At 45.7% G+C, this 115,343-nt stretch carries 72 protein-coding genes and 1 pseudogene (1 of these 73 running past the window's edge); 16 read left to right on the top strand and 57 right to left on the bottom strand.

Annotated elements, in window-relative coordinates; translation table 11 throughout:
- Together AC1DYT_RS02980 and AC1DYT_RS02975 are read left to right on the top strand one after the other, a co-directional pair.
- Positions 1 to 1,227, top strand: partial view of a RagB/SusD family nutrient uptake outer membrane protein gene (locus AC1DYT_RS02980; RefSeq protein ID WP_477468167.1) — the 3' portion only. The gene continues 582 nt to the left of window position 1, outside the view; 1,227 of the gene's 1,809 nt are visible here — the last part of the coding sequence; the start codon falls outside the window, past its left edge; its stop codon occupies positions 1,225 to 1,227.
- A gap of 254 nt (positions 1,228 to 1,481) precedes the next feature.
- Positions 1,482 to 2,987: a glycosyl hydrolase family 28 protein gene (locus AC1DYT_RS02975; RefSeq protein ID WP_477468166.1), complete on the top strand. Its 1,506-nt coding sequence runs from the start codon at positions 1,482 to 1,484 to the stop codon at positions 2,985 to 2,987.
- Between the two features lie 126 nt (positions 2,988 to 3,113).
- Here the strand turns inward: AC1DYT_RS02975 and AC1DYT_RS02970 are convergent, their stop codons facing one another.
- The 8 genes from AC1DYT_RS02970 to AC1DYT_RS02935 form a co-directional block, all read right to left on the bottom strand.
- The gene (locus tag AC1DYT_RS02970) at positions 3,114 to 5,285 is read right to left on the bottom strand and encodes an outer membrane protein assembly factor BamB family protein (RefSeq protein WP_477468165.1); all 2,172 of its coding nucleotides are present in this window, start codon (positions 5,283 to 5,285) and stop codon (positions 3,114 to 3,116) included.
- 4 nt (positions 5,286 to 5,289) lie between these two features.
- Entirely contained in the window at positions 5,290 to 7,239 is a 1,950-nt protein-coding gene (locus tag AC1DYT_RS02965; RefSeq protein ID WP_477468164.1) for a sialate O-acetylesterase, read from the bottom strand.
- An 8-nt stretch (positions 7,240 to 7,247) separates the two neighbouring features.
- Positions 7,248 to 8,468, bottom strand: coding sequence for a glycoside hydrolase family 27 protein (locus tag AC1DYT_RS02960; RefSeq protein WP_477468163.1), 1,221 nt, complete (start codon positions 8,466 to 8,468; stop codon positions 7,248 to 7,250).
- 126 nt (positions 8,469 to 8,594) lie between these two features.
- Positions 8,595 to 10,268, bottom strand: coding sequence for a sodium:solute symporter family protein (locus AC1DYT_RS02955; protein ID WP_477468162.1), 1,674 nt, complete (start codon positions 10,266 to 10,268; stop codon positions 8,595 to 8,597).
- Positions 10,269 to 10,284: 16 nt separating this feature from the next.
- Complete coding sequence (locus AC1DYT_RS02950) at positions 10,285 to 12,513, bottom strand: FAD-dependent oxidoreductase (RefSeq protein WP_477468161.1); 2,229 nt, start codon at positions 12,511 to 12,513, stop codon at positions 10,285 to 10,287.
- Between the two features lie 110 nt (positions 12,514 to 12,623).
- Positions 12,624 to 15,290, bottom strand: coding sequence for a sialate O-acetylesterase (locus AC1DYT_RS02945; RefSeq protein WP_477468160.1), 2,667 nt, complete (start codon positions 15,288 to 15,290; stop codon positions 12,624 to 12,626).
- A 71-nt stretch (positions 15,291 to 15,361) separates the two neighbouring features.
- Positions 15,362 to 17,020, bottom strand: a complete 1,659-nt coding sequence (locus tag AC1DYT_RS02940) for a RagB/SusD family nutrient uptake outer membrane protein (protein WP_477468159.1) — start codon at positions 17,018 to 17,020, stop codon at positions 15,362 to 15,364.
- Positions 17,021 to 17,031: 11 nt separating this feature from the next.
- Positions 17,032 to 20,040 carry a SusC/RagA family TonB-linked outer membrane protein gene (locus AC1DYT_RS02935; protein ID WP_477468158.1) on the bottom strand — a complete coding sequence of 1,003 codons (3,009 nt, stop codon included), beginning with the start codon at positions 20,038 to 20,040 and terminating at the stop codon, positions 17,032 to 17,034.
- Between the two features lie 369 nt (positions 20,041 to 20,409).
- On the opposite strand from AC1DYT_RS02935, the gene AC1DYT_RS02930 reads away from it, so the two are divergent.
- Positions 20,410 to 21,423, top strand: coding sequence for a LacI family DNA-binding transcriptional regulator (locus AC1DYT_RS02930; RefSeq protein WP_477468157.1), 1,014 nt, complete (start codon positions 20,410 to 20,412; stop codon positions 21,421 to 21,423).
- 60 nt (positions 21,424 to 21,483) lie between these two features.
- Here AC1DYT_RS02930 and AC1DYT_RS02925 read toward each other — a convergent pair whose 3' ends face one another.
- Positions 21,484 to 24,360, bottom strand: a complete 2,877-nt coding sequence (locus AC1DYT_RS02925) for a glycoside hydrolase family 2 protein (RefSeq protein WP_477468156.1) — start codon at positions 24,358 to 24,360, stop codon at positions 21,484 to 21,486.
- Between the two features lie 247 nt (positions 24,361 to 24,607).
- Here AC1DYT_RS02925 and AC1DYT_RS02920 point away from each other — a divergent pair, with 247 nt between their 5' ends.
- Both AC1DYT_RS02920 and AC1DYT_RS02915 read left to right on the top strand, forming a co-directional pair.
- Positions 24,608 to 24,958, top strand: coding sequence for a hypothetical protein (locus AC1DYT_RS02920; protein ID WP_477468155.1), 351 nt, complete (start codon positions 24,608 to 24,610; stop codon positions 24,956 to 24,958).
- A complete protein-coding gene (locus AC1DYT_RS02915) occupies positions 24,958 to 25,584 on the top strand; it encodes a family 43 glycosylhydrolase (protein WP_477468154.1) in 627 nt (208 codons plus the stop codon). Before AC1DYT_RS02920 ends, AC1DYT_RS02915 begins: the two co-directional genes overlap by 1 nt.
- A gap of 675 nt (positions 25,585 to 26,259) precedes the next feature.
- On the opposite strand, the gene AC1DYT_RS02910 is transcribed toward AC1DYT_RS02915, so the two are convergent.
- The 17 genes from AC1DYT_RS02910 to AC1DYT_RS02830 all read right to left on the bottom strand — a co-directional run bounded on the left by AC1DYT_RS02910 (position 26,260) and on the right by AC1DYT_RS02830 (position 48,487).
- Entirely contained in the window at positions 26,260 to 27,165 is a 906-nt protein-coding gene (locus AC1DYT_RS02910; RefSeq protein WP_477468153.1) for a glycerophosphodiester phosphodiesterase family protein, read from the bottom strand.
- Complete coding sequence (locus tag AC1DYT_RS02905; protein ID WP_477468152.1) at positions 27,155 to 28,570, bottom strand: calcineurin-like phosphoesterase C-terminal domain-containing protein; 1,416 nt, start codon at positions 28,568 to 28,570, stop codon at positions 27,155 to 27,157. Before AC1DYT_RS02905 ends, AC1DYT_RS02910 begins: the two co-directional genes overlap by 11 nt.
- A 48-nt stretch (positions 28,571 to 28,618) precedes the next feature.
- Entirely contained in the window at positions 28,619 to 30,118 is a 1,500-nt protein-coding gene (locus AC1DYT_RS02900) for a DUF5689 domain-containing protein (RefSeq protein ID WP_477468151.1), read from the bottom strand.
- A gap of 30 nt (positions 30,119 to 30,148) precedes the next feature.
- Positions 30,149 to 31,639 (bottom strand): SusD/RagB family nutrient-binding outer membrane lipoprotein, encoded by a 1,491-nt coding sequence (locus AC1DYT_RS02895; protein WP_477468150.1) that lies wholly within the window; start codon positions 31,637 to 31,639, stop codon positions 30,149 to 30,151.
- 11 nt (positions 31,640 to 31,650) lie between these two features.
- On the bottom strand, positions 31,651 to 35,106 hold the full coding sequence (locus AC1DYT_RS02890) for a SusC/RagA family TonB-linked outer membrane protein (RefSeq protein ID WP_477468149.1): 3,456 nt from the start codon (positions 35,104 to 35,106) through the stop codon (positions 31,651 to 31,653).
- 102 nt (positions 35,107 to 35,208) lie between these two features.
- Complete coding sequence (locus tag AC1DYT_RS02885; RefSeq protein ID WP_477468148.1) at positions 35,209 to 36,231, bottom strand: FecR family protein; 1,023 nt, start codon at positions 36,229 to 36,231, stop codon at positions 35,209 to 35,211.
- A gap of 79 nt (positions 36,232 to 36,310) precedes the next feature.
- Positions 36,311 to 36,880, bottom strand: a complete 570-nt coding sequence (locus tag AC1DYT_RS02880) for an RNA polymerase sigma factor (protein ID WP_477468147.1) — start codon at positions 36,878 to 36,880, stop codon at positions 36,311 to 36,313.
- Between the two features lie 283 nt (positions 36,881 to 37,163).
- Entirely contained in the window at positions 37,164 to 37,604 is a 441-nt protein-coding gene (locus tag AC1DYT_RS02875; RefSeq protein ID WP_477468146.1) for a DUF2147 domain-containing protein, read from the bottom strand.
- A 42-nt stretch (positions 37,605 to 37,646) separates the two neighbouring features.
- Complete coding sequence (locus tag AC1DYT_RS02870) at positions 37,647 to 38,648, bottom strand: NADP-dependent oxidoreductase (RefSeq protein ID WP_477468145.1); 1,002 nt, start codon at positions 38,646 to 38,648, stop codon at positions 37,647 to 37,649.
- A 27-nt stretch (positions 38,649 to 38,675) separates the two neighbouring features.
- Entirely contained in the window at positions 38,676 to 39,443 is a 768-nt protein-coding gene (locus AC1DYT_RS02865) for an SDR family oxidoreductase (protein ID WP_477468144.1), read from the bottom strand.
- A gap of 16 nt (positions 39,444 to 39,459) precedes the next feature.
- Entirely contained in the window at positions 39,460 to 40,263 is an 804-nt protein-coding gene (locus AC1DYT_RS02860) for an SDR family NAD(P)-dependent oxidoreductase (protein WP_477468143.1), read from the bottom strand.
- 28 nt (positions 40,264 to 40,291) lie between these two features.
- Positions 40,292 to 41,392, bottom strand: a complete 1,101-nt coding sequence (locus AC1DYT_RS02855; protein ID WP_477468142.1) for an alkene reductase — start codon at positions 41,390 to 41,392, stop codon at positions 40,292 to 40,294.
- A 221-nt stretch (positions 41,393 to 41,613) separates the two neighbouring features.
- Complete coding sequence (locus tag AC1DYT_RS02850; RefSeq protein ID WP_477468141.1) at positions 41,614 to 42,204, bottom strand: TetR/AcrR family transcriptional regulator; 591 nt, start codon at positions 42,202 to 42,204, stop codon at positions 41,614 to 41,616.
- A 177-nt stretch (positions 42,205 to 42,381) separates the two neighbouring features.
- Positions 42,382 to 42,960: a TetR/AcrR family transcriptional regulator gene (locus AC1DYT_RS02845; protein ID WP_477468140.1), complete on the bottom strand. Its 579-nt coding sequence runs from the start codon at positions 42,958 to 42,960 to the stop codon at positions 42,382 to 42,384.
- Positions 42,961 to 43,003: 43 nt separating this feature from the next.
- Complete coding sequence (locus AC1DYT_RS02840; protein WP_477468139.1) at positions 43,004 to 44,296, bottom strand: TolC family protein; 1,293 nt, start codon at positions 44,294 to 44,296, stop codon at positions 43,004 to 43,006.
- Between the two features lie 12 nt (positions 44,297 to 44,308).
- On the bottom strand, positions 44,309 to 47,416 hold the full coding sequence (locus AC1DYT_RS02835) for an efflux RND transporter permease subunit (protein WP_477468138.1): 3,108 nt from the start codon (positions 47,414 to 47,416) through the stop codon (positions 44,309 to 44,311).
- Between the two features lie 9 nt (positions 47,417 to 47,425).
- Positions 47,426 to 48,487 (bottom strand): efflux RND transporter periplasmic adaptor subunit, encoded by a 1,062-nt coding sequence (locus AC1DYT_RS02830; protein WP_477468137.1) that lies wholly within the window; start codon positions 48,485 to 48,487, stop codon positions 47,426 to 47,428.
- 256 nt (positions 48,488 to 48,743) lie between these two features.
- Here AC1DYT_RS02830 and AC1DYT_RS02825 point away from each other — a divergent pair, with 256 nt between their 5' ends.
- The 3 genes from AC1DYT_RS02825 (at position 48,744) to AC1DYT_RS02815 (ending at position 53,450) form a co-directional block, all read left to right on the top strand.
- Positions 48,744 to 49,334, top strand: coding sequence for a TetR/AcrR family transcriptional regulator (locus AC1DYT_RS02825; protein WP_477468136.1), 591 nt, complete (start codon positions 48,744 to 48,746; stop codon positions 49,332 to 49,334).
- Positions 49,335 to 49,790: 456 nt separating this feature from the next.
- Positions 49,791 to 52,241 carry a TonB-dependent siderophore receptor gene (locus AC1DYT_RS02820; RefSeq protein ID WP_477468135.1) on the top strand — a complete coding sequence of 817 codons (2,451 nt, stop codon included), beginning with the start codon at positions 49,791 to 49,793 and terminating at the stop codon, positions 52,239 to 52,241.
- Between the two features lie 6 nt (positions 52,242 to 52,247).
- Positions 52,248 to 53,450 carry a PepSY-associated TM helix domain-containing protein gene (locus AC1DYT_RS02815; protein ID WP_477468134.1) on the top strand — a complete coding sequence of 401 codons (1,203 nt, stop codon included), beginning with the start codon at positions 52,248 to 52,250 and terminating at the stop codon, positions 53,448 to 53,450.
- A 66-nt stretch (positions 53,451 to 53,516) separates the two neighbouring features.
- On the opposite strand, the gene AC1DYT_RS02810 is transcribed toward AC1DYT_RS02815, so the two are convergent.
- From AC1DYT_RS02810 to AC1DYT_RS02790, 5 genes are all read right to left on the bottom strand, one after another.
- Complete coding sequence (locus AC1DYT_RS02810) at positions 53,517 to 56,579, bottom strand: efflux RND transporter permease subunit (protein WP_477468133.1); 3,063 nt, start codon at positions 56,577 to 56,579, stop codon at positions 53,517 to 53,519.
- Positions 56,580 to 56,583: 4 nt separating this feature from the next.
- Entirely contained in the window at positions 56,584 to 57,636 is a 1,053-nt protein-coding gene (locus tag AC1DYT_RS02805) for an efflux RND transporter periplasmic adaptor subunit (RefSeq protein ID WP_477468132.1), read from the bottom strand.
- A 141-nt stretch (positions 57,637 to 57,777) separates the two neighbouring features.
- Positions 57,778 to 59,139 (bottom strand): TolC family protein, encoded by a 1,362-nt coding sequence (locus AC1DYT_RS02800; protein WP_477468131.1) that lies wholly within the window; start codon positions 59,137 to 59,139, stop codon positions 57,778 to 57,780.
- 53 nt (positions 59,140 to 59,192) lie between these two features.
- Positions 59,193 to 59,801, bottom strand: a complete 609-nt coding sequence (locus AC1DYT_RS02795) for a TetR/AcrR family transcriptional regulator (RefSeq protein WP_477468130.1) — start codon at positions 59,799 to 59,801, stop codon at positions 59,193 to 59,195.
- A gap of 65 nt (positions 59,802 to 59,866) precedes the next feature.
- Positions 59,867 to 60,628: an SDR family NAD(P)-dependent oxidoreductase gene (locus AC1DYT_RS02790; protein ID WP_477468129.1), complete on the bottom strand. Its 762-nt coding sequence runs from the start codon at positions 60,626 to 60,628 to the stop codon at positions 59,867 to 59,869.
- 110 nt (positions 60,629 to 60,738) lie between these two features.
- Between AC1DYT_RS02790 and AC1DYT_RS02785 the strand changes: the two are divergent.
- Positions 60,739 to 61,077, top strand: a pseudogene (locus AC1DYT_RS02785) (NADPH-dependent F420 reductase); the annotation flags it as partial.
- A 27-nt stretch (positions 61,078 to 61,104) separates the two neighbouring features.
- Positions 61,105 to 61,410 carry a hypothetical protein gene (locus AC1DYT_RS02780; protein WP_477468128.1) on the top strand — a complete coding sequence of 102 codons (306 nt, stop codon included), beginning with the start codon at positions 61,105 to 61,107 and terminating at the stop codon, positions 61,408 to 61,410.
- 183 nt (positions 61,411 to 61,593) lie between these two features.
- Here AC1DYT_RS02780 and AC1DYT_RS02775 read toward each other — a convergent pair whose 3' ends face one another.
- The 8 genes from AC1DYT_RS02775 to AC1DYT_RS02740 all read right to left on the bottom strand — a co-directional run bounded on the left by AC1DYT_RS02775 (position 61,594) and on the right by AC1DYT_RS02740 (position 75,331).
- Positions 61,594 to 63,108, bottom strand: a complete 1,515-nt coding sequence (locus AC1DYT_RS02775; protein ID WP_477468127.1) for a glycoside hydrolase family 32 protein — start codon at positions 63,106 to 63,108, stop codon at positions 61,594 to 61,596.
- 20 nt (positions 63,109 to 63,128) lie between these two features.
- Entirely contained in the window at positions 63,129 to 65,084 is a 1,956-nt protein-coding gene (locus tag AC1DYT_RS02770; RefSeq protein WP_477468126.1) for a glycoside hydrolase family 32 protein, read from the bottom strand.
- Between the two features lie 10 nt (positions 65,085 to 65,094).
- Positions 65,095 to 66,657 carry a glycoside hydrolase domain-containing protein gene (locus tag AC1DYT_RS02765; RefSeq protein WP_477468125.1) on the bottom strand — a complete coding sequence of 521 codons (1,563 nt, stop codon included), beginning with the start codon at positions 66,655 to 66,657 and terminating at the stop codon, positions 65,095 to 65,097.
- A 35-nt stretch (positions 66,658 to 66,692) separates the two neighbouring features.
- Positions 66,693 to 68,075, bottom strand: coding sequence for a DUF4960 domain-containing protein (locus AC1DYT_RS02760; RefSeq protein WP_477468124.1), 1,383 nt, complete (start codon positions 68,073 to 68,075; stop codon positions 66,693 to 66,695).
- Positions 68,076 to 68,097: 22 nt separating this feature from the next.
- Positions 68,098 to 69,798 (bottom strand): RagB/SusD family nutrient uptake outer membrane protein, encoded by a 1,701-nt coding sequence (locus AC1DYT_RS02755; RefSeq protein ID WP_477468123.1) that lies wholly within the window; start codon positions 69,796 to 69,798, stop codon positions 68,098 to 68,100.
- Positions 69,799 to 69,810: 12 nt separating this feature from the next.
- Entirely contained in the window at positions 69,811 to 72,888 is a 3,078-nt protein-coding gene (locus AC1DYT_RS02750) for a SusC/RagA family TonB-linked outer membrane protein (protein ID WP_477468122.1), read from the bottom strand.
- 158 nt (positions 72,889 to 73,046) lie between these two features.
- Positions 73,047 to 73,994: a carbohydrate kinase family protein gene (locus AC1DYT_RS02745; RefSeq protein WP_477468121.1), complete on the bottom strand. Its 948-nt coding sequence runs from the start codon at positions 73,992 to 73,994 to the stop codon at positions 73,047 to 73,049.
- Positions 73,995 to 74,005: 11 nt separating this feature from the next.
- Positions 74,006 to 75,331 (bottom strand): sugar porter family MFS transporter, encoded by a 1,326-nt coding sequence (locus AC1DYT_RS02740; protein ID WP_477468120.1) that lies wholly within the window; start codon positions 75,329 to 75,331, stop codon positions 74,006 to 74,008.
- Between the two features lie 343 nt (positions 75,332 to 75,674).
- Here AC1DYT_RS02740 and AC1DYT_RS02735 point away from each other — a divergent pair, with 343 nt between their 5' ends.
- The gene (locus AC1DYT_RS02735) at positions 75,675 to 78,434 is read left to right on the top strand and encodes a substrate-binding domain-containing protein (protein ID WP_477468119.1); all 2,760 of its coding nucleotides are present in this window, start codon (positions 75,675 to 75,677) and stop codon (positions 78,432 to 78,434) included.
- 80 nt (positions 78,435 to 78,514) lie between these two features.
- On the opposite strand, the gene AC1DYT_RS02730 is transcribed toward AC1DYT_RS02735, so the two are convergent.
- The 6 genes from AC1DYT_RS02730 to AC1DYT_RS02705 form a co-directional block, all read right to left on the bottom strand.
- Complete coding sequence (locus tag AC1DYT_RS02730) at positions 78,515 to 80,956, bottom strand: glycoside hydrolase family 2 TIM barrel-domain containing protein (RefSeq protein ID WP_477468118.1); 2,442 nt, start codon at positions 80,954 to 80,956, stop codon at positions 78,515 to 78,517.
- Positions 80,957 to 81,071: 115 nt separating this feature from the next.
- Positions 81,072 to 83,438, bottom strand: coding sequence for a right-handed parallel beta-helix repeat-containing protein (locus tag AC1DYT_RS02725; protein ID WP_477468117.1), 2,367 nt, complete (start codon positions 83,436 to 83,438; stop codon positions 81,072 to 81,074).
- A gap of 9 nt (positions 83,439 to 83,447) precedes the next feature.
- Complete coding sequence (locus tag AC1DYT_RS02720) at positions 83,448 to 83,681, bottom strand: beta-galactosidase (protein WP_477468116.1); 234 nt, start codon at positions 83,679 to 83,681, stop codon at positions 83,448 to 83,450.
- Positions 83,682 to 83,702: 21 nt separating this feature from the next.
- Positions 83,703 to 85,262, bottom strand: a complete 1,560-nt coding sequence (locus tag AC1DYT_RS02715) for a GH39 family glycosyl hydrolase (RefSeq protein ID WP_477468115.1) — start codon at positions 85,260 to 85,262, stop codon at positions 83,703 to 83,705.
- A 24-nt stretch (positions 85,263 to 85,286) separates the two neighbouring features.
- The gene (locus AC1DYT_RS02710) at positions 85,287 to 87,278 is read right to left on the bottom strand and encodes a beta-galactosidase (protein ID WP_477468114.1); all 1,992 of its coding nucleotides are present in this window, start codon (positions 87,276 to 87,278) and stop codon (positions 85,287 to 85,289) included.
- Positions 87,279 to 88,161: 883 nt separating this feature from the next.
- Positions 88,162 to 90,381 carry a glycoside hydrolase family 31 protein gene (locus AC1DYT_RS02705; protein WP_477468469.1) on the bottom strand — a complete coding sequence of 740 codons (2,220 nt, stop codon included), beginning with the start codon at positions 90,379 to 90,381 and terminating at the stop codon, positions 88,162 to 88,164.
- A gap of 36 nt (positions 90,382 to 90,417) precedes the next feature.
- Between AC1DYT_RS02705 and AC1DYT_RS02700 the strand changes: the two genes are divergently transcribed.
- On the top strand, positions 90,418 to 90,549 hold the full coding sequence (locus tag AC1DYT_RS02700) for a tetratricopeptide repeat protein (RefSeq protein WP_477468468.1): 132 nt from the start codon (positions 90,418 to 90,420) through the stop codon (positions 90,547 to 90,549).
- Positions 90,550 to 91,011: 462 nt separating this feature from the next.
- Here the strand turns inward: AC1DYT_RS02700 and AC1DYT_RS02695 are convergent, their stop codons facing one another.
- The 12 genes from AC1DYT_RS02695 to AC1DYT_RS02640 all read right to left on the bottom strand — a co-directional run bounded on the left by AC1DYT_RS02695 (position 91,012) and on the right by AC1DYT_RS02640 (position 108,982).
- Positions 91,012 to 92,544 (bottom strand): RagB/SusD family nutrient uptake outer membrane protein, encoded by a 1,533-nt coding sequence (locus AC1DYT_RS02695; protein ID WP_477468113.1) that lies wholly within the window; start codon positions 92,542 to 92,544, stop codon positions 91,012 to 91,014.
- A 98-nt stretch (positions 92,545 to 92,642) separates the two neighbouring features.
- Complete coding sequence (locus AC1DYT_RS02690) at positions 92,643 to 95,768, bottom strand: SusC/RagA family TonB-linked outer membrane protein (RefSeq protein WP_477468112.1); 3,126 nt, start codon at positions 95,766 to 95,768, stop codon at positions 92,643 to 92,645.
- Between the two features lie 776 nt (positions 95,769 to 96,544).
- Positions 96,545 to 96,697, bottom strand: coding sequence for a hypothetical protein (locus AC1DYT_RS02685; RefSeq protein ID WP_477468111.1), 153 nt, complete (start codon positions 96,695 to 96,697; stop codon positions 96,545 to 96,547).
- A 70-nt stretch (positions 96,698 to 96,767) separates the two neighbouring features.
- Entirely contained in the window at positions 96,768 to 97,865 is a 1,098-nt protein-coding gene (locus AC1DYT_RS02680; protein WP_477468110.1) for a bile acid:sodium symporter family protein, read from the bottom strand.
- Positions 97,866 to 97,901: 36 nt separating this feature from the next.
- Positions 97,902 to 98,828 carry an RraA family protein gene (locus AC1DYT_RS02675; protein WP_477468109.1) on the bottom strand — a complete coding sequence of 309 codons (927 nt, stop codon included), beginning with the start codon at positions 98,826 to 98,828 and terminating at the stop codon, positions 97,902 to 97,904.
- Between the two features lie 51 nt (positions 98,829 to 98,879).
- A complete protein-coding gene (locus tag AC1DYT_RS02670; protein WP_477468108.1) occupies positions 98,880 to 100,136 on the bottom strand; it encodes an amidohydrolase/deacetylase family metallohydrolase in 1,257 nt (418 codons plus the stop codon).
- Between the two features lie 113 nt (positions 100,137 to 100,249).
- Positions 100,250 to 101,470, bottom strand: a complete 1,221-nt coding sequence (locus AC1DYT_RS02665; RefSeq protein ID WP_477468107.1) for an aminotransferase class V-fold PLP-dependent enzyme — start codon at positions 101,468 to 101,470, stop codon at positions 100,250 to 100,252.
- A gap of 27 nt (positions 101,471 to 101,497) precedes the next feature.
- Positions 101,498 to 101,953 carry a RidA family protein gene (locus AC1DYT_RS02660; protein WP_477468106.1) on the bottom strand — a complete coding sequence of 152 codons (456 nt, stop codon included), beginning with the start codon at positions 101,951 to 101,953 and terminating at the stop codon, positions 101,498 to 101,500.
- Between the two features lie 119 nt (positions 101,954 to 102,072).
- On the bottom strand, positions 102,073 to 103,599 hold the full coding sequence (locus AC1DYT_RS02655; protein WP_477468105.1) for a SusD/RagB family nutrient-binding outer membrane lipoprotein: 1,527 nt from the start codon (positions 103,597 to 103,599) through the stop codon (positions 102,073 to 102,075).
- A gap of 42 nt (positions 103,600 to 103,641) precedes the next feature.
- Entirely contained in the window at positions 103,642 to 107,043 is a 3,402-nt protein-coding gene (locus tag AC1DYT_RS02650; RefSeq protein WP_477468104.1) for a SusC/RagA family TonB-linked outer membrane protein, read from the bottom strand.
- Positions 107,044 to 107,208: 165 nt separating this feature from the next.
- Positions 107,209 to 108,186, bottom strand: coding sequence for a FecR family protein (locus AC1DYT_RS02645; RefSeq protein WP_477468103.1), 978 nt, complete (start codon positions 108,184 to 108,186; stop codon positions 107,209 to 107,211).
- A gap of 223 nt (positions 108,187 to 108,409) precedes the next feature.
- A complete protein-coding gene (locus AC1DYT_RS02640) occupies positions 108,410 to 108,982 on the bottom strand; it encodes a sigma-70 family RNA polymerase sigma factor (protein ID WP_477468102.1) in 573 nt (190 codons plus the stop codon).
- Positions 108,983 to 109,271: 289 nt separating this feature from the next.
- On the opposite strand from AC1DYT_RS02640, the gene AC1DYT_RS02635 reads away from it, so the two are divergent.
- The 4 genes from AC1DYT_RS02635 (at position 109,272) to AC1DYT_RS02620 (ending at position 115,164) form a co-directional block, all read left to right on the top strand.
- On the top strand, positions 109,272 to 110,468 hold the full coding sequence (locus tag AC1DYT_RS02635; protein ID WP_477468101.1) for an acetate/propionate family kinase: 1,197 nt from the start codon (positions 109,272 to 109,274) through the stop codon (positions 110,466 to 110,468).
- Between the two features lie 7 nt (positions 110,469 to 110,475).
- Positions 110,476 to 112,878 carry a phosphoketolase family protein gene (locus AC1DYT_RS02630; protein ID WP_477468100.1) on the top strand — a complete coding sequence of 801 codons (2,403 nt, stop codon included), beginning with the start codon at positions 110,476 to 110,478 and terminating at the stop codon, positions 112,876 to 112,878.
- A gap of 6 nt (positions 112,879 to 112,884) precedes the next feature.
- The gene (locus AC1DYT_RS02625) at positions 112,885 to 114,486 is read left to right on the top strand and encodes a L,D-transpeptidase family protein (RefSeq protein WP_477468099.1); all 1,602 of its coding nucleotides are present in this window, start codon (positions 112,885 to 112,887) and stop codon (positions 114,484 to 114,486) included.
- Between the two features lie 222 nt (positions 114,487 to 114,708).
- On the top strand, positions 114,709 to 115,164 hold the full coding sequence (locus tag AC1DYT_RS02620; protein ID WP_477468098.1) for a universal stress protein: 456 nt from the start codon (positions 114,709 to 114,711) through the stop codon (positions 115,162 to 115,164).
- The last annotated feature ends 179 nt before the right edge of the window (positions 115,165 to 115,343 follow it).

Here is a 115,343-nt window from a genome sequence, read left to right as displayed (position 1 = left end):
AATTTGGCCGACTTCGGTCGCGTGAGCCGTCCTGCGGCTCAGGCTTTTTTAGGTCGGGTGGCCCTTTATGAAGGAACCTGGCTTAAATTCCGCAACGGTGATGCAACCCGATTTAATATGCTGTTAGATAAGTCGTCAGCTTCTTCAAATGCAGCAATAACCAGTAATCAATTTGCTTTATTCGGTACTCCGGCATCTAACGGCTTAGGCGGTAATAGCACTGTTTTAGGCGATTCTGCCCAAAAATATCTTTTTATTTTAGAAAATCCGAAATCGAACCCGGCTGGCGTAACCAAATCTGCCAACCACGAATATCTCCTGGCCTATCGCTATGACGATATCAGTAAAGTTATAAACATCAATATCAGCCGTCAAGGTACTCAAATTGGCCCCCAGCATAAGTTTATAAATGCTTTTTTGTGTCAAGACGGACTACCGATAGAAAAATCGCCCCTTTTTCAGGGTTTTCAAACGTATGGTTCTGAATTTGTTAATAGAGACAACCGTTTAAAATACACTATCCGAGTGAATAACATGTATTATTGGTATGGTAACGCCAACTATCGCGTTACCTGGTTAAACGACCTGGCTGATATTGCTACATCGTTAGGCAAAACGGTACAAATTGGTGGGTATACCAATCAAAAATGGGTAACCGAACGCAATTGTCCGGATAAACTTGAATCAGAGGATTACCCTAATATTCGTTATGCTGAAGTTTTGTTAAACTATGCTGAAGCTGTTTACGAACGAAATAGCAACATTTCTGACGCTGATCTGAACAAGTCTATCAATCTGGTGCGTTTACGTGCAAATAAAAACATGCCTCCCCTATCTAATGCTTTCGTTTCCGCAAATGGTTTGGATTTCCGTACCGAAATCAGACGCGAACGATTTATTGAATTGTATTATGAAGGTTTTCGTTTTGACGATATCAAGCGCTGGCACAGTGCTGGCACTGATTTAGGGACCAACGTAGGTGGATCTGCCTACGGTAATGTAGCTGAATTTGTAAGTGCCTGGCCAGTTGGCATTAAATACACCGGAACACAAGCACAAATTGGACCGAATCCTCTTTCGCCCGCTCCTACTAACGCTCGCGACGGCAATGGTCAACTGATTTTAGATAATACGGCTCGTAACTTTACTGAGAAAAATTATTTATATCCAATTCCAACCACGCAAATAACATTGAATCCCGCTCTAACTCAGAATCCGGGCTGGTAATATGAAGAACGAAGTGCTGCGCTACCATGCAGCAGTTCGTTCGTTTTAAACTGGCGTTGGTCCTCTTACTATCTACGAAACCGAGAACGCTAGCAACAAAATCAATCGTTGTAAATAGTTTCCGCAACAAGGACTGTGACCGTTTTTGAACCAACATCTGCTATAATTCATCCACTTTCTTTTTTGAATATTGAGTATTAAACCCGGAAATATCTGTCTATAAATAAGAGTTTATAAAACTATTTATACCGTCTATGATTTTTAAATACAAATTTTTGTGCCTCGTCACCTTCCTGTTAATTAGCCAATTATCATTTGCTGAAATCATTACTTATAAAGCTCCGAAATGTGACCTCGTGAGTACTGCATACAGCTTAAAAATAAGGGAACATAATAATTCCTGGTTACCTTTAGACGTTTACCAGGCACGTGTAACCAATGTGATTAAAACGAAGACAATTCGAGAGCAAACTTCTTTTGCTTACTTTGATTGTGATGGAATAGTTGAAGTAGAATTAACCATCCCTGCGGGTGGAATTAAAGATATTAAAATCAGGCCTCTGGCTTATGGAATAGCACCTATAATTAAAGGTAAGAAAGTTACTTTTTCAATTAATGTTAATCAGTATGTTTCTATTGAAATTAACGGAGATATTTTTCATAATCTACAACTTTTTGCAAACGAAATTGAACGATCTAAACCCACAATTAAAGACACCAACATATTATTCTACGGGCCCGGTATACATCGCATAGGGAAAGTAAACTTACCATCCAACAAAACGGTTTACATAGCCGGCGGTGCAATTGTTGTTGGTAGCTTTTTAATGGACCATGCTAAAAATGTAAACATTACCGGCCACGGTATATTGACCCAAACTGAACCAGATTTAAACGCCACCAAACCCTTTGCTACCGACGCAAGCAAAGTTAAACAAGGCCGCGGCGATTTGTTGACAATTAATTATTCTGAAAACGTTAATATTGAAGGATTGATAGTGCTTCCTTACCATTATTCAATCATGATCGGACAGTCTTCAGACGTGAAAGTAAAGCATTTTAAATCCTTTAGTTCTGAAGGGAATGCTGACGGCATTGACATTTTCTGCAGCTCCGATGTCATCCTGGACCATATCTTCATGCGAAACTCGGATGACTGTATTGCAATTTATGGGCACCGCTGGAACTATTTTGGAAATACCAGAAACATTACCGTAAAGGACGCTATACTTTGGGCCGATGTAGCCCATCCTATACTGATCGGCACTCATGGTGATTCTCAAAATCCTGATACCCTTGAAAATATCACGTTCAACAATATTCAAATCCTGGATCAACATGAAAATCAAATTGATTATCAGGGATGTATGGCGCTTAATTCTGGTGACAGTAATCTTATTCGCAATGTAACATTTCAGGACGTAACTATTGAAAATATCAGGAAAGGTCAGTTAGTGAACTTACGAGTGATGTATAATGCAAAATATAATACCTCTCCCGGGGCCGGAATCGAAAATGTATTGTTTAAAAACATCTTTTATAAGGGTGAAAATGCGACATTATCCATTATCACTGGTTATGATGACAAAAGAAAGATCAAACACGTCGTTTTTGACAACCTAAATATCAATGGAAAATGCATCACAGATAACATGGCAGAAAAGCCTGGCTTTTATAAAACGGGTGATATGGCCAACTTCTTTATTGGTGAACACACAGAAGATGTTAAATTTATTAATAGTCACTCTGATCATAATTGAAAGTTTTCTTGTTGTTTAAATCTAATTGAAAAGTGGTGAGTAATTCGGTGAGTAAGAATTTCAATCCACGTAAGATATTGAATTTAAAGATCCAGCAAGGCTCTATACGGATGCCGAATACAATTCCTATAATGAAAACGCCACATATTCATCACCCGACTTACTGCCTATTTTGCCGCCGCCGCAGGCTATTACAATATATTGCCTGCCGTTTATTTGGTAACAAGCCGGTGTAGCGTATCCGGCTGCTGGTAAGCTGGCCTGCCAAACAACTTTACCAGTCTTCTTATCAAAGGCGCGTATTTTTTCGTCTTTGGTGGCGGCTATGAAAACCAGTCCGCCTTTGGTTACCAGTGGCCCGCCGTAGTTTTCCGTTCCGGTTATGGGGATGCCTTTTTTCGTCAGTTCAGCATATTCTCCCAAAGGCACCTTCCATAGCAACTTACCCGTTTGCAGGCTTACAGCGTTAAGTGTTCCCCATGGTGGTTTAATGCCCGGATAGCCGTCTTTATCTAAAAAGCGGGTGTAACCAGCCATGGTGTATGGTGCGCTTTTGAAGTTGTTTGGGCCCATAGTTTTAGCTGTTAAGGTTGGCTCCCCGGCTTCCTTTTCCGGAATTTTAAGCAAGAATGCCAGTATCGCTTTTTTCTCGCCTTCGGGGATGGCTTTAAAAGATGGCATCATGTTACGCCCGTTCTCCACAACGCTGCGGGCGGTATTCTCGTTATACTTTTTATTCAAATTTGTTAACGCAGGTATGGTAGAGCCATTGCCCTGCAATTTTTCTCCGTGGCAACTAATACAATAACGGTTATACAATGCCTGGCCGGTACCTTGTAACGAATGGTCGGCAGCGCTTGCTTGCGGCACATCAATCATCAGTTGTATCCAGGGCAATTCGGTGGCGTTTATATACATTATTTTAGTCTCCTGGTCTACAGCCGCACCGCCCCACTCGCCGCCGCCATCAAAGCCAGGGAATATCCAGCCGCCCTCTTTTGCCGGGGGAGAAAACATGGCGCGGTATTTTACTTTTCTATATTTCTCCAGCATGTCCTTGTTGGTTTGCGGCGAAAGGTTGGTTACATCTTCCGGGTTAAATACCTGCCGTGAAAAGGGCTGCGGCAAGGTGGGGATAGGTTGCGTTGGCCAGGGCTGCTCGCCGGGTAACGCCGCCTGCGGCACCTGTTTTTCTACGATTGGGAATATAGGCCGGCCTGTGGCCCTGTTAAAAACAAAAATATAGCCATGCTTTGTTATTTGGGCAACAGCATCTATGGCTCTGCCATTGTGATAGAGGGTAACAAGGTTGGGGTTGGCGGGCAGGTCGCGGTCCCATAGATCGTGGTGCACCACCTGGTAATGCCATATATACTTACCGTTTGCCGCATTGAGTGCAATAAGCGAGTTGGCATACAGGTTTTGCCCTTTACGATTGCCGCCATAAAAATCGCCACCAATAGAGCCGGTGGGGATATACACGATCCCCGTTTTTTCGTCAAGCGACATGCCCGCCCAGTTGTTGGCAGCGCCTAATCGTTTCCATGCTTGTTTATCGTCCCAGGTATCGTAACCTTTTTCGCCCGGATGCGGAATGGTGTTAAAGCTCCACCGTAGCTTTCCCGTAAGGGCGTCGTAAGCGCGGATAGGTGCAGGCGAAGCTTCCTCCCCTTCAGACACCCGCATGCCCATTATCAGCATATCTTTATAAATTATGCCAGGTGTGGTCGCCGCTATAAAAGAATGGCTAACACCACCTAACTTTTCAGTCAGGTCGATATACCCATCTTTTCCGAAGGCGGTTACCCTTTGCCCATTCGCGGCATCTACAGCAAACACCCTGCTGCCTACGTTGTAAAATATACGTGCATTGTCGCCATAAGCATTGCTTTGCCAGTACACCACGCCCCTGTTCACTTTATAGTATGCTTTCGGGTCGGTGTTTTTTGCAAAATCTGCAGAAGCTGGGTCGAATATCCACTTCTGTTGCCCTGTTGCCGCATTCAACGCGAACAGCTTTAAGGCTGGCGTAGAACCGTATATGGTTTCGCCAATTATGATGGGGTTACACTGGTTTTGTGTTTGGTTGCCTGCATCTTTATCATGCGAGCTATACGTCCAGGCAATCTTTAAGCCCGCCACGTTTTTAAGCGTTATTTGTTCTGCGGCAGAATACCTTGCGCCGTCTTTTGTGCCGGCGTAGTTTGTCCATCCCTCGTAACCAATTGCGGGATAGTTTATGGGCCGCGGCTGGCACGATACCAGCGCAAACAAGCACAAGTACATTAAATTCTTCATGGAGTTAATATATATTAGGGTCCCAATCATCCGTACGAAAGGGGAATGCGGGCATCATGTTATTACTATACAAGCTCGCATCAGCCGGATTATTTGCCCAGCCATACCGCACGTTCAGCGGGGCTTTCACCTCATCGCTCCATACCACTACCATATTGCCGGTAATTTTGGCTTTGGCCCAAACAAATTTTTTATCAGCACCCGCAATAGCAAAACCGGTAACATAGCCGTATTTATCTTTTGCTATCAGTTTTGAGGCCGTAGTATTAAAAGTGACTTTAACCGAATCGCCGATGATTTGCATCGATCGATAGACTGGCCCGACATCTGTTTCAGCTTTATTGAAAACGAGTTTTTGCACCGCCAGCGCCACTCTTTTGCCCACATCCTGTTTATTACGGGGGTGAATATCATCCGCGTCGCCCAGATCCAGTGTATTTACCAGGGCAGTATGAGGAAGTTGGAGCACACGGGACTGCGATTCGCGCAGCACCCCCCAATTACTCGGCGAAGGCATTTGTACCGCCTTATTAAAGTTGGGTAATTGCACAACCACAAATGGTAGGGCTGCATTGCAGAATTGCACGCGCCAGTCTTTAACGAGGGATTGCAATTGCTCCCGGTACTTAAAAGCAGTTGGTACATCGGGAGCGTTTTGTTCGCCCTGGTACCAAAGCACACCGCCTACAGTAAAATTTGTAAGCGGCGAAACCATCCCATTATATAACCCAACCGGTGTAGTAAGAGGTTGGCTTTGCGCACGGTAAGCAAAATTGCCAATCCGGTATTTCCAGCTGCCGGCCAGCGATAGTTGAAAAAAATCAGCATTTATTTTCATGCTTTCTTTATCGCCATATACGCCTCCTGTAGCATCAAGATTAGTAACCTGCAGGGTGATGGTATTTTTACCCGCCTGTAAATATTTTACGGGCACAAGATACCTGCGCACTTTGCCAGATCGGTCGTTAGCCGAATCTATCAGGTGCCCATTCATCCAAACCCTTGCGCAATCATCAAAGTAACCCAGCGATAGGGCAATGTGCGAAGCGGCTACATCCGCAGGCAAATCAAAAGATTTACGCATCCATAATACGCCGCCAAAAAACTCCAGCCCGTTTCCCCACCACCAGCCCGGTACATTCCATTCCTTCCATTTGGTATCATCATAATCTGTGGCTATCCAAACAGGCTTGCCATCTTCTATACCGGCATCATTTTGGGTAGGCAGCCAGTCGTTTTTTGCCTTCAGGAGGTTAATACGGCGTACGCGCTCATCTTCATGATACTTCTGCAGATCAGCCAAACCCTTCCAACCAAACCCCGTATTGCTTAACCAGGCCTCGATGCGGGAGCCGCCCCAGCTGGCATTAATGAGGCCGATAGGTACATCAGGATGCGCCTTACGCATTTCGCGCGCAAAGAAATAACCTACGGCAGTAAACTCTGCCGTAGTGGCCGGCGAACTGCTTTTCCACTCGCCGCCGCTTAGTAAGCTTGCCGGGACATCGGCATTTGCTTTGGGTACTTTAAACTGCCTGATACCGCTATCCGTTGCAGCAGCAAGTTCTTTAGCAGCATTAAACACGCCCGAAACCGCAAATTCCATATTAGATTGCCCGGAACAAACCCAAACATCGCCCACCAGCAGGTTATTAATTTTAAGCATTTCATCCCGCCCTTTTATAGTGAGCATATAAGGGCCACCGGCTTCTGCCGGGGCAAGCATAATAAGCCATGCGCCATCTTTTGAGCAATGGGTTTGGTAGCGGCGGCCCTTAAACTCTATCGTAATTTTTTCCTGCGGATTAGCTGTACCCCAAATGCGTGCGCTTATCCCCCGCTGCAAAACCATATTGTTACTTATAAGCCGCGAAACAATAATTTTCGCCTCACTGTTTGGGCAGCAAAACAGCAATAGCAAACCCGTAAACAGGTATATATTTTTTTTCATCATGCTGATTTTTATTGATTGGCATCCGGTTGTTTTTCGAGCCTGAGCATGATCACATCGTGCGGCGCTACCTTCGACCTGAAGGGCTTATCGGTTAGCCCTACATACTTGCCAGTCCAAAGGTTTTTTAGTTTAAACCTGCTATTTATCGCGTTCAACTGCAATTTCGATAAGGTGTCGGTAATAACCTCTTGCTTCCAGTTAAAATCAACTGAAATAGCGCTGCGGCTGCGGTTTAAAAAACAAACTGCCCAATCGCCACCCTTCAATGGCTTGAGCCAGGTTTCCAGACTATCTTTAACACTGTAGCGGTACCCCTGTATGCCCAGGCTATCCTGATCAACTGCAATAACCGCTTTGTTGGTTAATATTGATGCGCTTTCTTTGCTCATATTCCGCACATCGTTACCTGCCATTAAGGGTGCACTCATCATGCTCCACAACGAGAAATGAGCCCTGTCTTCCCCTGCAGACATGCCATTGCCAACCTCCAGCATATCAGGGTCGTTCCAATGCCCGGGGCCTGCATAAGCTCTTAGTGCTTCTTGTTTATCAGTTATGGCCATAACGCCTAATGCCGTAAAATCGCCCATATCTTTTATACAGTCAAAACAGCTGTAAATATCGCCTGTGGTGCGCCACAGGTGCCCGGCGCCTGCTCCCCAAAGCCAGGGCGTGTTACCGCCCCATTCGCAAATACTGAAGACCATGGGGCGGGCGGCAGTTTTCAGCGCTTTGCCCATGGTGGTGTAAGCCTCTTTAGCATTCAGGCCATCAGCAAAACACCAGTCAAATTTCAAATAATCTACTCCCCAGGAAGCATATAGGCGTGCGTCCTGATATTCGTGGCCGCGTGTGCCGGGATATTTAGCACAGGTTAGCGTGCCGGCACAATTGTAAATACCAAACTTAAGCCCTTTACCGTGCACATAGTCGGCTATAAATTTCATACCGTGCGGAAACTTTTCCGGGTCGGCAAGCAGGTTGCCATCCTTATCCCGTTCTTTGGCCAACCAACCATCATCAAGCACTAAATAAACATAACCCGCCGCCGCCATACCCGATGATACCATTTTATCGGCCATGCTCATTACCAGCGTTTCATCAAGCCCGGTTTTAAATGTATTCCAACTATTCCAACCCATTGGCGGAGTAAGGGCAAGCCCTTCAAACTTTTGTGCGGCGGCATTCATGCTTATCAAAAGCGCCACGGCTATCAGCAAATTTTTCATCGTTATTTGAGGTTTTTTTTTATTGAAAAGGCACAGCTATCGCTACTCATAGCACTTCTTGTGAAAAAAACACGAACAAGAAAGCGCTATCAGGAAATGATCAGAATTTAAAATTGACACGTTCGCTTAGGTAGCGGCTGTGGGGTTTGGTTTTATTTTCCACCAGATAAAGCCAGCCATTATTAAAATAAAAAGCCCTACCCCTATTACAACCTGCGAAAAGCTGGTTGCCAATATGCCCAGCGTTATAATGCCCAACCCTATTACCGCCATTGATATGGCAATTACCTTTACGCCAAAAACATTTTGCTGTTGCGATGCGGCATGCTCCTCAATGGTTTGGGCGTTGGCTGTTTCAGGGGCAGCTACCATATAATCCGGGCCTTGTAAACTGTTGAGTTTGTAATAAAACTCCAATGCCAGCAGTAGCAAAACAGGCAGCCCAACACCAACAATGGTTTCAATAGTGCGGTTAAACTTCAGATGAAATAAGGACGGGGTTATTACTTTGAAAAACAGGCTTACCAGTAGCGATATGACCGAAACGGTAACCAACGAAAACGCCGTTTGCCGCCTGGTAAATAATGACCAGATGATTGGGCCGAACAATGCCCCACCGGCAATTGAAGCCGTACTTAGCACCACCTCTACCACACCACCCGCCAGTGGGATGAGTATAGCTACAATGATAGTTAGGGCCCCGAACAGCAGCGTGAACAAGCGTGCCATCAGGATAAGCTCTTTTTCGGAGGATTTAGGGCGGATAAGCGTTTTATAAATATCATTGGCAAAAACGGTTGCAACCAGGTTAATAGTGGTGTTTGCCTTGCTGGATGTGGCCGATATCATGCCGGCCAGCACCAGGCCTATTAAACCAGCGGGGAGTACCTTCTGGCATATCATCATGTAGGCACCTTCTGGTTCCAGTCCCTGCAGGTTAGGGTTTATAATACGGTAGATCATGGGCGGCAGCATCCAGATAACCGGACTGATAAGATATAAAGCCGTAAATAAGTAAGCTACCTTTTTTGATTCTCTAACGGTAGCCACACTGGTATAGCGCTGCACGTAGGCCCAGTTACCGCCGATATAAAACAACTGGTACACAATAAAGGCCAGCATAAACTCAAAGGTATAATCGGCATTAAAGGGTTTAAAAAAACCAGGAGGTGCTTTGGAAAAAAACTGCGATACGCCGCCTATTTCGCTAAATGCTATTGGGATAACAATAAACACCGATGCCGAGAGTATAACAAACTGCACAACATCGGTAACCAGCACAGCCCAAAGGCCACCTGCTGCGGTGTACAGTACAATAATCAGCCCGATAACGATGATGCAAGTATTGAGCGGGAACAACGTAGCCACATGCACCATTTTGCCTACGGGGTAAAGCACCGCCGCTGTAGAAAACAAACTGAGCAACAAGATCAAATACGTATAAAACTGCTGCGTTTTTACGCCAAAGCGCCTGCCCAGGTAATCAGCCGCCGTCATGGCGCCGGTTTTTTTCCATTTACCGGCAATAAAACGCGCTACCAGTAAGCCGCTGATGGCCATAGTAAGTTGTATAACATTGGATACCAGGCCGCTTTTATAAGCGATAGATCCCCATACCACAAACGTACCTGCCGAGAAGTAACTGATAAACAGCGACAAGCCGTTTATCCACCAGGGGGTTGCGCCGCCGGCTTCAAAAAATGCCTGTCCGTTTTTACTACCCGCCTTGGTAAAGGTTAAGCCTATTGCAAATATTAGTAAGGCGAAGATCGCCATTACGTAAAAGTCTATTTGTACCATATTTTATAAAAAGCATTTAAGCATAACACCTTACCGCAAATAAAGTGGCGGGCACCAAAGCCGATGGATGTTGAATATTGATGATCAGTTTTTTTGTTGTTACCGGTGTTGCAAGTGTAATAATATTACGGCTTTGGTAATTGCCACTTTTTTGATAGATAAGGGTACCGTCTTCGCTCTGTATGCTGTAGTTCCGTACGCAAAACGGCATTACCGATTCGGGGTGGTGGATAAGCACCGTTTCCATCGGGTGATCGTAATCAGTATCAAAAACCAGATGGATGCTGCTTATGCTTTTTTCTTCATCCCATTCCACCGTCAGTTTTGGGCTCGCATCATCATACGCCGCAATCCAGGCATTGGGCTGCAGCGCCGGCCTATCGGTACCGTTGCAGATGTTCTCTGCCTTAAAAACATCAAGCCCCGGCGTAAAGTTAAGGGCTATATTTAACCCGTTTGGCCGACGCTGCGGGCACCAGAACTCAAACTCGTCTACGCCGATATCTTCCGTGGGCGTTTGCCTGCCGTAGTTGGACACATTCTTATTCACCAGGTTAAAAACCGAGAGCATCCCCGTTATCCGCTGCTCTGTAAACTGCAGCTTCACCTTGGGGTTTTTGCCGAACATCAGGAATACATAGGCCGCCGTTGATTGCGTGTGCTCGAAGTTTATTGTAAGGCTATTACTGCCTTTTTTGACATCGAAGATGGTACTTGCTATGTTATTATCCGGCGTAAAATTGCCCGGTTTCAAGCTGCTGCGCAGTTCTACTTTTAACTGGGTGTCTTCCTCCGCTTCTGCATTAAAGAGTATTGCTGGAAAATCACCCACGGACAACGGCACAAGCTGCGCAGCTGCTATATCCAAGGGCAGGTACTGCGTATCAACATCCATTGCGTTAATGAGCAGTTCGCTGGAGGCTTGTATTTTTGCCGTTTTTACCAGATCCGCGTCATCCTCTAATGCCACCCCGGGGATATACTGACCCGATCTCTGCAATTCTTTTTGCAGGGTGGCAAAGCTGTGATCTTTAAGAATATCGGCAGGATATACCGATTTTTCCTTACAAACTTTTGCCGCCATACCAACCGCCTGTGCCACATAGGCACTGGTTGCCATAACCCGGGTAGAAGCAAAGGCTACGTGACTGGCGCTGATGATACGCCCCGCCAAAAAGAGATTTTTTATGTTTTTGCTGTACAGGCACCTGTAGGGTATCTGATAAATGCCTTTGCTGTGCCATTGGTTACAGCCCGGCTTTTCGCTGAATATGCCATCGGCGGGATGCAGGTCTATCGACCATCCGCCGTAGGCTACGGCATCAAAATGCGTATTTTGTTCCACCACATCCTTTTGATGCAGCATGTAATCGCCTTCAAAACGCCTGCTCTCGCGCTTGCCGGGGATAGTACCCACCCATTCGAGTGTAAGGTTCTCCGCCTCGGGGAAGTTACCCGAATTTTTAATGTAGTTCCAGGTGCCGTAAACTACCTTCCACAGCTCCCATTTTATTTGCTCAGTATCGTGCACGGTATCCAGCCGGCCGCCATACTCTATCCACCACAGCTTACAGCCAAACTCCTGGGCATTAAAACTTTTAAACCGTGGAATTTTTGTGATATCGGCCAGGGCAAAATCCGGTGCTACATACTTAACCGGTTTGCCGGTATCCTTTGAGTAAAAATAGAGTGAATGCCCCAGCAGTTCGCCGTAAGCATCAGTGGGCGCAAATTTTTCATCGAACTCTTCCTTTGCTTCTGCTCCCATACGGAAGGCTGCGCCCGAAAGAAAGCCAACAACACCATCGCCGGAACAATCGCAAAAAAGCGGTGCCTTAAGTACATATTGGGTTGAGTTTTGGCTGCAAAACGCCGTGAGGGACGAAATAACATCCGCAGATGATTTCTCAACCTCGTAAACCGCCGTGTTTAACAGCAGCTGGATATTCTTTTCGGCAACTACCTTATCCAGTAAAATGGTATCAAATATCAGCGGATTACCTTCGGGGTTGCGATACATGTTCTCTACCATTATCTCGTCTACCAGGCCACCTTCGCGGGCCCACCTGTTGTTGTTGCCCATATGCGATGTTGCACCCAAGATCCACAACCTCACCTCGCTCGAGGAGTTACCGCCAAGCACCGGCCTGTCCTGCACAAGTATTACATGTATCCCGGCCCTCGCCGCCGTTATGGCCGCGCAAACACCCGATAGGCCGCCGCCTGTTATTATCAGGTCTGCCAATCGCTCCTCTAATTTTAATCCCCTTCGCGTTACATACTCCGCTGTTAACATATTCCTATTATTTATATGTGTTTATTTGTTAGTTTTTGCCTGTTATGTGGCAAAGGCCCCTATGGCGCCCATGTATCTGTACGGAATGGCACCGCTGGTAAACCCGCCCGGTTAAAAAGGGTAACAGCAGGGTCGGCTTCCCATGCGTACCTTACCGCTATAGGATGCTTTACCGAAGGCGAACCGACCAGCAGCACATCGCCTTGTTGCGTTACTTTTGCGGGGTGAAAAACATGGTCGTTGCCTGCAATAACAAATCCGCTGCCGGCACCATTATTCTTGAGTACCAGCCCACTTTCCGATCTTTTAAAGCTGATGTGGATAACGCTATCGGCTACCACCGCCGAACTGTAAACCGGCCCCTCGGATATCCCTTTATCACCATAAACTATATGCAGTGCCTGCAAGGCCAGCCGCTCGCCAATAAGTTGTTTGTTATGCGGATGCAGATCGTACCTGTCGCCGGCGTCGATAGCTACGGCCATGCTCGTATTAGGATAGCTTAACGAGGCAGCCTGCGCCTCGCGCATCCATGGCCATGGAGAGGCGCCCTGCAAATTGGGTAGCTGCACAAACAAAAAAGGCATGCCCGAATTACCCCAGCGTTTGCGCCAATCGGTAAACAATAAGGGTTGCAAGGATTTGTACGATGCGTAATTAGCTGCGTTGGATTCGCCCTGGTACCACAGGATACCCTTTATACCATATGGGATTAATGGATTGATCATACCATTGAACAGTGCCGCAGGGTTATTTTGATAGCCGCCACCCAGTACCAGTTTGGGTTCAAGGGTATAGTCGTACTTCCAACTGCCGGTAAGCGGGATAGTTAGGCTGCCATCCATGCTTTTTAGGGATGGTTGGTCAACAGGTGTCCCTATCTGGCCGTTGCCCCATTGCGATACCAGGCGGATGGCAATAACGTTTTTCCCCGCCCTGATGACCCCTTTTGGCAGCGTGTAAACCGTGCTGTCGAGCTGTTTGCTCCGACCAACTTCTGTACCGTTAACGTAGGTAATATCAGATTCCAGCAACTTACCAAAATTGAGCCGGAAACTTTGATTAATGTTACCTGTAGCTGGTACGTCGATAGTTTTACGGAGCCATACAATGCTATATGCAGGTGCGCCAAGGCCGGAGGTGTAGATGGGGTAATTGCGCCCGCCCCAGTTGCGGTCATCAAAATTCATTTCATGTACGCCCAATTTTTGGCCGTTGCCCGCTGTTTGGATAACCCGGTCTTTCTCACGGTTTATGCTATCGGTTATTGCTTGCATGGCGCCCCAGTCGGTTTTATCCAACAGCATTTTGGGGAGCTTCTCTTTGTAATCCGGATGGGTCAAAAGCGCTTCGTAGCTTGTCCAGGCCTCTATTGTGGTACCGCCATACGAAGTATGGATAATACCGATGGCTACCTTCTTTTTTAAATACAGCTTGCGCGCAAAAAAATAAGCCACCGCCGAAAATTGGGCCGCGTTATTGCTATTGCAAACCAGCCACTCGCCGCCCTTTACTTCGGCAAGCGGGTTCCTGCTCACCTGCCGGGTTACATTAAATTCGCGGATCAGGGGGTAATTGGCTGCGGCCACAACTTTTTCCATATGGGCAATGGGGCGGCCGATCTCGAAATTCATGTTAGATTGCCCGGAAGCCAGCCACACCTCGCCTACCATTACGTTTTTGTAGCTGATGCTGTGTTGGTTTGTTTTCACCAGCAATACATACGGGCCACCGTATTGTTGTGCGGGCAGGGTTGCCAGCCAGTGGCCGCCCGCGTCCGTTTTAACGGTTACTGCCTTTAAGTTAAGCTTAACCGTCACCGCTGTGCCCGCCATAGCATACCCCCATATTTTAATGGGGATGCCCTGCTGCAGCACCATATTATTGCCAAATATTTTTGCGGTATTTACATGCGGGGCAAGCTGATAAAGGGTATCGGCAATGGCTTTGCCCATCTCGTTTAGCGCGCCCTGGTTGTAATGAATTTCGTCCTTCAGCCTGTTTTGCGCCATAAACTTAGCCGTTTTGTACACCAGGAACACATGAGGTACTGTTGCGGCAATACGCCGTTGCACCTCCTGAACAGAATCGAACCCTCCTTTAGGATGGTTTTTGTAGTACCCGGTTTCAATGATATAAAAAGGCACCTGCGCACCCAAACGCTGCCTGAACCGAGTGATAAGCTTTCTTAAGCTTGCCTCGTATTCTGCGGCAGTTATATCGCCGGCGTTTATGGCGTTGGCATCGCGTTCGCCCTGTACCCAGATGATACCGTTTAGTGGGCGGCCAATTTTTTTGACGGCCTGCAGCGTTTTAAGTATGGCGTTTTTAAAAAGCACGCCTGTTGTATCCCAGGTGCCGTAACTGCCCTGCTCGGCTTTGTAGTTGCACGAACTGCCGTTACGGGCGGCGGGGATAATGAAGATATTTTTTTGCGAAAGCTGATGCAATTGAGCGGCGAAAGCTGGCCAGGCGCTACCGGTAGCAGCGCGCTCGAAACCGAGTTCATTAGCGCCAACAGGATCTGCCAGCGGGTGAAGCCCATTACCCGTGTACCTGTACTCAAAAGCCTTATCCAGCCCCGCTTTTACCGCCAGGCCCGAATCTCCCTGCCCAACAGCGTTGCTTTGCCCTGCAACCAGGAACAATAATTTCTCCTGCGCAAAACAATTGCTGCCAAACAGTCCGCAAAACCATACTAAAATTACTGTTCTTAATAAATTCATTAACTGTATTTTATCTACAAAGTATCGCAAAAAACAATCACTGCATATAGGCTATGCAGTGATTGCCATACTTACCACCCCGGGTTTTGCCCTAATTCGCTGTTCAAAGCCAGTTCGTTATAGGGTACCGGCCATAAATAATACTTAGGGTCGAAAACGCGCTTATCTATAACTGTCAGCTTTGATGCAAAGGCTTCGTACGACGGGATATCATCCTCATCGAATACCGGTGTGCCCGGGTATGGGTAATCTGCCTTGTTGATGGGTATACCGTACACCGGTTTGCTGAAAACTTTATCTATCAATTTCCAGCGCAGTAAATCGAGGTAGCGCCTGCCTTCAAAGGCCAGTTCTATACGGCGTTCGCGGCGCATTATCTTCCGCAAATCAGCCTGTGCGGTGGTGGTTATCGCCGGGTACGAGCCTGTTGCCCCAAGCGCAACACCATATCCTCTCGCCCTAACGGTATTAATGGCATCCAAAACCGATTGGTCTATCTGGTTAAGCTCTATTTTAGCTTCGGCGTAAATCAACAGTATCTCCGCGTAACGCAGCACTATCTGGTCAAGGTCAACCTTGTTTATATTGGCCAACTGGCTATCATCTATACCCTTTTTCCACAGGTAGCCGGTGAAACTGGCAAATGGGTTGGCCGAGCCTTTATTATCTTTATTAGCAACCTTTTTATTATCCTTAGTGCTGAAAACCAAGGTACTATCGGGGTGGTTTTGGAAGACATAACCTAAAAAGGTATCGCCGGGGGTAACGATGGTAGCATTCAGGCGCGGATCGCGGTTGGCGAAAGGCTTGCTCACATCATATAGCGGCGATTTATCAATGGTTTTACCATCGGTACACTCGTAGCTGTCTATCATCTCGTGCGATGGGATGCTTGATGCAAAACCGCCTGAGAGCCTTGATATGGTGTATTGTATATCGTACGTGTTCAGGTAAGTTACCGACCGCGGAAAGGATAAGATCACCTCCGAACTATGCTGGCCCGCCCTGAGGAAAAGGTTACGGTATGATGGGTATAGGCTGTACACCTTCAAATCCATGATCTGTTTAGCGGCATCGGCAGCTGTAGCCCAATCGTTAAAGGAGATGGCCATGCGGGCTTTCATACCCAGCACAACGCCTTTGGTAAAATACTGCAGGCCCGATGTGTAGCTTACCGGCAATACCGATGCGGCAAAATCGAACTCGCTGTTGATGAAGGCTTTAATTTCGGCAACCGGCGTCCTTTTGATTTTGTATGAATCGGCAAGTGAAAGCGTGGTCTTGATCAACGGTACATCGCCAAAGTGGACAATGAGCAAGGAATACTCATAGGCGCGGGCAAACCTCGCCTGCGCCTCAACTTGCTTGCGGTAGGCATCAGTTACACCGGTTGCTTTATTGATGTTGTCTAAGATGCCATTCGCCCTGGCTATACCTTTGTAGCAGGTTAACCAGGTGTTGGAAAAGTTGAATGATTGTATGGTTGCTGTGCTGTGGATAATCTCGTTACCGATGGTTGTTCTGTTCCAAAAATTATCAGACCATTCTTCCCAATCCTGCGGGTATATGCCACTGTTGTACAGTGCACTCACGGCCAGGTCCAGCTCCGTTTTATTGGAGTAAAAGGTGGAAGTGCTTGGGCTATCTAAAGGGAACCGGTCCAGTTTACGGCAACCAGCCATGGTTAGTAAGGTTAGCAGCAATATTTTGTATGCGTGTGTATTTTTCATGATGCGTTGAATTAAAAAGTAACACTTAAGCCAGAATAATAGGTTACCACCAGCGGGTTGTTGCCTTGCGTACCCTCCGGGTCCCATCCTTTCGGATAATGGCTCGAGGTGAATAAATCGGTAGCGCTTACAAATATTCTCGCATTTTTTACGCCGAAACGTTTAAGCAAGCCGGGGCTGAATGTATAGCCGAAGGTTACATCCTTTAAGCGGATGTAGGAGCCATTGAAGAACCAAAAATCTGAGCTCTGATCGTAATTTACGTTCTTGTTATTGTAGCTCAGTCTGGGGTATTTGGCATTCGGGCGATCGGGCGTCCAGTAGTTATTAAGGTAATAGGTGTTTACGTTGCCAAAGTTGCTGTCGAACGGCTGTACCATAAACCCGCTTAAGCGGCTAAGCTGTTTGCCAATACCCTGGAACGAGAAACCCAAATCGAAATTCTTGTACTTTACGTTACCATTACCGCCAAATAAATAGCGGGGCAGCGAATTGCCTAAAGGCACCTGGTCTTTATCAGCAGTTATTTTACCGTCGCCGTTCAGGTCGGCGTATTTAAGGTCGCCCGGTTTTTCGGCACCGGTTAATTTGGCCGATGCTGTTACATCTGCGGCATCCTTAAAGTAGCCCAGGTTGCGGTATCCGTACCAAACGTTATATGGCTGCCCTTCCAGTAGGGCGTATGAGCCAAGCGTTGAGGTGCCTTTCAGATCGGCAATTTTATTTTTGTAATCGGACAGGTTTACCGAGAAGCTGTACTTCCAGTCTTTGCCGACCCGGTCGTTCCAACCTATCTGCAGCTCCCAGCCTTTGTTCAGCATTTTGCCGCCATTTTGCGGGGTTGCCAGCAAGCCGGTATTCAAAGGGATAGGTAAATTCAACAGAATATCGTAGGTGGTTTTGTTGAAATAATCGGCCGTTATAGACAGTCGATCTTTAAAAAACGCTACGTCCACGCCAATATCAAAATCCTGCTTGGTTTCCCAGGTGATATCCTGAACCGCGTAATTCAACTGGTTGCCCGCAGTAGCCGGTACAATTTGCCCTGCCGAATTGTAAAACAACACGGTATTGAGGTTAATTAGCGATTGATAGCTGTAGTTGCCTATCTGCTGGTTACCGTTGCGGCCCCATGACCCCCTCACCTTCAGGAAAGAAAAGGGCATTTTGCCTTTAAAGATCTCTTCTTCAGACACTACCCATCCACCCGATACTGCCGGAAAAAAACCCCAGCGGTTTTCCGGCGCAAAGCGCGATGAGCCGTCGTAACGGGCATTTACCTGCAACAGGTATTTACCTTTGTAGCTGTAGTTTATCCGCCCAAAAAACGACCGCAGGGCACTCTCGGATGCGTTGCCGGAGTTGGTTGCGTTCAGCTTTGCGCCGGCATCAATTACCTGGTAAGCAGGCAAAACATAACCATCGCGAAAGGCGCTCGAGTTCTCGTCTCGGAAATCGTTGCTCTCATAGCCCAGCAATACCGCAATAGAATGATCGCGTGCTACAGTTACCTGGTAGTTGGCCAAAAACTGTGCGTTCAATGCCTGGTTATACGAGCTTGATTGCGTTAAGGCGTTGGTATTGTTAAACCTGTTCAAAACAATCGAAGGATCGGGCAAGGATGTGTACGATACAATTTGCGAGAAGGCGCTTGAATTGAGAAAACCCAACTGCGGAGCAAATATGCCGCTCAGCCTTAAACCTTTTACCGGGGCATAATTCAATTGCATGCGGGCGCTAAACTGGTTGTTACGCACATTTGTACGTCCACCCATCATGTTGTTTGCTATGGGGTTGGCGCCGTCTTTACCCGGTGCGTAGCGGCCATCGGTGTAATAATCATCATAAATGGCGGGGAGTTGCCTTACCAGGTTAATATCTGATGTGGTGGCAGATAGCGATTGCGCCCTGTAGTAAGAGAAATCTACGTTAGCATTCAGCTTATCGTTGAAACGCAGATCGTTATTCACACGGAACGAGTAGCGGTTAAAAGAACGGTTGGGTTCCAGCCCGTCCTGGTTGATGTAGCCGGCTATTACCTTTGTACGCACATTTTTGTTGCCGATGGTGAAATTCAGGTCGTGCCTGTGCTGAAAAGCGCTCTTTTTAAAGTAGCCCGCCTGCCAGTTGGTATTGGGGTATTTATCGGGCTCGGCGGCGCTTAAAGCGGCGTAATCTCTAATTATTGCGGGGTCGTAAATAGGCGTGGCGCCATCATTAACCTTCAGCTCGTTAAACAATGCCATATAGGTTTGTGCATCAACAAAGGTTGGCATAGTGATAGGTTTCTGCAAGCCAAAATCCACGTTGTAGGTTAGGTCGGCCTGTCCATCTTTGGCACGTTTGGTGGTTACCAGAATTACGCCCGCCGCTGCACGCGAACCGTAGATAGCAGAAGATGCTGCATCCTTAAGCACCGATATACTCTCCACGTTATCGGGGTTCAGGTTATCAAGGCTTCCGGGTACACCATCAATGATCACCAACGGGTCGTTTACGCCTAAAGTGGTAATACCACGTATCAGGATACTGCCGCTAGCGCCCGGCGTACCGGCGTTGCGCGATACCTGCACGCCGGGTATAGCGCCCTGCAGGGCCTGGCTTATGCGGGTTGTTTTACGCTCGGTTATCAGGTCGCCGCTGAGCGTACCTACAGAGCCGGTAAGGTCTTTTTTTATGGCCGTGCCGTAACCAACCACAATTACCTCGTTAAGGTTGTTGCCATCGTTTAGCAGGGTAATGGTGCTGCCATTCTTAAACGAAGCCAGGTCCAGTTCCTGCGTTTTGTAGCCCACAAATGTTACGCGGAGCTTATTCTCCGGATTGTTAGAGGCAATACTAAAATCGCCTTTGACATCAGCCGCTGCAGCCTTCCCTTCTACCGTTAGGTAAACAGTAGCGCCAACCAGTGGCAAGCCGTTGCCATCAACTATCTTACCTTTTATAATTTGGGTGCTTTGCGCAGCCAGCAAATTATATGATAAGATCAGCATGATTAAAAAAGTAAGTTTTTTCATCATCAGGTTAATTTTTAGGTGTTGATAAATAGTTTAATTGCGCAACGTGGCAGCAAAAGCGCTTTCCTTTACCTGCCGTTGCATTTGGGCTGTTTAACCCGTTGATTTTATAGTTCATGATAATTAGGATTTAATGGCACCCGCCGCGTTGAAGCGTAAAGCCGCCTGTAATAATTGGTTGACCGAAAGTATTGCGGAAACAGCCTGTTTAAATGTCGGAAAGACAAAAAACACGAATGGGAACGCTCCCAAATTTGGGACTGCTCCCATTAAGGTAGTAGATAAGGTTTGCCGAAAATAAAACAACCGGTTAAAAATAAATGCTTTACCTTGGGAACGCTCCCAAATTTGGGATTGCTTATATTTTATCAAGTGAAGAAACATCAAACTACCATATTTGATATCGCTAAAGAATTAGGTATATCAAAATCTACCGTATCGAGAGCCCTGACCGGGCATCCCAGCGTACACGAGCAAACGCGCGACAAGGTGTTAAAGCTGGCCAATCAGCTGGAGTATCAGCGCAATATGTTCTCTATAGGTTTAATGAAAAAAGCAAGCCACACGTTGGGTATCATCGTACCAGAATTCTCTCGCTCGTTTTTTCCGCAACTGATCATCGGGGCTCAGGAAAGGGCCAAAGAGGCAGGCTACAACCTCATCATCAGCCAAAGCGACGAGAGCTACGAAACAGAGGTATCAAACGCGCAAGTAATGCTGGCCCACCAGGTTGATGGTTTGCTGATATCTATTACCCGCGAAACCAACAATTTTGAGCATCTCAAGCTTTTTCAGCGCAAGGGTATCCCCATTGTTTTTTTTAACCGGGTATGCGATGAGATGATCGTACCCAAGGTGATCGTAGAGGATCAGGAAGGCGCCTTCGCCGCCGTTGAACATTTGATAGTCCGCGGCAAACGCCGGATAGCCCACCTGTCGGGCCCCGAATCGTTGAGTATATGCAAGCGGAGAAAGGCCGGGTACATGGCCGCGCTGGCTAAACACCAGATAGCATTCGACGATGACCTGCTGGTTCATTATGACCTGGCGATTAACAAGGTAAAAATCTACATCAACTATTTTCTTAACCTGAAGGAACGGCCTGATGCCATTTTTTGCATTAACGACCCTACGGCTATAGAGGCCATCCGGCTTATCAAAGAAACCGGCCTGCACATCCCCAGGGATATCGCTATCATCGGCTTTAGTAATGATTTTGTTTCCTCGCTTATCGAGCCCTCGCTAACCACCGTGGAGCAGCCCATAAAAGAAATGGGCAGAACCGCCACCCAGCTACTGCTGGACCAGATAGATCGCGACCTGGCCGATTGGAAAGCTCCCACAGTTGTCCTAAAAACGCAGCTGATCGTACGCAATTCAAGTTGATCGCTATAAAATATTACGGCCCCATAAGGAGCCATAACATCAATTGTGCAGGTATAAAAACTATTTAGTGGCTATATACTCGGCGTAAGCCGATTGCCCGTACAGGTTACGCGCAGCCAGCTTAACCTGTATAGTTTTCGGGCTGCCTTTTACCCTGAACCGGTACTGGTCTACCTGGCTGGCGGTGATGATTTCGGTATGCCAGGTGTTTTCTAATGGCAGTTTATATTGCAGGCTGTACCCAATCGATTTTTTAATTGGCACAAAGCATATAATGGCATCGCTGTTGTTTAAAATAACCCCCTGTATAAAGGGTTTCGCCGGTATAATACCTCCATCAGGCATCACCGCAATCTCTGCCGACCAGCTATCGTTTTGCGCACTGCGTTTCATGCGGTAGTAATATTGTTTGCCATTAGTAAGGCCCTCTACATGTATTACGCCTTTGGTGGTGGCCGTTATTTGTTTGGCATTGGCATAATTGCCGGCTTTATTAGTTACCTGTACAACAAACTCCTTATCATCGGGCAAGGTTGAAAAACCGATAAAGAAGCCGCCATCCGCAGGCTCAGTGTATTGGATAAAAGGGCGCAAAACGGCATCGGTTACTTTAACAGGCGGCAAACTGGTTACCGTTTCGCCCATATTGTTCATGCTGATAAGACTCAGTTCTACCGTTTGCTGCCTGCTTAGCCCGGGTACGGTTATATAATTTATGGTGGATACCGGGGTTTCCCGTTCCGCGCCGCCATCTACCGTGTACCTCAACTTATATGCCGTAGCCGTGTTGCTTTTTTCATATAACACTTTTAGCAGGCAGTTTTGGTCTGCTGTTTTGCTGTAAGGGTCTAAGGCGCTGTAGGCTGCTATTACTTTTGTTGCCTGCGGCTTTTTAAAATACATAGTGGTATCGTACAGCGTATAATTCAACGGCGAAACAATGCTTACGTTGGCCATCAGCGGTTCGCGGCGGGTTACTTTACCAGCGAGGGATAAATCGAAGGCTGCATCGCCGGGGATAACATCCTGCAAGGCTTTGCTGCCGGCGGCGGTTATCAGCTGCTTAGCGTCAAGCAGTTTCCAAACTACGCGGTAATTATGCAGGGGGTAAGCCGGCATATCTAAAACACCGTGCGGCTTTAAAGATAATTTAGCGGTAAACTGCTTATTGCCTTCGGCGAGGGCAGCGTTGCTCAACGCAATATCCGCAAACGGCATATTGGCCTTTTTATAAGAATAAAATGCGTTCTTTTTCTGGCGGAAAACATCCACTATACCCCATGGGCGGTTCTGCGAAAATTCTTTGGTACCGGTGTAATTGCTGCGATAATCGTTAAACGTCCACAACGAGGCGCCGATAAGGTGGGGCTTCTGGGATATATCATTCATCAGCGCCTTAATGGTAAAATCTGCCGACAGATCTTCATTCAGTTGGTTATAGCCAAATTCGGAGTAAAAAAGCGTTTTGTTCGGGTGCAGTTTGTGTACTTTATCAGCATAACTGCCGCTTGCACCGTATCGGTTTATAAAACCAAGATCCGAAAATATTAAGGGGTCTTGCTCCCGGTCGGCGGTGTGGCTTATCATTACATGCATACGGGTGGTATCCAGGGGCCTGGTATAAATAATGCTGCTTTCTACATAATCCATTACATCGGCGTTGCGGCCAATCTCGTTGCCAACACTCCAACCGAATATGCAGGCGTGGTTAAAGTGATCGCCAATCATGCGCTTCATCCAGGCATTGGTAATCTCGTTGTCTTTTTTTACCAAATCCGTTTCGCCCCATACCGGTATCTCTTCTATAATTAAAATGCCCTTTTCATCTAAATAATCAAGCAATTCTTTGTGATACGGCACATGCGACATCCGGGCCATACCCACGCCAAGGCCCTTCATCAGGTCGATATCCTCCTTTACGCGCCAAAGCGGCAATACGTTGCCGTTGGTGCGATCGTCGGGCACCAGGTTAAAGCCAATGGGCCGCAGCACTTCGCCGTTTAGTTTAAGCTGAAATTTTACGTTATCCAGCTCAACCCTACGTAAGCCAAACCTATCCTCCTGTTCGTCTATAGTAACGTTGTTTTTTACAAGCACCACTTTGCAGGTATACAGCTGCGGATCATCGAGGCTCCAAAGCTTTATATCGCCGGCAAGCAACTGCGTTTTAAGGTTTATCGCCTGCAGGCTGCCGGCCGCAATAATGGCACCGAAGGGAATTGCTTCAACGAGCTTTTTTTGCTGATAAACCAACACGCTCCCGCTTACTTTTTGGGCAGATGTTTCCTTATTGAAAACACTCACCGAAAAATCGATAACAGCAGTTTTATAATCCGGACTAACCTTTGGGGTAATACGGTTCTGCTTTATATACACCGTATTGTTTACCAACAGCTTAACCGGCCTGCGGATTCCGCCCCAGTTCCACAAGGCACCTACCTTAAAACTGTTATCGGCACTAACAGTAATGGTGTTGCCTGCGCCATAGTTTAAAAATCCGGATATATCCTTTTCAAATTCGAGGTAACCTAAATTATTGGCGATAACAAATTTGCCGTTTACCCAAACCTTAACATCGCTGCTCACGCCTTCGAAATAGATCCGGATGAGTTTGCCCTTTAGTTCAGCCGGTATGTTGAATGTTCTTTTATACCAGGCCTTGCCGGTATAATTTGCGTACTCATTTTTGGTATCCCAGTTGCCCGGTACGGTTAAAGCGTCTGGAAATATTATTTTATCGTTGGCAAACCATTCTTGTTTCTCGCCTTCGTTGGCCGGGTCGGTTTTAAACAACCATTTCCCGTCCAGCGAAATCTCGCTACCGGTAATCGCGACCACCTTAGTTGGCAGCACGCCGTGCTTTAAATTATGTTCGTTTGAGAACGCAACGGTATGTATTATGCACAGTAAAATAATGGATGCTAAAAACTTCTGCATAATGGTATCTGATAATGTTGTAGTTGGTTTCCAAATCTATTCAGTTATCATCAGCAAAGAACAGCTTTTAATTATTAACCCAACATGGGAACGCTCCCATTTTTGGGATGCATCCCATAGGTATTATCCCAAGAAAATCTGCGGCTAAATCCGGCTATATTCTGCATTTTTAAACTCGCTTATTTCATCCATAATTGTACGCGTTTATGCTCAACATAATGTGCTTTAAAATAAAAGGCAATTAATTATGAAATATACATTCACCATCGTTTACTTCTTGTGCTCAATTACCGCAGCATTTGCTCAAAAAACTTTCATAGCACCCGGGCAGACCCGGCCCGACCAGAACGGGAACCACGTACAAGCGCATGGCGGCGGAATTATTAAAATAAAAAACACCTATTACTGGTATGGCGAAGAACGCCGGCAGGGCCTCGACCCAAACCTGCGTTACGTAAGCTGCTACTCTTCAAAAGACCTGATGACCTGGACTTTCCAGAAAGACGTGGTTCAGATGGCTGACCCCGAAAACCTTGGCGCAGGCTGGATACTGGAACGGCCAAAGGTTTACTACCAGGCTAAGGGGGAAAATACGTAATGTATTTCCATTTGGATAATAAGGCCTACTCTTATGCTCGTGTTGGTATTGCTGTTAGCGACAGCGCCAACGGGAATTTTAAGTTTGTGAAAAGTTTTAGGCCGCTGGGCCGCCAAAGCCGTGACCTAGGCCAGTTTATTGATGACGACGGGACGGCTTACCTCATTTTTGAAGACCGGGAACTTGGCTTCCACATCGTGAAACTCTCGGCCGACCTGATGAGCGTGGAGAAAGAAATGAGCCTTGTAAAAGCGCCTCTTGAAGGTGGCGCAATTGTACATTACAAAGGGCTTTATTATGCCATAGGCTCTGCCTTAACCGGCTGGAACCCCAACCCCAACATATATGCTACGGCAACATCGCTGGAAGGGCCATGGAGTGATTTTAAGGATATTGCCCCGCCCGAAACCAATACCTACCAATCCCAATCAACCATGATGCTTAAGGTAACCGGCACCAAAACAACCACGGTAATATTTATGGCAGACGAGTGGAATCCCAAAGCACAATGGGATTCGCGGTACCTATGGATGCCACTGGAAATAGTCGACGGAAAGTTGTGGCTACCTAAACCACAGCCATGGTCACTTGATATTAAAACCGGGATGGCTAAAATTCTGCAATAAACAGGTTTCAGTTTTGAATCTTTTGTCTTTTATTACATTAACGATAATATTTGTTTTATAAGGATTAGCGATAATTGATTGTTTTGGAGGGCGACATATTCGGTGACCTGCCTAAACTTGACTATATAAAAAATTGATTTAGAGCGCACTGACCATTTGTGTCTGTTCCCTCCCTCTCCTTGAGTTGCATATCAAAGTATTTGAGTATTCTTTGACATAAATCTAATAAAGGGGTTTTGATTTTGCAGTTCCTCCAAAACGTTCAATAAACCACATTATATCGGTGACTTTTTCGAGGCTTTCAATATATCCCTGTAATTGGGGCGGTCGCCAATAAGTCTAAAAGTTCGCTTCCACTTCGATTAATTCAATATACCAACCTCAATTTTTTGATAAAGAACACTAAATGCTTATGATTATATCACATTGGCATCGCGTTTGAAACCTGGTGAGCAATGCGGTTAGTGTGAAACGAAAGCCCTGTAAAGCATTGATTATAAGACCGCTAAAAGAATACAAATATTCCCCTACCACTCCTGTGCGCCAGTTGATTGTAAGCAATTCAAAAAGTTCCTGTATACCAATCGTTCAAACACAGCTCATTTATCTTTAAGAACCATTGTTCCTCGTGCTCATGAGTTATCGAATCACTTAATATGCAAAACAACATGGGGCTTAGTTAGTTGATGTAAGCAGATGAGGATAATCGGATATTACACCATCTACTTTTAAACTTTTCAACTGTTCTATTTCCGCCTTGGTGTTCACCGTCCAGGGTAATACTTTAATTTTTTGTTCGTGGCAGTTCTTCACAAAATCAGCATCCACTATTTTGTAAGCCGGGCTGATAATAAAGGGGATAAAGCCAAGCTCTTTAATATAGTCTTCCGCAGTATGTTTATCCTGCACCAGGTAAGAGGTGCGCACCGCCGGATACTTTTTGTGTATGATCTGTATCGTCCGTTTATCAAAAGATTGTATTACCACGTAAGTTGTTATTTTCTTTTTCTCAATAACATCCATCAGTAGTTTTACAAATTCATCGGGGCCGGGGTTGTAGATGCCATCTCCCTCTGGCGAGCATTTGGTTTCGATGTTGTAAAACACCTGCGGTTTATGCTTGGCCTTAATATACGTTTGTACCGAATCTATCAGTTCGGCAAGGAGCGGCATGTAGGTTTTAATTTTCTTTTGCCGCGCGAATTTGCGGTAATATTTGCTACCCACATCGTATCGTTTCAGCTCGGTATAGGGCATTTTATAGAGGATAAGCTGTTTGGCTTCTTCCACACTTATTTCCTTGCCCTCAGGTGTTAGGCTAAACAAAGGGTTAATATATTCGTCGTGCGAAAGCACAACCTGCCCGTCGGCACTGATGTGGGTATCCATCTCCAGCGTAGTAACGCCCAGGTCAATAGCACTCTTCATGGCCGGGATGGTGTTCTCGGGCATCAGCCCACGGCCGCCACGGTGCGCTTCGGTACTGAATGCCGGGTAAGGTACTTCAGTCATTTTAAAAAAGGTAAAGCCCGATGATACCACCAGGCTTACCCCTAACGCAATTAATAGTTTATTTTGCATCTACTTCACTAGAATATTTATTACCGAACCTATCGGTCACTTCTACTTTTACCTTCTTTACCGATGGGTCGAAATGGGTAACAAACAGGTGGTCGGTTTGTGTGGGTTCTACAAAATGCCTGCCTGCGGGTAGCTGATCTCCCTTGTAGAGGGTTACCGCCAGCGGGTCGTAGCCAATTTCTTTGGGCAATGTGCCCATAGGCTTATCATCCAGCAGGTATTCTACCTTCCATTCGGGGTCGTAATTCCAAACATTGGCTATCAGGCGCATCTGGTTGGTTAGCTTCTCCACATACAAACTTAGCTGATTTTCTACAGGCAGCCCTGTAGATTTATAATACCATTTTATTACCGTACCGTTAACTTCATAAACAGCGTAACCGCGCGGCGTGCCGTCGCCACAGATAGGGCCCGTCCACCAGCCACCGCAAACGGTGCCATGGTTGTGTTCAAAAATACTGTTGGTGATGTTGGTAGCGTTGTAATGCGTATGGCCCGACATGATGTGCACGTTATTAAAGCCTTTTAACAAAGCATAAAATTCCTTATTATTTTTCACCTGGTTGTACACCGGTATGTGCAGGTTAATGACAAGCAGAGCTCCTTTATCTACATATTGCAGATCCTTTGCCAGCCAGGCCAGCTGATCTTCGTTGATATAGCCATCGTACTCGCGTTCTGTGCCCATGTAGCGTACATCATCGAGTACCACATAGTGTGCCTTGCCGCGATTAAAGGAGTAGTAGGTAGGCCCATAAACCTTTTTAAAGGTAACATCAGATGTTTCATCGCCTCCCATGCGGTAATCCATATCGTGGTTGCCCAGCGCCTGGAAGAACGGGATGCCCATCTGCGCCACCGCCGCATTGTAATCCGGAAACAGCTCGTGGTTATCCCACACGATATCGCCCACACAAATGCCGTGTACCAGCGCATCTTTTCCAAGGGATTTAATAGTTTCGATGGTATCAGGCACCGAAGTATCCATCATCTGCTTCACATCCTTTTTATTTTTAACCTGCGGGTCTGCCCAGATAATGAAATGGTGACTATCGTCATTTCGTTTCAGCGGTTGCAGCTTAAAATCGAAGGTGTTTTTATCGCCGATGTTTTCGTAATGGCGGGCAACGTTGTAATCAGTTTTAAACTCGTAGCCTGCGGGGGTGCTCATGAATATGCTGGTTGCCTTAACGTTTGGCGTGAGGGAATAATTCCCCCTCGCATCGGTTAGCACTACGGAGAAGCCGTCAGAAATAGCTACGTTTTTAACGCCTTTTTTGCCATCGGTAACCTTGCCGGTAATAGTTTCTGCAATGCCGAACGCTGATAGTGCATTTGCTTTAAGCGCGATAAAGGCGCTGCCGGTTATAACACCAATGCTTTGTATAAATTTTCTTCTGTCCATTTGTTTTTCAAATAAAAGCAAGCCGATTTTTACGCCGGCTTGCGGTTTTTAGTTTTGAATTGTTGTGAAACCCGTTCCGGTTTCAATAGTACTTAACGGCGATGTTAACGTTAGCGGCACACTGGTTACCGTACGCCCTGTTGTCCATCTACCCGTAACGGCATCGTAAACGCCACCCAGCTGACTAAAGTTGCCTGTTGCAGGCAGCGTTAGTTTAGATTTATTGGTGCCACCGCCGTAAAACGCCTGGTTTTGGCGGGTTACGGGGTTAATGGTGCTGTAATAATCGGTATTGGTAATACGGTAGCCAATCTCCGGAGGGCCGGCAGCATAAACGGTACCGTTACCACCGTACATAATTATATCAAGAGGTACGCTGTTGGCATCAACTGTTGTGCCGGCAAATACAGATATACCTGCCACGTTACCGCTGTTGGCCAGCAAGTTTGCAGTGGCGATACCAAAGTCGGCGCCGTTTACGGTAGAGTATTGCGTGCTACTGATCCAGTTGGCCTCGCTGATATCGGTTGAGCCCAGGCCCCAGATGTTTTTATTGCCACCCACGTAAAAGAACTCCCCTTTTTTAACCGTACCCGACGTAAGGTTTATTTTATAACTGCGTGCCCCGCCAATTGCCCAGCCGGTTGCCGGTGCCGGGTTGGTGCCCGCGTTGTTACAGGTTACAATGGCAAAGTTGGTCACCGCGAAATCGATGTCGCGGGTGGCCATCAGCTGAATGTACTCCTGGTTGGCATCGCCGCCGGTTGGGTCGGTAAGGTAACCGGCAATTATTACCGGCGATGGCTTGATAACCGCCAGTGCGAACATATCATCAATAGTACGCGGCCATACCTGTATGGTGGTGTCAGCAGCGGTGATGTTGGCAAAAGGGATCCCCGTAAAATTAGCGCTAACCGGCAATGCCGCGGCCGAAAAATTTGCTGCAGCTTCGGTATGGAGCGTTACCCTGCCAAAACCATCGTTAATGGTTTTATCGCCGGCATAGGTTTCGCCGGCCTGTGGCTCGGGTTCGGTAATAGCCGAACTAATGGTTACCAGGGTGCTTTCGTAAACATCCGGCGAGGCAATAATACGGCCAGATGGTACCGCTTGTACTGCAATAGCTTTGTTTGATGCCACTTTGGTGATCGCAGCTTCGGTAAGCCCTTTCAGGCGCATGCTGCCACTTATTTTGGTGAGTGTAGCGCCGGTTACCTGTACCATTACCGAATCGCCGGGAACGTAGTTAGATGCCGCAGCTCCAATATCAATGGCAATACCACGGATGGCATTGCGGCGGTTGTTTTGCACTACCAGTATGCCCGCCGGGCTGTTGCCGCTTGCTGCGTTGGAAATTACCACGCCTGCTATCTCCTTTGCACCGCTCATGTTGTCGGTAGTAAGGGTTACGTCGGCACCTTTATATAGCGCCTTCATATCAACTACCGCTATAATAGGGCTAAGCGTGCCTTCGGCATAATCGTGTTTTTTACAGCCGGCCACGGCCATAGTGCCGAGTGCTGCCAGGTATAAATATATCTTTTTCATTGTTTGTATCTTTCTGAAGGTTTGGTACAATTATGGTTTTTGCCACCACACGTTAGTGTTTATTTCATCCGGCCCCTGCGCGGCAACAGCTGCCGTATAGTTAGTGGGATTAGCGCTTTGCACGTACACCGGGTAGGTTAGCCTTGCCGGCATTATGCCGTTGTTACGCAACCCGTTGCCCTTTGGTAAAACAGGGTGCCCGGTGCGACGGTACTCAAACCACTGCTCAAAATCTGTCCAAAACATGGAGTAGTATTTTTGCAGGTGGATCTGTTCCATCTTATCATCCAGGCTGCCTGCTTCGTTCCAGGCTATGTCACCAGTGGCTAAGTAGGTATCTATCGGGGTAGCAAATGTTGGGATCCAAAAGGTGATGCCGTTTTGTACGCCTGCTTTGTAATATGCCTCTGCCGAGCCAGAGATCCAGCCTTTTGCGGCTGCCTCTGCCAAAATAAACTGCAGCTCGCTGTAGTTCATAATGTTGCCCATCAGCGGGTCGTTCATTAAAGTGGTGGTTGATGTGGTAGACAGGAAGTACGATTTATGGTCCACTCCTTCGCCCGGCGCGTAACCGCTTGGCGCACCTACGTACCCGCCCTGGTAGGTAGCTATCGACCAGCGAAGGGTAGTTAACCTGGGATCGGCCCAGCGGTTAAGGTTATTGATAAAGAACTCGGCAATGCTGGGTTGCCGCCAATCCTGCTCGCGCACGCCGCCAATAAAGGGGGAGGTTAAAGCACCTACACCATTCCAGCGTAATACGGCGGCATCATCGTTGCTGGCCATCAGCGGGTAAAGTGTTGGGTTGGTATCTACCATGTCCTTAATTTTGGCAATCACATTCGCGCTTACCTCTGCCTTGCCCGATACACGAAGCAATAAACGCAGGTACAGGGTGTTACCAAACTTGCGCCATTTGGAAGCATTGCCATTAAACACCGGGTCGCTGCCGCCGTTTACATTGGCCACACCGTTCAACAGGGTATCTGCCTGTTCCAGCTTCTTAAAAATATCCAGGTAAATATCTTTTTGTTTGTCAAACGCTGGGGTAAAGTTGCCGTCCTTACCTTTATTCGAATCAAAATATGGTACATCGCCGTAGGTATCGGTCAGCAAGGAATAGATCCATGATTGGCAGATAAGCGAGATGCCCATATAGGTTTTGTTGTAAGTAAGCGGCTGGCTGGCAATATTGTAGATATCCTTAAAATTGGTAAGCTGCGTGTACCAGCCGTTCCAGGTATAATCTGCCCAGGTGCGCTTCACATCGTACCTAAAAACCTTGCCTTCCGAATCGCCGGGATCAACTGTTACCTGCATCAGTTCGTTATTAAGGTTGCGAGCACGCAGCATGTTTATGCTTACGGTATTTACCAGCGCCGGTGCAAGCAGTTGCTGCGGCAGGGCGTTGGGTGTGCCGTTGGGGTCAGTATTCAAGTCGATAAAACCCTTTTTACACCCTGCCATGGTAAAGGCAAGCAGTATAATTAGGGGCATAATTTGATATAGATTCCTTTTCATGATTAATAGTATTAAAGGCCAATAATGAGGTTAAAGCCAAATGTGCGGGTAGATGGGAATTGCGCTATCTCAAAGCCCTGCACAATATCGCTGCCCGAAAGCGTTCCAAATTCCGGGTCGAATACCGGCCAGTTGCTCCAGATAACCAGGTCGCGACCGTATACACCTACCGATGCACGTTGCAAACCCAGCCGTTTCACAAAGCCCGGGTTTAAGGTATAATCAAATCTTGCCTCGCGGAATTTGATAAAATTGGTAGAGAAAGTGTTTCCTTCAGCATTATCAATACCGTAGTGCGAGCGGTAGTAACCGTCGATATCCGAAGCAATCACATCGTTAGCGCGGTACGTGCCATCGGGATTGCGGATAACACCCTTACCAATGATGCCGTTGTAGCGGCCCGGTAAAGTAAGCGTGGTTTTACCCTGCTCGGCCAGTTTGTAGTTGGAGAGCGAGTAAGCCACGCCGCCCACCTGCGCATCAAACAATACATTGAGGTGGAACTGCCTGTACTTAAAATCGTGCCCCATGCTGGCTTTGTATTTAGGCATAGTGTTGCCCAGGTAAACCAAATCGTCCGACAGTCTTGCGAAACCGGTAGCTGCATCATAAACAATTTGTCCATCCGGCGAACGCAGGTAGCCACGGCCATACATATCGCCCATGCTGCCGCCAACGCGTGCCACAATTTGCCCGCCGCCTGTTGGGCCGGTGCGCAATACAACCGCGCTATCGGCCAGTTGCTTAATAGTGTTTTTGTTTGATGTAAAGGTGGTGTTGATGGTCCACTCGAACCAGCCGCGCTGGCGGACAGGGCTGCCATACAGTGATAGCTCCACGCCACGGTTGCTTACCTTACCTACGTTGATAACCGCCTGCGAAAAGCCGGACGATTGATCAACTGTTCTGTTCAATATCTGGTTCCTGGTGTTACCGGTGTAAAGCGCCAGGTCGAAGCCTAAGCGGTTGCCGAAGAAGCGCATCTCGGTACCAACCTCAAGCGTGGTGGTACGTAAGGGCTTCAGATCCGGATTGGCCAGGGTACGCGGGTTTTGCAAGCCGCCGTTGTAAGTGCTGCCCGCCGTAGTATAATTAAAAGTAGTTTGGTATGGTGTTGTAGTACCACTACCTACGCCCGCAAGCGATGCGCGGAATTTCATATAATCTATACCCTGTGGCATTTTAAACGCCTCCGATGCCAGAAAGCTTAAGCTTGCCGATGGGTAGAAGAAGCCTACCTGGTCGGTACGGTTGGCGGTGGCCAGCGTGCTCACCCAGTCTTGCCGGGCAGTCATATCGAGGTATAAATAATCTTTAAAGCTGGTTGATAGCAGGCCGTAAAAACTGTTAATGGCATAGGTAGAACGGAACGGTGATGTAACCAGCGGACCAGCATTATTGGCCAGCGAATACGCGCCCGGATACACCAACGAGTCGGCACGTACCTCATCGCGGTTGTAGGTGTTGCGCAGCATACTACCACCGGCGGTGGCAGTAACGTTAAAGTCTTTGTTTACCTTTTTGTTGTATTTCAGCAGGAAGTCACCACCGGCCTCCTGCGAGTAAATGTTTTGGGTACGGTAACTCCCTTTTGGGAATTTGGTGCCGGCATCGTATGGGCGCTGCTGCGAGCGTTGCTCGTAACCCATATCCATTGTGGCGCGCAATTGCAGGCTAAGTGCCTTGGTGATGCTGTAAGCTGCCTGCACGTTACCCGTAACCGAGTTACGGCTGGATTTGTTAATGAATTCGTACGATACCGCGTAAGGGTTCTCCGGGAAAGAACTGAAAGGATAAAAGATCTGCTTATCAGTTTGCCCAATACGCCAGTAATTTTTCAGTGCATTCAGATCGGCATTGGGTTGCCAAAATATGAACCAGTACATCAGCGACTGGTTACCATACCCCGCGCCGGGTAAATTATCGCTGTGTTTGTTATTATAGTTAACGTTAGAGCTGATCGTAAGCTTATCATTAATTTTTGAATTGACAGACAACGATAAACTGTTGCGTCCGTAACCCGTATTTGGTGTGATCCATTTATTGGTAACGTTTGTTGCCGAAAAACGTGCGGAAGTTTTATCGGTGCCGCCATCAATGCTTACGGAATTAGTTTTGGTTACCCCGGTTTGGAAAAACTCGCGGATCTGGTTTTTGTAGGGTACCCAGGGTGTACGCGTTTTGCCTTGCGCCTGTGTTGTGGGGTCTAACTGGTAAAAGTTCTGCCCATCAAATTTTGGGCCGTAGGCCGAACTTGTTGCGCTGGTGCTTGCACCATCGGGCCCTGTACCAAACGAATAGTAGTTACTTCCCGCAGTTCCCTGCCCGTATTCGTATTGCAGATCGGGCCAGCGGTTAACGTCCTCCATAGAGGTATTAGAGTTAAACGTGATACCCAAACCGCTATGCTTTGCACCCGATTTGGTGGTGATGATGATAGCTCCGTTGGCACCACGTTGCCCGTAAAGCGCAGCAGCGCCGGGGCCTTTTAGTACAGTAACGTTCTCAATATCATTTGGGTTAAGGTCGTTTAAGTTGCTGCCGTAATCGGCAGGCATAATATCGCTGCTTACGCCGTAGGCGGTTTCGCCTGCATTGGCGGTACGTCTGCCGCTACCCTGGTTTATTACCACTCCATCTACCACGATCAGGGCTTCGTTATCACCGGTGAGGTTATTCTCGCCACGCAGGATGATCTTGTTGGAACCTGCAGGGCCGCTGTTAGAGCGGATAAGATTTAAACCCGCCACCTTGCCCGAAAGCGCATCTGTCCAATTCCCGGAGATGGCGTTGGTAAGCTGCTCGCCTTTTACCGACGTTGTGGCATAACCCAAAGCTTTCTCCTCGCGTTTGATCCCGAGTGCTGTTACCACTACCTCGGTAAGCGCTGACGATGATGGTTTAAGGGCTATGTTTACTACAACCTTTCCGTTTGCAGGCACAGTGATGTTTTGTTTCACTGCCTTTTCGAATGATACAAACGTTACCTCAACGGTATAAGTACCGGCATCTACGCTCAGTGAAAAGCTGCCATCTACCAGTGCTACCGCAGATACGCCTGCTGCCGGCACCCTGATGGATGCACCCGGCAAGGGTTCGCCTTTTTCGTCTACTACCTTACCTTCTATTCTGCCTTTTCCCAGGCTGCGGGAAACAATCAGGATACTGTTATCGCCCGATTGGCGGAACGTGAAATTTGTACCTCTTAATAGCAGTTCCAAAGTTTCCTGTACCGTACGCTCGGCTTTGCTTAGCCTAACGGTACGCTTATCATCTAATGTGCTGTTATTATAACTGATAGACAGCCCGCTCAATTTCTCAAGCTGATGAAAGGCATCTTTAAGCGCAATGCCATCGGCACCAAAAATTACTTTTTTGTTTATTGCCGTTTGCGCGCAGGCTATTGTTGTGCCTAAAAAAGGCATCAGCAATAGCGACAGTATGGTTATTAGCCATAACTTTTTCATATATTTACTTAATTTATACTTGTTAATCGTGAGTTTAAATTCATAACAGTGGCCCGGGTTGTGTCCAGCAATTCGGGCCTGTTTTTCATCAGCGGCGTAAGTTTATTTCATTATCCTTCCTCCCTTTTCGTTGGTGTTTGATATAAATAGGTGTTTCCCGTTTTGCGTATAAGCCAGGCCCGATAAGGCTGTAAGATTATCCATCGCCTGCTCGAGCGGCAGGTTCATTAGCCTGGTGGTAAGGCGTACGCTGCTTAGTTCCGGTTCTGTAAAATCAATCTTCACGCCGTACTGGCGCTCCATCACGGAAGCAATGTCCTTTAATGAAGTGTTATAAAAAATAAGGTTGTTACTGATCCAGGCGCTTATATCGGCCGCCTTTGTTTTGTTGAAAGCAAACAGCCCCGTTTGGGTGTTGATGTTGATCTGCTCATCCGGTGTTAAATATTTCACCAACTGGTTTTTGCCGCTCACATTAGCCATTACCCCCACTTTGCCGGTGTTTACGGTTACAATAACCCTATCGTCGGCACCATAGGCCTTTACGTTGAAGGATGTGCCCAGCACAACCGTGCTGATCTCCCCGCTTTTTACTACGAAGGGTTTATCTGCCCTGTGCACCACATCAAAAAACGCCTCGCCATTCAGGTTTAGTTCGCGTTTATCGCTGCCAAAGTTTTTTGCATATTTAAGTGTGCTGCCACCGGCTAAGTATGCGATCGAGCCATCGGGCAAAGTAAGTTTGCTGCGTTTGCCATTAGGGTTGCTCACCACAGCAAAGGCATCGGCAGTAGTTTTATGAAAAATGTTTTTGTAACCAAACCAACCCGCCGCGCATACTACTAAAACGCTGGCAGCATAAGCCAGCCACTTTCTTTTTATCGGGCGAACTACTGCTGGTGTTTGCGATTGCGTGATATGCGTATTTATTTTAGCCCAGGTTTCCCCTGCGCTATCGGGCCGTTTAAGGCTCGCCTTTGCAGCCTCCAGTATGTGGATTGTATCGCTAAACTGCGTGAGGTTATCGGGATGTTCTTCTATCCAATCCTGCAAAGCAGTTAGGCCTTCATCGCTGATGGTTTTCTCGAAATATGCTATAATTAACCGGTGGTAACGTTCTTCCATGATCTGCTTCTGATAACAAAGACAGATTATGGCGGCCCGCTTACGTAGCGTAGTTGGTTAACATTACATTAAGAAATGATTAAGCGCCCGTGGTAAAATTGGTAGAGCCCTTAAGCAATTCGCGGAGTTTTTTGATGGATTGATAAAGTGTGGTTTCTACCGTACGTACGGTGATGCCCAAAATGCCGGCAACTTCCTGCTTGCACATCCCGTCTACCCTGCTCATGAGTAGCACCTGGCGTTGTGCGGGAGGCAGTGTATTGATAAGGGAGAGCATTTTATTGTATGATTCGCGGGAGGAAAGGATCTTGAAAGGTGTATTGTTATCCTGCAGCAATTGCTGTTGAACCGGCGTATCCTCAATAGCGTATACCGGCTCCTTCTTTTTTTGAATGTGATTGAGCGATAAGTTTTTAGCAGCCGTAAACAAATAGTTCTTCACATTAATCACCCGCGTTTCGCAGCGGTTATCCCAAACCTTCATAAACAGGTTGGCGATGATCTCCTCGGCAATTGCGCTATCCTTAATATAGACAGCACAAAACTGGCAAAGTGATCTGTAGTAGCGGTTAAAAAGAGCCTCAAGCGCCTGCGGATCGTTTTGGCGCAACAGATCCATCAGTTCTTCATCAGTAAGGGATAGATGCATACCAAATTTCGTTTCGGGCAAAACTAAGCATGCAATATTAGCGTAACGTTAAATTAATTATTGAAATAAAAACGTTGCAAATAATATATTTACTCAGATTTTTATATTTAAAAAATGCGTGAATTTAGATAGCAGATTTATATTCGTGATTAACTACAAATACGTCTCATACTTAAGACAAATTTATTAGTTAATTAAAGTTAGTTACATTTTCCTTATAAGCGCAAGCGATAATTGAGCTGTTTTTTAGATTAGGTTAATAGGCTTCGACTTACCGCCAATCTTACCTTAACCTTTCCCAAACACTTGTCCTCCCGAATAGCGATACTCCGATATATCCCCTGATATAAAGCTTTTTGTCCTTTAGTTTTAAAGTGCAGCTATAGGTTTTGCCACTATAGGGGTCATAGATTTGCCCACCGTCCCATGCACTATCGTGATAGGTAAAATCGTAAAGCATGACCAGGTCTTTAAGGCTGCGTGAGGTTAACTTTTCGTCCTTGTTTTTCACATCTTTCCGGGAAGTAGTACCATCCGGTTCGTACATTGTTTTGCCCCAGATCAGTTTGCCGAAATATTTGCCGTTAGCTTTATAAATATCAATTTTGCCTGTTTTATCTTCGCTCAGCCATACGCCTAAAATCTTATCGGCTTCCGGTGTTTGTGCCAAAGTTTTTGCTGCTATAAAAAGGGATAGCAATAATATTATTCCTATTTTTTTCATTACTATGCGGATTTAAAACATTGTGTTGAACAAGCAACAACTTTATTTAATTTTAATAACGACTTTCCCTTTAGCCCGTCCGCTTTCAACATAGGAAATCGCTTCTTTGATCGATTCGAACGGAAAAGTTCTATCTATAACCGGTATAATAGTGCCTGCATTTATAAGAGCCGAAATTTCCTTTAACTGGGGACCGCTAGCCTTCATAAAAAGAAATGAAAAGTCAACGTTAAGCCGTTTTGCCTTCTTTCTTACTCCGGCGCTCAAAAGACGCATGATTAATTTTACGTACCAGGCTGCTCCGATTTCTTCTGCAAAGTCAGGATCAGGCGGGCCAGAGATTGAGATGAGTTTTCCACCGGGTTTTAATACGCGTAGCGACTTTTCAAGTGTCTTTCCGTCCTGACTATTCAAAACCAGGTCGTAACCACGCAGGATTTTCTCAAAGTCATCTTTCTTGTAATCAATAATAACATCTCCGCCAAGGCTTTTCACTAAATCAATATTAGCTGCGCTTGTCGTTGTTGCCACTTTAGCCCCTAAGTGCTTCGCCAACTGGATGGCAAACGTGCCTACACCACCCGAACCTGCCTGAATGAAAACTTTTTGCCCCTTTTTCAGACTCCCTTTTTCAATTAAAGCTTGCCAGGCCGTAAGGCCCACCAGGGGTATAGACGCGGCTTCTTCCATACTCAGCTTTGCTGGCTTAAGTGCTATATCAGCCTCCCTAATAGCTATATATTCTGCAAAGGTGCCAATATGATGATCTGCCGGCCGGGCGTAAACCTCGTCTCCAACCTTAAATTTTTTCACACTTGCCCCAACTTCGGTAATAACACCTGCCACATCGTGGCCCAAAACAAACGGAGTTTTGTAGGGCAACAAAAGTTTGAACTCCCCGTTTCTGATCTTGGAATCAAGCAGGTTGATAGCGGCGGCGTGTACTTCCACCAATACTTCATCCGGCTGTGGTTCCGGCACAGGCATTTGCCCGATGCGTCCACCATCCTTGCTTTTATACTTGTTTATAATGAAAGCTTTCATATTTTATATGTTTGATGAGAATGATTTCTACGATTGTAATACCCTATAATGTTTCTTGGGATTAACCAAACCAAAGGCAATTCCCGGAAAAAGCCGGTTGACGATATACAATGCTTTTGTATCTCCTACACGGATGGTAAACTGATCCTTCCTGAGACCTGCGATAAGCGCTTTTACCAGACCTTCTGTAGTCATTTTTTTACCGTCCCTGTCAGCCGTCATTTCTGTAGCTACAACAGGAGGCAAAAGCTCAAATACCTTCAGGTTACTGTTTAAAATTTGCAGGTGCTTTCTCAATGTTTCCGTATAAAACCGCAATGCTACCTTAGAAGCTGAGTAAGTGGCTTCCAGTAATGATGGAACATAACTGAGTATTGACGTAGTGTTGATGATCGCGCTTTCTTTCCTTGATTTCAGCATATCGATAAACAAATTATTAAGTCGGATCACTGCCAGGTAATTGACGTTTATTTCATACGCCGCGTCTTCAAAGTGCCGGTCGTTTGCTATTCCCAGGTTAATCGGGTCAGTTAACACCCCCGCGTTATTGTATAAAATGTCTATACCACCCAATTCCTGTATATGCTTGAAAAGCTTTTGCGCATCACCCGCGTCTGATACATCACTTTTAATTGCCGTAATTGCCGGATACAACTTCTTTGCATCATCTAATTTCCCCTGGTTTCTGCCGGTGATGATCACGCTGGCGCCATTGGTTAAAAATTGTTTGGCTGCTTCCAGCCCGATACCTGATGCACCACCCGTGATCAATACCGTTTTCCCTTTTAATTCCATGATTTTATTTTTTATTCTACTTTGAAGCGTTAACCGATTTCAGAATGGACTTCTCGAAAAGCTTATAGGCGAAGTGTTGAAGCAGGAGTACGATTGATGATCCTTTGCCGACAGGGTAACTAAACCTTGGATTTTTTTCCTTCACTGTTTCCAGTAAAGTAGCGATAACCGGTGTGGGTTCGGGTGCTTTATCAAATGTCTCCTTGGTATAAGCCTTTACCTTTTGCCGGAACAAGTCATAGTCTGCGATAGTTCCTGTTGCTACAGTTCCACTTTCGCCGATACTGGTTTTAAAGCTCATCGGTTCAACTATAACTACCTTGATGTTAAACTGGTTCAATTCAAAGCGGAGCGACTTGAAATAACCTTCGAGGGCATGTTTGGAAGCCGCATAGTAAGATACATACGGAAGACCCACTAAACCCAGCAGAGACCCAAGCGTAATTATTTTTCCATGTTTTTGCTTCCTGAAGTAGGGCAGCAACTCGTTAGTTAATTTGATGGTTCCCCAAAAGTTGGTTTCAAACAGCTGCCTGCCCAACTCAATAGGGGTTTCCTCGGCAAGTCCGTTCACTAAGGAACCTGCGTTGTTGATGAGTACATCTAAAATTTTGACCTCACTCCATAGCAACGTACCAAACGATGCTATGGAGTGGTCATCATTCAGATCTAAGGGCAGCAGCTTAAATGGTAGTTTTGCCTGGTGTTTTTCCGGATTTCGGCTTGTACCGATTACCTGGTAGCCATTTTCGTGAAGTTTGCAGGCGACAAGCAGCCCAATGCCTGATGAGGCGCCCGTGACTAATACTGTTTGTTTCATTTTCTTTGTTTTAATATTGTTTAGTTGCCTATGATTGTTGTGCCAGCATTGTATAATCCGTATAACCTTTTTCCCCGGGTGTATAGAAAGTTGATGGGTCGGGTTGATTGAGTGGTGCGTCCGTTTTAAAGCGCTCAACCAGATCCGGGTTAGCAATAAATGGAACCCCGAATGCTACCAGATCGGCATCACCATCATTCAACACCTGGCTGGCCGTTATCTTGTTAAACCCGCGGTTAATAATGATGATACCGTCATAAAGCGGGCGGTAACGTTTCGCAACCTCCTTAACAGCCCATATGTTGCCTGATACATCTGTAAAAGGCTCCGTTAGGTGCAGGTAAGCCAGGTCGTATTCATTTAATTTGGCCACGATGTAATCGTGCACGGCTATCGTTTCCTCATCCAGCATCATACCCTGGATACCATGAAGAGAAGGGTTTAATCTTACGCCTACTTTCCTGATATCGATCACCGTGTGCAGTTCGTCCAGTACATCAAATAAGATGCGTGCACGGTTCGTGATGGAGCCGCCATATTGATCCTGGCGCCTATTGGAATAAAGATTGAAGAACTGGTGTAACAAGTAGCCGTTGGCTGCGTGCAGTTCAACACCGTCAAACCCTGCGTTTATCGCGTTTATGGCAGCCTGTTTAAAATCATTAATAGTCTTTTTTACCTGCTCCAGCGTCATCGCCCGGGCATCTACCGTGTCTTTAAAACCTTCGGGTGTGTATGCCTGGGCCAGGGGATTTAATGCCGAAGGCGCCAGTGGAAGTTCGCCATCAAGCAAATCGGGGTGCGACAAGCGCCCCACGTGCCATAATTGAGCGAAAATTTTTCCGCCGTGCTGATGCACCGCGTCGGTAACCAGTTTCCAGCCTTCAACCTGTTCTTTTGTATAGATGCCGGGTACGTTCAGGTAACCTACTGCCTCACGACTGATGTAAGTTCCTTCTGTAATGATCAGACCTGCCGAAGCACGCTGCTGATAATAAAGGGCAGTTAGTTCAGTAGCCACGTTACCAGGGTTAGCTGATCGGCTTCGTGTCATGGGAGCCATTACCATGCGGTTGCTCAATAAAAGGCCATTTAAATTAAACGGCTCGAAAATTATTTGGTCATTCATTTTTTTTAATTTTTAAGTAGTGTCAGAAATAGTAAGCAGGCTTTGCAGCCTTAGTGCATTGATGTTGGTTGTTATTTTGTACTTTTTAGTATATTTTAGTTCGTTTGGAATCCTTTAAATGAGAATCATACCGAGCTGGTTGTAAAATTTAGTTTGGAAAGCAATCTTAATGCTACGTTAATTCTAAATAGACTTTTTAGTATATTTAATATCAAAAAAAATCAAAGTGCATAACTTTCTAATTCCGCTTTCAGGCTCCTTAGTAAACCAGCCATTGGTTTTGCTGTATTCATCGCCCTGCACATAACAACAGCCCCTTCAACGGCTGCCACCGCTTTGAATGCATAACCAGCCGCATCAAGTTTGTCCGAAAATTCACCATCGACCATGCCTTGATTTAAAATACTAACAAATATTTCCTGCCCGCGCCGGATAGTACCTCCTATCTTTTCTTTAATGGCTGGGAAATTATCATCCGATTCCACCGCAATATTAAATACCGGGCATCCGCCTTTTAAATAGGTATTTATTGGGTCTTTATAAAAATCAAGAAAGGCAAATACCTTTGCCTTTGCTGTTTTACCCTGGCTAATGGTTGACAGCATTTTGTCAGCATTGGTATTCAGCATGTATTCAACAACCTGCAAAGCCAGGTCTTCCTTGCCTTCAAAATGGCCGTAAAGACAACCTTTAGTTAGTTGGGCGGCAGCAAGCACGTCGTCTATATTCGCACCGGATATCCCTTTCTGATTAAAAATCGGAGCTGCTGTCTCTAATATAAATTGCTTTGTTTTCTCCGCTTTTGTAAGCATGGCCATTAAATTAACAACACAAAAATATACTAAAAAGTTTATTTTAAGAATTATAAACCATCTTTCTATCCTTTATGGTCTGAAGATGACAATCATTGTGCCCCAGAATATTGACCGAACTACAGCTATTTAAATTGACGCATGTAGCAAACGTTTGTAAAGGGTGCAATCTCCTTCTTATTTACAGTTCTCGAAAGCGTGCCTCCCTTCGTTAGTAATGATACCATTGATAAATAATTGGAGCGCTTCAAATATTTCATCCTGGTTCTTTAGGTTATTAAACAGGTAAAAGTCTGTTACCGATACATAAATGGCCGCTGTGCCCTGGACATCCAGGCCCGACCGGTATAGCCCCCTGGCTACGCCATCTGATAAATTTGATTCGATGATGTTCTTTAAGTAATTGCGTTTAAATTCATAAAGCGCTCTAAGCGCCCTTGGGTATCTTTTCAACATCACTTCGTTAAAAACATACCGTAAAGCAATCAGATGCCTGAAAAGACTCTGTTGCAGGATTAACTCCTGAACAGGATCATCTGAAGCATCAATGTTTGAACTGATAATACTTTTAGATTGCTCTATCAGTGATTCAACTACAATTTCGACAAGGATCGCTTTATTAGCGAAGTGTTGGTAGACAGTTTTCTTCGACATGCCCGTAGCTTCCGCAACCTCATCCATCGTTACACTGATAACGCCATACCTGATAAAAAGGTCAATCGCATGATCGATCAAACGTTTTCTTTTGTCTTCCATACCGTTGTTTTAGTAGCGAATCCAGCTTTTTTGAAAGCCAGCATCAAGGCTGGTTATCTGTTTTAGCGGTAACATAATTGTAAATAGCCACCCGTACATAAAAATCTGCAAATGCCGTAGCAACCGTACTGGAGGCCTGCTGATAAGCAGTTTGGGCATCCAACACTTCAGAGATTGTCGCTAAGCCTGCTCTGTAATTATCTTCGTTAACTTTCAGATTTTCAGTAGCCTGCTCCAGGTTGTCTTTGGCATAACGGATCTGCGTCAACTGGTCTTGCATGTCATACCAGTACCGCATTATTCCTACCCGCAGTTGGTTTTGCCCGTCCCGGTAATCATTGCGGGCAATTTCTTCATTAATCCTGCGCTGGCTTACCTTTTGCTTACCGCGGCCCCACAATCCGTTGGATATCGGAATGCTCAGGGTGACAAAGCTGGCTGGGGAGAAATTGCTTCCTATGCCGCTTCGGATAGACCCTACCTGTGACGCACTCAGGCCAACTGCCAGGCTGGGCAGGTTATCACCGTTAGCTAAACGGGTTTGCAGCTTTTCGCCTAACACACGTTTGGTTAACAACTGGTAATTGGTATTTCTACCCAAAGCGGTGTCTGGCTGTAAGGCAGGTAATATAGGGGTGCTGTTTTTATTCAGGGTATCCTCCATCACCATAAGCGAATCGAAAGGGATACCTGTGTATACGGAGAAATCAAGCAGGGCTACCCGGCGGCCATTTTGTAATTTGCTTTTGCTAACGAGCAACTGACTTAACTGGACCTTTACTTTCAGCAGATCATTGCGCGCAATTAAACCAGAGGCGAGCAGGTCCTTTTGCATCTTCAGCACACTGTTCAGCAGCGTTTCGTTAACAGCAAGTGTTTTTTGCTGCTCCTGTATGTTCACCAGGTTCCAGTATTTTTGCTCCGTCAGCAATAGTACTGAATCTGCCGATTGCTTTCTGCGTATCTCGCTCACCTGCAATTGCAGTGCTGCTAACTCATTGCCTGCTTTTACTTTGCCACCGGCATAGATTGTTTGCGTGCCGGTAACGCCTAATATATAGAGGTTGTTAATGCCCTTGGTTAGTACATCTGGTATGGCCGGGACAAAGTCCTTAAAACCAAACAGGCCTATGCCTGTGCCGCTAACCGATGGCAGATAATCAGATTTAGCAGCGGCGACATCTGCTTTTGCCGAATTAACCCGTAACTGGCCGTTTTGAAGCGCATAACTATAGGCGATCGCCGCCTGCTTACTTTCCTGCAGGGATATGGTATGCTGCTGGGCATTTGCCTGCAGGCCGGTTAATATAATGATGGATATGATGAATGATTTCATGATTTGTAATACTTATGCGGTTGCGGTTTCCGGTGTTTCGTTCGCCGGGTTGATGTTGTCTTCTTTGCGGAAGAACAGCCAGTATAGCGTTGGCAGCACAAATAGGGTAAGCAGCATGGATAACAGTAACCCAAAACAGATGACGGTTCCCAGCGGCCCCCATAAAGATGACCTGCTGATCACCATCGGTATTACACCCACGGCTGCAGCCGAAGAGGTTAAAAAGATCGGTCGCATCCTGCGTTCGGCAGAAAGTTTTGCTGCTTCAAAAACAGATTTGCCTTCATGCAGGCGTAGCTCTTCCGCAAAATCTATCAAGATGATTCCGTTACGCACTACAATTCCGCAAAGGGCCAGTAAACCAAGGAATGAGGTGAAGCCAAACGGGTAGCCCATTATTAGCAAGCCTGACGACGCGCCCAATAAGCTTAATGGCATGGTTGTAATACTTAAGAGGGCATGTTTAAGATGTTTAAAGTGCCACAATAAGATCAGGAATATGAAGATGATACTTACGCCGAGCGCAGTACCCATGGGCCCCTGGTTCTCTCCCTGTAATTCCAGTTCACCGCCATAACGCAACTCTACGCCTGCGGGAAGTTTTATCTTTTCGATGACCGGTTGCAGGTTCAGCAATACGGCATTGGCTACCGCTTCCTGGGTAACATCCATGCGCACTGTGAGCGTGCGCACGCTATTTCGGCGGGCAATCTGGCCGTCATTCCACTCCGGGTTTACGTCCGCCACCTGTCTTAGCGGGATCTGGGATTTTGTTTGCGGGGACACAATGTTCAGGTCGCGCAGGGCCGAAAGGTCAGCCCTGGAAGCTTTAAGCGATTTGATCTTTACATCTACAGCGTAGTTGTTTTCCCAAACCTGTGTAGCTGTTATACCTTCCGAATGCATGGCTACCGCGTTGGCGATATCGCTCTTGCTTAATCCAAGCCGTGCAGCTTCCGCTGTTTTTACGTCTATTTTAAGGGTTGGCTGTATCTCGTTATAATCTGTCCGGGCCCAGGTAACCTGTTTATGCGTTTTGCCGATGGCTAAAACCTTGTTGGCTACCTGTTTTAAGGCAGCAATATCATTGCCGCTGATCCTTACCTCGATAGGTGCAAGCGCGTTGATCATGTTCAGTTGTTTCATCCGAACATAAGCAGCCGGAAAAATATTGCTGTATTTATGCTGATAGTCAACAATCACCTCTGCGGTAGCGTCTTCCGATACTGTTTTGACCAGGATCTGCGCATAATTTTTTGACGGAAGATTTGGCGCATATACCGAGTGGAAACGCGGTGAACTACTGCCGATAAAGCTGGTATAATTAACAATACGTTTATCCTGCTTTAATATCTTTTCCATTCCCTTCACCACGCTGTCCGTTTGCGAAAGCCTGTAGCCCGATGGCAGGTAGATTTCCATTGCAAATTGGTTTCGCTCTACTTTGGGAAACAACTGCTGCGGCAATACCCCCATAATGCCTATGCCGATCACTACCGACAGCACCGCAAAAAACACGGTTAGCTTGTAGTGTTTCATGGAATTGCCGATATGGTTATTAAAGAAATCCTGCAACTGGTCCAGGAAAGATCTTTTTTCATCTGCTTTATTATGCAGCAAGCCTTTTTTGATGAACAGCGTGTTGAAAAAAGGCACGATCATCATAGAGATAATCAGGGACAGGGTTAGGGCGATCATGATCGTTACCGGGAACAACCGGATAAAATCTTTTGCCGTACCGGTCATAAAAAATGCCAGCGGTACAAAGGTTGCTGATATGGCCAGCGTAGCAGTAAACACAGATGGAAACAATTCCTTGGCGCTGCTAATGGCCGCATCCCAAACAGACATGCCGTGGTCCAGCTTTTCTACGTGGTTATCAATTACAACAATAGGGTCATCCACCACGATACCCAGCACCACAATCAGGGCAGCAAGCGTAACGGTGTCCAACTCTATGCCGGCCATATACATAATACCCAGCGTTGCGGCTATGGTAATCGGTATAGTTGCTGCTGCAACTGCGGCGACCCTAAAGGGCAGCAACAGCAATGCAACGCATACCACGCCGATAAGCGCGAAAGCAAACTCTTTCATAAAATGGCTGATCGAGTCATCCACTACTTCCGGCTGATCGGCCAGTTTTACCAGTTGAATGTCAGGCGGCAGATGCTGCTTTACTTTTTCAATATGCTCTTCCAATTCTTTACCAAACTGTACAATATTTTTGCCGGTGATCATTTCCAACGATATCACGATAGATTTGGTACCGTTTGATGTTACATAGCTGTCCGGATCGTCATACTCACGTTTCAGGGTAGCTACATCACGAAGGCGCACCGAATTGCCGTTAGCATCCTGCCTGATGATCTGTTCGGCAAGCTCGGCCTCGGTTTTATAGTAAGTGCTCAAATGAATGGGCTCATCTACCACCTTGCCTTCTACTTTACCGGTGGCGTTAATAGCGCCTTCATTTTGCAGTACCTGCATCACATTATTGACTGATACACCTTTTTGCAGCAGTTTATTATTATCTACATAAATGGTGATCTGCTCATTCAGGTTGCCGGTATGGGATATCTTGGCCACATCCTGTACCTGCCTCAGTTCGGCCTCGATGTCTTCTACATTACGGAGTAATTCTTTATAGGGCCGTGTCTTGGATTCTACCGACAAAAGCATGGCAGAGGTGTTGCCGAAATCACTATCGATATAGAAGCCTTTAACTTCTTTAGGAAGCTGGCTTTGCAGGATCAGCATGCCGTTTTTGATTTTGTTCCAAAACGCTTTGGTTTGGATGGCATTTTGGTTATCTGCTACTTCCACGAAGATGTACATCACGCCGTCCCGCGAAAAGGAATAGGTTTTTTTCTTGTTAACCTCGTTGTTGCTGAACAGGTATTCTTCTACTTTTTTAGTCAGTTGCTCTTCTACCTGTTTGGAGGAAGCACCGGGATATTGGCCTACGATGACGCCCTGCCTGATGGTGAAATCCGGAAATTCGTTCCGGGGCATATTGAAAAGCCCGGATAATCCAAGCAGCACCAATATGGCCGAAAGCGCAAGCGGGAATACATGGTACTCCATCGCCCATTCAATTAAATTTGAGTTCTTTTTCATGATGGGCGCTTATTTGCTGACGATGACAGGGGTTTGATCGGCAAGCTTCTGGTAACCGGAGGTGATTACAAGCTCATTACCCGACAGGCCGTATTTGATTGTGATGCTGTTGCTGTAAAGCTGCCCGGTAATTACATCTTTACGCACTGCTTTATTCTGGGCATTCATGATGAATAAAAAGTTAGTCCCTTTATCATCTACCTGTACAGCCTGTACGGGTACGATGATTTCTTTAACATCAGCAGACCTAGTACTTTTATCATCAACCGCGTCAAAAGACACTTTACAAAGCATACCTGGCCTTAACAGTAAGTTGGCATTTGGGAGGGCGAGTTTAATATTATAATTGGCGCTGCCGTTCAACGCAATCACGCCAACTTCGGTAACCTTGCCCTGCAAAGGCTGATTTCCCAAGGCATCGATTTTTACTGTAGCCGTAGTTCCGGCTTTATAATGATTGATTTCACTTTCGGGCACTGCAACCAGCACCTTTACAGAACGGGTATCCAGTAATTGTAATACCGGCTGGCCGGGATTGGCTACTGCACCGGCTTCCGCCATCTTATTGCCAACGTATCCGCTAACCGGGGCATAAAGATGCGTATGCGCTATATTCTGGTAAGTTGCCTGTGCAGCCGAGGTGGCCTGGTCATAATTAGATTTGGCTTCCAGCATTTTGATCTCAGCAATACTGCCTTTCTTAAAAACCTCGCTGATACGGATGTAATTTTCATTGGCCAGTTTAGCCTGTGCTAACTGTGCGTTATATTGGCTGCGGTAGGTGGTTTCATCCACAGAACCGACCAATTGGCCTTTTTCCACAAAATCACCCGTTTTAAACGGGAACGACAGAATGGTACCGGAAACCTGAAAACTCAGGTCAATCGTTTTTTCTGCTTCCAGTGTTCCGTTGTAAACAATATGATCATTGATTGCCGAAGCGTCAGCTGACAAATTAAATACTTTTACCGCCAGGGTATCAGGTCCGGGCTTCAGTTTGGTGTTGCTTGAGCAGCCGGTAATCCATAGGGCAGTGAATACTGCTCCGGCCAGTGTTATCGTTGTTTTCATTGAGTTAATTGAACGTTTATTGTTTTTTTGTCGATTACTATACATAGAAACGCCGGGCAATAATTCCCGTTCGATCGCCATTACGTTTTCGAAAGGGATGATATATTTCCTATTGTTTTAAATGTTCGACAAATATACAATTTTTGTATTTTAATATTTTTTAATTTAATTGTCATAAACGCACCTAAGCTGTGTTTTTAAACTTAAACGCGAAAAGTTGCGCTTTTTTTGAACAATTAGCGTATTTTTGTCGATAATGAAAAGGTTTGAAAATGATCAGGTGCGGGAAGAAATAGTTTTAGCTTCTGACGCAGTTTTTGAGCGTTACGGTTTCCTCAGGGTTTCTATGCAGGATATCTCTAATGAGTGTAAGAAAGGGCGAAGTACTTTATACCATTACTTTAAAAATAAGGAAGAGGTTTTGGATGCGGTATGCGAGCGGCTTTTTTTGAATTGTTTGGCAGAAAGTAAAGCCACTATAAGTAAGCGGCGCTCATTTTCAGCCAATATCGAATCGTTCAATGTCACCAAATTAAAGCATCTCCGTCAAATTGTGTCGAAGTATAAACTGGCCATCGACGATCTGCGTTTAGATCCATCAGGCTTTATACTCAAATTCAGAAAATTTGTCGAAGAAGAAATCGCCGTGTTCAAACAGATCATTCAATGGGGTATTGAAAATAAAGATATCGGCGAACTTTCAGAAGAAGACATCGATTTTTTGTCTGAAACATTGAATGCTGCTTTTAAAAGTTTTGAGCAGGAGGTAATCGTTTTTGGGAAATTTCCCCAAAGCGACAGCAAAGTTGCCTGGCTGGCCCAAATGTTACAAAAAGGCCTTTTATAAAAGTATTCTTAATGCTTAATGGCAAGTTATTTAATTGAGTTTCGGGAATTACATTAGGTAACTTATTGAACGTCAATACTTATTCCGTCTTTAGATAATCGTCTTTATTCCGGTAATCCATAAATTAATTGCGCTCAGCATAAAACTGCCCAGTATGACTAAAGGGCCCCGAGAAGTAACTTAATGGCGAGATCAACCGCACATTCGCACAGTTTATTATAGCAAGGGTAGCGTCATTAGCTATTTGAAGCAAGTTATGTTTGGTGATGCCAAAACGACTTGCCTTCGGGCTAGCTACGCTCATTATGCTACCTTCTTCGTTCCACAGAATAACTCGTACCTCGTTACACCTGCTTAAAAAACGCAGGAGTGAATAGATTTACAGGCGTTTAGCTAAAAGTAAAAAAAGCCTTATTTTTATTTAGATTTATTCTAAATTAGCCAAAAATTTAGAATATGAAGATTCCCTTACTTTTAACATCATTGTTTATTTCCAGTTTTTTAATGGCGCAGTCGCCAACAAGCACTATAAACGGTACTATAAAAGGAGACAGTAATGAGCCGCTTGCCCACGCAACAGTATGGCTCGAACCTTCTTCCATCAGTGCCGCTGCAGACGCCAATGGCAATTTTACGTTATCGCAAGTTCAACCAGGCCAATACACCATCCATTCAAGTTACTTAGGCTATCAAAAAAAAAGTAAAAAAATCGATGTTTTAGCCGGTCGTACCGTAAATGTCAATCTCGTACTAACTATTGGCGGCACTTCTTTACAGGCTGTAGAAATTACGGGCCGCAAGGAAAAAACTTATAAAACAAAATCTACTTTCATAGGTAATAAAACTGAAACGGATATCAAAGACCTGCCGCAATCCGTATCCTACGCCAGTAAAGAGCTCATGTCTGACCAAGGTGCAGTACGTGTTGGAGATGTGGTAAAAAACTTTAGCGGTGTATCACAATTTTCTTTTTATGACGATTTAACTATTCGTGGTTTTAGGGTAAACGGGCAAAGCAATACCCAATTGGTGAATGGTCTTCGGTCAAGTACAGGTTTCTGGAAGCAGCCGCTAACCAATTACCTGGAGCGTGTGGAGGTGTTAAAAGGCCCGTCATCTGCATTATATGGTAATGCCAGCCCGGGCGGCGTGGTAAACAGGGTAACCAAGAAACCATTAAACGAAAACCGCAAATCTATCAGTATTTCATTAGGGAGTTTTAACACATTCAGGGGCCTTGCAGATTTTACGGGGCCGGCCAATAAAGACAGTACGCTACTTTATCGCTTAAATTTAGGTTATGAAGATGCCAATTCCTTCCGCGACCTGCAATTTGATAAGAACGTGATCGTGGCACCATCGCTAACCTTTATTGCCTCACCCAAAACACATATCAATTTTGATATGGTTTATAATAATTCGAAAAGCCGCTTAGACAGAGGACAATCCGTTATCGGCAATGACCTTTATTCTACGCCGCAAACGTTAGCCTTATCAGCAGGGAATGATTTCCTGAATGAACAAACATACATCGTTACCTTATCAATTAACCACAACTTTAACGATCATTTCAGCTTTAACGCCGCCTACTCCAAAACCGGGTACCAGGAGGATTTGTATGAACACCGTGGCGCAAACGTATATGCCAAAGACAAACTGGCCGCAGATATCCCTAACCTGGTAGCTATGCAGATATTTGCCCGTAAACGTAAACGCTATATTGACAACTTCAGCGGCTATTTTAATTATACAGGCAAAACCGGTGCTATTGAACACAAAGTTGTAGCAGGGTATGATTACGGCAGCGAGAAAACACCAGTCGGCGCATCCCAGCTTACCGCATCAGGATATCGTAATGCTGCAAATACGGGTACTATTGCCAATTATGTGGCTAAAGATAGTTTAAAATACTTACGCGATACCAGGGGGAACCCTATACCAAATGTGCCATCGTTTGACCTGAACAACTCTATTAACTCGCAACGTTTGCAGGATGATAGTAAAGCGTTTTTTGCGCCTACTACCTTAGCCCCTGCTTATTACTATTTAAATGCGGGGTATGTACAGGATCAGCTTAAGCTGGGTGATTTCCAGGCGCTGATTGGTGTACGTTACGAGTACTACACTGATTTTGCCAACTACAAAACAACTACCGAAGCCAAAACACACTCCAGCGCATGGTTGCCACGTTTTGGCCTGGTTTACACCGCTGCCAAAAACATTAATATTTATAGCACTTACGTAATGGGTTACAACCCGCAAACGGCGGCCACCTTATCAAACCCAAATGCAGGTGGACCATTTGATCCGGTTAAAAGTAATATGATAGAGGTAGGAGCGAAAAGCAGCTGGTTTAATGACAGGTTATCTGTAACTACATCAGCTTACCAGATTGAGCAGAGCAACACGCTTTATAATGCCAATGTTGCCGGTCAGCCGGACCTGCTAAGGCAGGTAGGTAAAGAGCGCTCAAGAGGTATCGAATTTGATGTGACAGGCCGGATCTCTTTGAATTGGAGTGTACTGGCATCATATGCTTATAACGACGCAAAAATTACTGATAGCACAATCCCTGCAGAAGTGGGTATGCAAAAACCCAATGCTCCACATCATATGGCAAACATCTGGACACGCTATAACGTGGCACACGGGCCTTTGTCCGGATTAGGGCTGGGCCTTGGCGCTAATTATGTCGACAAGCGCTCCCTTTCAATCAACCTTGCGCAAAGCATACCAAATTACACCTTAGTTGATGCTGCCTTGTTTTATACCATTGGTAAGATGCAATTGCAGTTTAATGCTAACAACATTACAGGTAAAAAATACTGGGTTGGTGGTTATGATTATATCAGGCTGTTCCCCGGTACGCCAAGAAATTATTTGTTGACTATGACCTATTCATTTTAATCAGGTATGGTCTGGAAAAAAATTAAAGCTGTAGCTGCATGGCTGCATCTGTGGATAGGCCTGGTTACCGGTATTATTGTTGTAATTGTATCCGTTACGGGTTGCATACAGGTGTTTGACGAGGAATTATTTGCCCTTTTCCACAAAAATTTAGTCGAAGTAAACAGAACCGGTCCTCCAAAACCGGTTTCTGAATTACTGGCTATTGCCCAAAAGGTTGAGGGTAAAACAAGACCTATTACCTCCATTAAAATTGGCGGAGAACAGGATAGCTACGTATTTTCTAATTTTAAGGTTAACAAGCGTGAAAATATTACCCTAAGCTACTTCAGTCAGTTTAAGTATAAAGATGATATTTATATAAACCAATATACAGGGCAGGTTTTAGGGGTTATTGATAGCCGTTATGAATTTTTTAACGTGGTTGAGCAATTGCACCGCCAGTTACTTCTGGTAAAGCCTGTCGGCAGTGTGGTGGTTGGTGCCTGTGTGCTTTTATTTTTGCTGATGCTGGTTACCGGTTTTATGCTTTGGCTGCCCAAAAACTACCGGCAACTGAAACAAAACATCCGTATAAAGTGGAATGCCAAGTTTAAACGGGTAAATTATGACGTGCATAATAGCTTTGGCTTTTATGTATTACCCATAGCTATCCTCATAGCCGTTACGGGTTTAACCTGGTCATTTAAATGGTGGGAAAAGGGGCTTTATAATTTATTTGGTTCTGCCAGGAAGATAGAGCTTGCCCGTAAGGCCCCTTTAATTACTACCCCGGATACAACGGCAGATCGCTTCGATCAGATCTTTTATGATATGCAACAGCAGGTCAAAGGGAACTACCGCGTTATAGGGTTCAATTTGCCCGAAAAGAAAGAAAAAGTAATAATGACATACGTTTACCTGAAAAATCGGACCGATGGGTGGCGTAATATGAGCTATTACTATTATGACAGCCGTACAGGCAAGCTTTTTGATGAATTGATACACTCCCAAAAGCCACTCGGCCTGAAGTGGCGTAATTCCAATAAGGACATCCACACCGGTCGAATTTATGGCTTACCTACGCAAATCCTTGCTTTTATAGCGAGCTTTATCTGTGCATCCTTACCAATAACGGGCTTTTTAATATGGTGGGGTAAAAGAAAGAAAGAGAACCGAAGTGCCAAATTACTCCGTTCTTGCCGGCACGACCTTGATTTAGGGCGTTAAAAATGGATTGCCTAGCCATCACACCAGGCAATCCCACAACGGCCTTATTAAACAGCATCAGGTTAACTATGCCTCTTGTTCATCGTTATCCAAGCTTGGCGGGATAAGTTTATACATTACGGGTGTCACGATCCGGGAAAGTATAGTAGAACTGATCAGCCCGCCGATCAGTACAATCGCCAATGGCGCTATGAGCGGGTTTGGGTTCAACGCGATAGGGAGCAAGCCGCAAATTGCAGTTATAGAGGTGAGCACAACCGGCAGAAAACGGGTTTCGCCTGCCATACTGATTGCCTCATCTATACTATGGCCTTCCGCACGTAGCTGGTTGGTGAAATCTACCAGCAACAGCGAATTTTTAACCTGAATACCCGAGAGCCCGATGAAACCGATAATAGATACCAAAGACATGGGGTTGCCGGTGAAGAGTAGGAATACCACGCCGCCAAGAACTCCCAGGGGTATGATCGATAGCACAATAATGATCCCTTTAAAGGTTTTAAACTGCAGCAGCAATACGCCGATAAAAAGGAAGGTGCTCAATATAATCACCGAGAGAAAATTACCGCCCAGAGCATCGCCTTCTGACTCCGCTTCGCCGGAAAGCTTGTAATAATAGCCCTGCGGCATTTTTAATTTATTTAATTGCGGAACAACGTCTTTTAAAATGTCATTGGCCAGTACATGCTCTTTCGTAAGCGACGTAACCTTGGCAAACCGGGATTTATTAAAGTGATTGATCGCTGTAGGCGAGGTTTCAAAAGAGATCGTAGCGATCTGGTCTACTAGCACCGGGGTGCCCTGCACATTATTGACATAAAGTTTTTTGAGTGCATTTAAATTGGAGAACTTGTCCCTTGGCGTGGTGATCACTACGTTGCGTGAATCGCCCCGGTCATCAATATAATCCCCTACGGTTAGCCCTGCAACAGCCATACGGATTACTTTGTCCACATCGCTGGTCAGGACACCCAAAGTACGGGCCTTCTCCTTATCGATCTTTATTTTAACATCAGATTTATAGGTATTGAGTTCGTTGTTGACGAAGAATGTGCCCGGATGCTTCTTCAGAATTTCTTCCACTTTAAATGAAAGGGACCGTAAGGTATCCTGGTTCTCGCCAAATACTCTGATTACAATATTTGCTTCGATAGGCGTTCCCTGTTCAAAATCCTTGATTTCGATCCTGCCATAGGGGAAGTCTTTAAACTTCGTTCTTAACAGTTTAATCAGATCTGTTTTTTCTTTAGGTTTAGCTTCTTCATCCAATTGGACAAATACCTGGGCAAAATCAGGTTTTATATCCTGCTGATGCACATTGTAATAGATCTGTGGGTTGCCCTTACCCACGTTAGAAGTGTAATAGACAATCTCTTTATGTTTTTTCAGTTCCCCCTCTACCAGTTTGGTCGCCCGGTCGCTTTCCGGTATGTCTGCCTGTAGCGGCATTTTAATATTGATCAGGAACATCGGCTTTTCCGACGTGGGAAAAAGCTTGAACCCGGTTAAGGTAAACAGGAAAAAAGCAAGCACGCTTAAAGCTAATGATATCCCTATAGTGGCTTTAGGCCATTTTAAGGCAAGCGGCATAACGCGGCTGTAAGATCTGGTCAGAAACTTTTGCAGATGCTTTAAAAAGAAGTTCCCCTCGCCGTGGGTATGGGTTTTTAACATTCGGCTGCCCAGGAAAGGGACGAGTGTTAAAGCCACGATCATGGATGCCAAAACGCTGGTCATCACAGCCATGGGCAGGCTGCGAATAAATTCACCGGCCATGTCGGGTAAAAAGGCTAAGGGCAGAAATGCGATAACCAGCGTAGCCGTACAGCCAATAACGGCGATACCGATCTGTTGCGTTCCTTTGAATATGGCATCCATTCGCGAATGACCTTCCCTGAGCCAGCGTTCAATATTTTCTACCACCACAATACTGTCATCCACCAGCAATCCCAAAGCCACTACAAGGCCTACGATACTGAGCTGGTTTAACGAATAACCTAGTAAGTTCATGGCGATGAGACCCAGAGCCAAGGAAAGAGGGATGGAGATCATCACGATGAGCGATGCCCTGAAGCCTAATGGAAGCAGGGTAATCACCACCAAAACAATGGCTAAACCAAAATCAAAACCCAGATGGCCCAAACGTTCGGATACCATATTGGCCTGGTCGAAGTTTTTTACCATTCGGATATTCTCCGGCAGGGTTTTGCCAAAGGCTTCCAGTACCGGTAAATATTCTTTCTGAACGCTGGCTATATTCACATTGTCTTTCATAGCCGCCGTAACCAGCACGCAACGGTGTCCGTTTATCCTGGTGATGTGGTTCACCATAGCATCCTTATAACTTACCGTGGCCACATCTTTCAAATAAATGATCTTCCCGTTGGCATTATAAATAACGGTATTAGCCACATCATCCGTGTTTTTGAATTTGCCGCTGGTTTTAACGTTAAACACTTTGCTGTCCAGGTTAATGCTTCCACCCGGAATATCCGCAGCCTCGCTTTGCAAACTACCCATCACCACATTAAGCGGTATCTTCAGTTGCGCCAGTTTATCCAACTGCATATCGATGCGGATCTCCTGTTCGGGCATACCAAAGTATTTTACCACTTTCAGGTTGGTGATTTTCTCTAACTGTGTTTTTAAGATGTCTGCTTCGTCCCGCAGCATTTTACCGGAAGCATTGTCTGACACCAGGGCAACTTGTATTACCTTTACATCTGACGATGACACCTTTTCTGTTTTGATCAGGTAAATATCCTTGGGAAGCTCGCTGTTTTTTAAAGCATTGATCTCGGTGGATATTTCCTGGTATTTGTTATCTACATCCACACCGTATTTAAATTTAGGTTGGATAACCGCTACCCCGTCTTCTACGGTAGTCAGGATCTTTTCAATGTTTTCCAGGCCGTAAATCTTGTTCTCGATAGGCTTCACCACCTGTTCTTCCATATCCTTTGGACTGGTGCCAGGGTAAATAACGGTAATGACGTATTGAGGAGGATGGGTGGTCGGGTCTTCCGAACGGGGCATGGTAAACAGCGTCAGCACACCGACAACTGCTACTAAAAGAAATATGATCAGCGTGAACTGATAGTTCTTGACTGCAAAATTGGTGATCTTCATGGCCTTACTTAATAATTTTAATAAAAGACTGTTCGTTGAGGTAGGCGCTGTTGGAAACGACGATCTGGTCTATACCTTCCAGTTTATCCTTCAGATACACATTTTCATTATCGAATTTCAAAATGCTGACCGGCACCCGTTTCACCCGGTTTAACCCTACGGTCGTAAATACAAATCCTTTGTTGCCGTCGGCCTCTACCAATGATGCATAGGGAATGACCATTACGCTTTCATCCTGATGAGTGGCTATTTCGGCTTTGCCAAACATGCCGACGGCCGGTTTTACGCCGTTTAATTGCAACTTGAGTTCGATCTGGAAAGAGCCCAATTCGCGGTCGGCCGCCTGCGACTTACGGAATACAGTGGCGTCAAAGGTTTGACCAGCATAGCCGTCGAGCGTTACTTTAGCGGTTTGCCCTGGCTTAATGATGGCCCATTCGCGGTCAGTCACACCCACTTTAAGTGAATAGCTGTTGTGTTGATTGGTTGAATTGATGAGCAGAACCGGCGTCCCTTCTGCAATTACTTCGCCTTCATTCGCTATTTTCTTGCTTACAAAACCGTCGGAAGCAGCATAAATTTTAGAGTAGCGCGCGTTAAAAGCGGTTGCTTCTCTTGCCTTTTTAGCTACATCTAAAGCCGTTTTGGTGTTCTGCAATTGTTCCAACGTATAAACACTGTCTTTATAAAGATTCATTGCACGGTTATAATCGCGTTGCGCTTTATCGACACCCAGGCTGGACTGGGTTAAACCTGCAGAAATTTCCGTGGAGTTGAGCGTAGCGAGCAATTGCCCCTGTTTAAAGAACTGGCCTTCCTGTACCAGGATGCGGCTGATCACGCCGCCGATCTTGAAGGCGTATTTGGCTTCATCTTCTGTACTGACCAGGCCGGTAGCGCTAATATGATCGGGTACAACTAACGTAGACACCGGGGCGATTTTAACAGATATAATATCCGGCTCTCCTATTGGATTTCCTTCCTTGTGTTTTTCTTTGCAGGAAGCCATTAAGGTTGCCGCTGCTATGATAATGCTGAATAATTGTAAGTTTTTCATCGTTTTAATTTGTTTTTTAATGGAGATGAAGCTATCATGAGCTTATTTATGTTGTTTTTGAACGGTAGCTCATTATGGTTTCATGATTGTTTGTTTTTTAAAGTATTCAAGAGCCTTTGGGGGTTTTTCATGATCTTATTTTTATTGAATGGTAAAACTGGCATTGGCACGTTCGATGGCTGCATCTGCAATCCACGTGTCGTACAGGGCAATATTGGCACGAAGCTGGGCATCGATCCATTGGTTCTGGGCATCCAGCAGTTCGATGTAGATCGCCATGCCTTGTTTGTATAACTTCAGCATATCACCGTAATAGGTCTGGCTGGTTTTTAATTGGGATTGTGCCGCCTCGTATTGCGCGATAGCGCTTTGCATACTGGCCTGACGTACCTTTAGCTCAGTAAGCAGTTGCTGCTGTACGTAATCGGTCTGTGAGGCCAGGGCCTCGCGGTCGGCAATCGCCTGCTTCACCCGGTAATTGTTTCTGCCGGAAGAAAAGATGTTCCATTGAAGAGAGATGCCAAACAGGTAGTAGCGGCTGTTATTGTTGAACTTCCAGTCAAAAGCCTGCGTCCCCAAGTCAATAAAGGTTCCTAACTTGGGGACGATATAGGATTTGGCCAGCCCGGTCAGGTTGCCGTTAATATCTTTAGCAATCCGTAGCTTGGATAGTTCTTCCCTGCCGCTGACGCTGTTCCCTAGTAGCTGTTCGCCGGCAGGTAAGGCCTTGATATCATCCAAAAGGATGCTGTCGGTAAGCGGCCTGTTTAACAGAAAGTTAAAATAATAACGTGCCGATTCTGCTGTTTTTTGGGCACTGATGAGCGAGGCGTTGATCCGCGATACTTCATTCTGGCTTCTAAGCACAACGGTACGGTTAACCTTACTATTTTCATACAACTTCGTATTGATTCTTTGCCCTTCTTCAACCAGGCGGAGAGAGGATTGATAGATACCGGCAGCATACACCGCTTTCTGATAATTGTAATACGCCGTTTTGATCTCTTTGACCAGTTCGCGCTTGTAAAGCAATACTTCGGCCTTTTGCAGGTCGATCTGCTGCTTTTTGATCCGTCTATTATAAATCAGTTCTGCATTCAGGATGGGAAGTGTCGTGCGAAATTTGGCATCATAGAAATTATCCGGGTTGAGCAGGATCTTTTGGTTTTGCAACTGCGGAAAAGCGTTAGTGCCTGTCAGCTGGTTCAGCGTAGCGTAAACGCCGTTAAACAGGTCGCCGGTCGGAAAATCTATCGTGCGCCCGCCGTCTGCCCTGGTGTAAGTGGTAGAAAACGTAACCTCGGGCAGGAACATGCTTTTTGCTTCCTTTAATGCATAGACATTTTTTTCAAGCACGAAGTTTTGTTGTTTAATGCTTTCATTAGAGGCAAGGCCCTGCTGGATATACTCATCCAGTTTGCCCTGAGCTTTTGCAAGGGGTGCAGCCAATAAGGCTGACGATAAAAACAAAAGCTTATAAATTGTTTGATTTTTAAATTTCATTCTCAATCGTTGTTTTAAATTTAAACAGTGTTCAATATGATTGTAAAAAAAGGCTAACTCTTTTCGAGCAGGGCCACAAAAGACTCATAACCATTCTCCATTAATTCTTCGTCGGTCTTGCCGACAAAACTGTTGTTGCGGTTCTTACAGAAAAGTGCGCAGATGCCATGCACCACGGAGATGATCAGGAAGGTAAAATATTCCGTATCCATATCCTTGAATTTGCCTTTCTGCTGGCATTCGCTGATCATTCCCTGCATATAGCTGATCGCCTCCTCGGCTATCTGGAACCCTTCATGCAAAGAATCTTTAACCGGCTCGTCCACAATAAACATCAGGTTATAGTAATCCTTGTTCTCTTGTGCAAATTGGATAAAAACCCGGCCCGAGGCTTTCAGTCTTTCAAAGGGGTCGCGGACCTTTTCCAGTACCTTTAACTGGTTAAGCAGCAGGAGAAAACCTTCCTTATGCAGTTCGTGGAAGATCTCGCTTTTATCCTTGAAATAGAAGTATATGGAGCCCGGGCTATAGTTGATCTCCTGGGCGATATTGCGCATACTGGTCTGGTCATAGCCTTTTTGCAGGAATATTTTGCGCGCCCCGTTAAGGATGCGTTTGTGCATTTCCTGTTTCTCCTCCAGTTTTCGTTCTGCTATGCTCATTATAATTTACTAAGATACAAATATAAGGTCGCCGGTCATCCGGCCAAATGCTGTAGGGTATTTTTCTATTTACGCATCCCGGGACTGATCCCACCCATAATGCTTACCGCCGTAGCGCGGCCTAAAAACTTGAAGCCGAAGAGCATAAAACGGTTCTTCCAGCCCTGTACTATCCTTGGCTTTTTCCGCTTTTGCAGCCCTTTCACGAGTTCCCGGGCGACGTCTTCCACTGAGGAAAGTACAAACTCAGGAAAATCACTCGTCTGCCCACCTGCATGTGCATGAAACTCCGTTTTTGCCGCGCCCGGATTAAAGCCTGCCACGTAAATGCCTTTTGGCTTGAATTCGTACCATAGCGATTCGGAAAAGTTGGCTACAAAGCTCTTGGTGGCTGCGTATACGGAGCCACCCGGCAACGAAGAATGGGCCAGGAGTGAGCCGATGTTTATCAAGGCATCTCCGGCAACAGCATTCCGCAGATACGTATAAGAAAGGGATACTAACGACTGCATATTCAGATTCATCGTATTGATTTGGTCATCCAGCGGGATATCCGTAAACATGCCGTATAAGCCAGCACCCGCGTTATTGATCAGAAGATTATACTTTACGGCTTTTAAATGCCCTGTCAACATATACATGTCCCCGGCATCGTTCAGGTCAGCGGCCAGTATGGTGTGGCCGCTGCCCTCTAAACTACTTAACGCCTTTTCGAGGCGTTCCCCGTTACGGGCTACCAGTGCTACCTGGTAATCCTGGTGAGCCAGTTGCCGGGCTACTTCGAGCCCGATGCCTCCGCTGGCACCTGTTATCATTGCTTTTTTCATGATGGTCTGGATTAATTTTAAACCGGCACAAATCTATTGAACAGTGTTTAATAAAACAACGCCGTTTTATAAATTATTAAAAATCTGACACTGCAACCAGAAAGGTAAAGGTTTACGGCTCAGGAGGCCAGCAAAAATTGGAAGAAAGGGCCCGGGAACTGGGCGTTATACCATCCACCAAATACCAGATCATAGCGGATGTCGAGGTACTTATCATATCCGTTCCCACAATAGCTGTCCCGGAATTATCAGATCTTATCGCAAAAGTTTCTGATAAGGTGATCGTGATTGATACCGCTAACTATTATCCCTTCCGGGATGGCGAGATCGAAGACCTGAAGAAGGGCAAGGTCGAAAGCGCGTGGGTTTCAGAAACCCTGGGTAAACCGGTGATCAAAGCGTTTAACAATTTGCTGGCGCATAGCCTCGAACATGGCGGCAAGCCTTAAGGTGACAAAGACCGGATCGCGATGGCCGTGTCAGGCGACGATCAATACGCTAAAGAGATTGTATCTGGTCTTATCAACGATACGGATTTCGATGCTGTGGACGCAGGTATACTGGCCGATTCCTGGAGGCATCAACCCGGCACCCCGGCTTATTGTACAGAACTGACTGTGGCAGAACTTAAGCAAGCTCTTTCCGATGCCGAAAAACAGCAGGCAGCACACCTGCGGGATTATGCTATCGGGAAGTTCATGCAACTTCCAACTGCACCTACGCATGAGGATGTATTGGCTTTAAACCGGTCGCTGTTCCTTGAAAACCCTGAAAGACATTGAGCCGCAAGCCAGGTCAGGCATAGGTGCTGCTGAACAGCAGCCCCTTAAGGGCTAGGCACCCATTGCCAATATAAACAGAGAATTTTAACAGCCGCAGATCGGAGCATTGCGTTTAAAAAGCGCCCCTCTCACCGGGAGCGCTTTATTAATCAACTACAAATCTCTCTCAATCGACTTGTTTCTTTATTTGTCCGGGTTTTCCCAGATACTTTTCAGCGGGGTCAGATGAACGTTTTTCAGGCGGCCCGCTTGCTTGCTTTTAATTTTAATGTAACTGAACGGTTTGCCCGGAAAGCTGAGTACCGTTGCCGTTGTCAGCCCCCCGTCTGCAAACAGCTCAACCGAGGACGCATCTACTACCAGTTTAAGTTTCATCACAGGTGTAACGGCAATTCGCGGCGCAACAACCAGATCTTTGAATTCGGGATGAAAATTAACAGCACCGGACCGGGAGCGGTCAATGACGAATTTCCTTTCGGCCGCCCGGTAATTAATAACTAGGTATTCGCTTTGCTGATTCGACAAAGTGATGGCGTAATCCGCCTTTGAGCTGACCTCGAAATCCACTACATACTGACCCGGCGTCCCCGTTCCCGTCCGGCCAATTTCAGCCGCATTTTTTTTGCCTGCCGGTACTTCGATACCCCGGATTTCCGAAACAGGAGAGGAAGATATATAGAATTCTCCCTTCCTTTTCGCCAAGGCCAGTTCCCTCGGAATAGTCATTGTATTCCGCCAGCTGATGGTCGGTAGTTCGTTCGCATACCGCCAGTTGCTCATCCAACCCAGGAAAATCCTTCGGTTACCCGTATTGGACCAGGTAACACCGGCGTAGTCATCAGGCCCGTAATCGATCCATTTCGTTTGGGTGCTTTGTGCAGAAAATTTCTTTCCATCAAACTGCCCGACAAAATACTGTGTTGCGGAACCTCCGCTCGGCCCGCCGGGATTGATGCTCACAAGCAGTACCCATTTCTTTATGCCTTTATAATCCAGGCTTATCAAATCCGGGCATTCCCAAACGCCGCCGTGTGCGCCAAGTTTCTCACCAAATTCGCTTTCCTTGGTCCAGTTTTTTAGGTTGGGCGATGAATAAAAGGTGATGCGATCTTTTGTTGCCAGTGTCATCAGCCACTTTTTACCGGGCTCGTACCATTGCACTTTAGGATCGCGAAAATCCCAGATGCCCGGGTTTGGCAGCACGGGATTGCCTTTATACTTCGTCCAGGTTTTGCCTTCGTCGGTACTGTAGGCAATGCTTTGATACTGGTGTAAGCCTGTCTTCGCATCCTCTATCTTTTTATTGTGATGCGTAAAAATGGCGATGAGGGCATTTTTACCGAAACCCGCTGTATTATTCTTATCAACTACTGCACTGCCCGAAAAGATGGTGCCCAGGCTGTCAGGGTAAAGGGCAATGGGCTGCTCCGTCCAATGCATCAAGTCGGTGCTGGTGGCGTGGCCCCAGTGCATAGGCCCCCAAACGGTGGCGCCCGGGTTATGCTGAAAAAACAAATGATAGGTGCCGTTGAGGTACACCATCCCGTTAGGATCGTTCATCCAGTTTGCCCTCGGCGAAAAGTGGAACTGCGGGCGATACGGTTCATCCCCGGATGTTTGTGCTATTGCGTGGCTTGTGTTAAACAGGACTGTCAACGCGGCCACGCCGCTGATAAATAATATTTTTATTTTTTTCATAAGGACTGATTTAGCGGTAATTAATTCCATATCGATTTTAGCTCCCAGGCCTTCAGGTTGAATTGTGTTTCGGCCCCGCCCGAAAACAACTCTATACCCACTTGCTTTTCTGAAGGAAAAGTGACGGCGCTTAAAACAACTTCGCCATCGTTGGTAAGTACTTCTATCGATGACTGATCTATAAAAATGTGCAACTGCAGCTTGCCGTTTTGCAAGCCGACCGGTGCTATTATCTTTTTGGCGAATAAGTGGTTAAAAGTTGTATCGCTAATAAAATCCGTACAGTTTGTACGATCTAAAACAAGCGATGACGTAAGCGGGTCGTACGATAAAACCAGCTTGCGCTCTTCTCCCACCAAAAAATTAAAGCCGAATACTGCTTTGCCTGTGGGCTTAAAATTGGCCAGAATTTCGTAAGTGTTTTTGGATGGTTTAAAAACGCTTAGGCTTTGTGTTCCCTTTACTTTCAAATTGTTTACTGTTACTGTTTTGCCCCTTAACTCCTTCAATTGCGGTATCTGTTGCTGAATAATGCGGTAACCTGCACTAGTCTGCTTTAATGCCAACAACCTCGGCAACGATTCGAAACCTTTACCCCATGCTGTAGGCACTTTATTGGCATATTCCCAGTTCCCCATCCAACCTATGGCAAATACCGAATCGCGCTGATTCCGGCTGGTATCATAATTGCGCCATGTGCGTGTGGCGTAGTGGTCGGGGCCATAGTCCAGCCATAAGGCATGCTCTAAATGCTGATCCATCAATTGGTTTGAGAACATGATATGGTCGATGGCGATGAATGCATTGCTTGTATCGGCATTATTATCTACAATTTCCAAATGTGCCTTTTTGCCAATAAGGTCATGCACATCCCAGCCGTTCCATTTAAACACTTTAGTATTGTCGCCCGTGGCCGAGCGCTCTACTTTTCCATCAATGACAAGATTGATGCTTGTATTAGCCTTGTTGCCACCCGCAATTAAGAAATTGATGGCGGTGTGCCGTATGGTGAATGGTTTAGAGGCGATTTTACCCACGGAAGAACCCGTCGACGGGGTTCCCAAATAATGAGACCCCAAGTAATCGGAGACGCTCGCGTCCCCGAAAGAGACTGTAAAGCCCGCATTTCCCTGCGCCCATCTTGTGGTGATACCTTTTTCAAAACCATCATAAAGCTCGCCCGGTATCCCTGCACCGGTTTTAAGGTAGTTAGCTGTTGCCTCGTCTGGCACGAACGTGTTACCGTCGAAATCGCCGACAAAATACTGAACCTTGTTTGGGCCGCGGCCAATCATCAATACCCATTTCTTAATGCCGGTCCCGGTTACCGGCAGCTCATACAAGTCGGGGCATTCCCAAAACGAGTTTTTTGCGCCCAGGCCGTTAAAGCCGCTACGGAATTTCCAGTTTTTCAGGTCGGTCGATTCATAGATATGGATTTGCTGGATGTTGGGCAAGGTTACTACCATCTTCCAAATCTTTCCCGGTTTGTACCAAAACACCTGCGGATCGCGAAAGAAAATCCTCTTTATATCCAGCACAGGGTTTTTGTCATAGTAGTTGAAGGTAGTGCCGTTATCATTACTTATGGATATCGCCTGTGTTTCGGGTAGTGTATCGCCCCGCAGGTGTCTGGTAAAAACGGCTACCATACTATTTTTGCCAAAGCCGGAGGTGTTATTTTTATCTACCGCTACCGATCCGCTGAAGTAGGAAAACTTGCCATCGTCGCCTTTCATGGGTTTGGGTTGTTCCTGCCAGTGTACCAGATCTTTCGATGTAGCATGCCCCCACCAAAAAAGATGATAGGTGCCATCGTTTAAAACCAATCCGTCAGGGTCGCCTATCCAACCTTTCTCCGGGCTAAAATGATAAAGAGGGCGATACTTTTCTGCATACCCTACGGTTTGCGCATAGGCACTTACTGCTATTACAGACAATAAAATAATCAGGAAAGCACCACCCCTCTTGTTCATAATTCTGATATTAATGTTTAAGCACTTTCAGATTATTTACATCAAGTTGCAGCATATCGGCAGATAGGCTCCATGGTTTCCCCGGCATACCGTATACGCGGTTGGTTAAGGCAACCTGGTCGTTCAGGTATAACACAGCCACCGAATTGTCCAACACTAAACTAAAAGTGTACGTTTTGCCTGTTTCAAAATTGAAAGGCACGCGCGTAACCTCGGTGCCGTTATTATAGGCTGCGATCCGGTGGTTGGCTGGCTCCATTTTTATAACATAGGTGCTGGCATTATTGGTTTGCGTATTAAAGCCTATAGACGCAGTGCCTGTTAGATTGCTGATGGTAAAGCTGCCGGTAATTTTCGCAGTGCTATCCAGCCCTGCAAACTTATAAAGCGCCAGGTTTGTACCGCCGTTTAAGGTATAGGCGGCCCCAGTATGGTTAACAGTACCTGCGTTGCCGCTGGTTACCGGCTCGGCTTCTTTAGTAAAATAAGCGCTTACTGCCGCAGGACTTTTTACGCCCAGCTTATCGCTGCCCAGCTTAAAAAACTGATGCGAAATTAAGTTGCCGCCCCAGGTTCGTGTACCGTTGTCGTTCTCCGGGCTGCGGCGATGCGCCCAGCCTAAAGTGTACCAGTTTGTCCCATCTGTTGCAGCACGGCCGGCATAAAACTGGTGGCCGTCAAACATATCCTGGCCATCCGCTGGTTTCACCCAGGGGCCGGCGGTTGATGCCGCTACCCGGTAATGAGTGCCCGGCGAGCTGCTCCAGTCTTCGGCAAAAAGCATGTAATATTTGCCATCTACTTTCAGTATATCAGAACATTCCAGCATCAGGTAATCACCCTGCACGTTCAGCGGGCCACGGATAGTCCATTTATTGGCAGCCGGGTCTGAAGATTTATAAACCAAAATTATCCCTTTACCTGCCTGCTGGGTACTCACCAGCATCCAGTATTCAGAAAACTCGTCGTTGTAAAACACATACGGGTCCCTAAAATCAGTACCAGAGTATCCTTCGGATGCTTTTAGCACATAACTGTTGTTTTTGGTCCAGGTTTTCAGGTCCTTGCTGGTGGCGTACATAATAGCCTCTCGGGTGTTAGCGCCTATAAAGCCCGGATTGTTATTGGTAAGCCAGTTGGGGCTACTGTTAAAGCCGGTATAATAGTAATAATAAGTATCGCCGGCCTTTATCATAGATCCGGTACCAATAAAATGGTCTTGGGTGTTTACGTTACCGTAAGGTATCGCCTCGCCACCGTCAGAGAAATTGAGCAAATCTTTTGATGTGAATTTATGGATGGCGTGTTGGCCGGCACTGCTCTGCTTTACCTGGTCGGGCGCATCGTGCAGATAAAATATCTCGAATTGCCCGTTTACGTAGTAAGGCATCACATCGCCTACCCAACCCGTGGTGCTGCCCGTGGCGGTATTATTAGTAGGCTTGGGGTAAATGTTGAACCTGGCATCGGCAACCGGGGTAAATGTGGTGCTGGTTACCGTGTCTTTTTTGCAACCGAAAGCCGCCAAGGCTATCAGTAAAGTACCCGCCGCAATATATTTTTTAAAAACCATGTTGATTTTGTTTATCGTTTAAATTCTGTTGACACTTATTGGTGCAAGTAATCGATAGCGTTTTTGGTGACCTTTTTAATATTGGTGAGGTACAGGTTATTTGTGCTTGCGCCGCCCTGTGGCTCAGAATACCAATCGTAGGCACCAAACGCTATAATCACTACGTTAGGCTTACCAGCAGCGTTTTGCCATTCGGCGATGCCTACGCGGCCATCTAAATTATCGTCCCAGTTTTCTGATGCGAGATTGATGCCGCCGGTTTGTTCGCGCCAGCCTGCGCCGTTGCCATAACCGCCCCATTCGTTTACATACCACCAGGCAGTATGGTTAAGGCGGAAAGTGCCACTTTGCAGCAACCACATTTTCCCCGGCTCGTAAGTGTCCACACCCTGAAATATCGGGTGGCTTTCGCGGGTTCTAAATGAAATGCCCCAGTTATTTGAGCCTTCTATAAAACCGGCGGGCAAAAAGTCGCCGAATACGTTATTAGGGCCTTTGCCTGCAGGCACAACGCCCAACGCCTCTACATAGCGGGCAGCAAATGTGGTAAGCATTAATCCGCCGCCGTTGGCACGGTAAGCCTTTAAGGCGGTAATAACTGCCGGCGTAAGCGCGGCGGCAGGCAGATCCTGCGATGAATCAAAATGCCACCAGATAACTTTGTAGTTGGCCAGGCTGCGGCCGCCTTCAATGCTTTGGAAAGAAATATAATCGGCAGTTGGGTAGTTTGTAAAGAACCAGTCGGCCGCCGCTTTTTCATCCGGGTTAGTAATGGCCGCTCTTGAGCCTGCAAGCCCAAGGAACGCGTATTCGCTGATAGAATTACTGATGACGTTTACGTTATAAACCGCGCTTACGCCACCTATGGTTAAGGTGTAAGCCACGGGTTTGGTAAAATCCTGCGCCACGCCCGATGCCGGAGATGCGGTAATGCCTGCGGGCAGGGTGAGCGTGGGTGTCAGGCTGCTGAGGTTGGTGCCATCGGGCAGTATCACCGAAATGTTCTTGCCCTCCTGATCTATAGTCCCGTTTACGCCATTAATACTGAACCCGCTTATAGGCGGCGTTATCTTTACCACCACGGTATAATCGCGGTAGAGGTTGCCACTGGTTATGTGGTAGGTAACGTTGCCGGTAAAATTAAGGGCTTTGCCAGATGCAGGCGATGTAACGGCTCCATCCGGAATCTGCATAGTTGGCGTAAGCGATGCAACATCAGTACCAAAAGGCAGGTTAACCGTTATTTGCCCGGTGCTGTTGTTTATCTCGCCCTGCACGTTATTTATCGCGAACGATTTAAGCTGCACGTCGGCGTCGACATTAAACGCCGATTTTTTTTCCTTGTTACATCCGGTGGTACACAATGCCAGCCCCAGGATAACTAAGAATGCTTTTAATGAATTAATATATCTTGTCATTTTTATTGATGATTTATAGGAGTTAATAACCCGGGTTTTGAACGTACAGCCCCTCGCTAAAGAAGATCTGATTTTGCGGGATAGGCAGGTACTCATCGCGGCCCTTTGTAAAATGCGCCCCCTGGAAAATATTGCGCACAGGTTTTTCCGTATCAAAATAGGCGTTGATCACCTGGTCGGCTATCCCCCACCTTATCAGGTCGAAGAAACGTTCGCCTTCCAGCGCCATCTCCAAGCGGCGCTCAAAGCGCAGGGCCTTTCTCGCGTTGGCCTGATCCCAAATAATGTTTACACCAGGGTTGTAGGGTTTTACATTGTATTTTGATGTAAAAGTTCCGTTCTCCATTTTCAGCCGGGCGGTACTGTTACCGGCACGGGTGCGAATCTCGTTGATGAGTGGCAACGCCTCGGCCTGCCTGCCCAACTCTATCAAGGCTTCGGCTTTGAACAGCATCACATCTGCCAGCCTGATCATGATACGGGTTTTGGTGTTGCCATAAAACGGCGCTATATTGATGAAGCAATCGCAATCGGGCGATACGTTTTCTTTCATAGAATTATAAGTACCATAGATAGGTACGTTGCGGCTCCAGCCGGCAGTAACCAGGCGGGTTGGCTCGTATTTCCATGGCGCACCGGGGCGCGAGATGGTATGATCTACCCTCGGGTCGACCGTATTTACAGAGAAATCTACGTTTTGCTGATTGAAATTATCTAAAAGCGGCACACCCTCTGTGGTGGTGCGGAATGCATTCATCAATGTCTGCGATGGCTTTTGGAAATCGCAGCAGCCAATCCCCTGCGGCACGGTAAGCATATCACCATAATTTACACGACCACGGCCGGCGCCATCATCTGTGGAGAATTGCACCGACATAATGGATTCTGAACCATTCTCGGTACTGCCCGGTAAAAAATTATTGGCAAAATCGGGCTGTAATTTATAGCTCGATGCCAGTACCTTATCGGCAGCATCTATAACCTCCTGCAGGTGGGTTGCATCAATACCTGTTACGGCGTGGTGTTCATCCTGCTTATACGCCTGGAACAGCCTTGTTTTCGCCAGGAAAGCATAAGCCGCATATTTATTGGCCCGGCCTACCTGTGGCTGCAAGGCCGGGAGGTTTTCTGAGGCGAACTTGAAGTCGAGCGCAATTTTCTCCAGGATCTGGTCGCGGGTAAACTCATTATTCTTTTTGTTTTTGTATTCATCTGCCGGTAGCGTCTCGTCTATGTAGGGAATATTTTTAAACAGGTTCTCCAGCATCAGGTACCAGTAACCACGCAAAAAACGAAGTTCGGCTTTGCGGGTATTCAGCAGGGGGATTTCTGCCTCGGTGAATTTATTCATCACCCTTAAGCCTTCATTTGCCCTGCGGATACCGATATAGATATTAAACCAGATACCATCGTAGTTCCATTGATCGGGGCGCGAGTTTACAAACGTTTCCATGGAGTGGAAAACATCGCCGTCGTTTATGCCGCCACCGCCTTTATAGGCATCATCAGCACGGATGTTACCATACTGATACATGCTGAATGCACGGTTTATTTCATCGTTTCCTAATTGCGAGTAAGCGGCAATTACAAAGCCTTCTGCCTGCTCCGGCGTGGCCACCTGCTCCTCATTTAGCGAACCTTTAGGGCCAACATCTAAAGCCTTTTTGCACGAGCCTGTTATAATAAGCGCCGCTAATAATGTTGTGTATATATACTTTTTCATGATCGGTATATTTTAAAGTTTGATATTGATGCCGGCGGTTACAACCGTTGGATTTGGGTAGCCAAAGCCGGGGCTTTCGGGATCGAGTCCGGTGAATGATTTTGATTTCCAAAGGATGGCCAGGTTATCGCCACCTACATAGAACCGCAGCGATTTCAGCTTAATTTTAGATAAGATGTTTTTGCCAAACGTGTAGCCAATTTGCGCGTTCCTTAATTTAAGGTAAGAGCCATTCTCTACGAAGTAAGTAGAGAACCTTGCCTCGAAATTATTATCTGTAAGCGCGATGGCCGGGATGGTTGAACTGGTGTTTGTTGGCGACCAGGCATTCAGCAGCCGTGCGCCTTTGTTAGACGATGATTCCACCGCGCTCCAAAAATCGGTGTAGTATTTAGCATCGTTACGCACATCAACAGAACCTACGCCCTGCAGCAGGAACGATACATCAAAGTTCTTATAAGCCAGGTTGGCGTTAAAGCCATATGTAAATTTTGGCAACGGGTTGCCTATCCAGGTGCGGTCGTCATCGTTAATCACGCCATCGTTATTGCGGTCGAGGTAACGGATACGGCCGGGGGCAGCACCGTTTTGCGTGGCATGGTTGTTAACTTCTGCCTGGTTTTGGAATAAACCATCGGCAATATAGCCAAAGAACGAGCCATAGGTACGGCCCAATATATTCTGGGTTTTGCCGTCGCCTCCGTAAGCATTTACTACCGATGATGGCAGCTTGGTAACTTTATTGCGGACGATATCGATATTGCCCACCAGTTCGATCCTCAGGTCATTACCGATAGTACTCCTATGTCCCAACGAAAGCTCGAAGCCTTTGTTCTGCATAGATGCGCCGTTTACGTAGGTATTGCCACCCTCGCCCAGCACAGCAATGTATGGCGGCAGCAACAGAATATCTGAGGTGTTTTTGATGTAGTAACTTGCGCTACCGTAAAGTTTTTGGTTGAACATCGAAAAATCCAGGCCAACGTCTGTCATCTGCGTAGCTTCCCATTTCAGGTTAGGGTTTGCATTTTGCGCAAGATAATAGCCTGATGGCAGCACACCGCTTTTGTTGCCATTGATATCGTAAGCGGTAATATTATAGCTGGATAGGTAAATATTGTAGATGGCGTTGTTATTGATTTCCTGGTTGCCGGTTTTACCCCAGCTTGCGCGGAGCTTCAGATCGTCGAACAAAGAGGTGGCTTTTTTGAAGAAAGGTTCTTCGCTAAGCCGCCAACCCGCTGAAAACGCCGGGAATGTACCAAACTTATTATTTGCGCCAAAGCGTGAGGAGCCGTCATAGCGCACCGTGGCAGATACCAGGTACCTGTCCAGGAAAGAATAGTTTGCCTTGCCGATATAGGAGAGCAATACGTTTTTGGCTCCATAGCCGCTGTTATCTTTTATACCGGTACCGGCATCCAAATAAAGGTAGTTCGGGTCTTCCAGCACGAAGCCCTCGCGGGATGCCATGAAGGAGGTGGTTTTATCCACATAGTACTCCGTACCCGCAAATACATCCAGGCGGTGCTTGCCGGTTTCCAACTTGTAATTAAGTGAGTTTGTCCAGGTGGTCTTTACGTTGTGGGTTTGGGTGTTTATCACCTTATTTACATCGTTTTCCAGGTAGCCGCTTACGTATTTTTTTTGCCAGTTACGGGCAGTGTAATCGCCGTAGTCGATGCCGAAGTTTGAGCGGAAGGTTAAGCCTTTATATAATTTAGCTTCGGCAAAAAAGTTACCAAACAGGCGCAGGTAGTCATAACCGTTTTGCTGATTATCTTCCAATACACGCACGGGATTTTGGCGGTCGTTCATACCTTCCACCGGACCGCCCCAGCCTTTACCATCAACCGTATGCACAGGAATAATGGGCAAGGCCTGCAAAGCAGAGTTAATAATATCTGCCGAAACTTCGTGGGTTTTGGTGATGCTTAAGTTTTGCCCAATGGTTACAGCACCCTTAAGCAATTTATAATCAGAATTCAGCCTTGCCGATATCCTGCTGAAACCGGTTGTTTTAACGATGCCTTTATTATCATAATAGCCTAACGATAACAGGTAACGCCCGTTTTCTGTGCCGTTGGATAATTGCAGTTCGTGGTTTTGAATAACACCCAATTGCGATATCTCGTTAAACCAGTTGGTATTCGCCGCTTTAATGGTTTGCGCGCTATTGAGGTATTCGGATACGTACACCTTGTTCAGCACTGGCTGGTTGGTAGATGGGTCTACATTCCAATCGAAGTTATAGTGCAGCCCGTTGCTGTTCGGGTCGAAACCGTTGTTTACATAGGCTTGCCAAAGCACCTTTCCGTAGCCTTCGGCATCCAGCATTTTCAATTTATTTACATAGGTTGATACCGAACCATAAGAGCTTGCGCTTACCTGTGTACCTCCCAATTTACCATGCTTGGTGGTAATAATGATAACGCCATTGGCCGCTCGCGAACCATACACACTAGCAGACGCTGCGTCCTTCAGTATCTGCATCGATTCGATGTCTTCTGAGTTTAATTCGTGCAAAGCAGCCTTAGTAGGCACTCCATCAATAATGTACAATGGATCGTTATTGTTCAGCGTTCCTATACCACGGATGCGAATTGTGGTTGGCGAACTAGGTGCGCCATTACCCGTAATGTAAACACCCGGCACCTGCCCCTGCAAAGCTTTCATCGGGTTGGCTACGGTTTGCTTCTTAAGCTCGTCTACATCAACCACCGCTACAGAGCCGGTGAGATCTTTTTTACGTTCGCTTTGATAGCCCGTAACTACTACTTCATTTAAATCGCGGGTGTTTGTTTGCATTGCAACATCAATTGCATTGCGGTTGCCTACAACTATCTCTTGCGTTACGAAGCCGAGGTAAGAGAATATCAGCACCGGGTTATCGCCTGTTACAGCGATGCTGTATTGGCCGTTTACATTGGCTGCGGTGGCAACGTTACCACCTTTGAGTTTTATGCTCACGCCGGGGAGTAACTCGCCTTTGGCATCGGTTACTTTACCCGTTATGGTTTTATTCTGTGCCCTCGTTATCTGGAAAACAAAGGACAAAGAAAGGATGAGTAGAAAATATTTCAATTTCATTTCCTTTAAAAAGTTAATACTTAAACATTTAGTGGGGCTTGTGCCCGGTTTATAATTTCTGGTAAGAGTAGCCTGGTCAGGGCGAAAAAGTAAACGGTTTCTTCATGGCTTTTAGGGTTTTGGTTTGTATAATTGGTTTATATCTGTGTATCAGCCAATTAACTGACTATTGATTTATGATTTTGGTAGTTGGGGTTCTGGCTAAAGAGTTTTTTCTTCCAGATAAACCTGCTAAGGTCGTACCTCGAATATTCAGGACATGCTCCCGATTGCGAGGTAATGAAGGCTCCCATTGCTACGGCGTAATCAAGCGCCACCTCTACCGGTTCATCGGTAAGCTTCATAGCCAAAAACGCGGCAAGGAAGGCATCGCCGCTGCCGATGGTATCTGCAACGCTTATTTTGTAGGCAGGATAATCGTACCGGTAAGTCGGCGTATAATAACTGGCGCCGGTGCCTCCTTTAGTTATCAATATTTCCTGTACTTCAAATTCGCGGAACAATACTTCAATGCAATCAGCTTCGGTTTGGCAACCGGCATTGTACCATTGAGCTATTTGCAACAATTCGCTGGTGTTTAGCTTCACCATATCGGCGCGTTTGAGCAAATCGGTTACCAGATCTACAGTGTAATGTGGCGCACGTAGGTTTACATCAAAAACGCGATATTTGGCAACATCAAGCAACCTCAGCAATGTTTGGCGACTGACACTGTCCCGCGAGCTTAAACTACCGAATACAAAGGCATCGGCCTTGCTCACCATGTCCGCCAATTGCCGCTGCCAGGTTATTTTATCCCAGGCAACAGGGTAAACTATCTCATACGACACTTCGTTATGATCGTTTATGCTGGCCAATACCTCGCTGGTAGCATATTGCTGACTTATCTGTATGTAGTCTGCAGGCAAGCCAACGGTTTGTAAGAACGCTACAAGGTTGGTGCCGGCCACATCGTCACCAATGCTGCTGATTATCTGGCTGTTGATACCCAGCTTATGCAGATGGTAGGCCACATTCATGGGGGCACCGCCAGGGATGCGGCCGGTTGGTAAAACATCCCATAGCACCTCACCAAAACAAACTACCGATGTGTTTGAATTTCTCATTATCTACTGTATTAATGCATTATCAAATTAGAGCCTATCTGCTCCAGCGATTTGCCCTTGGTTTCGGGCATCATACGCCAAACGAAAATTAATTGCAGTACCATCATGCTACCGAAGAAGAAAAAAGTGGTTGCGCCGCCCAGTTTCTCGGCCAGATACGGGAAGCAAAAGGCAATAAGCGCCGCCATTACCCAATGGGTAGAGCTGCCCAGCGTTTGCCCCTTCGCCCGCATCTCATTAGGGAAGATCTCTGATATAAATACCCAGATAACCGCGCCCTGCGAAAAGGCGAAGAACGCGATGAACACCATCATATAAAGCGGGATGGCAAAGCCGTTGAAAGAGCCTGAGTAAAAAGTAAATGCCACCAAAAATAACGAGGCGATGAGCCCTACCGAACCGATAAGCATCAGCACGCGCCGGCCTACCTTATCAATAATATTAATAGCCAGCAACGTAAATATGAAGTTGATAAGCCCAAGCCCAACTGTAGATAAAAGCGAGGAGTGAGCTCCTAAGCCGGCCATTTCAAATATGCGCGGAGCGTAATAAATGATGGCGTTGATACCCGATACCTGGTTAAAAAAAGCGAACAGAACGGCCAATATCACCGGCGTTTTGTATTGGCCGGAGAATAGGCTGGCGGTTTTGCCGGTATCATTAAGGCTTGAATTTTTTATTGTAACGAGCTCCTCGTCGCAATTAAGCGGGTTTATCACACGCAATATTTCCAGTGCTTTTGCTACTTCGCCTTTTTTAAGGATAAGCCAGCGCGGGCTTTCGGGGATAAAGCGAATGAGTATTAAAAACAGTAAGGACGGGAAAGCCTGTACACCCAGCATCCATCGCCACGAACTTTCGCCGCCCTGGCTGATAAGGTAGTTAGATAGGTACGATATCAAGATACCGAGCACTACGTTGAACTGGAACAGGCCTACCAAACGGCCGCGGCGATCGGCCGGGGAAACTTCTGATATATAAATAGGCGCGGTTACCGATGATACGCCAACACCAAGCCCGCCCAAAAACCTGAACACTAAAAAAATGTACCAGTTATTGGCCAGCCCGGTGCCTATTGATGATAGCAGGTATGCAGCCGCTACAAAGTATAGCGTATTTTTACGGCCGAAAATATCTGAAGGGCGCGCGCCAAATAAAGAGCCTATTACAGTACCTATAAGCGCGATGGAAATAGTAAGGCCATGTTCTACCACGGAAAGGTGCCAGAATTGTTGGATAGATTTTTCTGCGCCTGATATTACTGCAGTATCAAACCCAAACAGGAAGCCACCAAGGGCTACCACCATGGACCAGGCCAGGACGGAATGTTTTCTCATAAAATTTACTAAAGGTGTTATTGGTTTTAACTATCGCAAAGTAGGGCGATATGCCGGGTGGCCGTTATCGGTTTTAGTTCAAAAACGTTTAAATATTCACGCAACTATAATTAGCTGATATTCAGCGGAATAAAATCACAAGTTCCAACATTGATTTCTTTAACCTTTGGTTATGTTACACGCTATCTACAGTTTTGATACATGTTTGATGCAAATTTGAAGATGCCCGGAACCGGCTGTTTGCATTGTAAAATAATTTATTTATACTTTTGATTAACCAATTGCGCAAAACGTGCGCAAACCTGTTGTACCATACATTTCATCTGAAGATAAAAAACGGCTTATGGCTTTTATAAGCAAACTGCGTATTGCAATATTATTATCGGTATTAAGCTTTTTGGCATTATCCGGCTGTAAAAACACCGATAAGGCCTCGCAGTACACCATTGGTTTTTCGCAATGTATTGGATCCGACCTGTGGCGGCGTAATATGCTGGATGAAATGAAAATGGAGCTTTCCCTGCATCCGGGCGCCAACTTTATATATGCCGATGCCGAAGGCAGCAGCAAAAAACAGGTGGAGCAGGTAAAAGCCATGCTGAACGATGGTATAGACCTGCTGGTGATATCGCCCAACGAAGCGCAGCCGCTTACCGGTATAGTAGAGCAGGCCTATAATAAAGGCATCCCGGTTATTGTTATAGATCGTAAAACAGCATCGGCACAGTACACCGCTTATGTAGGTGCCGATAATTACCAGGTGGGTAAACTGGCCGGCGAATACATGCGCACCATATTAAAAGGCAAAGGCAATGTGATAGAAGTAATGGGGCTGCCCGGCTCCTCCCCAGCTATTGAACGCCAGCGCGGATTTTACGATGCCATTAGCCAATATAAGGATATCCACATTACCAAACAGGTTTATGGCGACTGGCTAAAAGAAAATGCTGAGCGGCAACTGATGCAAATACAGCCGGAACTTAAAGATGCTGATGCCCTTTTTGCCCATAACGATGTGATGGCTCTTGGCTCACGCGAGGTGCTGAACAGGCTTCAACTCAGCAAAAACGTAAAAGTATTGGGCATTGATGCCCTGCCGGGTACCGGCGGTGGCCTGCAGATGGTATCGACAGGGATACTTAATGCCAGTGTGGTTTACCCTACGGGCGGAAAAGAGGCTATTATGACAGCCTTCAGGATCCTGAATAAAGAACCCTTCAGCCGGGAAACTATCCTGCAATCGCTGGTGATAGATTCTACTAACGTGCAACTGATGAAACTGCAATGGGGCAAAATCAGCACTCAGCAAAAAGATATTGAGCGGCAACAGGCCCTGCTTGCCGAGCAGCGCGAGATCTACAACAACCAGCAATTGGTGCTCAACATCATTGTAATAACATTGGTGCTTGCCATCGTTTTTGGAGGATTGGCCTTTTATTCCCTCACCGAAAACCGCAAGATCAACAAAAGCCTCGAAGCAAAAAATAACGAGATCTTATTACAAAGGAACCAGTTGATAGATATGTCGGCGCGTGCCGAGGCTGCAACCGAAGCTAAACTAAATTTTTTTACTAATATATCGCATGAGTTCCGCACGCCGTTAACGCTTATCTTATCGCCGGTGGAAGATATGATGCGGAACGAGAAACTGAATACCCCAGCTGGCAAAAACCTATCGCTCATTCAAAAAAACGTATTTAGGCTGTTACGCCTGGTTAACCAACTGATAGATTACCGCAAAATTGAATACGATAAACAGCAGATTAGCGTATCGCGCAACAACCTGGTAGAATTTGCCCGGGATATACTGGATAGCTTTCAGCATAATGCCAAAAAGCGCAACATTAGCCTAAGCCTGCTTACCAAAGAGCCGGTTATGATGGCCTGGTATGATGTTAACCTGCTGGATAAGGTCTTTTTCAACCTTATATCAAACGCGCTTAAATTCACCAATGAAAACGGCCGTATCCAGCTCATCTTATCGCGTAACGACGATACTATAGAGATCGCTGTGCAGGATAATGGTATAGGCATGGAAGCTAATGAGGCAGAGCATGTATTTGAGCAGTTTTACCAGGCGGATAATGGCATGGCAAAAGGATCGGGCCTGGGGCTGGCGTTGGTTAAACAAATTATTGCCCTGCATTTTGGCACTATTACCGTTAACAGCAAAAAATGGCAAGGCACTACGTTCACTATAACCCTTCCTGCAGATAATAAACATAGCGATGTCGCCGTGCAGAAAAGCAAGCCTAATGCAATTTCCGTTGAGGAACGCGCTAAGGTGTACACCGCCGATTTTGATGAGTTGCCTGTTATAACCAACAACGAAGCGCTTAGTTCGCCCAAAGAACATTCGGTATTGATTATAGAAGATAATATTGACCTTCTGCACTACCTGGGCGAAAAACTGGGCAGCGAGTATGAGATATTTATGGCTGATAATGGCACTTTAGGGCTCAACGAGGCATTTCAAAATGTACCCGACCTGATTATTTCAGACGTAGTGATGCCCGGGATATCAGGCAAAGCCATCGCCGAAATGCTAAAAACCGATATGCGTACTTCGCACATTCCAATTATACTGCTTACTGCGCAGGTAAGTGTGGAGCAACAAATAGATGGCATAAAAAGCATGGCTGATGCGTATATGACGAAACCTTTCAACTACGACCATCTGCTGGCCACAATTAAAAACCTGATCCGCAACAGGGTTATCTTAAAGGAACATTTTACAAGCGATGTAAGCCATGGCACCATGCCGGTTTCTAAAACGCTCGACAAGAGATTCCTAAATGATTTCTCGGGCATTGTAGAGCAAAACCTCGGCAACGAAAACTTGAACGTTGACGACATTTGTAAAACGCTGGGTATTTCGCGTGTACAGCTTTATAGAAAAGTGAAAGCACTCCTCGGCTGCAGCATTACCGATTATATTTTGAACCGCCGCCTTAAAAAAGCCAAATACCTGCTCATAAACGAGGGCTATTCCATATCCGAAATCACCTATATGGTGGGTTTTTCCAGCCCTAATTACTTCTCAACGGTATTTAAAGCCAAATACAATTGCACGCCAAGCGAGTTTAAAAAACAGCAGGCATAATTTAACACCTCTAAGTCTATCTCCAAATTCAGTTGTGGTTGATAATTCAAGTAAGTATAGTACAGGTAGTTGTCCAGGTTTTATTTTATGGCTTTAACATTCAAAACAGCCGCGGATAAACCATCTGAACTAACAGTTAATTTAATATCACCGGCATCATGCGAGCTTCTAATTACAACTAAAGCACGCCCTTTCCAAGCCTTGTGAGCGTTGCCAACATATGGGTCGGTATCTTTCAAATCCGCATTGGCAACTCCGGCAATTGTTCCAGGTCCTTCAATTTTAAAGTTTAAGCGGTTTGCGGCATTTGGCTGAAGTGTACCGTCTTTGTCGGTTACCTCTACAGTAACATAAGACAGGTCCTGCCCATCGGCTGTTATCTCTTTCCGATCAACGGTTACCTTGATTTTTGCAGCATTGCCGGCGGTTTGTAAAGCGGTAGTTTCAATTTCCTTACCGTTATCCACACCGATAGCTTTAAGTTGGCCAGGCGCATAAGGTACGGTAAATTCGGCTTTGTATTCCTGGTCTTCAGTTGTTGGCTTCTCGCCAATAAGTTTGTTGTTGAGGTAAAGGCGCACACCGGGATACTTTGAATAAATTTCAACCTTAATAGCTTTTCCTACATATTCCGGCCAGGTCCAGCTTTCCCAGGTAGGCCATACGGACCACCATGTTGTTTTAATCTCTAATGGATCCGGCTCGGGCTCGCGAACAGCCATGTAGAGTTTTTCGGTGTTATTGTATAAAAGGCTACGATAATGCGAAATGGGCTTTCTCCATCCGATCAAATCGATATCGCCACAATAGGCGCCATGCCAGGGAAAAAAATCATGTTCCCAGTGCTCGCCAGGCACATCGCCTGAGTAATACCAACGGCCTATCCCCGATTCGCCAAGATAGTCCATAGCAGTCCAAACAAAATCCCCGATAACATAATTGTTGTTTTTCACCAGCTTCCAATTTGCAAAGGCATCTTTGGGATACGACTCAGTTTGCATAATCATTCGCGAAGGCACCCGCTGATGATCGGCAGACGCACTCCATAAGTGATAATTATAACCTGCAACGTCGTGTGCCGCCATAAGCGAATCAAGCGTTGCCCAATTTTTACCATTATCCACAATTGCGGATGTAACCGGGCGACCGTTGTCTATTTTTTTTATCGCATCGGCAAGCATTTTGGCGGTTTCTACCGCTCCCGGGGTACCGCGCTCCACTATTTCGTTCCCAATGCTCCACATGATAATCGAGGGGTGATTACGATCACGCAAAACCATAGCATCCAGGTCACGTTTCCACCATTGGTTAAAATACTGGGCATAATCTTGTTTGTTTTTGCCCGTTTTCCAACAATCGAACGACTCGTCCACAACCAACAAGCCAAGCCTATCACAAGCATTTAAAAATGCCTCTGAAGGCGGATTATGAGAAGTTCTTACAGCGTTAAATCCTGCTTCTTTGAGTTGCTCTATCTTACGCTCCTCTGCACGGTCGAAAGCGGCGGCGCCCAGGCAACCGTTATCATGGTGGACACAGCCGCCATTCAACTTTACGGTTTTTCCATTAAGCTGGAAACCATCCCCAACTGTGAACTTTATAGAACGTATGCCAAAACTCGTCTCCGTTTCATCAATTACTTTTTTATTTTGCAGCACCTGTACCCTGGCATTGTATAAACCGGGGCTTTCCGGCGTCCATAGCCGGGGATTTGTTACCGTTATAGTTTGGGCAACTTCCTTCTCACTATTAGCGGCCAGATCAACCTTTATCTGACCATTTCCGGCATTTTTAGCATCTGCACCCCTTAACCAGGTGCTTAAAACAATACTCTTAGGCAGATCGGTTTCGTTTTTTACCCGTGTTTTAATTTGAACAGTTGCCTTTTTTGAAGATACAGCGGGAGTTGTAATGGCAACGCCCCATTGGGCTATATGCACAGCTTCGGTAGCGATCATCCAAACGTGACGATAGATCCCCGAACCACTGTACCAGCGGCTGTTTACATGTTGCGAATTATCTACCCGCACTGCTATCACGTTTTCCTTGTTAAAATCCAGATAAGGCGAAAGGTCATAACCGAAGGATGAATAGCCATATGGGTAAATTCCAAGCGATTTCCCATTTATAAACACTTCAGAGTTCATATAAACCCCTTCAAAATAAATGGAGACTTTTTTGCCTTTCCATTCCCCCGGAGCTTTGAAGGTTTTACGATACCAGCCAATACCCGTCGGAAAATATCCGCCGGCACCACCGGTTGGGTTTTTGGGGCTTACTTTACCTTCGATACTCCAATCATGCGGCAGATCAAGGCTTCGCCATGCCTTATCATTAAAATCCCTCGATTTGGCCGAGGCCGTATCTCCCAGGAAGAACTTCCATTGATAATCAAATAATTGCCTCCGTGCCGTTTCACCGGGATTTTGAGCCCGGCACGCGAGGTTACCAACCAAAAACAGAAAGGCTGCAATTATCACTTTAATATAGTGGGTAATAATATAGGTTTTAAGCGGATTCATAGTGGGTACCGGACCAAATGGCTTTGGCGCACTGATTTGAGCGTTGCAAAACAACGTTGGAGATAGAGAGAAAACAATTCCCCCAAAAAAAATTCTATTCATAAAAGTGATATCATTACATTTTTACTTCAATCGTTCGCTTCAGTTGCTGCTGATTACGAAAAATCACTATTTCGGCAGTTTTGCCGCTAACAGAATTCCGGGCTTCCTGCAGATCTTTAAGATTGCTGACCTGTTTGCGATTAAAAGTTAGAATTACATCATTGGCCTGAAGAAATGCTGATGCGGCAGAGCCCGGGGCAACCGAGAGGACTAATACACCTCTTATCCTGTCCATACCTGTTGCAGATTGCTCGCCGGCTGTGGTAAGGTTTTTTACCCTCGCACCCATAAAGTCTGTTATTTCATCTTTGGTTAAATTATTGGTAATTATGGCCGCCGGAAAAATAGGCTTTTTGGCGATCCTCTTCAGCCCCACCGAGACCACACCAAAATTATCCATCGAGAAATTTTTGAAGCCAATCGACAAAGCCGCGGCACCTTGTTTTACCCGAAAATCTCCTTTTTCAGGATTTTCAAAGGTTAACGGCCCGTATGCAGAATGGCTATCTGTTCCGCGTGAACGGGCTTCGGCCAGCGAAGCGGAATCAGGAAAAGCGTTATAGTCAATTTCCCGGCCCCAGTCGGCAATACCGATAGGCAGGTACGCTGCGCCAATAATATTGTGGCGAAATACATCCCCACTGTTTTTAAACCAAACGTGGGGGTGAAAAGTATTATTGACCATGATATTGTTTTCAACAATGCGTTTTACGCCCTCCCGAAGTTTAATACCCCCATTCAAACACAAGTTGTTGTAAATATGATAATTGCTTGATCCATCATCCAGGTCAATATCCCAACCGTGATCGCAGCGGAAGCGGTTGTTACGCAGGACGATCGGCTTCACAACATCGAGGAGCGCCAAGCCGGGGTTTTCGGCAACAATTGAATCAAGCTTCTTTTTATCCGCCTGCCAGTAACGGTCGCGCCCCCAGGAATTGAAGGACCCGTGATCACCTGTTTCCTTAACGGTATTAAAGATGTCGTTATACTCGATCACATAACCTCCCCATGTGCCTTCGCTGACGTTAATGCCTGCACGGGGCAAATCATAAATGGTATTGTGGCTTACCACTATATCGCTACACATTGATAGTTCTACCCCGGCCGATTGTTTTTCTACAAAACCGAGGTTAAACATCAGGTTATCATAAACTTTACAGTCTTTAGGATAATTGTTTGTTTTTGGTCCTGGCGTAAGATCTATTTTCGCAGGTGATATGTACTCATTATATTCAAAACTGGGCGATCGCACCGCAGCCGGGTCGCCTACAAAACAAATGCCGCTTGCGCCAATTTCAGAGATCCTGCACCCGGATACTTCACAGCCCTGGTTGAAGTTGCTGAAAAAAACAGCGTTACCACCCAAATTTTCGAGTACACATTTTTTGAGCCGGCAACGTACCGCGCCTTCATAAAGTACCGCCCCGCCCCGGTAAATTGTCCAGTCGCTGCGCAGCAAGGGCTCCCTGTTTTGCATAAAGGTGCGCACAGTTTGCATTAAGGTAAGAGCGGAGATGGTGATATTTTTTACCGGCTTTTGTTCCGTGCCCCTGAATTCGAATAAATGGGCAAGCTGTGGTGTCTCAAACTTTGCAGTTTTTAAATCGAGACCTGCGGGCGGATAGTAGTATAGGGTTTTCGTTTTCTTATCGTAAAACCATTCGTTAGCGGTATCAAGTTCTTCAAAAACATTCTCTGTATAACGATATTTTTCATGCATGCCCGAGCGCCTGTTATTTTGCCAGCCCCCTTCAAGCACAGGCAGGCCGCTACTGTCTTTCCCTTTAATTTGGTAATGAATATCTCCCCACCGGGCTTCGTGCAATGCATGTACGTATCCTCCTGCGGGCGATGCCCACCTTGCTGCCCGGCCTTTGCTGATGGCATCGGCTGCGGTGCCACCCATGATTTGTGCCGAAGTGTCGTAATTAGGGTAACGGGCCATATGTTGCAGTTCTCCGTTAACAAACAATTCATCAAAAACAAGGTCCTGCGTAATCGTTGCCTGCCATATGCCATTTTTATAGGGGGTCCAGTTCAGGCGGTTAAGCACCATGCCGCCGCTCACCACGGCCTTCTGGTGGTCTGCAATAGTCAAAACCAACGGTCCATTATCTTTCCTCGAGTCGGCAGGGGTAAATATTACCGGTTTACTTACGTGATAGGTACCGCCAAATAACCTGATGAAAACAGCTCCCGGGATTTTTCGCGCCAAAGTCAAAGCGGCGCTTATGGAAGCAACCGGTTTACTCCGTGTACCGGGATTACCATCGTTTCCCCTGGCAGAAACATACAGATTTGTTTGCGCGGATGCGTGCCCCGGCCATAACGAAACAGCAAATAATGCTGCAGCCATAATCGTCCTGATAGTTGCCATTTCGTCTTATCAATATATAAAAAAAACTTCAGCAGGTTCATAACTGTCCCAGGCTAAATGGCCCATCCGTACCACCTTGAACCCGGCGGCCTTCATCAACATGATATCCTTTTTTATTTTTTCCTGATTTTTATCGTCGTGGGGATGATAATTGGTGCCGACGTATAGTGTTTGCGCGCTAACCGACCAGGACGCAAGCAAAATGATTGAAAATATTAAAAGCGTATTGATTCTTTTTTTCATAATCGTGTTTGCGTACGTGAATTAAGACCGTTTGATCAGGTTTACCAGGATAACATCATTTTCCCGTATCTCAACTTCGCTGGAATACTTAGCACCCGGTTTTATTTCAATTTGCCGTATAGCGATGGGAGAGCCGTTTTGTTCTTTTAACGTTCCAACCTGCTGCTTGTTCAGTTGCTTTGGCCGGCCCATATCCACATAACCTGTATAAGCATCGTTCACCCGGTAGCCTACTTTATAAATTTGCATAGTGTACTTTCCGGCAGGCATATGAGATAAATTTATTTTCACTTTGCCTTTTGGCCTGGCGGGCAGATCTTTGATATAATAAGCCTGATTATTGACAGAATCCGGTAAAGTATAGGTATAGTCCCACAGCAATAGCTGGATGCCTCCTTTATCATTTTTGCAAGCCCATGAACGGGTATCGGTATTGGTTAATTCCGTTCTACCGAGTTTATTCATAAATTGATATGCATAGAAAGCCGGCTTGTTTATCCCTTGTATATTGAGTAAACCGAAACCTCCATGAAAAGGTGTAAATCGTGGGCCGGGCTCTTCAAATACATCGGTAAAAACCCAGTACGACATGGAGTTGGCCGCATTACCAACTTGTTTTATTTTCTCCAGAATATAAGCTGCTTCGTGATAACTATCATGTATGGGGTCGGCCGGTGTGTAGGACGCACTCCATTCTGTATAATGCAGCTCCAGGCCGGGTATGGCCGATTGGGCAATTTGCTTACGGGTATTCAACACATCGCCACTTACCGACATCGAATCTTTGCTTAATACGGTGCCCGAATTGCCATATTCATCCAAAAAGCCCTGATTAACGCCATAAGAATGGGTACTGACGAAATCGATAGGGATATTGTTTTTGCTGCAATGAGCTATCATCTCCGGAACCCATGCTGCTCCTGCGGTGGCTGGACCACCAACCTTATATGCCGGGTTTACGCCTTTAACTGCCTTTGCCGTATAATCGTACAGCTTGAAATAATCCGCCTGGGTGCCTGTCCAAAATCCGGGGGATAAATTAGGCTCGTTCCATACTTCAAAATACCAGGATTTAACCTCTTCGGCACCATACCGTTCTGTAAAATGCTGAACAAGGTTGCTAATGAGTGCCTGCCATTTGTTATAGTCTTTTGGCGGGGTAACATTGCCGCGCCACCAAAAAATTGTTTGGTTGCCGCTTGCCAGGGCATTAGGCATAAAACCCAGCTCTACAAAAGGTTTCATCCCAATTTTATGCAGAAAATCAAAAAGCGCATCTACATACATATAATTATACTGCGGAACTCCCTTTGAGTCTTCCGTGTACACGGCCATATCATCGGTAAGCAGTCCATGCATCCGTATATACTGAAAGCCGCATTGCGTTCTTGCGTATGCCAATTGTTGTTGCCAATCGGCACGCAGCCCTTCGTTTGCCCGGCCTGCACCTATGCAGGTATTGAACATGGGATTAAGCTTGCCCGATACTTTGTTCAAATCCACATTGATAACGCGTTGGCCATATACATTTGCAAAAAAAGCAAATTGTGAAAGCACCAATACCCAAATTATTTTCTTCATTTTCTTTATCAATTCTTTATAAAATTATTCCGTCCACACGAGCACGCCCGCTGGTTTTAGTGTCTTTTCCCCGATTAAAACTTTTGCATTTCCCGGTAGGTTCACGGTATAATCCTCTGATGAATAATTTAGCGCCGTATAAAAACCATCGCGCCAATACACAAAAACGCCGGGAGGATAGTCTTCCGTTGTAGCGCCGGCATCGCTATAAATCTGCCTCAACAGATCCTTTTCCAATTTAGAATCATCGGTATCTACGCCGATATAGGTTACATCGCCTTTGCCTATCCTGTGTTTTACCACGGCAGCTTTTCCTTTGTAGAACTGATTATCATAAGTGGCCAGCACCTCTGTTGAACTATTGGGAACAAGTAAATCTGCCCAACTATGCCATGGATAATGATTCGAATTCATCAATAGATCGCCTTTACCATATGATGAAAGCATATCCGTTTGGCCGATATGGGCGCCTATCAGGTTTGAAATTGGCATAGCTGCCTCTCCTTCCCAAAAATGACCTCTGCGATCTTTAGTACCGGTGCGGCAGGTAACAACCAGGTGGCCACCTTTTGCTACATAGTCGTTCCATTTTTTTACCAGCGCAGAATCAACCATTTCATAGGCGGGCACGATTACAACCTTATACTTTGACAAATCGGCCGTTTCCTCTATTACATCCACAGGGGCTCCTAACGACCTTGCAGTCTTAAGGAATTTTAGCGGGTAATCCCAAGTATTCCACTGCTGTGTTTGCCTTTGCCTGTCGATGCTCCAGTAATTTTCCAGGTTCCATAGCAGCGCTGTAGACCGCGCGGCGAGCTTCGCAGGTGTTTTGGCACCTGCTGTAAATTTCTTCCGCAGTTCTGTTATTTCTTTCATAAACTGCATATAGTCTTTACCGCCCTGCGAGGGTGTTACGCCATCTGTTTGTATCACACCCGAATGATATTGCTCTGCACCATATAAAATTTGACGAAAGCGGTAAGAACAAGCAATCTTTCCTCCGGCAGCAAAACTATGGTACAGCCATAAGCGAACGGTACCCGGCAAAAGCAGGGGGTTGTAGCTTCCCCAATTAACGGGCCCGGGCTGAATCTCCATAACCCCGGAAACACCACCCACAGATTTGTAATATTCTGAAGCAAAAAGGACCAAATCCGGGTTACCTAAACGAAAACCCGATTGGCCAATATTATCGGCGCCTCCGTTTGGATATGCCGTATAGGTCGCAAAATCCAGTTTCCCCGTACGGTTAGGGTCCGAACCTGTACAAACGGCAGTATAATTGGTAGTAATAAATTGTGCTTTTGAAATAGAACTGTGTAAAACGCCTGCCTGAAAATCAAGAAATTCGGCCTGTGTGTCTGCTGAATATCTTTTAAAATCAAGCAAAGCATGAGGATTGTTGCCCCACCAGCCTACCAGATTCGTATTCGGGATAATCACCTGATCAAAATTATTAAACCACTGGCTCCAGAAGGCTGCACCCCAGGCTGTATTTAAGGCGTCAATTGTTTTGTATTTATTTTTCAACCAGGTTCTGAATGCTTCCTGCGACGAGGGACTATAATCGGAATTGGCGCCGGGCTCATTGTCTATTTGCCACCCAATTACGTTGCTGTTTTGCCCATATCGTTTAGCCATTTCCGCTACTATTCTTTTCACATAGCCACGAAATTTGGGGTTGACCATGGACTCCAGTCCGCGCGTGCCGTTCTCTGCGCGGATATAATGGCCGTCCATAATAAATGTCTCCGGGTAATTTATCCGCATCCAAGTTGGGGTGGTTGCCGAAGGTGTGCATAGCAATACTTTTACATGATATTTTGCGCACAGGTTGAGCACTTTGTCGAGCCAGGCAAAATCGAACTTACCTTCTTCGGGCTCCATTTTAAACCAGGCAAACTCGGCCAGGTGAACAAACTCGAAACCCATTTCCGATATCTTTTTAATATCCCTGTCCCATTGGGCTTCATCCCAATGTTCGGGGTAGTAATAGATACCGGTTGTTACCAAATCTTTTTCTGGGAAAAAATGATTGGCTTGCTGTGCCTTTAAAATGGCCGGGGAAATTAAGAGGCCTAATAATAATATCGTTATAAATTTTCGCGTCTGTCGATGCCGCATAGCTGTAGAAGATGTTATAGGTTGTTTCACAATAATTTTTTAGTCAGAATTATCAATAATCGATATATATATGTGGGTCGAGATTGTGGGCAAATCTTCATAAAAAAATCGATGTTATTAAATCACCGGTAACAAGATGCTTTGCGCTCTCTGTCTCATATGCATAGGAACCGGGTATAATAATTGGTTGCTCAAAGAAAGTAGCTTTTAATGTTTACGAGAAAATGTAATTATCAATTTATTAAGGAATTTTATCATTTAATATTATAGTTTCGATTTTTAAGGAACATTTATTGAAATGCAACCCCAACTGCTTAAAGTTCCGTACGAGCCAGATCAATCTAGCCGCAAGCTGAGCAGCGTTACTGCTCATACCTGTGGCATCGAGGGGGTGAAGTATTATAAGTGGGATAGATGTTAGCTTCTTGCGACACCTTTACCCTTCTAGTTTGCCCATTTGGAAGAATTGATCCCTAAGAACTCGGTGCGGCTTGATCCTGTGCTGTTTTCAGACAACGTTGTTAAATGAATAACAGCACTGCCACTACTTCCTGCTGTGGCACTCAATACTTCCTACCTGAATTCCAGGGATGCGGCAGTTTACGTGCCTGGCACAAGCGCGGCTAATCGTTGTTAATCGTTTACTGCGTACGTCGACCTGTCGATGATTGACCCGGTGTCCCAAAGAAACGAAAGGATGCCCGTTTGCCAATGCCCGGTGGGTAACGTAACTATACCAGTACGCCCTGGAAGCTGTATTGGTGTATTAGTATTATAATTTCACCACTACCGCGCTTCCGTTATATACTACACTTTTATCAGTTTTGGCAGTTTCCAGCGGCCCTGATCCATGCTTGCCTTTAACCAAAACAACGTTGAAAGTACGTTGCTTTAATGCACCCGGGAATTTGCCTTTAGTGTCGGAAATACTTAGTTTTTTCTGTTTGTCGTTCCAGGTTAATGAAAAAGTACTATACATCCCTTTTTCATAGTTGTAGTTATCATTTTCGTCTTCATAAAAAGTAAATTGCCCATCAGCACCCGGGTAAATACGCAATTCGATAGCTTTATTTTTTGTTTGGGTAGCATATTCAACTTCGGGGCCCATAGGAACGATAGAGCCGGCGCGCACATACAATGGCATCAGGCCAATCGGTGCGCCTGCATTGATATTCCTGCCTGCGGATAGCCTTTCGCCCGTCCAGAAATCATACCACAGGCCTGCGCCCGGTAAGTAAACATTCCTTGCCGTGTCACCTTTGCCGGTAACCGGATTCACTAGAAATGCCGGCCCGAACATATATTGGTCAGGTATTTTGTAAACATTCGCATCCGTGCGGAAATCAAATGCGAGCGAACGCATCATGGTATAATTTTCCAGGGTGGTTTTTGCTCCAAGGGAATATACGTATGGAAGCAGGCGATAACGAAGTTTATCGAATTTCATTAGTATAGAGCGGGTATCCTCATCCCAGTTTTTTGAGAATATGGCCCGCTCGCCTTTGCCGTGGATGCGCATAATTGGGCAAAAAGTACCGAACTGGAACCAGCGCGTAAACAGTTCCCTGAATTCCGGTTTCGACCAATCCGGCGCGGTCCAGTTGTAATGATATCCACCGATGTCCGATGTCCAGTAGGGAATACCGGACGTGGCGGTATTGATTCCCTGGGGTACCTGTACTTTAAAAGCTTCAAAAGAACAGGAAATATCAGATGACCAAAGCGTGCCTGCATTCCGCTGTTCGCCCGCGAAGGATTGGCGGAGTAAGAAAAATGCCCTTTTGTTGGGAATATCCCTGCGCCAGCCTTTGTATAAGCCGGTAGAATGCTGCAAAGAGTAGGTATTAAAATAATCGATGCCTTTACCTGTCCAGAAATCACTTTTGCGCCGCTCATCTAACAATGCGCCATTATCAGGCTCACATTGGTCAACCCACCATGCATCCCAGCCGTATCTTTTAACGAGACTGTCGCGGGCCATATCCCAGTATAGTTCGCGTGCTTTGGGGTTATGGGCATCATAATAGGTATCGAAGGTGTGCGTAACAACATTGTCCCAGGTAATACTGGTTAAGCCGCCGGATTTTTTCAGGGTGTCGAAATCCCTCGTGCCCTTGCCAAATACAGGCCAAATCGATATCATGCCATGGATGTTTGCTTTATGCAATTCGTCAACCATTTTTTTGGGATCTGGATAACGGGCCGGGTTCATTACGTGTACCCCGATAGGGAATGGATCCCAATAATACCAGTCTTGCACAATAACATCTACGGGGATATGATTACTTCGGTATTTATCTTTAACAGAAAGCACTTCGTCCTGGCTCAAATACCTGTCCTGCGATTGAAACAATCCAAATGCCCATTTAGGAAACATTGGGGCCTTGCCGGTAGCAATACGATACGAGTTGATGATCTGATCGAAACCGGGGCCGTAGAAAAAGTAATAATCCACCTCTTTCCCGCTTTCGGATACATATTTGAATTTGGTATTGCCATCCTCGCCGCCGTAAAAGTTGGATGCCGAATAATTATCCCACATCAGGCCATAGCCCCTTGTAGATAGCAAAACGGGTATCGCGCCAGTCAAATACTTTATGGCCATATCCTGGTTTCGGCCTTTGTAGTTGATTGCGCCCGTGTCAACGGGGTGGCAGCCCAGCCCAAAAAGCGCTTCGTTTTTAGGCGAATTGAACCGGGTGCTTATATTCCAGGTGTCTATACCGGCAATAGTAGCCGGTGTAATGCTCTTCTCATCCTCAGAAGTAATCTCCTTGCCGTTAAGGTCGGCATAGGTTAAGGCATTGGTGGCTTTGTTAATTAGTACTTTTAACCTGGCAGTTGTGATAATAACCTGATTTTTATTTTCACGCACATCAAAAATGGCCTGTCCCCATTTTTTATTAACAATGAGTGAGGATTTGGTGCTGAAACTGGCAAACGTGGTGTATTTAACTTCAATGATATCATCCTTACAAACGGCGATGTACATTAAGCCTTTATCCAGCTTAAGTAGCAATCCCCTGGCATCTTTTTTATACGATATAACAGTGGCGTTAGCAGATACGCTTATGCAAAGCAAAATCAGGGGAATTATCAGTTTGCAGCAGACCTGCTTCAACACTTGTGTTTTATTCAACATGAATATAGGTTTATCTAATGGGTAACAAATTACATTGGTTGCCGGATATAAAATGATAGCTAACAAAGCAGCCCCCGCATGAATGCCGGTGCTTTCGCTTCCCATCCGGAGACAAAGAAACTACTATCTCTTTTTTAAAAGCTATCAGGTTTATTGATCGGGCTGGCCAAAAGTATAGATGGGAAAGATGAACGAACGGGTACAAAAGTGAATAAATAGGGCACGAAATGTTCAATTGACAAAATTTTTCGCGGTCCACACCATCAGATGTGGCACTTAATATTACAGCCTAACGCTTGGGACGGGCATCTACAATTTGAAGAAGAGTGCCTGATTGCGGTTGGTTCAACATGGTTCGTTTTTTTAGGCGAATGACCTGAAAATAATTCTTTGAATAGCGTATATAGTTAATTTTAAAGATAAAGGGCCCGCGACATTACTGCCGCGGGCCGCTTATAAATTATGTTATTAATATATCCATTAATTCCATTCTCCCGAAATATCGCTAGCGACTGCGGAATTGGCATTCTTCTCGGCTAAAGGTATTGGTAACAACACATTTTTATCTTGAAACGGCTGTGTGCCGTCTTCAATTTGCCTTTCTGCATTTATTGTTTGCTTTGCAATACCCCAACGTATCAAGTCAAAATAACGGCTTTGCTCGCCGGTTAGTTCTAACCGTCTTTCGCGCATTAAGATGCTCATGGCATTTGCCTGGCTACCAAGCGAGGTATAAAGCGTAGCATTAACACTTGGCCTGCTGCGCACCTTGTTAATTAAGACCAATGGCTCCGCGCCTGTGTTACCCTGTTGTATGTAGCTCTCTGCCAGCATAAGCAAAACATCGGCATAGCGTATTACCTGGCCATTTATACCACTTTGCGGCCCGCCAAAAGATGCTTGTTTGTTATAATATTCATATTTAAGCCACTCGTACCCTTTTGAGGCGAAGGGATAAGCTACAGCGCCACCAGGGGTACACTGTTGGCAATATTGTGTTTGCCCGCCACTTGCAGCATCACCATAAAAGGTGAAGGCGGCGCGGGGATCTACGTAATTTGCGGCCGGGTTTTGTGGGTTAGGATAGGTAAAAGCCTTAACAGCGGTTGTAGTTACAAGTACATTGTTCCAATCATTCCAACCGTATTCCTGCGCACGGTCTGAGTGTGTTGCTTTTCCACCCCAGGTTTCCTGGCCTCCAAAAACGTAGTATTGGTTACCTATACCCCAATCTGTCCATTGCTGATTCATCACCTGAAAAATGCTTTCAGGATTCAGAGCCGGGTCATTCTGTTTCGGATCATCAAAAAGATCGTTATAAACCGGTGCCAGCGAATAAGTGAAAGGTGCCTGGGTTAACTTTGTAAGTTCGGTTTGCGCCAATGCCCATTTTTTCTCGTATAAATAGGATTTACCCAAAAGCGCCACAGCAGCCCCTTGTGTAGCACGTCCGTAACTTTCAGAAGAATAGGAAAGAGGAAGGCCTGCTTCAGCATCTTTCAGATCTTTTTCAATAAATGCCCAAACATCGGCAACGGGTGATCTGGCAAGGTTTATTTCTGCAGGCGTTGGCTGCGTTATATAATGGGTACGAAGTGGTACCCGGCCATACAAATTAACTAATTGAAAATAAGCATAAGCCCGCAGGAATTTGGTCTCGGCGATATATTGCGTTTGGTGTGTTGTCTCTACAGGTTTAGCCGGATCGGGCTTCCATACCTGCGCACGATCAATAACCACATTGGCACGCGCTATTATCTGGTATAATGCTGACCATATTTGATTCGCCTGGTTTTGATCGGCACCGAAATTATACTGGGCCAGTTGCAGCAGATCACCTCCCAGGGGCTGATTGTTTTTGGTATCATAGCCAAGCAGATCGAGAGTAAAATACCACTCGCGTGCCCACAAACCGCTATGCAGCAAACCTGCGTAAGTTGCCACAACGGCCTCGTTTAAAGCAGCATCACTGGTAAAATATGTATCAGAAGTGTACGCACTTTTATTAACCAAGGTCAAATCTTTTTTACACCCTATTGAGAGTGCCAACAGACCTCCCGTCATAACGAATTTTATATATTTTTTCATAATTATATTTTTCAAAATGTTACTTAAAATCCTGCTTGTATCCCGAATAAAATTGTACGCGGCTGTGGAATCTGGCCACGATCAATGTTGCGATTAAAAATAAGATCGCCGCCGTCAGAGCCTATTTCGGGATCATACCCTTTATAGCCGGTTATGGTAAATAAATTTTCAGCAGCAATGTAAATGCGCAGCCTACTTAAAACATTACCCGAAAACGTTTTCAAAGCGGCCTTACTAAAAGTATAGCCCAGGGTGATGTTACGGACACGTAAATAGGCGCCGTTGTCTATAAAGAAATCTGATGGCCTTAAATTTCCGGACCCGTTGTCATTCTGTCCAGCCCTTGGCAGAGCTGCATTGTCTCCAGGCTTTTGCCACCTGTTTAATATGGCGGTTGAGGCATTATGCCCTGTGCCTGCGAACTCCAAAGTGGATCTCAGATCATTTCCAATTTGCACACCCTGCACACCTGATAGTACTACATTCAGGTCGAAACTATGGTAAGTAGCACCCATGTTTATGCCATACATAAACTTTGGAATTGCGCTTCCCAAAAACTGCTGGTCTTTTTCGTTAACGACGCCATCACCGTTCAGATCCTTAAATATAAAGTCGCCGGGTTTTATTCCAGACTGGTAAACCGCAGTCGCACTGCCCGTTTTCTGCTGTGCTATTGCATTTAATGCATCAATTTCAGGCTGGTCTTTGGCTACATGATCAACCTTATAACCATAGTATGCCCCGATAGGGGTGCCGGGCTTGGTTAATGTCTCAGCAACACCTGTCCCGCCCACAATTGGCGTTGGCGATTGGGTGCCTAAGGATATTGTTTTATTACTGTTAAAAGCACCGTTAACGCTTACGTTATAGCTAAAATCATTTCTTGCCTCAGAACGGTAACCTAACTGAAATTCAAAACCTTTATTTTGTGCATTCGCCGCGTTAACAGTTTGTGTGCTGCCGCCTGTATTTATCCCTATACCCAAACTTGGTGGTACGGGTATATTAACCAATAACCCACTGCTTTTTCTATTGTAGTAATCGGCGCTAAACGTTATTCTGTTGTTGAGAAATGCCAGGTCAATGCCAGCATCGGTTTGGTCAGTTGTTTCCCAGCCTAATAATCCGTTTCCGATAGTAATAAGCGTTGTGCCGCTATTAAATTGCTCATTCTGCCCGAAGGAATACACCAGGTTTCCCGCAGTCGATCCATTAAAGGTATAAACATCGCTGGCAGTAAGAGAGATGCGGTTGTTACCTGTGCGGCCCCATCCTACGCGAAGTTTACCATCGCTGATAAAGGGAAGAGCTGTTTTTATAAAATCTTCCTGACTAAAGCGCCATGCTAAGCCCACGCCTGGAAAATTACCGTACCGGTTTGCCTTGGGAAAGTTGGATGACCCGTCGCGCCTTAAACTGGCAGAAAGAATATACTTTTCGTCAAAAGAATAGATCAAACGTCCGTAATAAGATTGTTCGATGCCTGCTCCATTGGCATAACCTGAAGAACTGGCTGCAGTAATTTTTGTAGCTACGGATATGTCCTTTACTTCATCGGTTAGCATACCGGTACCTGTCATGCTAACAAATTTGCTGCTGCCTGCATCCTTGTAACTTGTACCTGCTGTTAGCGAAATATTGTGTTTGCCAAAGTTGCGGTTATAGGAAAAATAATTTTCAATGGTGTAATGGGAGTAGTCGTTAAAACTACGGCCGGCTTGCCTGTCGAAAGCCAGTTTATTGGAGGTTACGTAGGGTATATTATAAGAATCGCTCGCACTACTGCCATATTCTAACGATGCTTGTGACCTAAAGCTCAAACCATCGATAATTTTTACTTCGCCAAATACCTGAGGAAATAATGTCAGTTCATGGCTGCTTTGGGTTTTTACGCCTAAATCTGCTAACGGATTTACAGCATTACTGTCATCATCAATATTGGTAAGGATGGAGTAACCGCCCGGAATTGAAGCATCATAAATGGGTTGATAAGGTGCATATTGAAGCGCGTTACCTATGCCTGCTACCTGGCCCGCCGTTTTGGAATACCTCAAATTTAAGGTTTGCCCGAAACGAAAACGGCCTAATTTTTCTTCTAAGGTAAACCGGTTTGTAAACCTTTTTAATTGATAATCCCTGATTGTGGCTTGCTGCGTTACATAGCCAGCCGACATATTATAGATAACCTTATCACTTCCGCCGCTTATAGTTACATTATTTTGTGTTGATAAAGCTGTTTTAAAGATCTCGTTTTGCCAGTCGGTTCTGTCAACCAAAACATAAGGAGTGCTAAGTTTTGCCGGTGTTTGATTATTGTTCGAAACATCAATATCTTTAAGGAGCTTTACATAATCGGCAGCGTTCAGCAGATCGAGCTTTTTAGGTATGGTGGCAAAACCTACCTGCGAAGTAAACGATACCTGGGTGGCACCAGATTTACCTTTTTTTGTAGTAATGATCACAACACCGTTAGCACCGGAAACGCCATATATTGCTGTAGAAGCCGCATCTTTTAATATGGTTATGCTTTCAATATCCTGCGTGCTAATTTGATTGAACAAGCCTTCATTACCCTGTATGCCATCAATAACGTACAGCGGGCTAACATCTGTGAAAGAACCCACACCACGTACAATAATTTTAGCAGTTGAGCCAGGCACACCATTTGTAGGCACTACCTGAACGCCAGGCGACTTTCCTATTAGCAGTTGGGCGGGACTTAGTGATGTGTTGGCACCGGCATCTTTTGCAGACACTACATCAACGGCACCTACCAGATCTTTTTTGCGGGAAGTACCGTATCCTATTACCACTACTTCGTTTAGCCTGCTGGTGTTTGGCATCAAAACAACGTCAAGTGCGCCTGATGCCGGCACTACTACCTCTTTTGAATCGTAACCAATAAAAGAGAATATCAAAGTACTTCCCGGAGCAGCATTTATGGAATAGATCCCGTCGATGTTCGTGCCCGTGGCCTCGGTTGTGCCTTTTATTTTAACGGTTACGCCGGGGAGGGGAGCTCCATCGTCCTTGCCCGACACTTTACCGGTAATCTTCCCCGTTTGGGAAAAGCCCGGCAAACTTATCATAATACCTGATAAGGTCATCCCGATGATCATCAGGAATTGTTTTAGTAGTTTTCTTTTCATGAATTTAAAATTTAAGTAAATAATTGTGGATATTATTGAATTAAGGCTAGGCTAATTGGATATAAAAGATTCATAATCAACACATAATTATATTTGCAAGCTGAAATTCATCTTAGCATTTTTCACATCGTCCTGGTAACAACCCGGGGCAGTTTGATAGCAATAAATAGCTATGGTTTTACGGCAGCAATCGATTGCTTAATTGTGGCATAAAAACTCATAACACAGTCCATCAGCAAGTCTTTTTGCCATTGCATCAAACTTTAAACTGCGCTCAGCTGCTTAGTAAATCAAAAAATAAATTAATTGTCGGTTTAATTGATATTGGTAGAACATTACTCAAAAAGCAGCGCGAGAAAACGCTGCGTTGAAATGCTATTCTGGGGGATGAAGCTATGATAACCTAAAAAAAAGAGAGGGGTACGGATGACTAAAAATATGGACCAAAAGTACAATCCGATATAACGCTTTATAAATAAGCATGTTATGCATTCAATCAATCAACTAAACCATTCCTTTTAGTTGCGGCTGTTGCCTGGAGTTTAAAATATACTGCCCAAGCCACCGCTCGATTGTTGGAATAAGACCGATTTCATGGCATCTGTTATCAAACCATCCTTAATATTGCCTGGCGATCGATTCATGTAAAAACCCGAATTACTGGTTATTTATCAAACATTACTGCTTATAGGGATCAAGCAGAGTAGTTGGGGGATAGCGTAAAAAATTATTTGTTTTGCATTTAGAAACGAATACGCTTATAGACGTGCAAGTAATTATAATTCTGCAAAAACCTGCTTCGCTTCTTCCTTTTTGTGGCCCGGAACCCGGTCAACCTCTTTGTATTCACGTTTTAATGAATTGTAATAGTCAGCATCGGTCTTGCCCGCTGCTAACGGCACAGTCCGTGTTGATTTACGTATTTCCATCAATGGGCAATTTCACAGTAATAGAGATAGCTTAGCTCAAGAATCTATAGTAAATCAACACATCCAAGAATTAATTCTTTACCTTGGGTTTTTCAATTGGCTTTCGTTGCCAGTAGGTTGCTAATAGCGATCCTGTAATATTCATTAGCGGACCGAAAACTGCAGGAGCCAACCCCACGGTTGCCATTTTACCCATCTCCTTTGCCAGGCCCGATGCCAATCCGCCATTTTGCATGCCTACTTCTATGGCCATGGTGCGGCAATCGCGCTCGTCCATTTTAAACAGTCGGCCAGCCCAATAACCCAGCGTATAGCCCGATAGATTGTGCATCAGTACTACCAACACCAGCATAAAGCCGATATTTAAAAGGCTTGCCCGGCCGGCAGCGGTAATCACTACTATGATTAGCGCTATGCCAACCATAGATACGATGGGCATCACAACCTCCAGCCATTTTGCTTTTTTCAGCAGGTATTTATTAAACAATATGCCTGCACAGATTGGAATAATAACCATCTTGAAAATGTCCCACATCATGGTCAGCACATCTATTTTAATAAAAGCGCCGCCCAGCAATTTCATCAATAGTGGTGTAAAAAACGGCGCAAGCATGGTTGATACCGCCGTAATGGTGATAGATAATGCAAGATTTGCCTTAGCTAAATATGATATAACGTTGGATGCCATGCCATTTGGCGAGCAGCCGATCAGGATGATGCCGGCCGCTATCTCGGGCGGGAAGCCGCTCAATTTTGCCAGTGTAAAACCAAGCGATGGCATAATTAAAAAATGACTGAACACGCCTATAAAAACGCCTTTGGGCATCTTAAGCACCCCGGCGAAGTCTTTCACGCTCATAGAGGTGCCCATACCAAACATGATTAACTGGATGAGAGGGGTAATGAGTATGGATAGCTTCACTCCACTTATGCTGATAAAGTACTGCGGATAATATAAAGCTGTAGTAACCGCCGCAAAAATAATCAACGTGTACGAAAAGCCTTTGAGCTCAGTAAAGCCTCTGCAGGCAACTGCGAACAGTAAAAAACAGGCAATAAGCAGCAAACCTGCGTTAGCTATTCCGCCGCCGATAATAAGGCCCAGCCCGATAAGCAGGCATAAAATTGCAAGCGCTGCCGCTATTTTATAAATATTGATCTTCTTCATTTTTTTTGTGAGATATTTCTGATGAGTTGCCAATATTTACCAGGTTCGTTTTTGCATAAACTCGTCCAACTGCTGGCGGGTCATTTTCATTTCGCCGGGGTGTTGTTCCAGCCATTTCATAAAGGCATCTTTTATGGCAGGAGCCCACTGGCTGTCAATTTCGCCGGTGGTGTAGGTGCCGGCCTTAAGCATGGCTTGCCCAAATTTATCGCGCAGCCCTATAAATTCTGCTGTGGAAATCACCTTTTCGGCGAGATGCGCAGGGATAAACAACACGCCTTCCTTTTCTGAGATAACCAGATCGCCGGGCAAAACGATGGCATTACCTATGCGGATAGGTGTATTAAGGCCCATTAAAACCATATCTTGCAGGTAAGACGGGTGAAAATCGCGTACGAATGCGTTAAAGCCATCTATTTTGGCAAGCCCCGCCAAATCTCGCGCCGAGCCGTCAAAAATCACTCCATTGCCCGATTTGCTAAATATGGAATTGCCCAGGTTATCGCCGATAAGCGTACCTGCTTCTATCTTACCAAAACCATCGGCTACATACACATCGCCATTAGTCAGTACATCAATGGGCCAGGCATTGGTATTGCCCTTACGGCCCTGTTTGCTGCCACGTTCTTTAATATTCTTTTCAATGTCCGGGCGCGATGGCATAAACATTGCAGTAACCACCCTGCCAATAACCGGTTTATCATTAACGGTTTTCCAGTTGCCCTCAAACTGGTTGTTGTAGCCTTCGTTACGTAAAACTGTCCAGGCTTCTTCAATACCTACGTTTTTAGCCCGGTCCAGCAATGCATCGGGGATCTTCGGCCGCCCGTCTTTAAACCGTTCGCCTTTCCATTCTGACGTGTAAAACATTAATTCCTCCCTTGATATGGTTTGCGCCTGTACCTTGCCCGCAAGTAAAATTGCGGGTAGCAGCACGCCCATTGCAGCTACTTTTAACTTCATATTTTTGTTTAATTTGGTTTATAATTGGTATGCTCTTAAGTATGCATTAACTCACTCGCTGCTTTTAGATAGTACAACCGGGTTATTGCCGATGCCGTTTAAATCGTAAACTATTTTACCGGCGCGCAGGGTTAGCTCGCATTCCAGTTTTTTATTAGCCTCAACCGTAAAGCCTGTGTAATCAAAAAAACCAAACTTACCTTCTCTTACGTTCAGTATGGCTACATCTGCCTCGGCACCTACGCTAAGGTTACCCAGGTCCTCGCGCTTAATTTCCATAGCGGGGTTTGCTGTTGATGCTTGTATCACACTTTTCAGGTCCATCCCCATGGCCAAAAATTTCGACATGGTGGTTAACATATCCTTCATGGCATTATTCATGCTGCCGGTATGGATATCGGTACTTATTGAGTTTGGAAAGAAGCCTTCCTTTATGGCGGGTATGCCCTGCGAGTAAGCAAAACTGATACCGCCATAACCAACATCAAAATAAATACCCCGCTTGCGTGCCTGCCAAACAAAGGGCTTTACCCGCTGTGTTTGCAAATCAACAATGTATTCGCGATTGCTCAATTGCCCAAAGCAATGGGTGAAAATATCGCCGGGCCGCATGTGCTTAGTAAACAATTCTTCGAGTGGCAATGGAGGTCTGCTGCCGCCAAAATCAACCATTACTGGCAGGCCTCCGGCTAAATTACCGGCTTCTACGGCACGGTCTATCGGAGCCCATTCGTGTCCGTCGTAGTGGGCTAATTTAAAGCCGACTACATACTTCTTGTACTTACGCGCAACAATTGCCGACATTTTTGGATCCATATCGTTCATATCCTGCTCGTAGCCGCCCCGCATACCTTCGCCAACAATGTTGATGAAAGCCAGCACCCTCGTTTGCGATTCATCAATAGTTTGTGCCTTAAAGGTAGGAAAGGTACGCCAGCCCGAGCTACCGGCATCCACCACGGTAGTAACGCCGTTACGAAACGTGAAGCCATCCGGCGGCAAAGCGAGGTTGCCGTTCTCATACTGGTGATCGGGCTGGGTGCCAAAAAAATTGTGGGAGTGTATATCTATCAGCCCCGGTGTAACATACAATCCCCTGGCATCAATAACCTGTTTGCCTAATTGGGCATCAATGCTTTTTGATACCTGTGCAATTTTGCCGTCAGCTATGGCAACATCCATCACGCCATCAATATTATTTTTAGGGTCGATAACGTGGCCCCCTTTTATAATTATGCTATACTTTTGCGCATCGGCCCGGCCGCATAAAAAGGCCATACTCAGCATTAAAATAAGTATCTTCTTCATCAAAATCAGTCAAAAATTTAAAAATAGCATCTCCCGTTAAGCCTCTGTATTGTAAAGGCCCTACCAGAAAAAGCAAGAAAATAAATGATTATCCCCGCGGTTTTAAATTGCCCCTAGGCGGTTAAAGCTTGCTGTAAAATCTGTTTCACCCGGTTAGCAACAACCTCTATTTGGTCTTCCCGTAGAAGCACCACGCCAACAATCAGCGCATCACCTTTATCATTAGCTACAATACTTGGCGTGCCGTTTTTCAGCGCCGCCAATACATCCTTAGGGTTTGTGCGTATTTTGGTTTGGTCCCACCTTACAAAAAGGCTCGGGAAGTTATTTGCCGGCCCCGGGTCAACCACCGTTTCGGTTTTAACGGTTGGCAAGGCCTCCAGCCTGGTGCCAATAGTTTTGGCGCGCAATAACCAATCTGCCCATTCTTTTTTATGATCGCGGTCCAAATACGATTTAAGTGCGGCGTACATGCCAAACATTTCTTCCTTGTTCACTTTCATCGGGCGGCCTATCGGCGCCTCGTGCGGGCTGTGGTTTAGCCTTGCCGCAGTTATCAGGTCCTTACGGCCAAATAGCAAGCCGGCACTTTGCGGGCCGCGCATCATTTTACCACCCGAGAATGTAACCAGATCGAAACCCATCATCTGGAATTTAAAAAGATTCTCTACCGGCGGTACATCGGCGGCAGCATCCAAAAATGTAGGGACTTTTTTGGCTTTGGCAACATTCAAAAACTCCTGGTGGGTAATACTGCTTTTATCGGCCGCATTAAAAAACAGGGCCATTACGGTATTGCTGTTGATGGCATTTGCCATTTCATCGGCACCCTCAACTTCTATAATTTTAGCCCCGGTAGTGCTTACTGCCTGGTCGAACAGATACCTGTGCGATTTTTGCATAATCACCTCGGGCCTTGGGCCGGGATGATTGGGCAACATCTTTATTTTTTCTGCATCGGTACCTGTAATGCAGGCCGCAGTACCCAATACCATAGCGCATGCCGCGCCGGATGTTACCATCGCAGCTTCAACGTGCAGCATTTCGGCAATTTTGCCGCCCACCTTATCCTGCAGTTCGTACATGTTGGCAAAATCGCGCGAGGTGGAGTTGATGGCCTCCAGCACTTCGGGCAGCATCAGCGAACCTGATAAAAAGGTCATGGTAACGGATGCATTGATAACCGGCGTAACGCCCAGTTCCTTAAACAGGTTGCGCTTTGGCGCCACAGTTGGCACAGGGGCAATGGTTTTATGTATAGATGAAGCCCTTGCGGCCAAGGCCCCTGTAAAGGGGAGGATAGACAAGCTTTTAATAACGTTTCTGCGTTTCATTTTTGTTGTTAATAGGGAGTATTAAACTTAGATGTAGGCAATGCAATCCATCTCGACAAGAGAATCGCCGGGGACGCCACCCTTTGCAACTGCAACGGTGGTGCGTACAGGAGGCTTTTTGCCAAAGCGGCCTTTGTAAACCTCGTTCATGCCTTTGTAGTCGGCAATGTCGTTCAAATAAACATTCACTTTTAAAACCTTCTCCATAGATGAACCGGCTTTTATTAACTCTGATTCCAGTTCTTTCAGCACAATTTCGGTATGCTCTTTTATTTCAAAAGGCGCTACGTGGGCACCTTTACCCGCAATAAATACCATGTTACCCAATTTGGTTGAGCCCGAAAACAAGGGTACATCCTGGTATTCGGTTACATTATTCACTTCTTTTTCTTCAGCGTTTACAACGTTGGCCTTTGCTAAGCCAAATACAGAGATACCGGCAATTGAAGCCAGCATTTTTTTTACGATAGATCTTCTTTCCATTGCTTGGTTATTTATTGGTTATAAATGATGTAGTTGGTTGGTTAACTACGAATTTTAAATAACCCGCCGGGTGTAGTTCCCCGGCGGAGTTATGCCCTCTTTAATAAAAACCACACTTTTTAAGGGCGGTCCCACCACATCCGGGTCAGGAACTCATCGGCTCCCTGGCGTGTAATTGTAGCCTGGTAGTTTTCACCGTTTAAGTTTTGCTCGGTAGCCGGGTATAAAAACCTTCTGAAGATTTTACCGCCGGTAGCATTACCCACATAAGTATTTGGCACAAGCGCAGGGAAACCTGTGCGCCTGTAGTTTGCAAAAACTTCTGTTGCATTTGGGAAAACACCCACCCAAAACTGGGTGTGGATTTGCTCCATTTGCGCGGAAACCGAACCTGCCGTATTCAGCTTATGGTATTTAATGTAGGTTTGGATTTGGTTGGTGGTGATGGCACCGCCGGTACCAAAAAGCGCCCACTGCCGCATAGATGCGCTGATGCCGTCCTCGTACGACGTGCTTACACTTGCACCGCTGTACCAACCACGCAACGCGGCTTCTGCCAGCAGGAAGTTGGTTTCGGCATTCGTAACCAGCAAGTATGGGCTGTTGAGTTGCAAAATAGTAGCCGGATTTGGTTCAGAGTAAGTGCCAAAATCGGCAGGTTTAGTGCCCAACTTTGCCGACATACCTTTTTGTACCGCAAATGAGGTATCGGCTTTGCCGCCGATCCAGGCTACAGAGAGTACTCCTAAACGCGGGTCATTGTTGGTTTTAAGGTAATCAATAAACACATCCTGGTATTTACCGCCTTCCTGATTACTTACCCCATCTGCCTTCACATAATCGGAGTTAAGCCAATTTAATGCAAGCGGGTTTTTGTTGATATCCTGCCCTGCAAGCACATAACCGTTTACCTTAGCAATATCGGCATCGTTTAAAATAACGCCACCGGCAATTGCCTTTTTTGCCCATGCTTCAGCTGCAACAACGTCAACCTTGGTCATCCGCATTGCCAAACGAAGCATCAAGGAGTACGAGAACTTTTTCCATTTAGGCACATCGCCGCCGTAAATCAGGTCGGCAGCACCAAAGGTGGTTTTGCCTACGTTAAGTGCTGCAGCGGCTTCATCAAGTTCTTTAAGCATGTCGGCATAAATATTCTTCTGCTCATCATACCTTGGCTTATAAATAGCTTCGGTATAACCTTTTCCTGCATCAGAATAAGGCACATCGCCATACAAATCGGTAACACGGCTAAAGCAATATACACGCCAGATACGAGCGGTAGCCAGTAGGTTTACCTGCTCCGGGTTGGTATTTACCTGGGCTATAACCTGCTGTATCTCGTTTATCTCGTGCGGGTAGGCGTTGTTAAACACCGGCCACGATTGCCCGCTTTGGGCAAGGATATATTTGGCGCCAAAACCTGCTACATCATTGTAACTGGTAGTGTATTGCATGGTGCCGTGCAGCAGGTTGAGTACATCGCCCGTACCATCTAACAATGCTTTGGTGAATACGAAAGCAGGAGTTGGGTTTGCCGATGCGTTTGGGTTGGTGTTAAGTACTTCAAAATTCTTATCGCAAGCCTGCAAGCCCATACAGGCGGTAATACAAACTGCTAAATATTTTAGGAGGTTTTTTTTCATGTCAATTGTCTTTAAAATGATGCTGGCATTAACCTGATTTAATTAAAACTTAACCATTAAATTTAAACCAAAGCTTCTGGTTCGGGGCAAGCCAAACGATTCAAAACCCTGGCTGGAACCATTGGTAAAGCTCGATTCCGGATCGAAGTTGTCTGTTTGCTTATAGATAGTAAGCAGGTTGCGCGCCACAAGCGATACGCTTGCACTTTGCAGGCTCAAGGCTTTGAGCCCGCTTACCGGGATGCTATAGCTTAATATTACCTGGCGCAGTTTTACGAAGCTACCATCGTGCAGAAATAGCTCTGAGTACGATTTATAGTTATCGTAATACGTGCGAAGGTTAGCTACCGATACGGTTCTTGAATACGGTGCTCCAGTTTGATCTACCCCGCTGATAGCTAAACCGCCATCACGACCGGGCAACGTTGTTTTCATTAAACCAAGACGCGTACCGTAGATTTCCATTAACGATAATACCTTGTTCCCAAATTTGCCATCTAACAACACGTTAAGACTAAACCTTTTATACCTAAAATCGTTAGAAAGGCCCATGGTTAGCGGTGCAACACCTTTACCCAAAGTTTGCAAACCTGTTGCAACAGGCAGCCCGGTTGTAGCATTAAACACTACGTTGCCGCTGGCATCTTTCATCATACGCGTACCTACGATAGAACCGTAAGGCTGGCCAACAATGTTGTTGATATAACCCCATCCGTTTACCGATGATGCCATCTGGATCTGGTTGAGCCCCGCCGCAAGCTTAACCACTTCGTTTTTGTTATAAGCAACGTTGTAGCTGGCGCTCCATGTAAAGATTGCTGTTTTTATTGGCGTACCGTTTATCAATCCCTCGATACCTTTATTGCTCAGTTCGCCAACGTTTAACAGTACGTTGTTATAACCTGTAGTGCCCGTAATAGCGGTCGACACAATATCGTCGGTTGTTTTACGGTCGTACACGGTGATATCAAATCCAATACGGCTGTTGAGAAAGCGCGCTTCGATACCAGCCTCAATGGTAGTAGAGGTGTAGGGGCGTAAATTCTGATTAGTGATCGTTGTGCTGGATACCGTTTGCAGTGGCTGGCCCGAACTTGGCAACATAATAAACGCCTGGTTTATCTGGTACGGGTCCGGCGCGCCGCCACCCACCTGGGCCCATGATGCACGCACTTTGGCATAGTTTATACCCTGCGGCAATTTAAATGCTTCTGACAGTACAAAGCTACCACCTACCGACGGGTAAAAAATGGTGTTGTTTTGCGGGCTTAACGTGGAAAACCAATCCTGGCGGCCGGTTACAGTTAAGTAAGCAAAGTTTTTATAACTGATATCGGCCGAACCCATTAAAGAGTTGATGGCTGTTTTGTTATTGGTAGGGGTGTTAGAGATTGTAGATAAGTTTGTTGGGCTATAAAAGTATGGGATGATGTAATTACTGCCAATAGTATTAGCCTGGTTGTAAACAGAACGTTGCTGATTACCGCCAACAAAGGCCGAGATACCAAAATCTTTTACTTTGCCGTTGTAGTTTAAGGTTAATAAACCGTTGGTTTCCGATGCATCAACCTTTAGCTCGTTGTATTGTCCGTTTGGCACATAAAGCGTGCCCGTTGGCAATACATAATTATAATTGTAAAAGTAAAAGTCGCGGCTTACCACACCTTTTAACGACAGGTTCTTGATGAACTCGTAGGTTACGCCCGCCTGGCCTATAAACCTGTTCTTAGTATCGCGTTGCTGATATTTGTTTACCACAAAATAGCTGTTTGATGCGATGGGTGCGTCATTCCAGGCTATTTCGTTACCATCGGCATCATATCCCGGGTTAAGCCACCTTATGTCGGCCGTATTGGCTATCATGTAGGGTGTCCAGTTGGGGTTACCTAAAGCATCGCCGGCGCTTGGCCTGTTTTTGGCTTGCTCGATGTTGTATTGCGCAAGCGCATCAAAACTCAGCTTTTTGCTCAATTTGCCGCTAACATTTAAGTTGCCGGTTTTGCGATCGTAGCTGCTGTTAGGCAAAATACTTTTGCCGTTAAGGTCGGCAACAGAAAAACGGTAGGTAAAGGCCTCGGTTCCACCTGTAAATGCAACGGTATTGGTAAATGTAGAACCTGTACGATAAAAGTTTTTGATGTTGTCGCGCTGAGCGGAGTACGGGTGTTCCAATCCATCGGCAGCTACGTAAGTAGAGCCATCTATTTTGGCACCGAATGAACGCCTGCCAGTTGTTATGGCAGCGGCCTGTGTCATGGGCTTTACCCCACCATCGCCCTGGCCATACTCGTACTGCCATTGAGGAAAAACAGCCGGCGTTTCGGCGGTGTATGTAGTGTTGTAATCAACGCCAACGCCTTTTTGCGCACGGCCTTTTTTTGTGGTGATAAGTATAACACCGTTTGCCGCCCTTGCGCCGTACAATGCTGCTGCTGTACCTCCTTTAAGTACGCTTATCGATTCGATATCATCGGGGTTGATGCCAGCAATGCCATCGCCGCGGTCAACGTTGCCGCCGCCTGCATTGGTTGTTGCACTACCACCCGGTACCGAGTTATCAATTGGCATACCGTTAACCACGTATAAGGGCTGGTTACCGCCCGATAGCGAACCATTACCGCGTATGAGCACGCGGCTGGAGCCTCCGGGGCCGGTTGAAAGGCCAGTAGCATTTACACCCGCTACCTTACCGGTAAGGGCATTGGCCAGGTTATTCTCTCTGGCCTGTGTAAACTCTTCGCCCTTAACTTCGGTTACTGAGTATGCCAAAGCTTTTTTCTGGCGCGATATACCCAACGCCGTTACAACCACTTCATTAAGGTTGTTGCGGTTTTCTACCAATTGCACATCAATGGTTTGCCTGCCGTTTACAGCAATTTCCTGAGTTACAAACCCCATGTATGAAAACACGATAACCGTACTCTCATCAGGCACAACCAGCGTGTAGCGGCCTTCTGTATTTGTTACAGCGCCACCGTTGGTGCCTTTTATTTTAACAGTTACGCCCACTAATGGAACGCCCGTGTTATCTACAACCTTCCCGCTCACGTTAACAGGAGTAACGCCTGCAGGCCCAACAGCGGCATCAGCCTTTTTGTCGATAAGGATAACGTTGCCCGATACCGTATAATCCATGCCGAAAGGGTTCAGGATTTTCTTTAATACCGAGCTTAATTGTTCGTTTTTTACGTTGATAGTTACTTCCTGGTCGGTAACAATCGAGTTACTGAAAACAAAGCTTAATTTGGTTTCTTTGTTGATTTGCTTAAGTACATCTTTTACCGGCATATTCACCACTTTTAGCGAAATACGAGTGTTTAGGTCTTGCGCTGATGTGTTTTTTGCCTGTGTTTGAGTAAAGCATACAGAAAAAATAGTGCTGATGATTAGTATCCGCAGGAGTGCTTTACTTAACAAGTGAAAGGACAATGATTTATTTGTCATATATTTGTTCAAAAATTTGTAGTGACGAAATACCCTTAAATGGGAACTATGAATTTGGGGGCTTTGTGCCCCTGAGGGTTGGATGTGCTGGAACACATTCAACCTTTTTTTATGTCTTTTTTTGTTCTATAGGCGGTCAGTTTAGTTTTTAATCAATCAGTTTAGCTAATATTTAATTGTATAAGTGTTGTGCTGTATGGTGTAATTAGAATGGGTGAGCTTCGTTAGCGCCTCTAAAATGCCCGGAAGGCTTTGCGACTCGAAAATACCCGTGATGTGTTCGTGGGCCAGTTTGTTGCTGGCGACATTTATCTGCACGTTGTATTTATTGTTTAGCTTAACAACAACATCCTGCAGGTCTACATCCTCAAAAATCAATTTGTTATCTATCCAGGCAATTGCGTCTTCGGGAGCGGTCATTTTACCGAGCCTAAAAGTTCTTTCGCCCGGTTTTGCAGTTGCCCATTGCCCACGGGTTAGTATAGCCAATGCCTGGGTTTGCTCGTCCTTCACAGCTACTTTGCCGGTAAGCACGGTTACATTCATGGCTTGCATGGGTGAATAGGCGCTAACGGTAAAAGTTGTACCCAATACGTTAGTTAATAATTTACCGGAGTGGATTACAAACGGCTTGTTTACGTTGTGTACTACTTCAAAATAGGCCTCGCCCTTTAAATAAACTTCACGGGTGCTACCATCAAGTTTTTCGGGGTATCGCAATGTACTGTTTGAGTTGAGAGTAACCTTTGTACCATCGGGCAATAAAACAACCTTTGTATTTGCCGGGGCTGCGTATGCTGTAATATAATTTACAGAAGCGTTGATAACTGATGTTTTATAGTAAAAAAAGAATGCCGTAACGCTAATGATAACCGCAATGAGTGCTGCGGATCCAACGTATTGCCTCCGTTTTTTAAGCGCCCATAACCTTAACAAGATATTGTTACGCATGCCATCCCAATTGGGTTGATGAGCTGCGGAGTCAACCTGGGCATTTTGCCATTGTTGTTGCATCGGGCCGTCAAAACCCTCAAAATCCGGGGAGGCCTTAACCAACTCCAAAAATTCGTTAAACTCTTCCTTCGTACATTCATTATTAATGTACTTATTTAAAAGGTATTCCTTCCGCTGCCTATCGTTCATTAACTGTGGTTTAATATGCTAAAGACACAGCAAAACGCATAACAGACTAATGGAAGTAAAGAAAAAGTTAAAAAAATATTAAAAAATGGTATTCCCGCTTCCAAATAGCTTGGAATCGACGACTTAGAATTAGATAATTAGATAAAATACTAAAAATCGCCTAAAAACAGACTATACTTAGTGTATTTTTTACACCAAAATGGGCACTTAGCTTATAAAACTGCTATCTGCTTAAATAAATAGCGGATACGATGGCTATTAGAGTTGGGTTTACGCCATTTTTTGCGAGGAAATTATTAATAAAGGCCAGCGCGGCTAACAAATGATTTTTAACGGTATGTTTTGAAAGATTAAGCATAGTGGCTATCTCATCATAATTTAAGCCATCTTCTTTACTCAGTTTATATACCAGTTGCCTTTGCGGCGAAAGATGGTTAACCGCAGCTGAGATGAGTTGCTTACACTCAGATACAGCTATGCCCGCCTCGGTATTATTATCGTTTGTAACGGCTACCCGCATCAATTCGTTTACCAGGCGGGTATCGCTGGCAGCCTTGCGCAAATAATTGAGGGAATAATTGCGCGCCATAGTATATATATAACCACCCAGGTTGTTTACATCCTGCAGAGCCTCTTTATTCAGCCAGAGTTTAATGAAAATTTCCTGCGTTAATTCTTCTGCTGCGTAATCAGATTTGGCAATAGCATACACCTGGTTATAAACTTGCTTTTTATAACGTTCAAAAACTTCTTCAAATGTAAGATCCTGGCGTCTGTTTAAACTGAAGGCCCTCATTTATAATACTTATGGCGCAAATTAGGAACCTAATGTAATGAAAAAAATACATTTAAAAAGCAAGAACGTAAATTGTTGGTTATTTATCAAACTTTGCTGGTTATAGATGAAGTCTGTTTAATGGTTTGCCAGTTGGTTTACCAGGCAGGTGAATAACATTATGGGGCAAATTGTTTGCATAAAATAGTGATACTCATCACTATTTAGCACCTCCTCCGTCACATTTCAAACGCACACGGGCCTTACCTTTGATTTACATCTGCATCTTTCTGCTACTAATTCAAATGTAATGCCCGCTCATTCAATAACTTGTGTCCTTGCGCTTAACTGTGGTTCATCCAGCCTTAAGTTTTGCCTGTATGAGGGTGCCAACCTAAAGATATTGCGGTCGGGTGCTATTACGCAGATAGGCGGTCATAAGGGCCGATTTGAAATTTTTAACAGCCGCCATAATTTGCTTAGAGGAAAAACCTCAGCATACGCTACCATAGACGAAGCAGCCACAGAGATCATAGCGTATCTGGACAAGCATAAACATGAATTCGCATTGTCTGCAGTTGGGCACCGGATAGTTCAGGGAGGCCCCGACCATCGCGAGCCGGAATTGATTGCCGATAAACTGCTTCAACAGCTTGAGGAATTGGTTTATCTCGCTCCCAATCATTTACCCGGCGAGCTGGCGGTAATCAGCGCCATCCAAAAAGTTTATCCAAAACTGCCACAAGTTGCATGTTTCGATACGGCATTCCACTGCAACATGCCCAATCATGTAAAATACTACCCACTGCCCCATGAGTTTCAAACCAAAGGCCTGATGAAGTATGGTTTTCACGGCCTCTCCTATCAATACATTATGCAAAAGCTTATTGAAACCAACCCGGCGACTAAACAGGAAAAGATAGTTATAGCTCACCTGGGTAATGGCGCCAGCATGGCCGCAGTTGATAATGGTGTGGGGATTGATACCACCATGGGCTTAACGCCGCTTGGTGGCCTGGTAATGAGTACACGCAGCGGCGACCTGGATCCCGGCGTACTGCTGTTCCTGCTAAAAGAACACCACTTAACCGCCGATGAACTGGATAAATTGCTCTGCAACGAATCGGGGTTAAAAGCCATCTCGGGCATCAGCGATGTTGCCGAATTATTAAAGATGGAAGAACATAACCCAAAAGCCGCTTTGGCACTAACGGTTTTCTGCTACCAGGCGCGCAAATTTATAGGTGCGCTTGCTGCCTCTATGGGTGGCCTAAACCGGCTGGTTTTTACAGGCGGGATTGGGGCTAACGCCCCGAAAATACGGGTACGCATTTGCGGTGGCTTAGAATTTATGGGTATCGAAATAGATGAAAAAGCAAACAACGGCGGCCTTCAAACTATATCGGCCCAACCAGGCGGGGTAACCGTGCAGGCCATGCAAACAAATGAAGAACTAATGATAGCCCGGCTGGTTAGCCGGGTTCTGAATAATATTACCATTAATTAAAATTAAGATGGATTTGAAAACGATAGATACAATTGCCGATGCCTTAAGTGCGGAAGAACTACATAAGATCCATGCTTACTGGCGTGCATCTAACTACCTGTCTGTTGGGCAGCTGTATTTGCGGGATAACCCTTTGTTAAAAGAGCCCCTTAAACTGGCGCATGTAAAAACTATGCTGCTGGGCCATTGGGGAACCACACCTGGCCAGAATTTTATTTACGCACACCTTAACCGTATCATCAAGAAATACGACCTGAGTATGCTGTTTGTATCCGGCCCCGGGCATGGCGGGCCGGCTGTGGTAGCGGGCACTTACCTGGAAGGCACCTACAGCGAAATTTATCCGGACATCAGCCAGGACGAAGAAGGTTTAAAAAAATTATTTACCCAATTCTCATCTCCGGGTGGTATTTCCAGCCATGCATCGCCTCAAACACCCGGCTCCATACACGAAGGTGGCGAATTAGGTTACTCCTTAAGCCATTCATTTGGCGCGGTGCTGGATAACCCGGGACTTATAGTTGCCTGCGTGGTTGGCGATGGAGAGGCAGAAACGGGGCCGTTGGCTACTGCCTGGCATTCTAATAAATTCCTTAATCCTTTAACGGATGGCGTAGTGTTACCCATACTGCACCTCAACGGATATAAAATATCCAACCCTACGGTATTGGCACGCATAACCCATGAAGAATTGGAACAGCTCTTTATCGGCTATGGCTGGAACCCCATTTTTGTAGAAGGCTACGACCCGGAGCAAATGCACCGCGATATGGCAGCTGCAATGGATTACGCGGTAGATCGCATTAAACAAATTAAGTACGATGCCGAAAATCCAAACGGACATCGCCCTCGCTGGCCGATGATCATCCTGCGGTCGCCTAAGGGGTGGACCGGGCCAAAGGAAGTTAATGGCTACAAAATAGAAGGTAACTTCAGGTCGCACCAGATCCCGCTTGCGGTATCGGCCAGCAGCCCTCCCGAGCATTTGCATATGCTTGAGCAATGGCTGAGAAGCTATCGCCCCGAAGAACTATTTGATGAGCAAGGGAAATTGGTTGCTGAGTTGGCTGAACTTGCACCCAAAGGCGACCGCCGCATGGGTGCCAATCCGCATACCAATGGCGGGGAATTACTTCATCCGTTGCGCCTGCCGGATTTTAGGGATTACGCAGCTATTGTAGAAGCTCCCGGCGCTAATGGCGAGGGCGACACCTACGTATGCAGCCGTTTTTTGCGCGATGTGATTATAGAGAATGAGAGCCAGCGAAACTTCAGGATATTCGGGCCGGATGAAACCATGTCTAACCGCTTGGATGACGTTTTCAAGGTTACTAACAGGCAATGGGATGCACCCGTTATTAAAAGCGATGAGTTTTTGGCTACCGATGGCCGCGTGATGGAAATGCTGAGCGAACACCAATGTGAAGGATGGCTGGAAGGCTATTTGCTCACAGGCAGGCACGGCCTTTTCAACTGCTACGAAGCCTTTATTCACATTGTCGATTCCATGTTCAATCAACACGCTAAATGGCTCAAAACCTGTTTAGAACTACCCTGGCGCAGAAAAATAGCATCATTAAACATCCTGCTCACCTCTACCGTTTGGCGGCAGGACCATAATGGTTTTACCCACCAGGACCCGGGTTTTATAGACCATGTTGTTAACAAAAAAGCAAACATCGTGAGGGTATATTTACCGCCCGACGCCAACTGCCTGTTATCGGTAATGGATCATTGCCTGCGCAGCTATCATTATGTAAATGTAATTGTGGCTGGTAAACACGCGGCACCGCAGTGGCTGAATATGCAGCAGGCTGTGGAACATTGTACCCGCGGTATCGGCATCTGGGATTTTGCCAGTAACGACCAGGATTGTGAGCCAGATGTGGTAATGGGCTGCAGCGGTGATGTGCCTACCTTAGAAACGCTGGCTGCCGTATCAATTTTAAGGGAACATCTTCCCGAACTAAAGGTGCGCGTAGTGAATTTAGTAGACCTGTTTAAACTGCAAAAAAGCAGCGAACATACCCATGGGCTTACAGATACAGATTATAACGCTCTTTTCACAACGGATAAACCGGTGGTTTTTGCTTTTCATGGATACCCCTGGCTGGTGCACCGTTTAACCTACAACCGGGCAAACAACATCAACATGCATGTGCGCGGGTACAAAGAGGAAGGCACCATTACAACTTCTTTCGATATGGCTGTGTTAAACGAGATGGATAGGTTCCATTTGGTGATGGACGTGATTGATCGCTTGCCACAAACAGGGAGCAAGGGAGTTTACCTCAAGCAAATGCTTGCAGATAAGCTGATAGAACATAAACAGTACATTAAATTACACGGCAAGGATATGCCCGAAATTTTAAACTGGAAATGGGGTGCCGAATCTTCTGCCAAACAATAACCCGCCATGAAAATCTATCTCATCAAATCTTTAATGATATCTGCGGCAACTTTGGTCTCGCTGGCCGGTTGCGGGCAGGGAGCTCCGAAATCTGCAACAACCATCCATCGGGACACTACTATTGCGGTCGCCTCTTTTGATAGCTTACAAATTGCAGGCTTTTTTAAACACTATCCCTTACTTACGCCAAACCAGGCCGAGGTTACCGCTTTCTATAAGCAACGGAACTTTACCTACGCATGGTTTAACAACGGTTTGCTTATTGAACAGGCAAGTAACTTAGCCAGCAGGATCCTTAATTTTAAAAGCGACGGGCTTAGTAAAAGCCCACCCTATCAGCGTGTGCTTGATTCCTTGATAAACGAAACAAAACCAAAAGCAGCCGGCCATCAACCCGAAATTGAGGCAGAGTTGATGCTTACCGCTCAATACTTCAATTTTTCAAAATCGGTTTATGAAGGGATCGACGTCTCGGCAAGCAAAGCAAGCGGTTGGCTATTGCCCAGGAAGAAGGTTGCGTACAGCCAATACCTGGATAGTTTGCTAAAAACACCCGGAAAGCAACTATCTGCAAACGAGCCGGTTTATCGCCAGTATGAATTACTAAGAACCTACCTGAGAAAGTACAGCCTGTTGGCCACAAACGACAAGTGGCTACCTATAACCCTGGGTAAGAAACCTGCTCTTGGTGATACATCTGCAGCAATTCAATTGCTTAGGGCCCGTTTGTATAAGCTGGAGGATTTTAGCGGCGATACGGTGAAGAACACCTACGACCCAGAGATGCAAGGCGGCATTAAAGTATTTCAGAACAGGCACGGGCTGGCCATCAACGGACTTTTAAATAACGAAACCTTAGCAGAATTGAATGTGCCCTTATTGCCACGAATAAAACAAATACTGGTGAATATGGAGCGGAGCCGCTGGCTCCCGGTGAGTTTAAATACAGATTATGTTGCCGTAAACATACCCGAATTTAAAATGCATGTGTACCATGCCGATAGCCTGCTTTGGAGCAGCAGCGTGGTAGTTGGTAAAACTGAGCACCCTACAACCGCTTTTTATGGCGAAATAGAATATGTAGTTTTCAGCCCCTATTGGAACGTGCCGCCGGGGATATTAACTAATGAGATCATACCCGGGATGAACAAGAACGGCAATTATCTGCGCGATCATAATATGGAAATAACCGGGCGTAGTAACGGCTTGCCTGTTGTACGGCAAAAACCCGGAAAGGACAATTCTTTAGGCCTGGTAAAATTCCTATTCCCGAATAGCTACAACATCTACCTGCACGATACCCCTTCAAAATCCCTGTTCGGCGAAACAACCCGGGCTTTTAGCCACGGTTGTATCCGCATAGCCGAGCCTGCGAAGTTTGCCGCTTTCCTGTTGAAAGACAATGCGGCATGGAATGATGCTAAAATCAACCAATACATGCATGCGGGCAAAGAACGATATATAACGCTAAATAAAAAGGTGCCGGTATTCATAGCCTACTTTACCGCCTTTACAGACAGGGGAGGCCATCTTAACTTTAGGAAAGATATTTACAACCTGGACGTGCGACTCGCAGACATGCTACTATCAGGAACCGATATTAACTAATTAATATAAAGGAGTTTAAGAAATATTTTTTTGTGCCAGGCATCATCCTTTTTTATGACAGCCATCATAACTGCCCATGGTTAATAGCCCACCTTTACAGCACATCAAACAACACATCCTAACGCAGGCTTGCGAGGTAGAATGCCCGCAGGAGATCTCGGTATTGCACATCGCGAGGATGAATTATGAATACAATAAAGCACTAATAGTCTCCCATTAATTATGGCACCTAAAAAAATAATACTGCTGCTTACCGACTTTACCAAACGGGCGGAACGCGCAGCGCATATGGCACTTGAACTTGCTATAAATAATAATGCAGACGTATTAATATACAATTCTATAGTATCAATCCAGGCATCCGTTATAACGGACGAAAGGCGTTCGCCCGATGTAGAAATTGCAGCGATGAGTGCTAAGAGTGAGGCTCGATTAATCGTACTGTCGAATTATTTGCGATCAAAATTAACACTGGAGCAACAAGCAGCCGTCACGATCATCACAAAAAAAGGAACGGGCCCGATCGCGGACACCATTGCAGAGCTGGTGGCCGAAAATGCCATTTGGTTAGTAGTAATGGGTAATCATATCGACAAAACCATCGCTACCTTATACTTTGATAGTAATATCCCATCGGTAATGAATTATTGTGGTTGTCCTTTGCTACTGGTGCCTTAATAATTGCCCATAAATTCCCAACCCACAAAAAGCTGATTCCATCGAGTAGGAAAGTAGGGATTAGTTCCCTACTTGTCCTCTCACACCACCGTACGTGCCGTTCGGCATACGGCGGTTCATTAAACAGTAACAGTCTTAAGTGGGGTTGAGATGTCTTTGAGACTTACAAAGCCCATTTT

The organism is Mucilaginibacter sp. P1_D10 (assembly GCF_056406215.1).
Note: the sequence above shows the minus strand (reverse complement) of the source record. Positions and strands in the feature narration are given on the sequence as shown.

What these genes read in the sequence shown, in the direction of transcription:
- AC1DYT_RS02975 (WP_477468166.1), top strand. Translation starts at nt 1,482, where the DNA reads ATGATTTTTAAATACAAATTTTTGTGCCTCGTCACCTTCCTGTTAATT.
- AC1DYT_RS02970 (WP_477468165.1), bottom strand. Translation starts at nt 5,285, where the DNA reads ATGAAGAATTTAATGTACTTGTGCTTGTTTGCGCTGGTATCGTGCCAG.
- AC1DYT_RS02965 (WP_477468164.1), bottom strand. Translation starts at nt 7,239, where the DNA reads ATGATGAAAAAAAATATATACCTGTTTACGGGTTTGCTATTGCTGTTT.
- AC1DYT_RS02960 (WP_477468163.1), bottom strand. Translation starts at nt 8,468, where the DNA reads ATGAAAAATTTGCTGATAGCCGTGGCGCTTTTGATAAGCATGAATGCC.
- AC1DYT_RS02955 (WP_477468162.1), bottom strand. Translation starts at nt 10,268, where the DNA reads ATGGTACAAATAGACTTTTACGTAATGGCGATCTTCGCCTTACTAATA.
- AC1DYT_RS02945 (WP_477468160.1), bottom strand. Translation starts at nt 15,290, where the DNA reads ATGAATTTATTAAGAACAGTAATTTTAGTATGGTTTTGCGGACTGTTT.
- AC1DYT_RS02940 (WP_477468159.1), bottom strand. Translation starts at nt 17,020, where the DNA reads ATGAAAAATACACACGCATACAAAATATTGCTGCTAACCTTACTAACC.
- AC1DYT_RS02935 (WP_477468158.1), bottom strand. Translation starts at nt 20,040, where the DNA reads ATGATGAAAAAACTTACTTTTTTAATCATGCTGATCTTATCATATAAT.
- AC1DYT_RS02925 (WP_477468156.1), bottom strand. Translation starts at nt 24,360, where the DNA reads ATGCAGAAGTTTTTAGCATCCATTATTTTACTGTGCATAATACATACC.
- AC1DYT_RS02920 (WP_477468155.1), top strand. Translation starts at nt 24,608, where the DNA reads ATGAAATATACATTCACCATCGTTTACTTCTTGTGCTCAATTACCGCA.
- AC1DYT_RS02915 (WP_477468154.1), top strand. Translation starts at nt 24,958, where the DNA reads ATGTATTTCCATTTGGATAATAAGGCCTACTCTTATGCTCGTGTTGGT.
- AC1DYT_RS02910 (WP_477468153.1), bottom strand. Translation starts at nt 27,165, where the DNA reads ATGCAAAATAAACTATTAATTGCGTTAGGGGTAAGCCTGGTGGTATCA.
- AC1DYT_RS02905 (WP_477468152.1), bottom strand. Translation starts at nt 28,570, where the DNA reads ATGGACAGAAGAAAATTTATACAAAGCATTGGTGTTATAACCGGCAGC.
- AC1DYT_RS02900 (WP_477468151.1), bottom strand. Translation starts at nt 30,118, where the DNA reads ATGAAAAAGATATATTTATACCTGGCAGCACTCGGCACTATGGCCGTG.
- AC1DYT_RS02895 (WP_477468150.1), bottom strand. Translation starts at nt 31,639, where the DNA reads ATGAAAAGGAATCTATATCAAATTATGCCCCTAATTATACTGCTTGCC.
- AC1DYT_RS02890 (WP_477468149.1), bottom strand. Translation starts at nt 35,106, where the DNA reads ATGAAAAAGTTATGGCTAATAACCATACTGTCGCTATTGCTGATGCCT.
- AC1DYT_RS02885 (WP_477468148.1), bottom strand. Translation starts at nt 36,231, where the DNA reads ATGGAAGAACGTTACCACCGGTTAATTATAGCATATTTCGAGAAAACC.
- AC1DYT_RS02880 (WP_477468147.1), bottom strand. Translation starts at nt 36,880, where the DNA reads ATGCATCTATCCCTTACTGATGAAGAACTGATGGATCTGTTGCGCCAA.
- AC1DYT_RS02875 (WP_477468146.1), bottom strand. Translation starts at nt 37,604, where the DNA reads ATGAAAAAAATAGGAATAATATTATTGCTATCCCTTTTTATAGCAGCA.
- AC1DYT_RS02870 (WP_477468145.1), bottom strand. Translation starts at nt 38,648, where the DNA reads ATGAAAGCTTTCATTATAAACAAGTATAAAAGCAAGGATGGTGGACGC.
- AC1DYT_RS02865 (WP_477468144.1), bottom strand. Translation starts at nt 39,443, where the DNA reads ATGGAATTAAAAGGGAAAACGGTATTGATCACGGGTGGTGCATCAGGT.
- AC1DYT_RS02860 (WP_477468143.1), bottom strand. Translation starts at nt 40,263, where the DNA reads ATGAAACAAACAGTATTAGTCACGGGCGCCTCATCAGGCATTGGGCTG.
- AC1DYT_RS02855 (WP_477468142.1), bottom strand. Translation starts at nt 41,392, where the DNA reads ATGAATGACCAAATAATTTTCGAGCCGTTTAATTTAAATGGCCTTTTA.
- AC1DYT_RS02850 (WP_477468141.1), bottom strand. Translation starts at nt 42,204, where the DNA reads ATGCTTACAAAAGCGGAGAAAACAAAGCAATTTATATTAGAGACAGCA.
- AC1DYT_RS02845 (WP_477468140.1), bottom strand. Translation starts at nt 42,960, where the DNA reads ATGGAAGACAAAAGAAAACGTTTGATCGATCATGCGATTGACCTTTTT.
- AC1DYT_RS02840 (WP_477468139.1), bottom strand. Translation starts at nt 44,296, where the DNA reads ATGAAATCATTCATCATATCCATCATTATATTAACCGGCCTGCAGGCA.
- AC1DYT_RS02835 (WP_477468138.1), bottom strand. Translation starts at nt 47,416, where the DNA reads ATGAAAAAGAACTCAAATTTAATTGAATGGGCGATGGAGTACCATGTA.
- AC1DYT_RS02830 (WP_477468137.1), bottom strand. Translation starts at nt 48,487, where the DNA reads ATGAAAACAACGATAACACTGGCCGGAGCAGTATTCACTGCCCTATGG.
- AC1DYT_RS02825 (WP_477468136.1), top strand. Translation starts at nt 48,744, where the DNA reads ATGAAAAGGTTTGAAAATGATCAGGTGCGGGAAGAAATAGTTTTAGCT.
- AC1DYT_RS02820 (WP_477468135.1), top strand. Translation starts at nt 49,791, where the DNA reads ATGAAGATTCCCTTACTTTTAACATCATTGTTTATTTCCAGTTTTTTA.
- AC1DYT_RS02815 (WP_477468134.1), top strand. Translation starts at nt 52,248, where the DNA reads ATGGTCTGGAAAAAAATTAAAGCTGTAGCTGCATGGCTGCATCTGTGG.
- AC1DYT_RS02810 (WP_477468133.1), bottom strand. Translation starts at nt 56,579, where the DNA reads ATGAAGATCACCAATTTTGCAGTCAAGAACTATCAGTTCACGCTGATC.
- AC1DYT_RS02805 (WP_477468132.1), bottom strand. Translation starts at nt 57,636, where the DNA reads ATGAAAAACTTACAATTATTCAGCATTATCATAGCAGCGGCAACCTTA.
- AC1DYT_RS02800 (WP_477468131.1), bottom strand. Translation starts at nt 59,139, where the DNA reads ATGAAATTTAAAAATCAAACAATTTATAAGCTTTTGTTTTTATCGTCA.
- AC1DYT_RS02795 (WP_477468130.1), bottom strand. Translation starts at nt 59,801, where the DNA reads ATGAGCATAGCAGAACGAAAACTGGAGGAGAAACAGGAAATGCACAAA.
- AC1DYT_RS02790 (WP_477468129.1), bottom strand. Translation starts at nt 60,628, where the DNA reads ATGAAAAAAGCAATGATAACAGGTGCCAGCGGAGGCATCGGGCTCGAA.
- AC1DYT_RS02775 (WP_477468127.1), bottom strand. Translation starts at nt 63,108, where the DNA reads ATGAAAAAAATAAAAATATTATTTATCAGCGGCGTGGCCGCGTTGACA.
- AC1DYT_RS02770 (WP_477468126.1), bottom strand. Translation starts at nt 65,084, where the DNA reads ATGAACAAGAGGGGTGGTGCTTTCCTGATTATTTTATTGTCTGTAATA.
- AC1DYT_RS02765 (WP_477468125.1), bottom strand. Translation starts at nt 66,657, where the DNA reads ATGGTTTTTAAAAAATATATTGCGGCGGGTACTTTACTGATAGCCTTG.
- AC1DYT_RS02760 (WP_477468124.1), bottom strand. Translation starts at nt 68,075, where the DNA reads ATGACAAGATATATTAATTCATTAAAAGCATTCTTAGTTATCCTGGGG.
- AC1DYT_RS02755 (WP_477468123.1), bottom strand. Translation starts at nt 69,798, where the DNA reads ATGAAAAAGTATATATACACAACATTATTAGCGGCGCTTATTATAACA.
- AC1DYT_RS02750 (WP_477468122.1), bottom strand. Translation starts at nt 72,888, where the DNA reads ATGAAATTGAAATATTTTCTACTCATCCTTTCTTTGTCCTTTGTTTTC.
- AC1DYT_RS02745 (WP_477468121.1), bottom strand. Translation starts at nt 73,994, where the DNA reads ATGAGAAATTCAAACACATCGGTAGTTTGTTTTGGTGAGGTGCTATGG.
- AC1DYT_RS02740 (WP_477468120.1), bottom strand. Translation starts at nt 75,331, where the DNA reads ATGAGAAAACATTCCGTCCTGGCCTGGTCCATGGTGGTAGCCCTTGGT.
- AC1DYT_RS02735 (WP_477468119.1), top strand. Translation starts at nt 75,675, where the DNA reads ATGGCTTTTATAAGCAAACTGCGTATTGCAATATTATTATCGGTATTA.
- AC1DYT_RS02730 (WP_477468118.1), bottom strand. Translation starts at nt 80,956, where the DNA reads ATGAATCCGCTTAAAACCTATATTATTACCCACTATATTAAAGTGATA.
- AC1DYT_RS02725 (WP_477468117.1), bottom strand. Translation starts at nt 83,438, where the DNA reads ATGGCAACTATCAGGACGATTATGGCTGCAGCATTATTTGCTGTTTCG.
- AC1DYT_RS02720 (WP_477468116.1), bottom strand. Translation starts at nt 83,681, where the DNA reads ATGAAAAAAAGAATCAATACGCTTTTAATATTTTCAATCATTTTGCTT.
- AC1DYT_RS02715 (WP_477468115.1), bottom strand. Translation starts at nt 85,262, where the DNA reads ATGAAGAAAATAATTTGGGTATTGGTGCTTTCACAATTTGCTTTTTTT.
- AC1DYT_RS02705 (WP_477468469.1), bottom strand. Translation starts at nt 90,381, where the DNA reads ATGTACATCGCCGTTTGTAAGGATGATATCATTGAAGTTAAATACACC.
- AC1DYT_RS02690 (WP_477468112.1), bottom strand. Translation starts at nt 95,768, where the DNA reads ATGAAAAGAAAACTACTAAAACAATTCCTGATGATCATCGGGATGACC.
- AC1DYT_RS02685 (WP_477468111.1), bottom strand. Translation starts at nt 96,697, where the DNA reads ATGGAAATACGTAAATCAACACGGACTGTGCCGTTAGCAGCGGGCAAG.
- AC1DYT_RS02680 (WP_477468110.1), bottom strand. Translation starts at nt 97,865, where the DNA reads ATGAAGAAGATCAATATTTATAAAATAGCGGCAGCGCTTGCAATTTTA.
- AC1DYT_RS02675 (WP_477468109.1), bottom strand. Translation starts at nt 98,828, where the DNA reads ATGAAGTTAAAAGTAGCTGCAATGGGCGTGCTGCTACCCGCAATTTTA.
- AC1DYT_RS02670 (WP_477468108.1), bottom strand. Translation starts at nt 100,136, where the DNA reads ATGAAGAAGATACTTATTTTAATGCTGAGTATGGCCTTTTTATGCGGC.
- AC1DYT_RS02665 (WP_477468107.1), bottom strand. Translation starts at nt 101,470, where the DNA reads ATGAAACGCAGAAACGTTATTAAAAGCTTGTCTATCCTCCCCTTTACA.
- AC1DYT_RS02660 (WP_477468106.1), bottom strand. Translation starts at nt 101,953, where the DNA reads ATGGAAAGAAGATCTATCGTAAAAAAAATGCTGGCTTCAATTGCCGGT.
- AC1DYT_RS02655 (WP_477468105.1), bottom strand. Translation starts at nt 103,599, where the DNA reads ATGAAAAAAAACCTCCTAAAATATTTAGCAGTTTGTATTACCGCCTGT.
- AC1DYT_RS02650 (WP_477468104.1), bottom strand. Translation starts at nt 107,043, where the DNA reads ATGACAAATAAATCATTGTCCTTTCACTTGTTAAGTAAAGCACTCCTG.
- AC1DYT_RS02645 (WP_477468103.1), bottom strand. Translation starts at nt 108,186, where the DNA reads ATGAACGATAGGCAGCGGAAGGAATACCTTTTAAATAAGTACATTAAT.
- AC1DYT_RS02640 (WP_477468102.1), bottom strand. Translation starts at nt 108,982, where the DNA reads ATGAGGGCCTTCAGTTTAAACAGACGCCAGGATCTTACATTTGAAGAA.
- AC1DYT_RS02635 (WP_477468101.1), top strand. Translation starts at nt 109,272, where the DNA reads ATGCCCGCTCATTCAATAACTTGTGTCCTTGCGCTTAACTGTGGTTCA.
- AC1DYT_RS02630 (WP_477468100.1), top strand. Translation starts at nt 110,476, where the DNA reads ATGGATTTGAAAACGATAGATACAATTGCCGATGCCTTAAGTGCGGAA.
- AC1DYT_RS02625 (WP_477468099.1), top strand. Translation starts at nt 112,885, where the DNA reads ATGAAAATCTATCTCATCAAATCTTTAATGATATCTGCGGCAACTTTG.
- AC1DYT_RS02620 (WP_477468098.1), top strand. Translation starts at nt 114,709, where the DNA reads ATGGCACCTAAAAAAATAATACTGCTGCTTACCGACTTTACCAAACGG.